Genomic DNA, 115,343 nt, shown 5'->3' on the forward strand with positions numbered 1-115,343 from the left:
TAACTAATTTTACTACAGCTAATTTAGAAGCACCAGCTTCTTTCAATACAACTGTAAATTCTGTTTGAGCTTCTTCAGCAGCACCTTCGCTACCACCAGCAGCAACTACTACAGCTGCAGCAGCTGGTTCGATACCGTACTCATCTTTCAATATTGTTGCTAATTCGTTAACTTCTTTTACAGTTAAATTAACTAATTGTTCTGCGAATTGTTTCAAATCTGCCATTTTTTCTATCGTTTTAAAATGATTTGTAAAAATATAATTTATTTATTGTGCGCTATTTTAAGCAACAAGGAAACTAAGTTCCCTGTTTTGAGTATTATGCTTCAGCCTCTTCGCTACCAGCGAATTGGTTTTGTAAAGCAGAAATAACTCTTTGAGCTGGTGATTGTAACAATCCGATGATTTCACCGATAAGCTCTTCTTTAGATTTAATAGTTGCTAATGCATCTAATTGATCATCACCAAGGTAAATTTCAGAATTGATATAAGCCCCTTTCAATACAGGTTTTGCAGATTTTTTTCTAAAATCTTTGATGATTTTTCCAGGTGCGTTTGCAACATCTGAAATAAATATAGCACTATTACCTGTCAATACAGAAGGTAAATCTCCATAATCATTATCTGAAGCTTCCATTGCTTTTGCAAGCAAAGTGTTTTTCACTACCTCTAATTTAATACCTGCTTTAAAACAAGCTCTTCTCAAGTTTGAAGTTGTTTCTGCGTCTAACCCAGAAATATCAGATACATAAATAATGTTTGTACCAGCTAACTGTGCAGTTAAATCTTCAATCGCGATTGATTTTTCTTCTCTAGTCATACTAAAAATTATTAACTACCAATTATACTGCTTTAGGGTCCAATGCAATTGCAGGACTCATAGTGCTTGTAAGGTGTATACCTTTAATATAGGTACCTTTAGCAGCAGTTGGTTTAAGTTTGATTAATGTTTGAATAATTTCGTGTGCATTGTCATAAATTTGCTCAGCTCCAAAAGAAACTTTACCAATTCCTGCATGAACGATACCAGTTTTATCAACTTTGAAATCGATTTTACCAGCTTTTACCTCTTGAACAGCTTTTGCAACATCCATAGTTACAGTACCTGTTTTAGGGTTTGGCATTAAACCTCTAGGTCCTAAAATACGACCTAATGGACCTAATTTACCCATTACAGCAGGCATAGTGATGATAACATCAACATCTGTCCAACCGTCTTTTATTTTTTGTAAATAATCGTCAAGACCTACATAGTCTGCACCAGCTGCCAAAGCTTCCGCTTCTTTATCTGGAGTAACCAATGCTAATACTTTAACATCTTTACCTGTACCGTGAGGTAAGGTTACTACACCTCTCACCATTTGATTCGCTTTTCTTGGATCTACACCCAATCTAACAGCGATATCAACAGACTCATCAAATTTTGCAGAAGCAATTACTTTTATCAATGCAGCAGCATCTTTTAAAGAGTATAATTTGTTCTTTTCAATTTTTGAAGCAGCCTCTTTTTGCTTTTTTGTCAATTTTGCCATGTCTTTCTCTTAATTAAAAAGGAGAATCTCCTGATACAGTTATACCCATAGATCTAGCTGTTCCAGCAATCATGCTCATAGCAGATTCGATTGTGAATGCATTTAAATCTACCATTTTATCTTCAGCAATTGCTTTGATAACATCCCAAGTAACGCTAGCTACTTTTTTACGATTTGGTTCACCTGATCCGGACTTTAGCTTTGCAGCTTCCAATAACTGGACAGCCGCCGGAGGAGTTTTTACAACAAAATCAAATGATTTGTCTTTATACACAGTAATTTGTACTGGGCATATTTTGCCAGGTTTATCCTGAGTTCTAGCATTAAATTGCTTACAGAACTCCATGATGTTTACCCCAGCAGCTCCTAAAGCAGGTCCAACCGGTGGCGACGGGTTCGCAGCACCTCCCTTAACTTGTAGTTTAACTACCTTACTAATTTCTTTAGCCATTTTTAAAAAATTTAACACGACAATCATTGGAAGCGATTGCAGTGGTTATTATAGATGTAACAAAAATTATACTTTTTCAACCTGCATAAAACTCAATTCTAAAGGTGTTTTTCTTCCGAAAATTTTCACCATTACTTCAAGTTTACGCTTTTCTTCATTAATTTTTTCAACTGTACCGTTAAATCCATTAAAAGGACCATCGATCACTTTAATAGTTTCTCCAATGTTGAAAGGAATAGCACGAGTATCTGTATTTACAGCCAACTCATCCACTTTACCTAGCATTCTATTTACCTCAGACATTCTTAACGGAACTGGCTCTCCACCTTTAGTTTCTCCTAAGAATCCGATAACACTTGTAATAGACTTAATAATATGAGGAATTTCTCCAACAAGATTGGCTTCCAACATAACATATCCCGGAAAGTAAACCTTATCTTTGGATAATTTTTTACCTTCTTTTACAGTAACTACTTTTTCAGTAGGCACAAGAACTTGTGAAACATAATCACTCATACCCAAACGAGCTATTTCCGTTTCGATATAAGCTTTTACTTTATTTTCTTGTCCGCTTACTGCACGAACGACATACCACTTTTTTATATTATTATCTGCCATTACAAAAAATTATGCTTTTATCCAGTTAAAAAACACAGCTAATGCTTTTGCAAATACCTCATCTACTCCCCATGTTGCTAAAGCGAATACCACTGAAAATACAGCAACAACGATCGTAAGACGCTGCACTTCAGCCCAAGCTGGCCAAGTTACATTTGATTTTAATTCTTCAAATGATTCTGATATGTAATTAACAACTTTTGTCATAGTGATTAGTTTATTTTGCACGGGCGGAGGGATTCGAACCCCCATCAACGGTTTTGGAGACCGCTATTCTACCCTTGAACTACGCCCGTAGTTAATAAAAACCAGTGTCGTCAAAACGACACTGGTTTTGGTATTTATTATAGTATTAAGCTACAATTTCAGTTACCTGACCTGCACCTACTGTTCTACCACCTTCACGGATAGCAAAACGTAAACCTACGCTCATTGCGATTGGGCTTAACAAAGTAACGTTGATAGTTAAGTTGTCACCTGGCATTACCATCTCTACACCTTCTGGTAAAGTAATAACCCCTGTTACGTCAGTTGTACGTACGTAGAACTGTGGACGGTAGTTATTGTGGAATGGAGTATGACGTCCACCTTCTTCTTTTTTCAAGATATACACCTCAGCTTTGAAAGTAGCGTGTGGTTTTACTGATCCTGGCTTAATGATAACCATTCCTCTTTTGATAGATTCTTTATCAATACCTCTTAACAATAAACCTACGTTATCTCCAGCTTCACCTCTATCAAGGATTTTACGGAACATCTCAACTCCTGTAATAGTAGAAGTTAATTTCTCAGCTCCCATACCAATGATTTCAACAGCATCTCCTGTATTAGCAATACCAGTTTCGATACGACCTGTAGCAACAGTTCCACGACCTGTAATTGTAAACACGTCCTCAACTGGCATCAAGAATGGTTTTTCAGTATCACGAACCGGCTCTTCAATCCAGCTATCAACAGCTTCCATCAATTCAAGAATTTTTGGTACCCAAGCTGGATCATTATTCAATCCTCCAAGAGCAGACCCTTGAATAACTGGACAATTATCACCATCATATTCATAGAAAGACAATAAGTCTCTGATTTCCATTTCAACTAATTCCAATAACTCAGCATCATCAACCATATCCACTTTGTTCATGAAAACTACCATTCTAGGAATACCTACTTGGCGACCTAAAAGGATGTGCTCACGTGTTTGTGGCATTGGTCCGTCAGTTGCAGCTACAACAAGGATAGCACCGTCCATTTGAGCAGCACCAGTAACCATGTTTTTTACGTAATCCGCGTGACCAGGACAGTCAACGTGTGCGTAGTGACGGTTAGCAGTTTCATACTCTACGTGTGACGTATTAATTGTAATACCTCTTTCTTTTTCTTCAGGAGCATTATCAATTTGATCAAATGATTTTGCTTGACAGTAACCAGCATCAGATAACACTTTTGTGATTGCTGCTGTTAAAGTAGTTTTACCGTGATCTACGTGTCCGATCGTACCAATATTTAAGTGTGGTTTCGAACGGTTAAAGGTTTCTTTTGCCATTTTACTTAATTTTTAATCTAGTTTATATATTTATTTCAATTTCCTACTTACTTGAGCCAACTACGGGAATTGAACCCGTGACCTCTTCCTTACCAAGGAAGCACTCTACCTCTGAGCTAAGTCGGCAGAATCCTTGATTAAAGAGATTAGATTTCTAATTTTAGATTTTTTCAATCTACAATCTTAAACCTTCAATCTAAAATTAATTCTTGTGGGGAGAGCAGGATTCGAACCTGCGAAGTTCACACAGCAGATTTACAGTCTGCCCTCGTTGGCCGCTTGAGTATCTCCCCAACTTTTTTTATTATAATTTTTGCCTTTTGAGCCGGCGGAGGGACTCGAACCCACGACCTGCTGATTACAAATCAGCTGCTCTAGCCAACTGAGCTACGCTGGCAATATCAATAAAAAAAGTCCGCTATTTCTAACGGACTGCAAATGTAGAGATTTTATCTTTTAATCAAAACATTTTTTGAAAAAAAATTTAATTAAATATGTGTTCTTAACTTTTCTTTACGTTTTACCAGCAATCGCTCTAGAGATTCTGCTGATTGTTCGACTGCCTCCTCAAAGGTTTTGCACTGCTTTTTAACCAAAAAATCATCTCCAGGAACATTAATCTTTATTTCGACAATTTTATTTTCCTTCTCACTTGTCTTTTCCACTTTCATAAAAATATCCGAAGAGACAACTCTGTCATAATATTTCTCCAATTTATCCATTCTCTCTTGAACGAAATCTACTAGCTTTTTGTCAACAGTAAAGTTAACTGCATGAACATTTACCTTCATAATCAATCTTTTTAATGGTTAAACATTTCAGAGTTATTTTTTATTCCTAGGATGCGCCTCTTGATACACTTTTTTAAGCTCCGACAAACTGCTATGAGTATAAATTTGTGTAGAAGCCAAACTAGAATGTCCTAATAACTCTTTAACTGAATTCAAATCGGCTCCGTTGTTTAATAAGTGAGTCGCAAACGTATGTCGTAATATATGAGGACTTTTTTTTACCTTCTCGGAGACAGTACTAAAGTATGAATTTATTAAACGATACACAAAAGAATCACTCAATTTTAACCCTTTTTTTGTTAGAAATAAATAATCCCCATCCACTATTGTTTCCAAAAAGGAACGCTCCTTAATATACAACGATAACTGCTGCACCACTATAGGCAAAATTGGAAGAATGCGTTCTTTATTTCTTTTCCCCAATACCTTTAAAGTATTACTCATTATATTAACATTGGAGCATTTCAAATGAATAAGTTCCGTTCTACGTATTCCTGAAGTATAAAACAACTCCACTATGAGTTTATCTCTTATTTCCTGAAACCCTTCGGAATGCGAATTTTGAGACAGCGCTTCTGTAAGCTCTTTTTCTGAAAAGGGAATTTGAAGTTTTTTTTCCGTTTTTAAAGCTTTGTGCTTCAATAACGGATTAATTTGAATTTGTTTTATTTTTAAAAGAAATCTATAAAAAGCTTTTAAGGAAGCTATCTTTCTATTTACTGTACTATTTGATACACCATCTTCTACAAGCGAAACAATCCAACTTCTAATTTGATTGTAATTCACCTGCTCAATAGCATCTTGTTCAAAATACTGCTTATTAAATGACTCAAAGTAAGCTATATCATTTAAGTAAGCATTTATGGTATGTGGAGAATATTTTTTTTCTAGTTGCAGATAATCTCTAAATGCATCTTTATTATTTGTAGCCATAAAAAAACCGTTAGCATCAAAGTTAAGAAACTTTAATTACTAACGGTAATTTATTTTAAAATGCAGTGACGTATTAGATATTCTCTATACTATCTCTCATATTCTGGATATAAGCCGCTTTTTGGAATTTCATTCTATTGATAACTGATGGCTTAATAAAAGCAGTACGTGCTCTTAGTTGTCTTACAGTTCCAGTTTTATCGAATTTTCTTTTGTAGCGCTTAAGTGCTCTATCGATATTTTCTCCGTCTTTAATTGGTATAATTAACATAATTTTATCACCCCCTTTCGTTAAGTGCGCAAAATTAAACATTATTTTGAATTCTGAGCACTTTATTTTTATTTTTTTGAATTTATTTTCAACAGCCCCAAAAATAGTATCCAAACCGAAAATACTCTTGGTCAAGCGTGAGGGACGGAAGCAAGTTACCGAAGTAACGCGAACAGCCCGACAGCATCCTGATTAAAGGGCACATAATCACAACGAGAATTAGCCCTTTAATCAGGATGGTGGCACGCCCTAATCTTTATTTCAATAAATTTCTGGAAATTACCAGTTTTTGAATTTCGGTAGTTCCTTCGCCTATGGTGCATAATTTTGAATCTCTATAGAATTTTTCTACGGGATAATCTTTGGTATAACCATAGCCACCGTGTATTTGAACCGCATCATTGGCTACTTTTACACAAACCTCTGATGAATACATTTTGGCCATTGCACCTAATGTCGTTACAGGTCTGTGTTGCTCTTTGAGGAAAGCCGCTTTGTGCAATAATAGTTCTGAAGCCTCAATCTCGGTAGCCATATCAGCCAATTTAAAAGAAATTGCTTGAAAATCGGAAATAGGTTGACCAAACTGATATCTTTCTTGCGAATATTTCAAAGCTGCTTCATATGCCCCTTTAGCAATTCCTAATGACAAAGCTCCGATGGAAATACGTCCGCCATCCAGAATTTTCATTGCTTGAATAAATCCCTGACCTACTTCGCCTAACCTATTTGCATCTGGAATACGGCAATTATCAAATATCAATTCCGCCGTTTCACTGGCACGCATTCCTAATTTATTTTCTTTTTTACCCGAAGTAAATCCAGGCATTCCCTTTTCAAATACAAATGCAGTCATTCCTTTGGAATCTCCTTTTTCACCAGTACGAACAATTACTACAGCAATATCTCCCGAAATAGCATGCGTAATAAAATTTTTAGCCCCGTTTACCACCCAAAAATCTCCATCACGAACGGCAGTTGTATTCATTCCACCAGCATCTGACCCTGTATTGTGTTCTGTCAAGCCCCAAGCACCAATATGCTCGGCAGTTGCTAGTTTCGGAATCCATTTTTTCTTTTGTTCTTCGTTTCCAAAAGTAAGAATATGATTAGTACATAAAGAATTGTGTGCCGCAACAGACAAACCAATAGAAGGATCAACTTTTGAAATTTCTTCAACTACTGTAATGTATTCATGGTAACCCAATCCTGAGCCTCCCAATTCAGTCGGAACCAGAACACCCATAAATCCCATTTCTCCAAGTTTTTTAAACAAAGGAACTGGAAAAATTTGAGCTTCATCCCACTCCATTATATAAGGTCTTATATTTTTCTCGGCAAAATCTCTTATAGATTGCGCTATTAAAGATTGTGTTTCGTTGTAATCAAAATTCATCATAAATGTCTTTTATATTAAAAGTCCAAATATAAGGCAATAAAATTTGCTTTTTCAACAGGAAAGCCGTTAATTTTTATCAAATCCTCAATATTTTTAAAATCACCATTCATACTTCTATATTTCACAATTTGTCTTGCTAAGTCATATTTGAAATAAAAAAACTGAGAAAGCTCCTTTATTGACGCATTATTGACATCAATTTTATGCAAAATCGGAAGTTTTATAATGGTAAAGTGAGTGTTTAAATTTAAAATCACTTCTGGAGAGAGACCCCAAACCTCTTTGAGTTGTTCCATAGAAACAAATCCTCCTAATTTTTCTTTTTGAGTTAAAATCCGAAGCGAAAGCGCCTCACCTATTCCATTTATTTTAATCAAATCATCTTTGGTTGCTTGATTCATATCGATTAGAACAATTTTCTCTTTTTTGCCGAAAGTAGAATTCGAACCATATTTAAAATCTTTAGCTTCTTTTTTATGATTTACCCAATCGGGAAATTTGAAAAATGGAGCGATTACATTCAATAATGAATCAGAAACTTTTGTGACATCTTGAAATTCTTTAACCGAATTAACAAACTTATTTTGTTTTCTAAAAGCGAGAAGTCTGTCAATTTCCTGAACAGACATTCCTAGTTTATAGCCTTTGTAATCAGAAATAAAATTAGGATTAAAAGGGTAGATTTTGGGTTTATAGTTTTGATTCTGCATTTTCTGAGCATCCACTTCCGATTGCAGGGAAAGCCATTTTTGCTTGTCTGGATATTCTTTTTCAATTGCATCGAAATCAACAAAAAAATAAACCAATTGAAGAGCTATAATAATCCCAAACAAGAAAACGATCCCTGTTCGTTGTTCACGTGAAAATTTAAAAAAATCTTTGATAGTGTTAAAACCCATAGTTAAAATTAAGTGCTTTTGAGCAAAACATTTGAAATCTAAAAATATAAAAATTATTTACAAATCAATCTTTTATAAGAAAAATATTAACACTTATTATTCTTTAATTAACTTAAAATACACTTGTACTATTTTTTTTTCTAAATAAAAAAACTGAATACCTCAATAATTTGTTAGTTAAATGAAATTATAGTTTTTATTTTTTATAAAAAACAATACATTTGGCGCTTAATAACATTTAAACCATAAACCATGTCTATTTGGAAAAGAAAACCATTAGCTCAACTATTAGCAGAAGCTGCTGATTCTGAAAAAGGATTAAAGAAAACATTAACAGCACCGGGATTGGTTGCATTAGGAATTGGCGCCATTATTGGAGCTGGATTATTTTCAATAACTGGCCTAGCAGCATCAATGAATGCAGGTCCCGCAATCACCATTTCCTTTTTAGTAGCTGCCTTTGGTTGCATTTTTGCCGGTTTATGCTATGCTGAATTTTCTTCAATGATACCTGTTGCTGGTAGTGCCTATACTTATTCATTCGCAACAATGGGTGAATTTGTAGCTTGGATCATTGGTTGGGATTTAGTATTAGAATACGCTGTAGGTGCTGCCACAGTCTCCATCAGTTGGTCACGGTATTTCGGAAAATTCTTGAGCAGTTACGGAATTCACCTAAACGAATCCTATATGCTTTCTCCTTTTGAAGGTGGTATTATCAATATTCCAGCAGTTGCCATTGTTATGATAATGTCATTGATATTAATAAGAGGAACTAAAGAATCAGCTTTTGTAAATGGAATTATTGTATTATTAAAAGTAACAGTAGTTTTAGTTTTTATTGCTGTAGGATGGCAATACATCAGACCTGAAAATTATACTCCATACATACCTGAAAATACTGGCAAATTTGGAGAATTTGGTTTCTCTGGTATTATTAGAGCAGCTGCTATTGTGTTTTTTGCTTATATTGGTTTTGATGCTGTTTCGACTGCAGCTCAAGAAGCAAAAAATCCTAAAAGAGATATGCCAATCGGGATATTATTATCCTTAGCAATATGTACTATACTTTATATTCTTTTTGCTCACGTAATGACTGGAGTAGTAAATTATCAAGCTTTTGCCGGTAAAGATGGTATTGCACCAGTAGCCATTGCAGTTGATGCCATGGGACCAATAGGAGCAAATGGATTAATAACTCCTGCATATCCTTGGCTAAACAATGCTATTATATTAGCTATTTTAGGAGGTTATTCTTCGGTGATTTTAGTGATGTTGATGGGACAAAGTAGAGTGTTTTTCTCTATGAGTAAAGATGGTTTAATGCCTAAAATTTTCTCAGAAGTACATCCTAAATTCAGAACTCCAGCCAAAAATAATTTATTATTTATGGTAATCGTAAGTCTTTTTGCTGCATTTGTTCCTGCAAGAGTAGTTGGAGAAATGACAAGTATTGGAACTTTATTCGCCTTTATTCTAGTTTGTGTAGGTGTATTGATTATGCGTAAAAAAATGCCTGAAGCTCCAAGAGCATTTAGCACTCCATTTGTGCCTTACGTTCCTATTGCCGGAGTTTTAGTATGTTTGTTTATGATGGTCTTTTTACCTTTAGATACTTGGATTCGATTAATCGTTTGGATGATGGTTGGATTTGATCTGTATTTATTTTACGGAATGAAAAACAGCGTTTTAAACAAAGGAACCTTTAGCTTAAAAAGCTACAAAACAGTTGCTGGCTCAGGTTTAGGAATGGTAATAGCATTAATTGTTGTGGCATTTGTAAATCACTTAGATCCTAATGTACACGAAGATTTCTTATTCTATTTCTCATTAGTTTTTGCAGCTATTCATGTATTCATTTACTCATACAGCTTCAAAAAGTCGAAAGACTAATTCCAATAGATAAATAAAAAAGGGATTTTAAAGCTTAACCACTTTAAAATCCCTTTTTTTATACCTTATAATTTTCTACAAATCAAAAACAGAAGTCCTTTTGGCTCGGATTAAATCTTTTAGCCGAATCCAGAAAGCCAACGTAAGATAAACTCCAAATCCCAAACCAGCGGTTACAAACGAAATATAGATAAAAAACAAACGGACATTTGTAACGCGCATCCCTAACTTGTCAGCCAAACGGGAAGACACATGGAAACCATATTTTTCTAAAAAGAATTTCAATCTTATTACAGCTCGCATTGATTTGAATTATGAGTTATCAGCAAAATTACAGAATCTTTTAATACTATAGGTCGCTGCCTGAAAAAGTTCTTAAATAGATTAGTGAAAAGACAAAATTTAGCAGTTACTTCATAATATCTAATTATTCTTTAGCAACTCCATTCCGATAGCACAATCCAAACATTTGTTTTTATTGCAATATTCATTTTTGAGTTGCAATAATGACTGGGTTTCAAAGGCATTTTTAGACTTTAAACCAAAAGAAGTAAATTTCCCTATAATTGAATTGTTTTCTGGTTCAACATCATTTAAAATAGCAATTAAATCTTCGGAGATTTCTTTTCCCTGACTTTTAGCATACGCAAATTGAAGCGGAATAATCGTATTTAAAACTATCAAATCCATGAAAGATTTGCTCAAAGTTTTCTTTTTCTTCGGACTTTCTTTATCAAATTGATAATGGGTTTGCCAATACGGAGCAACTGAAACACCAAAAACTTCATAAATAGCCTCAACAGAATTCAAATCACTTATTTTCGAAAATAGATTTTGCTGTTTGTGGTACAAATTAGCTAATTGTGAGAGTCGAATCGTCGGGAAATTATCAGGACGATGTTTGAAAAATTGAACGGGTGCGATACAGCTTTTCTCAATTTGGTATTTATGGAGCAAATAAAAATATCTGAATTTTAAATCTTTGAAATACTCGTCTTCTTTCTCAGCATCCAGTAATCCTGCTGAACCAAATAATAATGCTTCCAGATTCTCCACTTCAAAACATTCCTTTCGGATGACAGAAAAAGGTATGGACTGAGCAATCTTGAGAAATATATCTCCGTTGGTATTCAAACCAAAATTCTTTGCCAAAAGGCAAAACAAAGCTGCTTCCCAATCATTGTTCGTTGATTCCAACAAATCCAAAATAGGTTTAGCCTTTCTTTCCAAACGTTCAAAAAACAAACGCTCTTGCCAATTAATTAATGTAAATTGAGGAATCTCTTTTAGTTGCTTTTCGCAAAAAATCCAAGATTTGGGAGTCAGCAGCTTCTGATAATTGTTTAAAATATCGTTACTGACATAGTTTTTGAGTTCGAGAACAGGGATTTCTGAATTGTTGCTTCTGTAAATCTCGGTATCGTGATTCCAAACGACATGTAAAATTACATTTTCATAACCCGCATCTTTTTCATGATGATGTATATACCAATCGGATGATTTGACATGAATTTCGACATTACCTGCCCACTTCTGATTTCCAATAGTGATTTGGGCATTAAAAAAATCGGGACCCGCCAATTCCAAATACTGTCCTACATTACTTATCGTGATTTCCTCTTGGTTGCAAGTTTTTAAATTTAAAGTATCAAACTTTTTGAACTTCCAAAGGTGATGGAGAAAATCTTCTTTCATGTCTTTTTTTGATATTAGATGAAACGATGAGAGATAGTAGACTCATCCTAAAAGACTAAAGTACTAAAAAAACAAACAACTTAACTTACAAAATTAAAAAAGACAGGTAATTCTACAAAATTAAAAAATCGAACTTTGGCTAAAACTAATTATATCTTGTTATAGATTGAAATCATCTCAATAAATACAATTTAGCACAAGCTCTTGCATCTGACAAGGCTTCGTGATGATTCAGTTGAATTTTCATGGCTCTACAACAATCACTTAAAGTTGTAGGCTTCAACCCTTTCGATTTATATATTTTCACGGTGCATTCCCAACGAGAACCAATATTCAAATCCTCGTAGTTCAAACCATAAAGCGCCATTGATTTGGACAAAACATTACGATCGAAGCTTTCATTATGTGCTACTATGGTTCTGTTTTGTAGTCTTTTTTTAATTTCAGGAAATACTTCCACAAACGTTTTGGCGTTAGCCGTGTCTCTTGGATATATTCCATGCACTCGTATCGTGAAAGGATTATATTCATTATTGGGTGGTTTGATTAAGGTAACAAACTCGTCTACAATAACACCATTTTCAACGGTAACAATACCTACCGAACAAGGATGATAAGCAGTTGCAGTTTCAAAATCTATAGCGGTGAAAGTCATGGGAATTTTAGAATTTATATTGCGGTCCCGATAGCTATCGGGATAGATTGCAGATTTTAGATTGCAGATTTTAACAATTATTACAAAATCTGCAATCCAAATAAATTTATTTCATCGCCTTAATAATATCTGATTTTGTAATAATTTGATGGTTTCCATTTCCAAGTTCTACCAAAACAGCATCATTATCTTTGGTGAAAAACTTGGAAACTTCTTCGATTGATGTGCTTAATTTAACGACAGGAAAAGGTTTTCCCATTACTTCTTTTATAGGTTTATCAATCACATTTTTGTCGGCCATATAACTTCTAAACAGGTCAGTTTCGTCAACAGAACCAACAAATCCATTAATATCTACCACAGGAATTTGTGAAATATTATACTTACGCATACGATCAATTGCATGCGAAACCAATTCTTCGGTACGAACAACAATCAAAGGCTTATCGATATGATCTTTGATAACATCTTCGGCTTTGGTAACATCCTCTTCCATAAATCCTCTTTCTCGCATCCAGTCGTCATTGAACATTTTACCCACATAACGACTTCCTGAATCATGAAACAATACTACAACTACATCTTCTGGTTTGAAATGTTCTTTGAGTTGCAACAATCCTTTTACTGCAGCACCAGCCGAATTCCCAACAAATATTCCTTCTTCGAGTGCAATTTTTCGTGTATAAACTGCAGCGTCCTTGTCAGTTACTTTGGTAAATCCATCAATTAAGGAGAAATCCACATTCTTTGGCAAAATATCCTCCCCAATTCCTTCGGTGATATAGGAATAAATTTCATTTTCGTCAAAAATACCTGTTTCGTGGTATTTTTTAAAAACAGAACCATAGGTATCAATTCCCCAGATTTTGATGTTCGGATTTTTCTCTTTTAAGAATTTTCCAACGCCAGAAATCGTTCCTCCTGTACCTACTCCAACCACAAAATGAGTAATCTTTCCTTCCGTTTGCTTCCAAATTTCAGGACCTGTTTGCTCGTAATGCGCCAATGAATTGGACAAATTATCATATTGGTTTACATACCAAGAGTTTGGTGTTTCTTCCGCTAATCTTTTGGAAACCGAATAATAAGAACGTGGATCGGTTGGCTCCACATCGGTAGGGCAAACCACTACTTTGGCTCCGACTGCACGAAGAATATCCATTTTTTCTTTAGATTGTTTATCGGATATAACGCAAATCAATTTGTATCCTTTGATAATGGCAACTAGTGCCAATCCCATCCCGGTATTTCCGGATGTTCCTTCAATTATAGTTCCTCCTGGTTGCAAACGCCCATCTGCTTCGGCATCTTCAATCATTTTTACAGCCATACGGTCTTTTACCGAATTACCGGGATTGAATGTCTCTACTTTGGCCAAAACCAAAGCATCCACTTCTGCAGTCACTTTATTGAGTTTTACTAATGGAGTATTCCCAATAGTTCCTAATATATTTTCTGAGTATTCCATTTTTGTCTTTTTTATTGGGGGGTTATTTTTAAACCATACTATTTAGATATAGTTTGTATATAAAAGCAAAATTAGTCAATTTTTCAAATTTAAACTTAACTTTTAAATAACTAAGTACTAAATTAATTGAAGAAGTTCCAAACTAATCCAAAACGAATTAAGAAATCACGATACGGATAATCAGGGGCCGATAAATAGTTATTTTTTGAAAACAGCGAATTAAAATGTTCTGCCTTTAAATAAATTCGAGTGCGCTGAATTTTGGCATTTACAAAAAAATCAAGGAGCGGATAATTTCCGATCTTCACCTTATCTTGAACAAAAAATTCACCAATCAAAGGATTGTAACTATTACTATAATAACTCGTAAAATAATTTAGTTCCGTCCCTATTTGCAAAAACAATCTTTTTTCAAACATAAAGTCCGAATAATACAGTGTGTTTCTGGTCACAAATTCAGGCACATTCAAAATAAAATCCGGTTGATCCACTTTTTGGAATAATAAAGTATTATCTAGAGCCCATTTTCCAACAACAAACTCTTTTGCCACTTTAAGCGATGCATAATTAATTGCTTTACCATATTGAGCCGGAGCCACTATTTGTGTGCCCACTGCTCTTTCGGCATCAGTCGATACATCCGCAAAATGCAAATAATCGTTTATCGAATTCAGCTGCACAGACAACGACACCCATTTAGTGTCAGCATTCACACTTATTGCGTTTATTTTTTCATTTACAAAATCGTTTGACCAATTGTATTTTCTATAACTACTTTGGTACAAATTATAATTGTTATTAGGCAATTTATTCATACTTTGATATCTAAATGAGATTTGATTCTCATCATTTATATCATACATAGCCGATGCATCAAGATTGAATAAATTTTGATCCGTAACCGACTTGGAATATAAGAACTTCCCATTCCATTTGTCCTTGCGATAATTGTATTGTCCACCAACAGTGTTTATGGTTTGGCTTAACAAATTTGGAACGGTTTCCGTATCTAAGTACAAAATATTATTATAGAAATAATTCGAATGTAAATCATCAACAAAAAAAGTAAAAGCACCCAACGTCATGTTCTCATACACTAACCCCAATTTGTTGTACATTTTATTGTAGGTCGTTTTGTCATCAATCCCACCGGTCACAAAGGAATCTCCATAACGATCCACTATTACACCTCCAACAGTTGAGGGTACCGTTTGTTGAGTATAATTAAAATAAATATCCTCATAATTAAACTGCTCAGTAACATATAAATTATTGCTGCCTTTTTTTGGATTTATTCTAAAAGTTTGATCAACAAAAAAACGTTTCCCTTTTAACACAGACATAGCATCCTCAAAATAAACACCCAATCGGGCTCTATTATCAAACGATGGATCACCACTCTCAAAATCACTTACATTACTAATCCCTCCGTTTTCCTCGTTTTGGATCTTCTGGGCAACATAATGCGCATTGACAACATAACGCCCGTTTTTGGTATTATAACTCGTCGTAAATCTAAAATTATTTGTTCTGGATTCGTGGTTGATGTATCTACCTTCCGATCGTAATGCTTTGTAAGCAATAGAAAAGTTCAGTCTTGGAGACGGATTTATGGAAAAATAAGAATCTGCCGACTGACCTCTTTGTATTGTTGTTTTAAAATACAACTCGGTTACAGGAGTTGCCACATTTGCGTATCTAATATCTTCGGCCTTGCTATAATTAAATTGTTTTGCAGTAAATCCAAATTCGGGATAAGGTGAAAAACCATTAAGCCCATATTGCAACGTATTATACGTTTGCCCCTCATTGGTAAAACTCAAAAGACCAAAATTGTCCTTCCTTAAATAATTATGACTGTGCTCTTTTCGGATAGATTGTGTGGTATCAATATAAGTCGTATCCTTATTCAACGAAATAATCTGATACATATCATAAGTTGCCTCTGGCGCTTTTTTCTTCTTTATGGAATCCGAAGAATTGTATTTACTATTATAATCAATTTCTTTAGCACTATTTACTTGAGAAAACAGGAGAATTGGAAAAGCTAAAAAAAATAAAGAAAAGAAAATTCTCATTTGAAAAGGTTATAATTAGGCAATTATTTCACTGATATGTCGAGCAAAGGTAAAGGATAAAAACGTATAAATAAAAAAACACCACAATTTATAGAACAAACAACAAAACATAATTTAGTTACAAACCACAACTTATCTCTTCCAAATAATTTGGGCGAGCCACCAGTAGAAAAAGGGGCTAACCCACAGTACCGCTTATTCGCCCCTTTCTCTACTGCTGTCGGGCTATACGCGCTACTTTGGTAGCTTGCTTCTATCCCTCTCGCGCTCGCAACAACATAATACAATCCCCACATCTTTTATATTTCCGAAATCAATTTGCCATCAAAAAAGAAAATCGAGAAAAATTCACAATATTTGCCACACGAAAAAATTTCAATATGCTTCTTACTAATTTCTCCACTTTCTTACTAGAAACCGGCACCGACGAAGCCGGACGTGGTTGTCTTGCGGGCCCAGTTACCGCCGCCGCCGTAATTCTTCCAATTGATTTTAAAAATACAATCCTAAACGACAGTAAACAATTAACTGAAAAAGCGAGAGAAAAACTAAGACCTATAATCGAAGAACACGCCATTACATTTGCCGTAACGCATTTGCATCCGAAAGAAATTGATGAAATAAACATCTTAAACGCTTCGATGAAAGGAATGCAGGAATGCGTATTGAAATTAACCCAAACCCCAGAATTTATTATTGTTGACGGCAATCGATCGCTAAATGCTAAATTGGGTTTGAAAAATACTTTCGGAAAAAAATTCTCGAAAGCCGAAATCGAATTATTGAAATCAATACCCAATCAAAGTATCATAAAAGGAGATTCGAAATATTTGAGTATTGCTGCTGCTTCGGTTCTGGCAAAAACGTACCGTGACGAATATATGGATAAAATTCACGAAGAATTCCCAATGTACAATTGGAAGAAAAACAAAGGCTATCCCACAGCGGAGCACCGTGAAGCCATCCGAAAATACGGCACCACAAAATATCACAGAATGAGTTTTAGGTTATTGCCGGAACAGTTGAAATTGGAGTTATAATTTTAAAAATAAAAAACATTAAACATTAAATTATTTATTTTTTCCTCAACTTATAGCCTGAGAAAGGTAAAAATAATTTAGTATTGTTTTAATTTTTAACCATTAAGATATTAAGAAAATTAAGATTTAAAGGATTTCTTAATTAATCTTGATATCTTAATGGTTTGAAAAAAATTTATGTTCACAAAATCTCAGCTTCAAATAATTGAGAAAAATGTTTTAAGATTTTTTCTTTCACTTCTTGCTCATCCACTTTTTCGACACCAAGTTCTACTTGAAGAGAAGTAACCGCTTTACCACGGATTCCGCACGGGATGATGTTATCAAAATATCCTAAGTCGGCATTGACGTTTAAAGCAAAACCATGCATAGTCACCCAGCGGGAAGCGCGAACTCCCAAGGCACAAATTTTTCGGGCAAATGGTGTTCCCACTCCAAGCCAAACTCCAGTTTCGCCGTCGCTTCGGCCACATTCCAATCCATATTCCTGTAAAGTCAGAATAATAGCTTCCTCAAGAAAACGCAAGTATTTATGAATATCCGAAAAGAAGTTTTCCAAATCCAGAATTGGATAACCCACAATCTGCCCAGGTCCATGATAAGTAATATCACCACCGCGATTGATTTTATAGAAAGTGGCACCTTTGGCTTCCAATTGTTTTTCAGATAAAAGCAAATTGCTCAAATCACCACTTTTTCCTAAAGTGTAAACGTGAGGATGCTCTACAAATAGAAAATAATTAGGTGTTGGAATAGCGGTTTCTTCTCTCCTATTTTGGATCTTCAAATCCACAATTCCCTTGAACAATTCTTCTTGGTATTCCCAAGTTTCTTTGTAATCTTTATTTCCTAAATCTTGAAGTTGGATGGTTTTGTTCATTTTTTTTATGAGATGCTGAGAATCTAAGTTGCTATCCCGATATCGGGACTAAGAATTATTTTTGCAAAGATACAAAGTTTTAAGTTCAGCATTTTTCCTGCAAGGTTTTTTTCAAACCTTGTAGGTATCGTATAAAATTTGAAATCAATGAGCCGTAAATAATTGATTTTCTTCAACAATCACTTTCTATGTGTTTTTCGCTAAAAGAAATACCTACAAGGTTTGAAAAAAACCTTGCAGGAAATATTTCAATCAACTGATTCGGGTTCCAAAATCACTTCCAGATTTGTGCTTAGCGGATTTTGTAAGCAATCGGATAATGGAAATTGTAATGATAGTGATTTATGGTCATCGCTTATTTTGGCAAGTGGATTGGAAACCGATTGGATTTTTCGAGGAAAATGATAATTCAAGATATAATTCTGAACCAGTTTATATCCTTTATATTCCGCTTTTAATCCTTCAATTTTATCAAATTCCTTTTTTTGTTCGAGTGTATCAATAATCGTTACGATTCTGTTGAAACGATTGCCGGTGTAGTCGTAGCATACTTTGTAATAGTGTTCTTCTGCACTTAAGGCGTAATTCTTTTTTATATCGTCTAAATAATGATCGGTTTTTGAAAGATCAACGATATCGGATGCTTTTTGAAAATTTTGGGTATAAGTAGCTCGGAATTCCTTATCGTAGGAACTGGCTTTTTTATGAATTTTCACCTCCGAATATCTCAAAAATACTTTTTGGTCAGCTACAGGTGTTCTGGAAAATGTTTCGTGATGCTTCTTGATATAATCACCAAAAATGTAAGTTGTATCTCTGTAGACATCTTCCTTCGAATAGTTTTCCTTTGCAATTTGCATATAGCTGTGCTCGTCTCTCAAATTTTCAACTTCAATTGTTCCGCTTCCATCAGAGTTGAGTTGAAGGGTTTCGGTAACTTGACAACTTACGGTTAGGAGAATGAGGAACAGGAACAAGTATCTTTTCATTTTTAAGGCTTTCTAAGTTTTGAAAAACGAAGTTACTTATTTTTCTTACATCTAATATTGTTGTTCTTAAATAATTAACAGTTTTACCTCAAAAAGTCGCTTTGTCAAAGATCTTATGAAAAACTGAACTTGTAAACTAGCCCCGATTGAAGTAAAAATCCTTTTGTGCCGGTGTTCGGTACAAAAGATTGTAGCGGAAAGCGGGAGAAATGCTCTTGAAAACACGAGAATTTCCTGCTCCAAAAAATCTGAAATCTGAATTCTTAATTCTGCAATCAATTTGTTATCTTTGCGCTCTTAAAAAACAGTATATAATGGCCTTATCAGAACAAGAAATCATTCGAAGAGAAAAACTTCAATCTTTACGTAATTTAGGAATCAATCCTTATCCTGCCAATCTTTTTCCTGTAAATCATACTTCGAAGCAAATAAAGGAGTCTTTTGAAGAGGGCAAAAAAGTGATTGTTGCTGGGCGTTTGATGAGCGTTAGAGATCAAGGAAAAGCTTGTTTTGCCGAATTGCAAGATAGCGAAGGGCGTATTCAATTGTACGTGAATCGTGATGTTTTGTGTGAAGGCGATGATAAAACTTTATACAATCAGGTATTCAAGAAACTGACCGATTTAGGTGATTTTATTGGTATTGAAGGAGAATTATTCACTACCCAAGTTGGTGCGAAATGTATCCGCGTAAGTGGTTTCACGTTTTTGAGTAAAACGTTGCGTCCGTTGCCATTGCCTAAAGTTGATGAAGAAGGAAACGTTCATGATGCTTTTAACGATGCTGAATTGCGTTACAGAATGCGTTATGTAGATTTAACAGTGAATCAACATGTTAAAGATACTTTTATCAAACGTACTAAGCTGTTTACTGCTATGCGTGGTTATTTTAATGATGCAGGTTATCTTGAGGTTGAAACTCCGGTTTTACAATCAATTCCGGGTGGAGCTTCGGCAAGACCTTTTATTACGCATCATAATTCGCTCGATATTCCGCTTTATATGCGTATTGCAAACGAATTGTATTTAAAAAGATTAATTGTTGGTGGTTTTGAAGGTGTTTATGAGTTCTCGAAAAACTTCCGTAACGAAGGAATGGACAGAACGCATAATCCTGAATTTACTGCAATGGAAATATATGTAGCCTACAAAGACTACAACTGGATGATGGAATTTGCTGAAGGTTTGATTGAGCATTGTGCTATTGCTGTAAACGGAACTAGTGAAGTTACTTTTGGCGAGCATAAAATCAACTTTAAAGCGCCTTACGCACGTGTTACCATGACGGATTCTATCAAACATTTTACTGGTTTTGATATTTCTGGAAAAAGCGAAGACGAATTGTTTGAAGCTGCAAGAGGAATGGGAATCGAAGTTGATAAAACAATGGGAAAAGGAAAACTGATTGATGAGATTTTTGGAGCGAAATGTGAAGGAAATTATATTCAGCCAACTTTCATTACAGATTATCCTAAAGAAATGTCGCCTTTGTGTAAAGAACACCGCGATAATCCTGCACTTACTGAGCGTTTTGAATTAATGGTTTGCGGTAAAGAAATTGCAAATGCTTATTCTGAATTGAATGACCCTATTGATCAACGTGAACGTTTTGAAGACCAAATGCGTTTGGCTGAAAAAGGTGATGATGAAGCAAACGGAATTATAGATGAAGATTTCTTAAGGGCTTTAGAATATGGTATGCCTCCAACATCTGGAATGGGAATTGGAATGGATCGTTTGATTATGTATTTGACTAACAATGCATCGATTCAGGAAGTTTTATTGTTCCCGCAAATGCGTCCAGAGAAAAAACAGACCGTTGAATTATCAGATGAAGAGAAATTTATTGTTGATTTATTGAAAGGAAATGAAAACAAAATGGATCTTCAGCAACTAAAAATTACTGCGAATTTAAGCGGTAAAAAATGGGATGCATCTATGAAAAATTTATCTAAACACGGTTTGACAAAAGTTGCCGTTGAAGGTGAATATAAATTTGTAGAATTGGTGGAGTAAAAATTTATTCTGAAAATATATGAAAAGGAGCTTCGTTTTGGAGCTCCTTTTTTTATTGATAAAAAAAAAGGCTGTCTAAATTTATATAGACAGCCTCTTACTTTTTCAGCCCAAAGCTAATTTTTTATTTCAATTTACCTTGATTTCTATCATCAATGTAATTTCCTGTAATTGTAACTCCACTATTTTTAGTTACAGTCCCAGTAATTATCATATGTCCGCCTGCTCCTAAAAATTGAAGTTTGGCACCGCTATTCAAAATCACATTTCCATACACCATTAAATCACCTTCAATATTAAGAGTTCCATTAACTATTAAAGTAGATGAATTTTTGGTAGTACCAACATATAGACCTCCTTTTATAGAAAAAACACCATTACTGTTTACTGTTACTCCTTGAGCTGCAGCAAGAACTCCGCACCAATTAAGATTTTGGTTGACATTAACGGTATAAAGCGACTGATCACCTTTATAATTAAATGTTTCTCCTGAGTTTACGTTCAAGTAAGCAGAACCTGGATAAGCAATAAAACCATCACAAGCGAGTGATTGAGGGGCGCTGCTAATTTTTTTGATTATTTTTAATCCTCCATTTCCTGAAGCTACAAAAATATAATCTCCAACACTCTTTACATAATTTGCAGAACCTCCCAATTGAATTGACCCTAAAGAAGACAAACCGCTATTTACATTTTTATACACAGAAACACCAGCAGCTCCATTGGCAACATATACAAAATCACCGTTTACAGATACCGCATTAGTAACTACATCACCAGCATCAACACCAGCTAAATTAGTTGGCAATGCTAAAGTTTGAAGCAAACTTCCTGAGTTTAAATTATATACTTTTAGTCCCTGATATCCTTCAGAAACCAACAAATTATTCCCTTGAAAATCAATTGTTCTTTTAGCCTCTAAAACATCTTTAGAAGTCGAAAAAGAAGAAAGCAGACTTAAATTATCGGCATTAAAAACTTTCACTCCTTCTGTACCACTTAAGACTACAATTTTATTATCGATACGTCTCAATGCACGCAAATCGGCAACATGAATAGTGGTCTCAACAATATTTGTTGCTCTGTCAATTTTTGCAACAACACCGTTGCTTCCGGATATACCGTAATATTTAGAATCTGCAACCGCAACTCCTGTACCAACATTACTTTCTAAAGAAACAGTCGTGTAGTTATCAGTCAACTTCCCAGCTTGAAGTGGCATTTTACCAACAAATGCAGCACTAGTTAATTGGGCGTTTTTATCAACATCCATTGCCCCTGCTAGGTAAAGATTCCCATTATCGTAAACGACAGTGCTAATATCAACATTTGGTAAAATCGCTTGCATAATAAGCTGTGGATTATTAGGTTGAGAAACATCAATTACATCTATTCCACCTAAGTAAGTTTCACCTTGAGTGTTATAAGAAACATACACATAATTGTCCTTAACATCAACATGCGTCGCTTTCAAAGTCAAACCGTTGTAAGTAGGAGGATTAATTTCCGCCAATAATGCCATTGGAAAATCAGAAGAGGCTTCATTTGCAGAAGATTTACCAGTAGTTTTAGCGGTAACCAAACCGATAATACCTAGGTTATCGTTATTCATTCTACCAGACAAATTTTGAGAATTTGTGTTTAAAATAACTTTTGCATTTTGATCTACATTAACGCTATCATCATCATTTTGACAACTCTGAAAAACCAAAAACGAACAGGCAAGTAGCCCAAAAATACCTTTTTTCATAATTAAACTATAATAAATTAATTTTATGGGGGTGCAGATTTATAACTATTTTAAATTGACAATAATACCAAAGGCGTTTGTTTAACAATACATCAAAAAAACAACTGCTTTAAAACAAACCGATAGATCGTATTCGCAAAAAAAGTTTAAACCAAAACACATCTCCTCATTCAAAAAAAAATCAAATTAAAACAACTATTTTTGTTTTATTTCTTTGCTTATCCAAAATCATGCCATTATGAGCAATTTAGAATTAAAATAAAAATAGTAGACAAACTAAAATCTGTCGATGATGTTGGCTTGTTAAAGCAAATTCAGAATGAATTACTGAACTGTAGAACGTATTAAAATCAATAAAAAAGGAGCTCCAATTTGAAGCTCCTTTTCGTTTACACAAGAAATTAACACCTTTATTTAAAAGAAAAAATTTGAGGGTTCACATTAATCATGACCCAAGCCCAATTGTTGGTGTGATCAACATCACCACCTTTCAATCTTTGCATGGTATCTGTTGCAAACATTTGAGAATAACCTCCAGTTATGTTTACAAATTTATGTACTGAATAGCCAAATGTAAAATCTACTTCTGTACCAAGATAGTTACTCATTTCATTTCCACTAGCATCCAAAACTGTATTCGCAGCATTAAAAACATGTGGCAATAATGCAAACTGCCATTTATTCACTACATATCCAAATTTCAAGAAAGCGTCTTGCAAGCCTACCGAATTTTTATGATTGCCTACGTAGAAATAATCCATATACCCATTCAATCCGTGGTTGGTTCCAAAAATAGGATTGAACGATTTGATGTCGGTACTGGTATTAGCCTGACTTTTTCCTGATAAGAATTCATATCCAAGACCAGCTTTGAACTTATCAGTCAACGCATAATTAAAATTTAAGGCTGCGTCAAAAGCACTTACGGTATAAGTCGAGCTTTTCCCTGTTTGTCCATAGAACCATAGATTGCCATCCCAAGATTTCCCTTTGGTATTCATATAGGTACCAAAAGTTTGCATGTAATCTACTTTCAATTCAGGAGTTGGTGTTGGAATTGGAGTGACTAGTTTATTTTCGTAACCTGTGTTTAAAAATAGTAAACTCATATTTATTTTACCCAACTCAGTATGATACCAGGCATATTGCATCGCTTTGTAATTGGCTACAGTATAAGGTATGGCAATATCCGTTTCGCCATTAGCATTATAGGCAATGGCCATGTCTAGATGGCTTTTTCCACTTTTATAAGTTGCAGATAAAGCATCATGGCTTTGTGCTTGTTGCGCCCAATCGGCTTCACCAAGAATACGTTGATTGTCATACGAAATCACTTGACGTCCTAAACGTGTGCTCCATTTTTCATTAAAATTGTATTGTGCCCAAGCCTCAAATATTTGAACACCATTCGCATCTGATTTGGTATTTGGCGCTACATCTCCCCAAACACGAACATTTTGCAACGTAAGTTTAGTGACAAACTTATCCTGTTTGAAATTTAAGTTCAAACGTGTTCTTCCCGATATAAACTGACCTGGTGTTTCTCCATAAGGAATCGGAGCTTTGTAACCGTTCCTAAATTCGTAACGAGGTCTAATTTGTAAATTGGCATCAAATTCTTGGGCAAAAGTATTCATACTGGCCATTAACACAACTGCCAGTGCCATTATTTTAAATATCTTCATTTGGTGGGATTTTAATTTAGTTTAACCGCTTCTTCTGTTATTTTTTTTATGGTTTCGTCTGAGTTTACTCCTAATCCTTCTTGTTGATAGGCCAATTCCCCTTCGGCATTAAAAACGCTTATAATATTGGAATGAGAGAATTCAAGTGGTGCAATTTTTTTATAATTGACAGCCAAAACCGCTGCGAACTCCCTTGTATTTTCTTCCGTAGATCTCAAAAACTCCCATTGTTCACCATCCATTTTATTGGCGATTGAAAATTCTTTTAATCGTTTTGGAGTATCTACTTCGGGATCAATACTCACTAACACCAATTTCACATGTTCCTTGACATTCTCTGGCAAACGAGATTCGATATTACGCATATCTGCCACCAAACGAGGGCAAGCCGATTTGCAGGAAGTATAAATCATAACCATGACTAGCACTTTCCCTCTCAAATCTTTCATTTCAATATTCTGTCCATTTTGATTCGTCCATTTGGAAGGTAAATTGTAAATGGACAAATCGGATATAGGCTTGTTTTTATCTACAGTCTCTTTTTTATTACAGCTCTGGAACGCAAAAATAAATATTAAGATGGGCAAAACAAGTAAATAAGACCATCCTTTTTTCAGAATTACTTTTTGATTTTGGGTTAAATTTAGTTTCATTTCGTAGGGTTTTGGTTGAGGCTCGAAAGCTGCTATTTATCTTTAGCACATCGAAAACCTAAATTTTTTGTAGTATAATTTGCTTTCAGGCTACCTCTAAAAGCATAGCGCATAAAAGCGGCATAATTCATCAAATCAGTTGCATTTACTGATCCGCTTCCGCAAAAGAGATTCTTGTCTGTGTCTTTATCTTTTCTGGATTCTCCCGAAAGGAAAATGCTATTGAAATCCGATGTCCATTCCCAAACCAAACCGTGCATATCATAGACACCCCAATAGTTTTTAAAGGTTTTCCCAACAGGATTGACATACGTTTTGGGTTTTTCGTACCAAGATAAAATGTATCTATTGAACTCTTCTTTGGTACGGGCATCAGATCTTTTTTCATCGGCCATAGCCACATATTCCCACTCGTCCATGGATGGTAATCTTTTTCCTTGACACTCACAATATTTTTTGGCCGCAAACCAGGAAACATTGGTTATAGGAGCATTGCTCAGATTATTTTTTCCATAACTAAAATCACTTTCCCATTGGGTTAGATAACTTTTATCGGCATATAATCCTTTCATTTTCGAGCGACTGTAATCTGGATATTTTTTAACAAAAGCAAGGTATTGCGCATTGGTAACTGGATAAACATCCATACTAAACGGTTCCACTTTGACTGGCTTTTTGGTAGTGGCTCCATAAAGGGGAACAAAAGTTCCCCCATTTATAGATACCATTTTAACGTCTTGAGCAAAAAGAGTAACGCAAATCAACAATAAAAAGAAGGTTAGTATTTTTTTTAGTGGGAACATTGAGGCTCTTTTTACTTTTAGTATTTATTATTTTCTTTGGGCTTTCACCATTGCTACAGTCACTGATTTTTTACTATTTCCCCAACTGGCATATACATAAGTAAGTACATCTGCAATTTGTTGGTCACTCAAAGCTTGAGGAGGCATAGCTCCAGTGAATTTCTTTCCATTTACGGTGATTGTACCATTAGATCCTTTGATTACTTGTTTAATGGCACGATTCACATCGGCATTCAAATAATCTGATTTGGCCAATGGAGGAAAAGCACCAGGTATTCCTGCTCCTGTAGCTTGATGGCAAGCGATACAAGTTTTGGTGTATACTCCTTTTCCTTTGTTTGCATCTTGACTAAAACCTTTCAGACTTAATCCAATTAATGCTATTCCTAAAATGTATTTTTTCATGACTTATAAATATTTAAAATTGTGTTTATTATTTTCTTTGAGCTTTTACCATTGCTGGTGTTACTACTGTTTTATTATTACCCCAACTGCTATAAACATAAGTTAGAACATCAGCGATTTCATCATCTGATAGATTTTGACTTGGCATCACGCTGTTTATTTTTTTGCCATTTACAGTAATCTCACCACTCAATCCTCTTATAACAACTTGAATAGCTCTTTTAGGATCAGCATTCAAGAAATCTGATTTTGCAAGCGGAGGAAATGCATTCGGTACCCCTTGCCCTTCTGATTGATGACAAGCAAAACAAGTTGTTCCAAAGATAGCTTTTCCAGATTTAATTTGTTCAGGAAGCGTTTTGGCTACAGTAGATTTGGCCACTTTTTCCCCTTCAGGCATATTTTGAATATTTCCACCTTCTGGTAAATATATTCCTTCTTGAGTAGTACCAGAATAGATTTTTTTATTTTCTTCACCTGTTACTTTCAGCATTCCTAAAGCTCCTTTATTGAATGCTCTAAAAATAGAGTGATCTACCAAAATAAATGTTCCTGGCACATCAACTTTAAACTCAACAATAGCTGAACCTCCGGCTGGTATTAATGTCGTTTGAACATTAGTATTGATAGCATCACCTCCTTCAATATGAACTTTGTCAAAAATTTCACCAATAACGTGGAATGAAGAAAGTAAGTTTGGTCCACCATTACCCATATAGATACGAACAGTTTCACCAACTTTGGCAGTAAGTGCATTATCTCCCGCGATTGATCCTACTTTACCATTGAAAACCACATAATCCGGTTCTTCTTTCAATGCTTTGTTCATATCAAAAGGCTGAAGCCCTTGTTCACCATAACTACCTTTGGTATAAAAATCACCTTGCATCACGTAGAATTCTTTGTCAACTGGTGGTAAACCACCTTCTGGTTCTACAAGAATTAACCCGTACATCCCGTTTGCAATGTGCATCCCAACAGGTGCGGTAGCGCAATGGTACACGTATAATCCTGGATTTAGCACTTTAAAATTAAATACTTTTTCGTGTCCAGGTGCTACAATTGAAGAAGCAGCTCCACCACCTTGTCCAGTTACCGCATGTAAATCTATATTATGTGGCAATTTATTGTCTGGATGGTTTTTTAAGTGAAATTCTATTTCGTCTCCCACTCTTGTTCTAATGAAACTTCCTGGAACTGAACCTCCAAAAGTCCAATAAATGTATTTTGTCCCATCGACCATTTCTCCTTCTTGTTCTTTGATTTCCATATTGACTACCAAATGCATAGCAGGTCTCTCGCCAACTGGTTTTGGAACAAATGGTGGCGCTGTTAGTTCTGCTTCTTTTTGGCCTTCGACTTTTATTTTTTCGTAATAATCAACGTCATGCTTTTCTTCTTTTTTATCGCAAGAAAAAAAACTAACAGCTGCAAATAATGCAAAAGCAATAATTTTATAAGGTTTGCTTAAATGGAATAATTGTTTCATAATTGTTTCGTTTTAAAAAGTGGTTTTATATTAAGGATGATTTTGTCTTTTATTATGCTGTAAAATTAAAATTTGAGATTCAAAAAATTAATGATAAATATCATGTTTTTAACTTTTATTTAAGATTCTTATTTTATCCCAACAATCAAAACTACAATCAATCCTAAAGTTATTATTAAACTGATTTTCCAAAACGAATGCGCCTTTTTTAATTCCATAAATTGAAAAGCAACCAACAGAAATTTAAAAGCAGCCAAACCCATTATCAAAGAGGTAATAAAAGCTGACACACCAAACAAACTTGACACGCAAGCTGTTGTAATAGTGATAATTAACAGCAATATATAGACTAAAATTAGTGAATTTTTCATTACTAAAAAAATAAATAAAGTGTAGGAAATAAAAGCAACCAAATCAAATCGCACATATGCCAAAAAGCGGCACAGGCTTCAATATCTTCAACAGCGGTATCGGAATTTTTTTTGGTCATTCCGTAATTTGTCCAAGCCAAAATAACCAAACCCATAATGACATGGATTACATGAAAACCTGTCAACAACCAATAAAAAGTATAAAACATATTGGTATCCAATGAAATTCCGCTTTCTATTTTATGGTAATATTCTACGCTTTTCAACACTAGGAATAAAAAACCTCCCAACATAGCCAACTTAAAGAATACCGATGATTTCTGAATTTCATTTTCTTTAAACAGATGTACTGCATTGGCCATAAAAAACCCGCTTGTCAATAAGAAAACGGTATTCACTGCACCAAATGTGGTATTCAATTCCATTCTTGACTGATGAAATACGGCAGTGTTTTCACTTCCGTAATTCACGAATGCAATCAATGCCATTCCGAAAGTAATGAGTTCTAGAAAAATGATAATCCACATCAAGATTCCTCCTGGCGGATAATAGATGTTTTTGTAATTTATTTTTAGAGTTTCCATTTGATTTTAGATTGAGGATTAACGATTTTTGAATTCCGATTTTAAATTGAAGACTTTTGAATTGTAGATTTTTGATTTTGAAAATTGGAACTCATTATTACAGTTTTCTTTCTTAGATGATGGCAAAAAATCAAAATTTATCCCTTTAGCCCAATGTCATTAAGTTAAGGAATTACTATTTTTATTTTCACGCAGATTTCGCAGATTTACGCAGAAAAAAAGTAAAAAATCTGCCGAATCTGCTGAATCTGCGTGCTGTTTTTTTAATTTCTCCCTTAACTTAATGACATTGCCCTTTAGCCCCGATTGCAGTGGAAATCCTCCCGATTTTTCATCGGGAGATTGTAACGGAAAGCGGGACAATATTTCCAAAAAACGCCTAATCCTTCCGCTCCAAATTCTGAAATCTGCAATCTTAATTCTTTCTATTCCCAATCTAATAATCTTTTTTCACCTTCAATTTTCTTGATGTCGGTAATATCCTGCGACATTTCGATCACTCCTTTGTAGTTTTTATCGGCATCCCTCACGGCAAAATAGCGGATGTAAATCAAGCGATCTTTGTAGTTAATCCAAAAAGAAGATTCGTTTTGAGTTCCTTTCCTGAATTCGTCCAAGATTCTGAGAACCGTTCCTACGCTTTTTGGTGGATGGCAAAACTTCACTTCACGACCAATGATTCCGGCGCTTCTTGGAAACACGCGTTCTTCTCCACGATTGTAAAAAATCACTTTATCATTTTCGTCCACATAAGTCAAATCCAATGGCATCGTTCTAAAAAGCAAATTTACCTGCTCCACTGTCATATATCCTTCATCAAAATGCGAGGTATTTTCTAATGAAAAAGGCATTTCCCTGATGGTGAAATCCTCGCTCGGATGAATATATTCCACTTTGGGAAAAGGCGGTGGGGTTTGCGATAACATCCAACCAATTTCTTCTTCGCCTTTTCGCATTTCGATCCAATCGCTTTCGGTAAGAATGTCTAATGCATTTGGGAACAAAACGTTTTCTTCAACTCCCATTAATCTGTAAATTCCGTCTATCAAAAAAGGAGTATTAGTTGAAACTTTTTCTAAATTAATCATTTTGAGATAATACTGAATCAAACGGAATTGCTCTCTTAAATTATCATGAAACGACCACATTCCCTGCGATGGACCAACCCAACCTTTTTTCTCTAAAAAAGGAAAAAGCTGATTTTCTTTGCGGGCAAATCGTTTCTCTATCGTAAGCAACTGATTGAATATGTTGGTGTATTTTGGTAAATCAATCAATGGGTTAACGTTTGTAATCTCTTGCAAAAGAGACACTATTAATTCCTTTTCCTGAAAGTAATTCCAAACTGGATGACCTTCTTGTAATTCTGTTTCTGTCATTTCAATTAAATTTAAAAACCATTAAAGGATTATTTAAGAGCCGATTTTTTACCATATAAGTCATGTAAGAGCATTTAAGCTTTACTTATATGGACTTATATGACTTATATGGTTTAAAAAGTATCCTCAATGTTTGTTCTTATTTTTGGTGTTTTATCTTTTCGTATAGTTTCACTAATGATTGCAACAACTCAACGGGAGTCGTTAAAATCTGATAGTGATTTTGCCCAAACATTTGTGGCAGATAATATTTGGCTTCGGCCTCAATGGCCAAAGCGTATGAATTAATGTTTTTAGAATTGAGTTCGCGAAGGGCTTGTTTTACATCATTGACTCCATACTTTCCCTCGTATTTATCGTAATCATTGGGTTTTCCGTCAGAAATCAGGATTACCCATTTGTTTTTTGTGCTTCGTTTGTCGAGGCGAACTCCAGCATGTCGCAGTGCGGCTCCAATTCTAGTATAACCACTGGGTTCAACTGCTCCCACTTTGTGCTTGGCAACATTCCAATTTTCATCAAAATCTTTGATGGTCAGGTAAGTCGAATAATTTCTAGTTTTGGAGTAAAAGCTGTCAATCGAAAAATCGATATTGAATTCGTTGAGGATTTCCCCAAACAGAATGGAAACTTCTTTCTCTACATCAATCACTCTATTTCCGGCGGCATATCCGTCGCTCGAAAGACTGAGATCCAAAAGAATCAGAATCGATAAATCTTTATCTTTTTTCCTATTCGAAACATAAATTTTATCCGAAGGCGTTCTTCGGGAATGCACGTCTACGTATAAATCGGTGATAGCGTCGATGTCAAATTCATCGCCTTGGGTTTGGCGTTTTTGCTGTTGCATTTTATTGTTGACATTCGTCAACATTTTGCGCAAGCCCATCAAGATGGAAGCATTCTTAGTTATTGTTTTTTTGTAATAATCGGCATCCGCTTTTAGTTGTGATTTTGGATATACTTTGCAAAAATTTTCTTTGTAGCTGTTTTTGCTAAAATCCCATTCATCGTAACTGTGATGAAAACCTTTGTCATCGACAGACGCACTTTCGGAGATAGTTGTGTTTTCCATAAAATCGGATTGGTAAACAGAATGTGCCGTATCGTCAACGCGAACGGTGTATTTCATATTCAGTTCTTCCAATGCGTCCTGATGATCTTCCAACTCATCCGATCCGTCAAAATCACGCCAGTTTCCGTTAAATTCTACGGCGGTTTCCACTTTTTCAAAATTATGCAGCATCACATAATCCTCCTGTTGCTTTTTATCAAGTTCCACTGTGATGACTTCCTCAACGGCTTTTGCTTTTAGTGTAGTTAAAGGCTGAATCTCATTTGGTTTTTTAGTCTTGTCCGAGAAATTCTGCAACACATTCTCACTATCGATTTCCGGTTCATTTTTCATCCATTTGCCAAAGAGCCAAGAGAAATCAGGACCTTTTTTAGCATCTGATTTTTGGATAAAATGATTTTTGGCAAACGCTAAAAAGGGTTCACCAATAGAAAACTCCTGAAACAAAATGGCTAGAACGTCATCTGATGTTTCTAATGCTTTTTGTTGGGAAAGGAATAATTCCGGCTCGATTTCTTCCGCTGTCCAATTGTAATTAAGGCGCTGTTGTACACTGAGATACAACATTCTAAAATGATAGAAAGTAAGGTTCTCTTCCAGAGTTGGAAATTCGGCAAATGAAATCGGAAGAAAAAAATTATTGTTTTTGTATCCACCTTCCCTTTCGGCAGGAAATATTTCGATCGGATTTCCTGTCAAAGCGCGCGCCATAATAGTCAGACGCGGTTTAATCTCGGCAAGAGTAACCGTTCTGGCTTCTATTTCGGGACTTATTTTTTTTCTGCTTTTTAAGTGCTTGAAAAACTTCCCAACTAAATATTCATCTATCTCGAAACCCATTTTCTTTAGTTTTCAGTATTCAGTTTAGGCAACTACAACAACTTGAAACCTTAAACTTGAAACTATTTTTAAATCATCAAATTGCACAAATCTTTCAATGCTTCGCTTGTCTGCAAATCATCTGTCAAAGGTTCAACAACGGCAACGTGAACAGCCAATCGTTTTGGCAATCCGCTGTGGATGATTTTGGCGGCATCGACTAGAAGTCGTGTCGAAACCGTTTCGGTCAATCCCAATTCGGTAAGATTTCTAATTTTGTTGCCAATGGCCACTAGCTTCTTGGCTGTGTCATTATCAATATTGGTCTCATTAACCAAAATTTCAGTTTCGATTTTCGGCTCTGGGTAATCAAAAGAAACCGCTATAAATCGTTGACGAGTGGAGGGTTTTAATTCCTTAAATCCTCTTTGATAACCGGGATTGAAAGAGGCAACCAGCATAAAATTATCGTGAGCTTTGATGGTTTCTCCCAGTTTGTCAATATACAGGATGCGTCGGTGGTCAGTCAAGGAGTGGATAGCCACAATCACATCGGGACGGGCTTCGGCCACTTCATCCAGATAAATCATAGCTCCTTCTTTTACGGCAGTAGTCAAAGGACCGTCTAGCCAAACAGTTTCAGCACCTTTGATAATAAATCGGCCAATCAAATCGGTAGAAGAAGTTTCCTCGTGACAACTGATTGTAATCAGATTTCTTTCCAATCGATGTGCCATATATTCCACGAAACGAGATTTACCGGTTCCGGTCGGCCCTTTCAATAAAAAAGGAATTTTATTTTTATAGGAATGTTCAAAGACTTCCACTTCTTTGCCTACTGTGTGGTAATATGGTACGGGTATTAAAGTATCTACTAACATATTTTTTTGTTTTTTTTGAAAAAACCGAAACGTAAAACATTTGTTTTATGGAAATGGAAATTCGAAAACTTTTGTCTAAACGCTCCGGTTAAAAAAAGGGCTGAATTAGTAAGCTGAATTAGTATTTTATTTTATTTTATTTCTAAAGCTTCATCGGTCGGTCGTCCATATTTAAAGAAATCGAATATAAACAGACCGATTCCTGTGGCGAACATCGTAGCGCAGATCAGCAATACTACGAAGTGAATGCTGATTTCGTTCTGCACGACCATAAATTCCATTTTCATTTTTCGTTCCAAATATACTTGCACCACACCGGCTACTCCAAAAGCAACTGTCATTCCTAACATTCCGATATTAGACAACCAGAAAGCAGCCATTCCTGTTGCGCTTTGGTATCTTTTTCGGCCAGTAAGATTTGGCAATGCATAACTGATTATCGCTAAAACAATCATCGCATAAGCACCCCAGAATGCATAGTGTCCGTGCATAGCTGTTACTAAAGTTCCGTGCGTATAAAGGTTAGTTTGTGGTAAAGTGTGCGCAAAACCTAGTAATCCTGCACCAACAAAAGATACAATTGAAGAACCGATTGTCCAGAATAAAGCAATTTTATTAGGATGGCTTTTTTCGCCTTTGCGGTACATATTCACCGCAAACAAAGCCATTGCCAAGAAAGCCAAAGGTTCTAGTGCAGAAAAAATTCCACCAACGATTAACCAAATTTTGTTTACACCTATATAGTAATAATGGTGTCCCGTCCCCAAAACTCCCGAAAGGAATGTTAATCCAACGATTACATACAGCCATTTTTCGATAACTTCTCTGTCAACACCCGTCAATTTGATTAATAAATACGAAAGAATACCTCCCATAATCAATTCCCAAACACCTTCAACCCACAAGTGAACTACCCACCAACGGAAGAATGAATCCATCACCTGACTGTCAAACCAAATCATTCCTGGAAGATATAACAAGGCCGCAAACAATAATCCCATTGACAATACCAATGCGGTTGTAGTTCTTCGTTTTCCTTTGAAAAGCGTTCCTAAAATCAACCCTAAAAACAACAATACATTAATAACTACCAGAAAATCCAATTCTCTCGGAATCTCAAGAAACTTTCTGCCTTCCCAGTGGTTGAAGTGGAAACCAACAATAGCCACGACACCAACAACGGCAAGGGAAATTAATTGTACATAAGCCCATTTTACACTTATCAATTCGCGTTGCGCTTCTTCGGGAATAATGTAATAGGCCGCTCCCATAAAACCGGTCAACAACCATACTACCAATAAATTAGTATGCACCGCTCGGGCAACATTAAAAGGGATAACATCGTGCAATGCTTGAATACCTATTCGGTCAAAACCCATGATAAAACCATAGACAATCTGCAGTGAGAACAATAGCATACAGAGTGCAAAAAACCAATAGGCTACTTTTTGTGATTTATATTTCATATTTGTAGAATTTATTTATTAGAGGTCAAATATGTTATCGCTTTATTTTTAATCGGTTTTTGCATCCGCAAACTTCTTGTTAATGGCGATTTCATAATTGTAAAATTTAATTATTTTCTTTAGCTAAAGGAGAAACAACACGGTCAAACCCATTTAGATCAATTTTTCCAATCCATTTGAAGTAAGCCACTACGGCATCGGCATCTTTTTCGCTCATGTTATAGACGACCATTTTTCGTCCATTTGGTGCCCAAGGTACTGGTGACATCAACACGGCCTTGACGTATCCTTCACCTCTGCGATCGATAACTTTGGTCAATTCTGGAGCATAATAGCCTCCTTCTCCCAAAATGGTGTGGCAACCCATGCAGTTGTTGTGTTCCCAAATTTCTTTTCCTCTCACTACTTGTTTGTCAATTGTCTTGTAGTTGGTTTGATCATTTCTGGGCATAAACGAATAAACGGTCAATCCAATAAAGATTAAAAAGGTGACCAAAGTTCCTCCCAGAAAAAATGCTCGTGCTTGTGATTTTGAAAGCATAATAATCTGTTTTTTGTTAGTTAATAATTTCGTTTTTTAAATAAAGGATGTTTTTGTCTTTTATTCAAATGCAAATATAAAAGATGTTTTTATCTTTTATTGTAATAATTGTCATTTTTTTTAAAATATTTTTTTTGGAGGTTATCTCCATACGATATAAAAAACAAACTTTTAAAATTGTCCATGAGATAAGTTTTCAACAACAGAATGTTCTTAAGTCATGTCCAAAATATGACTTTTATCATGTTCAGACTTTTCAAATAATCGTAAAATTACATAGACAGAAACAGAAGATCCCCCACATCTCATTCTTTTATTATTCAAGCATTTACACAAATAAAAAAATAATATATTTAATTAAGGATAAATTTGTCTTTTATTAAAATAGTACCTATTTTTGTACTCTAAATTATAATTATAAAAAACAGTATTATGGAAACTTTAGAGAAAATTACAATAGGTGAATACGTAGCAAAAGATTTTAGAACTGCAGCTTTATTTTCAAAATATGGTATCGATTTTTGTTGCAATGGCAACAGAAGTATTGAAGAAGCATGTGATAAAAAATCAGTTAATCCTGATAATTTATTAAAAGAAATTGAAACAGTTTTGTCTCAAAAAAGTGATTCGGGAATCGATTTCAATTCATGGCCAATCGATTTATTAGCCGATTATATCGAAAAAACGCATCATCGTTATGTTTCAGAAAAAACACCAACGCTGCTTCAATTTTTGGATAAATTAAGCAGAGTTCATGGAGCCAATCATCCAGAATTATTGGAAATAAATGAACTTTTCAAAGGATGTGCGGGCGAATTGGCACAACACATGAAAAAAGAAGAGCTGATTTTATTCCCATTTGTCAAAAAAATGGTCAATGCCTCTATTACAGATCAATTGATTGAGCAACCCCAATTTGGAACAGTTGAAAATCCAATTGCCATGATGATGCACGAACACGATGCCGAAGGAGAACGTTTCAGAAAAATAGCGGAATTAAGCAATAATTATACACCTCCTGCGGATGGATGCAATACTTATAAAGTAACATTTGCCATGCTACAGGAATTTGAGCAGGATTTACACAAACACATCCATTTAGAAAACAATATTTTGTTTCCAAAAGCAACCAAGCTCGAAAAGGATTTTTCGACACAATTATAACCAATGTCAAACACTAAAACCAACAACTATGGGAAATTATGTTATCAAAAGAAATGGAAAATACAAACCATTTAAAAGTTATAAAATAAAAGATGCCATTGAAAAGAGTTTCAAAAGCGTCTCCGTAGTTGTTGATGAAAGTGTTTTTTACAGCATAATCATTCAGCTTGAAGCTGAGGAAATTTGGGCTGTTGAGGAAATTCAAGACATGATTGAAAAGAAGCTTTACGAAAAAGGATACTTTGATGTAATGCGTTCTTTCATGCTGTTTCGTCACACCAGAAAGTTACAGCGCGAGCATGTGGAGGGACTGAATGATGACACCACTTATGTAGATAGTACGCAAACCATTCAGGAGTATATAGAACAAACAGATTGGCGTATCAATGCCAATGCCAATACCTCTTATTCGAATGCCGGATTGGTCAACAATGTGGCGGGAAAAATTATAGCCAATTACTGGTTGGATAAAGTCTATTCCAAAGAAGAAGGATATGCACACCGCAATGGAGATATTCATATACATGATTTGGATTGCCTTACTGGCTATTGTGCAGGCTGGAGTTTGCGTGTATTACTCAACGAAGGGTTCAATGGTGTGAGAGGTCGTGTAGAGAGCAAGCCTCCCTCCCATTTTAGGGAAGCTTTAGGGCAAATGGCTAATTTTCTTGGGATTTTGCAAAGCGAATGGGCTGGAGCGCAAGCTTTTAGCTCTTTTGACACTTATCTTGCTCCTTACGTTTTTAAGGATAATTTAGGTTTTGATGATGTGTTAAAAGCAGTAAGGGGTTTTGTGTACAACCTGAATGTTCCTGCACGTTGGGGACAATCTCCCTTTACCAACATTACTTTGGATTGGATTGTTCCAGACGATTTAAAAACACAGATTCCGACAAAAAATGACCATCATATTTTTCAAAATAACATTACATCAGATCTATTGGTGAGAGCCAAAAGAAGAGGAGTATCCAAAGTAACGGATTTACGTTACGAACATTTCCAAAAAGAGATGAATCTCATTAACAAAGCCTATTATACAGTTATGACCGAAGGCGACGCTAATGGACAGCCCTTCACATTCCCTATCCCAACGGTAAATATCACAGAAGCATTTGATTGGGATGGAGAAAACACCGATTTACTCTTTGAAAACACAGCAAAAATTGGTTCTTCCTATTTTCAAAATTTCATCGGAAGCCAATATATTTTGGATGAAAACGGAAATCAAATTGAAAACGAGAATGCCTACAAACCCAATGCAGTTCGCAGTATGTGTTGCCGTTTGCAATTGGATTTGCGCGAATTATTAAAACGTGGAAACGGACTTTTTGGAAGTGCCGAGATGACAGGAAGCATTGGTGTGGTGACCATCAACATGGCGCGTTTGGGTTATTTGAATAAAGGGAATAAAGAAAAATTATATACCAAACTGGATGAGCTTTTGTATATCGCCAAATCAACTTTGGAGAAAAAAAGAGTGTTTATTCAAGAGATGTACGATCGTGGATTGTATCCGTATACCAAACGCTATTTGCAGCATTTCAGAAACCACTTTTCGACTATCGGAGTGAATGGAATGAATGAAATGATAGAAAATTTTACCGATAGTGAAGACACGGTTACCTCTGAAACAGGTATTGAATTTGCTTCTGGAATTCTGGACCATATCCGTAATCGAATGAAAGAATTTCAAGAGGAAACCGGAAATCTATACAATCTCGAAGCCACGCCTGCCGAAGGAACTACTTATCGTTTTGCCAAAGAAGACAAAAAACGGTATGCCGACATTATTCAGGCAGGGCAGGAAGAAAATATTTATTATACAAACAGCTCCCAAATTCCTGTGGATTTCACACAAGATCCATTCGAAGCCTTGATGCTGCAGGATCAATTGCAATGCAAATACACTGGAGGAACGGTTTTGCACTTGTACATGAGTGAAAAAATAAGCTCTCCGGAAGCCTGTAAACAGTTTGTCAAAAAAGTGATTACCAATTTCAGATTACCATACATTACCGTGACACCAGTCTTTAGCGTGTGTCCAGTACACGGCTATTTAAACGGAGAACATGAATATTGCCCGAAATGTGATGAAATTATAATTGCTGAGAAAACGAAGTCTATTGAAAATTAAAAGGGTTTAAAATAGTTTAAGATGGTTTAATGTTGTTTAAAACCGCTTTAAACTTTAAACAATTTAAACCTTTAAACAACATTAAACTCTTAAACAACCATAAAAAAATGAAACTAACAACAAACCAGATTCTAGAACAAAATCAAGAATTACGCACCAAATGTTTGGTGTACACACGAGTAATGGGCTACCACAGACCCGTAGAAAGCTTTAACATAGGAAAAAAAGGTGAACACAGACAACGAACTCATTTTACAGAAGGAAAGTGTTGCTAAACCAATTTATAGCTTAACCCCTTTTACATTATTGGATTACCCACATAAATCAGCTTGCATACTTTGGTTTGCAGGCTGTAATATGCGGTGTCTTTATTGCTACAATCCCGAAATTGTTTTTGGGAAAGGAACCATCTCGTTTGAAAAAGCGCTAGAGTTCCTGAAAAGCAGAAAAAAGTTGCTAGATGCTGTCGTTTTTAGCGGAGGTGAATGTTTGTTGCATAAAAAGAGTATTTCATTTATCAACGAAGTCAAAAAAATGGGCTTTTTGGTCAAAATTGACACCAATGGTTCACAACCCAAAGTCCTAAAAGAGCTTATCATAAAAGAACTTATCGACTATGTGGCACTTGATTTTAAGGCAATGCCTGTAAATTTCGAAAAGATAACACAATCCAAACTTTTTATTCCCTTCGAAAAGTCATTACTTTTATTACTTCAAAGCGGAATTCCATTTGAAGTACGAACAACCGTGCATTCCGAATTGTTAGGCAAAAATGATATTCAACAGATGATTTCCTATTTGGAAAAAACAGGATATGTCGGAAATTATTATATCCAACATTTTGTGAATGGAGCGCCGACCATTGAAAAACTCGGGCATTCGGTCAAGGAATTAGAAAAACAAAAGCTTTCAACAGAAAAAATTAAAGTGCATTTTAGAGGATAATTATGAGAAAGAGTTGGGTTTTAGTATGTTTTATTAATTTTTTTATTGCTTCGCTAATGGGATTATTGCTTCGATGGATGTATGTTGCACCTATCGAAGGCGTTAATTTTCAGTTTTTGATGCATGGACATTCGCATGTTGCGATGTTAGGCTGGGTGTATTTGATGCTGTACTGTTTGATATTTCATTTTTTTGTTCCCGAAGAAGCGCAACAAAAAACCATTTACAACCGATTATTTTGGGTAACGGAACTCGCCGTAGTCGGCATGATGATTGATTTCCCGGCACAAGGCTACGCCTTTGTGTCTATTCTCTTTTCGACTTTACATATTTTTTGCAGTTATTATTTCTGTTATTTGATTTGGAAAGATGCTAAACCTGCCACTTTTCCAGAAAAAAGAATGTTGCGAACCGCTTTGTTTTTTATGATTTTCTCCACATTGGGAGTTTGGTGTTTAGGTCCTGCTGTTGGGATTATGGGAAAAGCAAGTGCCTTTTATCAAATTGCTATTCAGTTTTTCCTTCATTTTCAATTTAATGGATGGTTCATGTTTGCGGTTTTGGCTTTGTTTTTCAAACAATCAAAAATAAATATTGAAGAGAAAAAATTCCGCGAGTTCTATAATTTATTTGTTACAGCAACGGTGTTAACGTTGGCTTTGCCTGTGAGTTGGTCTCTTTCTAATCCTATTTTTTATTGGATAAATGCCATAGGAGTCACAATACAATTAATTTCATTTATTCTTTTTGTCCTACTCATCCAACCTCATTTCCAAGATTTCTTTGCTCCACTCTCCCCTTTAGAAAAAACGGTATACCGATTTGCTTTATGTTCATTAGCCTTAAAAATTATCATTCAATTGGTTGTTTTGGTTCCTGAGTTGGCACAGGTATCCCATGAAATTCGGAATTTTGTCATTGGATACATCCACTTGACGATGTTGGGAATTATAACTGGTTTTCTGTTTGGATTTGCTTTTCAAAATGGTTTTTTGAACCCGGAAAATACCCTTCAAAAATGGGGTGTCAAGATTTTTTTATTGGGTTTTGTGGCAACCGAAATTCTTTTATTTCTACAAGGCACTTGGTTATTTCTGCAAAGTGGAGCATTCCCTAATTATTATCAAAATTTGTTTTTGTCAAGTATATTTTTGCCAACTGGGCTATTGCTGCTGACGATTGGTGTTTTTAAACTTAAATCAAAAATTATATGAGCCATCATTTATTGTTAATTATTCACCTTTTGTGCGCGAGTATTTGGGTAGGCGGTCATTTATTACTCGTATTTAGTCATTTGCCTCAAGCCCTGAAGGACAAAAATCAAAATATAATCCTCGACTATGAACGAAAATACGAACCGGTGGGAATGACAGCATTGGTTTTGCTAGTACTCACCGGAATTATGATGGCTTATAAATATGGTGTAAGCATTGAATATTGGTTTCATTTTGCTGCACCAATCGAAAAAGTGGTTTCCACAAAATTGCTTTTGCTTTTACTGACCGTACTTTTTGCGTTGAGCGCTCAATTTCGAGTATTGCCAAAACTAAAAAACAATCCCGATAAATTGCGCAAAATGACTTTTCATATTGTATCTGTCACCTTTATTGGTGTTTTGATGCAGATTGTTGGGTCTTTTGTGCGTTTTGGAGGGTTTTGATTTTATAAATTATTTAGGTTACTGCAATTTCAATTTTAGCAGTTACTCGCGTGAGGGGTTGCAGTGGAGCTCTTTTTTTATCACGCTTTTTTGCGGGATAAAAAAAAGCGGGAACGTAAAACCCGACCCGTAGTTTTTTACGGAGGGGCACGCCCAAAAAAATGAAAATTTTGATTAAAAAGACCTAAACCTTTACCCTTATTACTATGGGGAATAAAACTTATTTCTTAAATTTGTAAAAAACCGATTATGTTTTCCAAAACCTGCGAATACGGCATTCGAGCCACGATTTTCATAGCTTCAGAATCTTATCAGAACAAAAGAGTTGGACTCAAAGACATTGCCAAAAAAATAGATTCACCTGAAGCTTTTACGGCCAAAATTCTTCAAATTTTATCAAAAGACAACATTATCAATTCCATAAAGGGAGTTGGAGGCGGTTTCGAAATTCCTCGAGAGACGATGAAAGAGATCAAACTGGCTCAAATAGTAAATGCCCTGGAAGGCGACCGCGTTTTTACGGGTTGTGGTCTAGGTCTGACACATTGCTCCGAAGACCATCCGTGCCCGATGCATGAGAAATTCAAATCTATTCGAAACGAATTAGCTTTTATGCTCGAAAATACGAATCTGGAGGAATTAGCTTTAGGAATTAAGACCGGAGATACTTTTTTGCGATACTAATAAAAAGTAATCTTATATTTACATGATATTTTTTAAGTAACTGAACTTAAACCAATTTATCATGAATAAATCTAAGCAATCCAATTTAAACACTTTTTTAAAAGTAGATTACAAAGAAGACAATAGCATTTGGCTAACCAATAGTTTGACACTTCGAAAAATTATTGGTGTTTTGGGAATGGCGATGCCCTTACTTTTATTTATATTCCTATACCTTGACAATGGGCTTCAACATCCTTTAGAATCCGTTAGCCATTATTATTATACACGAGTGAGTGGCATTTTTGTTATTATCTTAAGCCTATTGGCCTTTTTTCTGATTGTTTACAAAGGCAAAGAACCTATTGATTTCTATATTTCCCTATTCGCTGGAATTTTTGCGGTTTTGGTGGTTTTATTTCCAACAAATAATATCACGGAAATATGTGGTGATACAGCCAAAAAATATGCTGTTACTATTTTACCAAACAGTGATTTCAGAGTTTATTTTCATTACACATCTGCGGCATTATTTTTTTTATGCCTATCCTATATGTCTTTCTTTTTGTTTACTAAATCAGACAAATCACCAAGCAAACGAGGAACAAATAAAATCATTCGAAACCGAATTTACAGAACTTGTGGTGTTTTGATGCTTTTAGCTTTACTTACATTATTTGCAGGTTCCCTTAAAATAATTCATCCAAGCTATTTTAAAACATTTCCATTGACCTTTTGGATGGAAACCTTGGCCATTGAAAGTTTTGGTTTTGCTTGGTTAGTCAAAGGCGAAACGTTGTTTAAAGATTAATGGCTATATTCTAAAATAAATAGCACCTAATTTTAACCATATAAGAAATATAAGTTCATTTAAGTTAGAATGTAAAATAGCAACAACTTATATTTCTTATATCGCAAACCCTTTCACGACAGTGTTTATTTGTTATGTATTTATAAGGTGCAAAAGTTAATTAGCTGTTTATTTTTGAATTAAGCGATATTAATTAACAATCGTTTACCTTAATTTTATTTTAACCTTTTTAATTAATCTGCTATATTTACTTAAAAATATTTCTGTTCTGCTTTTTTTATACAGACTAAAAATCAACAAGGAAAATGAATATCACTTGTAAAAACTGCCATCAAACTTTCAAAGGACATTATTGCAGCAATTGTGGGCAAACTGCAGAGACTCATCCTATAAACCTGCACTTTTTATGGCATGATATTCAAAAAGGTCTTCTTCATTTTGACAATGGAATAGCCTATACAGCCAAGCAACTGTTCACTAGGCCAGGTCACTCGATTAGAGAATTTATAGAGGGAAAAAGGGTGAAACATTTCAAACCCATTTCTCTAGTGATGGTATTGGCAACAGCCTATTTAGCTTTAATTCATTTGCTTCACATTAATTTAATCGTAAATACAAGCGGTCCTGTCGACCCCGATTCCCATATTGATCCTGTAAAAATTGGAGAATGGCTACAAGCTCATTTTGCATGGATTACGCTAGCGTTTATCCCCATACATACAATCGGCACTGTTATTGCTTTTAGAAAACAAGGCTATAATTTTTTTGAGTATTTTGTCCTCAATACATACAAGGCGGCACAAAAGTTATATGTTGCTATACTATTCATCCCGGTACTTTATTATTACAGCGGGGCTCCTGCAATCAATACAGTAACCAGAATACTTCTTCTCATTGATTTTGTCTTGTATTTTTGGACCAATGAACAATTTTTTAATCATTTGTCAAAAACAAAAACATTCTTTTTAACACTATTAACCCACTTGATCTTCTGGTTTATAGTGATTTTGATCGCAGTCATTGTGTTGCTTATTCTGGACAAAGGATAAACTAAAATCCAAAAAAAAAGACTTGAGTTACATCAAGTCTTTTTCATTATGAAACTATTATTATTTAAACTGCTATTGCCACTTGTTCCGGAATACAAAGATCAATCAGTTCCTCTTTATATTGTTTCAATTGATTTTCAATTTTTTCTTTACTTTTCTCAAACCAATTATTGGATGCAATTAATGATTGGTAATATTCAATCCCTTCGTTCAAATTGCTTTTGAAAGCTTTCAGTTTCTTTGCTTGAGGTGCCGTAATTTGCTCTGAAAATTCATTGATTTCATTTTTTAGATAATCCATGTACATTTTCAATTCATTGATAATTACATTCGGACGCTCTTTGTTTCCAAGCACGGAAGCATTTCCATAAATGTGTTTTACCATGTCCAAAAGCGAAACTTCTTTGTCAAAATAAGCCAAATTAGGACCTGGACAAATAACAACACCTTGAGATTGCCCTTTTATTTTAATTTTGTTTTCAAGATAAGAGGCATTGGCCAAACCTACACAAAGACACGATTTCTCGGTAATACTGTTTTTCTTTTTATCAAAAGCTTCTTTAGACAATGAATCTTTTACAGCATCCAATTCGTCTAATTTTAAATCTTGGTATTTTTTAGATGCGGGACACATCCCTTTTGGACCATATTCTTTGCTCAAAGCCAAGAATTTTTTCGGGCAAGAACTTCCTGCTTTTTCTTCCTCAATACGTTTTTGCTTAAAAAACTCGTTTGTTGTTCCTTTCACTGCATTAAATGGAATTCCCAATGGCGAAATATGACTCAAATAAAAATCGTCTTCTTTGGCTTTTTCTAATAATTTTCTAGTTGCAGAGTCCACAGAAGTAGCTTCGGGAACTAATAAAAATGGGGAGCCCCAGCCAACAGAATCTACTTGGTAATGTTCCAATAAAAAATCATGTTCTTCGGCCGTTCCTACACCACCTTGTACAGTAATTTTTAATTCTAATGGTGTTTCAGGAATATGCAATCCTTTTATTTCTAATGCTTTCACCATCAACTCGTGAGCCGATTGTATTAATTGCTCTTTCTTTTGTTTGAATTCTTCAAGAATAGGTCCCAGCAAATATCCATCAGTTGCAAAGGCGTGACCTCCACAATTTAGTCCTGATTCTATTCGGTATTCTGAAACCCAAAGCCCTTTTTTTGCCAAGAAATTTCCTTGTATCATCGCTGAACGAAAATCGCTTACTTTCAGGATAATTTTCTTTTGTAATTTATTATTGGCATCTGGATAAAAAACAGGAAAGTTTTCAAAATAAGCATATAATCTAGGATTCATTCCTGCCGAAAGCACTACTGAAGATGATAAATTACTATTGGCAAAACCACGAAGAGAAGCATGCGCGTCATTAAATTCTACCGGCAATTGTTCATTTTTAATAAAATTGTCTTTATCGACTTTTGTCATAATATTGACATCGATTTCTCCAGGAGATAAGTTTTCTTCAAGGTAATTCTTGATCGTATCTTTAAAAGCAATTCCGTTGTCGACTAAATCTTGCAGTCCTTTTTTAATTTCCGATTTATTGGGCAACATTGCTATATAATTCTCCAAAGCCTGTTTACTTTCAGCTAATTCAACTTTGAATTTTTCAAATTTATCTTTTACAATAGTGTCCATCAAATTCAAATAAGAAGTAACACGTTCAGCACGATAATCATGAATCTTTTCTGTGATTTCCTGATAAGGTATTTTGAATTTTTCGCTATAAAAAGCATTCATTCTTTCAATCAAATCGTCATCTATAATAGAGACAACAGATGAAATTCCATATTGTGCCACACGTATCGGACTATCAATAGTATAGGCCAATCCCATCACCGGAATATGGAAAGTATGTAGTTGTTTTTTGGTCATCATAGGTATAAAATTGGTTTATTAAACTTTATGCAAATATCACCATACAAATTTGCTTAAAAGCTGATAAATGTCATAGTCACATGAAACATATTGCAATAGATTTGCGGGTTGCGAAAACCACAAAGGCAATTTTTTTAACAAAAACATTTTTTTTGAATCTTTTAGAAAGCCTATAGAAACGTGTAGCTTCAAAGTTTTACCTTATATTTGCATAGAAATTAATCTTCAATTAAAAAACACCATTAAAGTTTTTAAAAAATGAAAAGTCTTAAAGAACGTATATTGGCATTGAAAAAAGAAAAAAATGCGGTAATCTTAGCGCATTATTATCAAGAGTCCGATATTCAAGATGTGGCAGATTATGTAGGAGACAGTTTGGGACTTTCCCAAGAAGCAATGAAAGTAGATGCCGATATAATCCTTTTCGCAGGAGTTCACTTTATGGCCGAAACCGCCAAAATATTAAACCCTACCAAAAAAGTGATTTTGCCTGATTTGAAAGCAGGTTGTTCCCTTGCCGAATCATGCCCTGCCCCTTTATTCAAAGAGTTTACAGAAGCACACCCTGACCATATAGTTATAACTTATGTAAACTGTTCAGCTGAAGTAAAAGCATTGACAGACATTGTGGTTACTTCCTCTAATGCGGTAAAAATTGTAGAATCTATACCAAAAGACAAACCCATTATTTTTGCTCCAGATAAAAATTTAGGAAAATACGTAATGGAACAAACGGGTAGAGAAATGCTACTTTGGGACGGTTCTTGCGTGGTTCACGAAGCTTTTTCTTTAGATAAATTAATCGCTTTGTACAAACAAAATCCAGATGCTCAAATCATTGCGCACCCAGAATCCGAAACGCATATCCTAAAAACAGCCAACTATATTGGTTCTACCGCAGGGATGATCAATTATGTAAAAACCAATCCAAGCAACAAATTTATCGTAGCAACTGAAGCTGGTATTTTGCATAAAATGAAACAGGAGGTTCCTAATAAAATACTGATTCCAGCACCTTCAAACGAGGATAATACCTGTGCTTGCAGCGAATGTGGATACATGAAAATGAACACCCTTCAAAAAGTATATGACTGCTTGCTAAATGAAACTCCGGAAATTAATGTTCCAGACGACATTAGAGAAAAAGCATTAATCCCTATCGAACGTATGCTCGAATTATCTTAAGAATGATTACAACCAATTATTTAATTATAGGTTCTGGAGTAGCTGGTCTGACATTTGCTCTCAAAATGGCCAATCGTTTTCCCGAGAGAACCATCACCATTGTCACCAAAGCAAACGCAGACGAGTCTAACACGAAATATGCACAAGGCGGTATCGCTATTGTTACCGACAAAACCGAAGATTCGTATCAAAAACACATTGAGGACACCCTGATTTGTGGGGACGGATTGTGTGACGAAACTGTAGTTAAAATGGTTGTTACCGAAGGCCCCAAACGATTAAAAGAACTTATTGAATGGGGTGCTCAATTTGACAAAAATGCCAAAGGTACTTTTGATTTAGGCAAAGAAGGAGGCCATTCTGAAAACAGAGTGGTGCACCATAAAGACCAAACTGGTCATGAGATTCAACGTGCCATTTTGGAACAAGTAATGCAAAAAGAAAACATTACCGTTCTGGACCATCACTTTGCGTTGGAATTAATTACACAAGACAATCGATGCATAGGAGCTTATGCTCTTGACGAAAAGACAAACGAGGTAATCACTTATCAATCTGATTTTACTTTACTAGCCACTGGTGGAATTGGTCATCTATACGGACACACCACCAACCCTATTATTGCCACTGGAGACGGAATTGCGATGGCGTATCGTGCCAATGCTCTAATCCAGGATATGGAATTTATACAATTTCACCCAACTGCTTTATTTGACAATACAGGGGGTTCCAAATTTTTGATATCCGAGGCTGTTCGTGGTTTTGGTGCTCGTTTGAGAACCAAGAAAGGGGAATTATTCATGCTCAATTACGATGCAAGAGGTGATTTGGCTTCGAGGGATATTGTTTCTCAAAGCATCGATTTGGAACTCAAAAAATCGGGTGATGAATGCGTTTATTTAGATTGTACGCACTTGGATATGGAAGGGTTCAAAAACCATTTTCCAATGATTTACAAACATTGTAAAAAAGTAGGTATCGATCTTGAAACCGAATGGATTCCAGTGGTTCCAGCACAGCATTATCTGTGTGGCGGAATAGTGGTTGACATCAATGGAAAAACATCAATCGAAAATTTATACGCTTGCGGCGAATGTTCCAGAACAGGTTTACATGGTGCCAATAGACTGGCTTCAAACTCCTTGCTAGAAGCTTTGGTGTATTCGGATAAAATATACCATTACTTAGCCGAAAATCCTTTTATCGAACCAAAAACGGCCAGCATCATTCCAAGATGGCAGATTCAATCGAAAATAAAAATCGCTCCCGAATACATCGCCCAAACCAAAGCAAAATTGCAACTCTTAATGAGACAAAATGCGGGAATCGTTCGATTTGACTCTGATTTATTGAAAGCCAAAGAAGCACTTAAAAGCTTACAAAACGAAATCGATGAAAAAATTCAAAATCATCTTGTTTGTACTGATTTATACGAACTGAATAATATGATTGACATTGGAAACCTTATCGTTCAGCAATCGATTGACCGTCATGGCAATTGTGGTGGATTTGTAAAGTATGAAACAAAGGATATTAAACAATAAAACGTTTAAAAATAAATTTAAAAAAGTCTCTTAGCAATATAGTTGAGAGACTTTTTTGGTTTGTTTTGAAAATGAAATAGAATTTTTTCTCCATAATCCAATACCAAAATATTGGGACGATACAAAATTTAAAAAAGATCAAAGAAAACTACTTTGCCTCACTAAGTCTTTTTTCATCTTCCGTTGTTGGCTTACCGGTAGCATTCGGCTGACCTTTTCCAGTCGTGATCAGGTTCTTTAAACTTTGCTGAATGTATTGTGTCCAGGCATTACTGCAAATCTCATAACATTCAAATTCTGGTACCAATCCATGATGTGTAACACGTATTTCTGTTTTGTTGTCTTTCTCAGAAATTTCAAAACTCATTTTGGTTCCAGTCCATTCGCTTCTGTCTTTGGTAAACTTAAAATCGTTGTACTTCACGAACCAAACCACTTTTTTGTTTGGAATCACTTCAATCAATTTGATTTGGCAATAATGAACATCTTCATAATGGTATGTAAATTCATCGTTAAGTTTCTCGGTATCACCTTCAATTTCTTCGGACCACCAACCACGCACATTAGTGATGGCTTTGAATACTACTTCGGGAGTTTGATCAACTAACAGCACAGTTATAAAATCTGACGTCTCCATTGCTATATGATTTAAAAGTTAATTATGTCAAATTTAATCCTAAATATCAATCAGTTACAAATAAATACAACCATTTTCAGACAATTGGTTTGGACAATCTTGCTTTTTGTTTTTTATCAAAAAAGACTATCAGCACATCTCACCATACTAATCATCATAATTTTTCTTCCGTTCCATCTCGTCCTTTATTCTTTTGTTGACATCTACTTTTGCACCCCTCAAAACATAAATAGATATTTCGGGCTCTCTGGCAAATTTGTTAATTCTTTTGCTCGCCAAATAAACAGTATCGAATAATGGAATTTCGGTTTTTCTTTCTTTGTCTTCGTCATTATCCTCTTTTACTAAGATGACATCTTTAATTTTCATGTCCAAAGGAAGCCAATTGATATAATCGGCATTAAAGGAATGCGCGATCACTTTTTTGTTTTTTGTATAATAATTGATGGCACCAGTCTGTCCATAATTATCGCAAAGAATCAAGGTGTGTTCCAAATCCGGCAATGTAGCTGCAACAGAATCTACTTTTACGGCCAATTCTTTCCAACCCAACATATCGGCAAAATCTTGTGGTAATGGATAATCTTTACCATCTTCCCATCGATTCTTGCGATATTTCTCATACTCTTTGGCATGCTTTATTATATATTCAGGGCTTTTGTTTGGAAAATCAATCTTGTACATAGGAATAAAAAACAGCAATGGCAATAGGATTAAAACAGGCTTTAAATACATTTTCCAACCTTCTTTTAATTTATCAGCCAAATAAACGGAACCAAAGGAAATATAAATAGGATAAAGCCCAATGGCATAATAATCTTTGGCTTTAAAATACATAAAAACAACAAGCGTAAAAATAATGCTCCAAAAGAAAAATCTATACTTATGAAACGGTTTGTACAACAGTAAAGCCAGCCAGCCGGATAGAATAACAAAAAAAGAACCTATAAAAACGAACAATTGTGATTTTAAAAAATCCAATCGATCCACATAAACCAATTGTGTAGCAGCTAATTCTTTTAAATGATGGATTACAGGAAAGTTGTTGTTATATTGCCAAAAAAGGTTCGGCGTAATTAATAACAACCCTAAAACAAGTGCAACATACAATTTAGGCTGACCAAAGATTTTGCGTTGCTCCGTCAAGACAATAGATGGAATCAACCCAATAATCAAAAAAACGATGTTGTATTTATTCAGAAAACCAAAAGCAAATACCATTGCAGCAATGAAAAGCCACTTTGTGTTTTCGGTATTGACGTATTTGATTAGTATAAAATAAAAAGTTGTCCAGCATAATACATCAAAAGAATTGGGTTGGTATAAAGTATTCAGCCTTAAAAGTGCCGAAAAAAAAACGCAGGTTGCACCCAAGATCAAAGCAAACAAACTGCCTTTGAGCTCTTCGATTGATTTCCAAACAACGACAATCGTCAAGGCCCCAAACAACGCTGGAAAAAATTTAACCCAAAAAACTGAATTCCCTAAAAGAAAAATAATATAGGAAATCCAAGAAGTAAAAGGCGGCACCGATTGATATCCCCAAGCCAAATGATGCGCTTGATCCAAGTGCAAATATTCATCTCTTTGTAAATCGTAATCAGAACTTATTAGTGAATATTGAAGTACAAATTTGAAAATGATAAAACCTATTAAGAGTAATGTTTTTTTGTTCATTAGTAATAGTTTGTATTGGTACGACAATATAGTTATTTTTTTTTAAGTCATACTGATACTCTTACAAACGATTCATCAATTGCAATTGATTTTAAAAAATATAATTATCAAAAAAAACAAAACATCTCCTCTAAAGCTCCTTGTATTGTGATCCCTGTACAATCCCCCTTTTTTCGATTGTGGAGTCGATATAATGTTGAATTTCGGTCTTTTTCAGTCCCCAGTTTGGAGCGATGAGTAAATCCCAATCGGAGATTCCGAAGAGACGCTGAATGACAATGTCGGGGCGCAGGAGCGGGATTAGGTCGCAAAGTAGATCTGTGTATTGTTCCAAAGTGAAGAGCAGAAACGGATTTCGTTTGTAATGTACGCCCATAATAGAACCTTCGACGATGTGCAGATGATGGAATTTTACAAATTTAATTTGAGAGAAACGATTAATTTCATTGATATAGTTGAGCATCATTTCGCGGGTTTCCCACGGGAATCCAAAAACGGTGTGCACGCACAAATCGATTGGACTATCTTTTAATAACTCCACTGCCGAAACAAACTCGGCATGGGTACAGCCTCGGTTAATTTTTGTTAACGTTTCGTCATACATCGATTCCATTCCCATTTCGAGATCAACATCGAATCGGTCGCAATAGCTTTCGAGCAAGGCCACTTTTTGGGCATCGATGCAGTCCGGGCGTGTTCCCACCGAAAACCCAACAACCTCATCTGGATTGAAAGACAAGGCACGGTCGTAGATTGTTTTGAGATAATCGACATGGGCATAAGTGTTGGTATTGGGCTGGAAATAGACAATGAACTTATCAGCTTTGTATGCTTTTTTGGCGCGTTCCATTCCCTGAAGCAATTGGTCTTCTATCGTGGTCGCTTTTCTGGAAATATCGGGCGTAAAGGAATCAACATTGCAATAGGTGCAGCCGCCGTAGCCTTTTAGCCCGTCTCGATTGGGACAACTAAAATTGCCATCGACAATTACTTTGAAAACTTTTTTTCCGTTGTATTTTTCCCGGAGATGGGTACCGTAATTATTGTACCCTTTTTTATTGGATTCTGCTTCTGCCTTCATTTTACAAAGTTATTCACTATTGTATAATGCCAACAATGACTTTTATCAGGGATTTTATAATAAACTCTTATTGCATGAAAAAGTTATTTCGCAAAGATTCACAAAGTACACGCAAAGAATCGCAAAGGAATTAGTAAAAAAAGTACTTCTCTTCGTGAATCTTTGTTTTCTCTCGCGAGTCTTCGTGAAATAATTCCTACTACTTCACTTAGCCCCCAATCTTAATCATACTACGATTTTGAGAAAAAAGAAAAGGATTCTGGAATTTAGCATCATCATCCATTCCGCCACGCATGGCGAATTTTGATTTTATGTTTTGGAAGATCAACGGTTCGATTGAACCTCCAGCACGCAAGGTGTCGAGCAATGATGTTTCGGTATTAGAGAACAAACAGTTTTTTAGTTTACCGTCGGCGGTTAGACGGATTCGGTTGCAGGTACTGCAAAACGGATTCGTCACGGAACTGATTACCGAAAAACTACCTCGATAGGATTCAATTTTGTGGTTTTTGGAAGTATCATTTGGTTTGTCTTGGGTCCGTTCTACTTTTTGTTCGGAATAAAAAGCATTGACTTGCGTTAGGATTTCGGCATAACTCACCAGTTTTTCTTTATTCCATTGGTTACCATCAAAAGGCATGAACTCAATAAACCGAATTTGGATATTTCGGTCTTTGGTCATCTCAATAAAGTCGATAATTTCGTTGTCGTTAAACCCTTTGATTATGACTACATTCAGTTTTACCTTGAAATTATTTGCTTCAAGTAGATTGAGATTTTCGATTACTTTTTCAAAATAATTACGGCGGGTGATTAGGTTGAATTTGTCTTTTTTTAAACTGTCGATGCTCACGTTCAAAGTGGTAACTCCTGCTTCTTTGAACGTATCTATGAATTCGTGAACCAAAATTCCGTTGGTTGTCAACGTTAGTTCAACACCTAGTTTCCCTAATTGTTCGATAATGGTTTTGGCATCTTTTCGGACCAAAGGCTCGCCACCGGTCAATCGGATTTTGGTCACACCGAGTTTTACGAAAGCTTGAGCGATAGTAACAATCTCGTCTGCAGTCATCAGATGCGCTCTTGGTGTAAGTGCAATCCCCTCAGCCGGCATACAATAAGTGCATCTCAAATTACAATGTTCTGTAATCGAAATGCGGAGGTAATTGTGCGCTCTGCCGTGGTTGTCCTGCATTGGATTGATGTTATTTTCCATGGTTGAAACCATTTAATATTTTGAATAAATGCAATACGGACGGAAACACAGCATCCATAGATTCGCTGGCTCCCGCTGTGGAACCTGGCAAAGCCATAATGAGCGTATTTCCCTTGAAACCCACCACAGATCTGGATAACATTGCATAAGGCGTTCTTTCCTGTCCGTAAGAGCGAATGGCTTCCTCAATTCCCGGAATGCGTCGGTCAAGCATTGGGATAATGGCTTCAGGAGTAACATCGCGATTGGACAAACCTGTACCGCCGGTGAGGATAATTAAGTCTTTGTTTGAGGAACACAACTTGTTTATTGTTTCCTGAATATAGGCCACCTCATCAGGGATTATGGTATAATTCGAAACACTTAGCCCCAATTTTTTAATTTTATCCGAGATTGCTTTTCCGGCTCGGTCCTCTTTTTCTCCGCTGGAAACACTATCCGAACAAACGATTACCGCTACCGATAAATCAAGGTCGTCTTTGACCCCATAATCGGATTTTCCTCCTTTTTTGTTTAATAGCTTTATGGCCAAAATTTCGACTTGTTTATCGATAGGTTTTAGCATATCGTATATCGTCAAGGCTACTATTGATGCACCGTGCATGGCTTCGACTTCCACTCCTGTTCTATAAATCGCTTTGACGGTTACTTTTATCAATACCGAATCTTCGAGCAGTTCATATTCAATTCCGGTGAATTCTATCGGCATGGGGTGACAATCCGGAATGGAGTTCGATGTGTTTTTTACGGCAAACAAACCTGCCGTTCGTGCGACTTCCAACACATCGCCTTTCGGCACGGTTTTATTCAAAACAGCTTGTATTGTCGCCGGCGAACCTACTTTTACGATTGCTTGTGCTGTCGCTGTGCGTTGTGTTATTATTTTGTGGGTGATATCTACCATAGGGATTTTAGATTTCAGATTAACTGATTTTAGATTTTAGATTTGCTCCTATTAAGACAATCTACATAACTCCCCCTTTTCGGGGCTGGGGGGCATTTACTTTCCAAGTGTAGCTTTCATCTTCAAAAATTTCTTTTCCGAAAATGGCTGTCTTTTCTTTTATTTCTTCCACCAAAAACTCCAAAGCTTCATACACCACTTTTCGTCTTGGTGCGGAAACAAAGACAAATAAACATATTTCGCCTGTTTTTACCGTTCCCAAACTGTGATAAATATGCAAACAAGAAAGCTCATATTTGGCGAAAGCCGCTTCCCTAATTTCATAAAACGTTTGCTCAGCCATTTCTTCGTAGGCGGTGTATTCGATTGCGGCAACTGTTTTCCCTTCAATCACGTCAGCGCGAACTTGGCCCAGAAAAATATTGTGGGCGCCAATTGTGGTTTTGCTTTGGTGTTTGGCAATCGAATTCCCGATGAATTCGGATGTTATCTGTCCTTGAATAAAAGAACTTTTTTTTGGTTTATCTGTTGACATTATTTTTTTATTTGAATAAAAATTCAGTTGAAATATTTACTTCTGTTATTAAATAGATTTTATATAATTTGCTAAATCACTGTGGTTATATTTTCACGCAGATTTGACAGATTTACGCAGATTTGTTGTCATTTATAATTTCCTATTGATATTGAAATTGAAATTGTCATTGCTATTGAAATTGATTTTTCAAAGATTCAATGCCTTTTCCTAAATGAAAAACTCCAACAAATCCTGATTTTTGGAGATAATTCATCGCGGCTAAACTGCGTTGTCCCGTTTGACAAAACAAAATGATTTCCTGATTTTTGTTCAATTTCTTACTGTATTCTTCTAATGCGCCCAAAGGAATCCGAACAATATTCTTCCCGTTAAACTCTGGAATTTCTTCCAATTCCCGAACGTCAATAACAATAATTCCCGACTGATTGCATTTTTCAAAAAAAGATTCCGGGCTTAAATCTGTTTCTGCTTTTTTACTGTTTAAAAGCTTTATTCCTTTTATGATTCCTTTTTCGATTGCTTTTGGATTTTTAGAGAAATTGATGATTTGCGTTTGAAAATGCAAAGCATCGTAAATCAACAATTTTCCCGACAATATTTCGCCTATTCCCAGTATTATTTTGAGCACTTCCGTAGCCTGCAATGTCCCAATGGTGTTCGGTAAAATCCCCAAAACTCCTGAGTCAGCGCAATTAGGAACCGCATTTAATCCTTCCTGTTCCGGAAACAAACAACGGTAACTCGGTCCATTTTTATAATTGAATACCGAAACCTGACCTTCAAACTTATGGATTGAGGCATACACCATTGGAATTCTTTTCGCGACTGACACATCATTAATCAAATAGCGAACGGCAATCGCATCGGTGCAATCGACAATTACTTGGTATTCATCAACAATTCTTGCCGCATTTTGGACAGTAAAAAACTCTAAAAAAGCGGTTACGCTGATTTCGGGATTGAGTTCCAAAATGGCTTTCTTGGCTATTTCGGCTTTGCTGTTTCCGCAATCTTTTAAGGTGTATAATAATTGTCTGTGCAAATTGGTTTCGTCCACCACATCCCCATCCACAATTCCGATGTTGCCTACTCCAGCTGCAGCCAAATTTTGAAGAACCGGACAGCCCAAACCTCCCGCACCAATCACCAAGACACGGGCGTCCTGCAATTTTTGCTGGCCTATTTCTCCAATTTCCGGGAGAATTATTTGTCTGGAATATCTCATATGGTTTAATCGTTTAAAAGCTTAATCGTTTAAAAATTTAAAGTTAAACGGGTTTAAACCATTAAACTCTAAACTTTAAACAAATTTTATCCTCCTGCAAACGGTGGCAAAAAAGCAATTACATCATTATCTTTTATCACGGTTTTCAAATCGCTCATCGTTTGATTAACCGCAATATTATAAGTTGTATTTTGCATGTTTTGGTAACTGTTTTCAATTTTTGATTTTAATGCAGAAACCGAGATAGTCTCTTGATCAAAAGAAAATTGCTCCTCTTTCAATTGCGTGATATCAGCGAGTAAACCAAAATATTTTAGCGTTATGGTCATTTGATTAAATTTTGATATTCTTCTTGTGTATTTATATTTTGCACCTGATTGCTCCATTTTTCAGGAACCTCAATAGTTTGATGTTTTACATCCTCAATTACTTGTCGCAATTTCAATTGGTTTCCAGCTATATGTTCCCCAAAAACAATTCGCATCGAGCGGTCGTAAACCCCAATCAATGGGCACGTTTTATCACCGCTTTTTGTTTGTGTAACCATATCGGTTTCGTTGTGACTTTCTATTAACCATTGCAATAATTCAGTCGACACCATCGGCACATCGACACTCAAAACCAGATTTACTTTGGTTTTAGACTCTTTCAGTGCTGTGTAAAGTCCGCCCACAGGACCTTTGTTTTCAATAATATCTTCCAATCTGGAAAAACCCAAAGCATCAAATTCTTTATTGGCAGAGACAATCAAAATATTGGAACCTACAATCGGCTGCAAAGCATCGCAAATGTGTTTGATAAATGTTTTTCCGTTCAAATCCAATAAACCCTTATCGGTCCCCATGCGTTGGCTTTTTCCGCCGGCCAATATTATTGCTGTGATTTTATTTTCCATATTTTATAAAGAATGCTTTTTAAGTTGCAAATCCAAAAATTCCCAACAGGCGACATTAATTTTTTCAAAAGACTCAATAAGTGATTTTCCATACGGGGTCACTACAGTCCCACCTCCCTTATTCCCTCCTACTTGAGTAGCTATTAATGGATCTTTAGAAGCTTTGTTCGAAGCGTCAATCAGTTTCCATGCTTTTTGATACGAAATATTCATTTCCTTCGCTGCTTTATTGAGCGAACCTGTGGACTCTATCAGCTTTAGCAATTGAATACGCCCTTCGCTAATGAGAATTCCCTTGTCGGTTTCAATCCAAATTTTACTCTTGATTTTCATATGTAAACCCCTATTGAATTTATATTGGTCATATATAATTTGCATAACAGCTTTTGCTAGTGACTACCCATTTACGGTCATGCTGATTTCAAAGTCAATACATTTCGTTATACTTTTACAAATATAACGAAATGAATATTCCAAAAAAATAAAAAAAATAGTTTTACTCTGTGTTTTTTGTTATAAAAAAAAGCAAGACAATTACATCAAAAAAACTCATTTGAAAACAAAAAATAATTATATTCGCTTACCTTTTTAACCACAACTAACTATAAATGAATATGAAACAAGCCACAACTATAGATGAAGTCATTCTGTTTTTGGATGAAATAATTGAAACGTCAAAACTGGAACAATGTGCTATAGGTTTGTTTACCACTTTATATAGAGAAGTGACATTGCAAATAAAACATGGTATCGAAACGGGTTTATTTCAAAATCCAGAACGAATGGGAAAACTTGATGTTATTTTTGCCAATAGGTATTTAAAAGCTTATTATCAGTTTAAAGCGAAAGAAAAATGCTCAGAATGCTGGGAATTTTCGTTTACGAAAGGAGAAGAATATTGGCCAATTGTCGTACAACATTTGCTACTGGGAATCAACGCACATGTCAATCTAGATTTAGGAATCGCCTGCGCACAAGTCAGTACTCCTGAAAGCATTTTTGACTTACATTCTGACTATAATAAAATCAACGAAATTTTAAGCAATCTAGTCGAAGGAGTTGAAAAATGCTTAGTTGAAATCTGGCCAACGCTCACCTTTATATTGAAAATATCTGGCAAAATAGACAATTTCTTTATTGATTTTAGTATGAAAACCGCTAGAGATGGTGCATGGAAATACGCTACTGAATTTGTTCTTCTTCCAGAAAATCAAAGAGAAGCCTCCATACAAGAGAGGGACATCAAGATTACCAAAATAGCTCGATTAGTTTCGAATCCGGGTTATTTTGTAAGTAGCATTTTCAAGCTTATTCGATTATTTGAGAAAGGAACTGTGGGTCAAAAAATTATAGATTTAAGCAAAGTAGAATACAACCCAGTAACTAAAACCGTTGTAACTCCTGAATGTGTTTTACAAAATTAGCATACAATACAAAAAAGCAATCTCCCTATTAAAGAAGATTGCTTTTTTTTACTTAATATTAGTTTTAAGCCTGTTCTTTCACAAATCTCGCAATTACTTCTTGATAGTAATTAAACGTGATTTTTGCGATAGATTCCCAACTAAATTGTTTCAGCACTCGCACTCGACCTGCCTTACCCATAGCGGTTGCTAATTCTTCATTATCTAACAATGCATTTACTTTGGCCGCGAAGGCTTTCTGAAAAGCAGTTGGATTCAGCGGATTAAAGTTCGTTCTAGAAACACTTTCCAGCGGAATCAAATATCCAGTCTCTCCTTCTACAATAATCTCTGGGATTCCACCCACGTGACTTCCCACAACCGGCGTTTCACAAGACATGGCTTCGAGATTGATGATGCCAAAAGGTTCGTACAAGGAAGGACAGGCAAAAACTCTCGCATGACTGTACAACACTTTGACTTTTTCTCGTGGCAACATTTCCGAAATAAGGATTACTCCTTTTCTTTTGGTTTTCAACTGATCGATTAGTGTTGACGTTTCAAGCGCAATTTCTTCGGTATCTGGAGCTCCGGCGCAAAGTACGATTTGGCAATCTTCATTAAAATATTGGGCCGCTTCTATCAATTGCGAAATCCCTTTCTGGCGGGTAATTCGCCCCACAAAAAGCACAAACGGAATATTTGGATCAATTCCATATTCTCTCAATAAATTATCATCAAAAGTAGGTTTGTAAAATTCAGGATCAATTCCGTTATGGATTACGGTCACTTTTTTGGGATCTACACCATAAGCTTCTACCACATCGGTTTTCATTTGCTCGCTCACCGCTATTACTCCATCTGCAGTCTTATAGGCATTGGTTTCTATCCATCGTGACATAAAATAACCATTCCCGAGTTGCTCCACTTTCCAAGGACGGTGGGTTTCCAAACTATGTGTGGTCAATATCAAAGGCACCTGCAACAATTCCCTCGTGAAAACACCAGCCAAATGTGTGTACCAAGTATGGCAATGAACAATATCGGCTTTTGGAGTAGCCTGAGCCATTTCGACATTTCGGCTCAGGTTATGAAACATCTTGATGTGTTCGTTTTCTGGATCAACCATTTTGGTCAAACAGGAATTTATTCCTTCCACGTGCATGGAGTCCTTGTTTTCTTTTTGGTCACCAAAACATCGAACTTCGACTTGTGCCAATTTGGCCAATTCATGACTTAAAAAATCAATATGAACTCCTGCTCCGCCATAAATGTTTGGTGGAAATTCGTTGGTATAAAGCGCTATCTTCATAAGCAGTGTTTTTATAGTTTACAATATTGGATACAAGGACAATCTTTTAGAACTGACTCTTACAACTATTTTTTATTTTTTAAATGATGGCAAAAAAGCAAAATACCAACCCTTAGCCCCGGTTGAAGTGAAAATCCTTTTGTGCTGGTGTTCGGCACAAAAGATTGAAACGGAAAACGGGACGATGTTGACAAAAATGCCCAATTTTTCTGCTCTAAACTTAATAATCGAACTCAGGCTTTAAAACATTGAACTGCATCAAAATATCAATTTAGTAAAAATACGAAACCCCAATTTAATTCGTACGGAAACCCACCATTATTTTGAAACATTTTACACCTAAATTCTAAATTATTTAAAGTTTCCACAAAAGTCATTATTATTTAATATTAATAATTACCACATTTTACCTAGATTAGCATAATAATCCAATTGTCATTTTATTCATCTAAAAAACATACATATGAATCAAAATAACTTAAACTTCAACAGTTTCAATTTTGAAAAAATTGCCGATACCCTTATTCGTCTTGGCGTCCTCTTCCTGTTAATCGGATGGTGTTATGATATTTTAAAACCCTTCGTCTTAATAATAGTTTGGGCGATAGTTATTTCCATAGCCTTCAGTCCAGTTTATGAAAGGGTTGTCAGATTATTCAAAGGCCGAAAAATTTTAGCCACTATATTTGTCGCACTCACATTACTTACTCTTTTTGTCGTTCCCAGCGTACTCATCACGCAATCCTTATACGAAGAAATCAATAATTTCGCCCATTATTACCAAACCAATGAGCACTTGATTCCGCCTCCCGGAGAAACCACCAAAAGCTGGCCAACCATAACAAGACCTATTGTAGAAATATGGACCTCGGCCTCCGAAGATCTTTCCAAAGTGGCGCTTAAATACTCGGACCAATTAAAAATAGCCGGCGCATGGCTACTCCTTTCCTTGGCGGGAATTGGCAAAGGCATCCTACAGTTTATCATCTCAATCATCATCGCCATGGGACTATTATTGTATACCGAATCATTAGTCAAGGTTTCCAAAAACATTTTCATCAAACTGATAGGTTCCAATGGCGAACATTATGCCGAAGTCACCGTAATTACCATCCGCAATGTCGTAAAAGGATTCTTGGGCGTAGCCCTAATCCAAGCACTGATGATAGGAATTGGATTCTTTTTGGCAGGAGTTCCTTTTGCTGGAATTTTCACGATTATTTGCCTTTTTCTAGCCATAATACAAGTAGGAATTGGCCCCATTGCCATCCCTGTTGTGATTTATATGTATTCCGTAACCGATGCCACCACCTCAACCATACTGGCGATTTGGGTAGGAATCACACTGATTTCTGATAATATCCTGAAACCAATATTCCTCGGAAGAGGCAACCCGCCTGCACCGATGCTCGTAATATTCCTTGGAGCCATCGGCGGTTTTATTTACAACGGATTCATTGGATTATTCCTTGGGGCTGTAATTCTAACCTTAGGCTATAAATTTTTCCTTTCCTGGATCGATATCACTGAAGAGCCTCAAATAGAAGAATCACAAATAGAGGCCGAAGAATAGTGCTTTATCATTTCAATTTACATCGTCAGTCCATAAAAGCCCATTTGGGCGTGCCCCCGTTGAGAAAAGAGGCTTACTTATAGCACCGATTATACAGCCTCTTTCCTCAACGCGGTCAGGCTGTACGCGTTACTTCGGTAACTTGCTTCCATCCTTCACGCAGTTCACAAGATCTTTAGGAAAAACAAAGAAACTTATAGATGTAAAGAACTGAAATACAAACCGATTAATAAAAATACTTTGGATCTTTTATACCGATTAATCTGTATATTTGGATTTAATACTGTGTTATTTTTATCATACTTATGCACCTGATTTAGGATGGAAATTTGCGACAGATTCACATATATAAATGAGTTGGCAACAACCACTAAAAAAAACGAGCATCCAAACTATGAAAAATATAAAAACCTTTTTGATATGTTTAATTGGAATTTTAATTTCGCATTCAAATATTTTAGCTCAAAATCAACATCAAAAAAAGTACAATTTAAATTTTGAAAATTTTGATTCTGAAAAACAAGTTATGCCTGAAGGTTGGGCTAAAGGGGGTACTTTAGAAAAAAATACAGGAGAAATTACAGTAGAAAAAATTGGAAACACGAATTGCATTGGAAAAGTAACTTCTACCGACAAAAGTAAATTTGGATGTTTCACTTATAAAATTCCTGCAAATTATGTTGGCGATTCAATTAGGCTTACAGGACGCATAAAACATGAAAATGTTGATGGATCAGTAGGACTCTGGATGCGTATTAATGGCTTCAATGGTTTTTTGGCATTTGAAAATATGGAGAGATACAAGATTAAAGGGACACATGATTGGAAAGAATATTCGATCACCTTACCTTATCCAACTGGTGCTGAATCAATCTATATTGGAGGTTTACTAAATGGAAAAGGGATTGCTTGGTTTGATGATTTTGTAATAACAATAGACGGTAAAGACATTCAAACTTTAGAAGAAACTCCTAAAATATTTTTAAAAAATAATAATCCAGATGAAATCAATTTGGCAATCCATAACTCATCCACTCCAATAGATTTATCAACAAACGAGAGTTTATCTTCAAGTTTAGACGAATTGATAAAAAAAGTGGGCAACAAAAAAATTGTGTCCATTGGCGAAAGCACACACGGCACTTCTGAATTTTATAGACTCCGAGAAATTATCACAAAGAGATTAATTCAAGAAAAAGGTTTTAATACGGTTGTTTTAGAAAACCCTTATGATGATATTGAGCTTTTAAATAAAGAATTGTTGTCAAGCCCGTTAGATAGTTTAAGCAAAAACCATTTATTTTCAATATATCATACGAAAGAAATGAGATCTTTTCTTCAATGGTATAAGGACAACTGCTCAAATTATAATATAAAATTAAAAGGTTGTGATAATTCCAATTGGGTTTTCTATGAATTGTTATCCGAAAATGTGAAAATTGATAAAGACGAAAAATTATCTAAGCTATTGCAAAAGCTAAAATCAAATATTGTAAAAAAACCAGTAAGCAACTTTAAAGAGGAACTAAAAATTAATTTAAATATCTATGCTACTATTTTAGAAATTGAAAATCATTTAGAATCCACAAATAATTTGTCCCCAAACCTAAAAGAAATTCTATTCAATGGAAAAACGACCTACATCAACGACGTAAATCATAAAAACGGTAAACAATTTCAAAGTCGAGATGAAATTATGGCTGATAGAATTTCCTATTTAGCACAGAATAACGATAACAAAATAATTGTTTGGGCTCATAACGCACATATATCAAACGAAGTTATTTCTGATAATGAAATAGGATTAATGGGACGGGATTTAAAAAAGGAATTTAAAAACGACTATCATTCTATTGGACTTACTACACTAAAAGGTAGCTATTCATTCATTGAAAAGAAGAATATTGATGTAGACCATTTTTATACGGACAAATTAAATAAGACTGACATTCAAACATCTGAAGTTAACCTTTGGGAAAATTCACTAGCATTAAATGGAAAAGCATTTTATTTGGATATGCCTACACTATGTAAAGAATTAAAAACAGATGGAATTAAAGGGCCTACTAAATTGATTGGATACAATAAAGAAACAAAAGAAGATATTTATCAACTTCCGTTTATAAAACTATTTGATTCATTGATTTTTATAGAAAGTACGAATGCCACGACACCTCTTTACCAGTAAAATGGCAGTTGGCAAAAGCAACTACAACGGATTTGGGAAATTGGTTTAATTTAGAGTTGGTTGTGCATTTGGGAGGATTTGCCTCGCCTGTTCGCTATCGCTCCGGTGACAAATCCGAAAACAGGGCTTAATTTAATCCCAAACCCGCTGTAGTAGCAAAACATCATTCATCAACTTACAAGATGACAACAACGTATCAAAATGAATAAATTGTAATTAGACCGATAACTCACTCACTAAAAAGATAAACGACATGGAAGATCCTAATAACAAAACTGAAAACTTAACACCAAAGGTGACAGGAATTGGTGGCATTTTCTTTTTCACAGACAATCCGGAACAGACAAGAGAATGGTATGGCCAAAACTTAGGGCTTGAGATTAATGACTATGGTTCAACTTTTGAATCCAGAAATATTAACAGACCTGACGAGATAAATGCTCTTCAATGGAGTCCTTTCAAAAAAGGAGATGCCTATTTTTCTCCATCCAAAAAAGAGTTTATGATTAACTATCGTGTACAGAATATTGAAGAACTTGTCAAAAAGTTAAGAGAAAACGGTGTTACGATACTTGATGAAATTGAGTCATACGATTACGGTAAATTTGTACACATTATGGATCCTGAAGGAAACAAGATAGAACTTTGGGAACCTAACGAAAATTAACGAAATTGGGGAGCAAAATAACACATAAACAACTAACTTAAAACTTGACAACAACTATAAAATAATTCTCAAAACAATAAATAACCATGCGTAAAATATTTCTATTCATCATTGTACTTTTCTGTACCATTTCCCTACAGGCACAGGATAATACTTCGTTCAATTTTTCTTTCAATCATGTATCGCTTTCAGTGAAAGATCTCGATTCTACCTGTGATTTTTACAAAAACACACTTGGTCTTCAAGAAATCACCAATAGAACAAAAAAGGAAGGCATCCGCTGGTTTTCATTGGGAGAAGGAAAGGAATTGCACCTAATCTCAACTGTAAAAGAACCTGTGACAATTAACAAAGCAATACATCTTGGACTGACAACGCCAAACTTCGATTCCTTTGTCAATAAATTAGACAAACTAAAAATAAAATATAATGACTGGGAAGGCAACCTAAATAAAATAACCATTCGTGCAGACGGGATCAAACAAATATATCTTCAGGACCCAAACGGCTATTGGATAGAAGTAAACAGTGTTGCACAGAAATAAAAGTGCCTCAGAAATTTTCAACTAGCAGTCAATTACTGACGATGATTTTTCAACTTAAATAGTAATAAAATATGAAAACACTTGAACCAGCTAACAAAATGCAGTTTAGCCAAATTAAATTGCTCAGCACAGTAGTTATCTTTTTTATTCTAACCCTTTTTTTTAGTACAAATACTATGGCTCAAGAAAAAATTCAAATGGTTCGCTTGGCAAAAATTAAAGTTGACCCATTGCAATTGGACAAATACAACGACGCATTAAAAGAACAAATGACAACTGCTGTTCGTGTTGAGCCTGGTGTATTAACCTATTACGCTGTTGCCGACAAAAACGATCCTTCACAAATTACAATACTTGAAATCTATGCTGATACTTCCGCGTACAAATCACATATAGAAACAGTACATTTTAAGAAATACAAAGAAACTGTTAAGGATATGGTTAAATCATTGGAACTTACAGATGTTAATCTAATTGCTTCGGCTAAGAAGGACGGGATGTAATTTCAAATAGGTAATTTGGTTTTTATGAATAACTACAACAAATACACCTCAACCATATCCCCTTTTTTCAATTCATAATGTCCGTGGGGAACGTAAATCAACCCGTTTGAAACTGAAAAAGAATTAAGCATGGACGAATTTTGATGTGACAGGATTTGTGCTTCTCCATTGCTGATATTTGCTTTCAAAAACTGGGAACGGCTGTTTCTAACTTCAAAATCATCGGATAAAGGAAACAATATAGCTTGTTTGTAATTCGCCTCAGCTCCCGACATAATTGCCAATGTGGGCAAAACATACACATAAAAACAAGTTAAGCAAGCCGCAGGGTTTCCAGGTAATGCGAAAATCATTTTATTCTGAAACTTTCCTGCAAACAATGGCTTTCCAGGCTTTTGATTGACTTTATGAAATAAAGTTTGCACCTGAAGTTCTTTTAAAGCCCGTGCCACAAAATCGTAATCACCAACCGATATTCCGCCAGAAACCAAAACCATTTCGTTGTTTGTTATCGCATCTTGGAGTATATTTTTAGTATTTTCAAAATCATCATTGACTTCGTATATCGTCACGGCATCATAATACCCATCAATTAATGCCGATTGCAACATAATTCCGTTACTCTCATATACCTTTCCGTGTTCGAGTGGTGTACCGGGTTTGGCCAATTCATTGCCTGTAACCACAATTCCAATATTTGGTTTTTGGTAAACTGTAACATGTGTAAAACCAAGTCCCGCCAAAAAACCGATTGCTGCTGAATTCAACAAAGTTCCTTTTTCGAGAGCCAAATCCCCAGCCGAAATTTGTTCACCAATGGGTCTGACATTCGTTTCGGGCTTTACCAGTTCGTCCAGTAATAATTGGGTTCCGTTAGCCGCAACTAATTCAATCTGAATTACAGCCTGCGCCGAATCCGGTATAGCTGCTCCAGTAAAAATCTTGACAGCCTGTCCAGGAACCAAATCTACCAAGTGAGAATCGCCCGCTTTTATTTCGCCAACAATTTCATAAACCAAATCATCATGCAAACACAAAGCATAGCCATCCATCGCTGATTGTCGAAAAGGCGGCATATTAATAGGTGACACTAGCGATTCTGCCAAAATATGTTTTCGGGCTTGAAAAAGAGGCAACTCCACTTCGTGCAAAGCAGGTAAATTTTGTTCTAATATCGAAAAGGCTTCTTGAACGGAAATCATAGGTTAATTTTTAATAGTAATCAAAAATACAATTCGAAAATGACTTTAACGAGAGGTTCTAAATAAAATCAAATATTGCAACAAAAAACCCGACAGCTTTTATAATTAACCGCAAAGAGCGCAAAGTTTTGCGAACATAGTACTTCCTTTGCGTTCTTTGCGGTTATTTTTTTGATTACAAACTATAATTCAAATTGAACATTAAACGATAATTGGCTTCAATATTAGAACCCGCTAAATGTTGTGTAACAGGAAGCATCGCGCTCATACCAAGAGAGAATTTGTCCTTCCCGATTTCCAAACCAAATTTACTGAACAAAATATCACCAGCAGTATTGGGTAATTCCTGTCCATGTTGCTTATTGGCATCATACACTTCGCCAACCAAACCCAGATGTGGCATTATTTTTACGGTATTGGCTTCCAATAAATAAAAAAGCAATCCTCCATAATTGAGTTGGTTACCGTATTGATAGTTTTTACTGTTTTCCGTTTTAATTGTATAATCTAAAAGTAAATTCAGACCTAGATTATTTTTTTGAATCACATAATCAGCTACCAAAAGATAATCCCAACTGCCTGTTCCTACCTGAAAACTTTGATTAACTGTCCCCAGATTGTTGGCTTCGTTGAACTTTCCGGTAGGCATTTTCACACCACCTCCCATTTGGAGTTTATGGGTCAAGGTAATACTGTCTTTATGCGTTTGATACAAAGTATACATTCCCATCACCGTGATATCACCCAACCCTTGAATCTCTTCTTTTCCTGTTGACAGTTCTCGGCTGTGATGCTGAAACGGAATCAAAGTAAAAATCTGAATCCTTTCGGTAATGGGAATTTTTGACCAAATTTGGATTGTATTGAAATTTTCGTCCACCCAAGGCGAATTGTCAAAAATTCCATCTTTGCTGGTGTAACTTTGATTCAAATAACGAACTCCCACAAAATTGGAATTGAGCATGGAGCCAAAACCCAAACCACCGCTGCTTGCTGAACATCCGCAGGCATCACAATCTTCGTATTCATATTCGCTAAGCAATAGCAGATTATGAAATTTTTCGGCATAAATACTGTCCTTTATTGGATTCGAAAAAGCCAATTGAAAGCTGCAAGCTAGGATTATAAAAAAATATTTTTTCATTTAAATTAAAATTCTGAAAATCGCTTATCGGTTAGATATTGATTATCTGTTAATGTTTTTAGAAAAGCAATTACTTGCGTTTTCTCCTGACTTGTCAAAGCAATTCCGAGTTTGCCGTTTTGATTTAAAATTGGGTCTAATGTCTCCGAGTTTACGACACCCGAGGCATAATGATCCAAAACCGCTTCTAATGTTCCGAATCGTCCGTCGTGCATATAAGGCGCTGTCTTTTCGACATTTCTTAAACTCGGCACTTTGAATTTATAATAATCCACTGCTAATTGGGTCACTCGATAACGACCTACATCTTTAATTTGTGGATTGACTGCCAATCCGTTATTTCTGAATGAATCGTCGGTCATCAAATCGGTGGCGTGGCACGAACTGCATTTGGCTTTGAAAATTTCATAACCGGCTAATTCGTCTGTTGTTAGAGTTCCACCAACTTCGTTACGACGGTATTTGTCAAATCTAGAATTGCTGGAGGTCACCATCAGCATGAATTGCGAAAGTGCTTTGAGCATGTTTTCGGAATTGATTTTTCCATCTTTGAATGCAACAGCAAACAGTTTTTGATACGTTGCGTCAGCCTTCATCATGGCAATTGCAGCGGCGAAATTACCGTTCATTTCGATTGGACTCGTAAACGGAATAATCGGTTGCAAATCGAGATGCGAAGCGGCACCATCATACATAAAGGCTGTTTGATAGCCTAAATTTTGAATCGAAGGTGTGTTTCTGGTTCCAATATTATCTCCGACTCCGTGACTAAAGACATGACCATGATGGGTGAATGCATTTTCCTGAATGTGACAAAAGCCACAGGAAACGACTCCATCCGAAGACAATCTTCCTTCGTAGAACAATTTTTTACCGAGTTCAAACCCTTTTTCTGTTGGCGGATTCAATGCAATATTGTAAGCCAAAGGAGGAAAATTGGATGGAATGGTAAATGCTAATGGCACATCGACATAATTGCTTTCGTTATCATTGGAACAACTTAAAAATAACGGAATAATGAACCACAGGAAATGTCTTTTCTTCATGTTTTTATACTGTTGAAAGAATTACTAAAGTTGTGGATTAGCCCCGATAGCAGCGTATATCCTTTTTTACTAACCTATTCAGGGTTAGTAAAAAAGATATAGCGGATAGCGGGAGGACAATTGTTATGAAAACAAATCGTTTGCTCCTAAAACTTCAGCAACCTGTTAGTCGTTGTGTACGTGAGCTACAGAAAACATTCCGTTTAAATTGGCAGTAATCAACGGCAATTGAGAACCGCCCATAATCATTGCGCCCATACCTCCCATATTGTTGTCTGAAAGCTTGATTTTGTTGGTGCCGTCAATGATTTTGGCCACATCGGCAATGATGTGAATTTCCGGAGTAATCGTGGTTCTCACCATCGCATTTGTAGGCAATGTCAGGGTAACTTCGGTGTAGTTATAATCGGTTCCGGTTTGGCCTGTATGAACCATAAATGAAGTGTCGGTAGTCACTGTTGAAGACGTAAAAGTTCCCTCGAAAGCCACAAATTTATAGCCTGCAGACCAACTCCACATCATTCCGGCATCCTGCGCTTTTGCTAAGAAATCGCCCTGACCTGTAGCGCCCAATTCCCATTGTGCTTTGTCTACTCCGATTCCGAATTTTATTTTGGTGTAGTTCCCTGCAGGGATGTTTTCTAATTCAATCTCGTGACTTGCAACTGTAGCTTCATCGACAATGAAATAGCTGGAACTTTTTGGATAAGTAAGTGTCGTTCCATCATCTTTGGTCAAAACAATATTGCTAATGATGTATTTTACATTACTGATTTTTAATACTTCTCCTTGTAAAGTAGTATTAGCCTGAGTATTTAAAATCAAGTCATTTGATCCGAAGGCATTGTCGAATTCTACGCCCAATTTACCGGTTCCGGTGATAACTTCGTCATTATTGTTTGAACATGCTGACAATACAGCGACCATTGCTATTGCAGCAATTGCTTTGTTTATTGTATTTTTCATTATATTTTATTTCTTAATTTATTTAGGATTGATTCGTGCGCAAAAGCGTGCACAAATGATGGATACCATTTGCAACAATTGACACAAAAGTGTTTTAATAAAATCTAAGAAATAAAAATGGGTGGTCGAAAAAGGGAATCCAAATGGGATTTGGAATATAAATTGGAATAGCTATTGCTGTTTTTTTCTTTATCTAAAAATGATGCAGAAGCAATAGAAAAAGTTTTTATTTCCTGAAAAAACAATAGTTCAGCAACAGGAGTATATCCTTTTTTATCGGAAGAAGCAGGCTTTTCATTTTCGGCAGCCTTTGCCAATTCCTTCATCAAATGACATTTACCGTTACAATGCATCATTGGCTTTGCCTTGTTTTCGCAAAGTACTTTTGAGATGTATTCATAATTAACCACGTATTCTATAACCGGAAAAATCGGTTTTAGAAAAATAGCGATGATGAGTATGAATACAAGGTTTTTCACGGCGCAAAGATAGTACACCCTTTTTAAATTCTAATGACTAATGTCAGTTTTTCACAAATTATAGTTAAAACATTAAACCTTTGACCATTACAATCATCTTACACCTATAACTTAAAGAATAATAAACATGAAAAATTTGATTATTGCCTTAGCATTTGGAATCGGACTGACTGGATTTGCACAAGAAGCTACTCCAAAACCCAACAGAGCCGATATGGAAAAAATGACTCCAGAGCAACGCCAGCAAAAACATTTGGCTTACTTAACCAAAGAATTGGCTTTGGATGCCAAACAGCAAGAAGCAGTTGGTAAAATTTTAGCAGAGAAAAGTGCCAAAGCACAAGATCTGAAAATTCAAAAAGATACCCGTAAAGCCAGTGGAGACAAAATGACTACCGAAGAAAGAACTGCATTCAAAAACACCATGCAAGCCGAAAAAACAGATACCGAAGCTAAAATGAAAGCCGTTTTATCTGCCGATCAATATCAAAAATGGCTTGACTTGAGAGAAGAGAATAAAGCAAAAATGAAAGAAAGAAGAAGTGGAGGAATGTAGAAAGCAATAAAAATTAAACACGAATTCCAATAATTAGCACAAATTGAAATGCGCTGATTTACTTCGTCCGTTCGCTATCGCTCGGGTGTGGAATTCGTTTTTTACTCCTGCAAGGTTTTTTTCTAACCTTGTTTTTTTCTAACCTTGTAGGTGTAAATTGTTATGAAGTCGTTTTCAAACATACCTACAAGGTTTGAAAAAACCTTGCAGGAATATTCAATATCGAATTAAAATGTTTTAGAAACTTTATCAATTGCATTAATGGTAAAATCCAAATCTTCATAAGTCAGTGCATCGGTGATGAACCAAGTTTCATATGCTGATGGCGCTATATACACTCCTTCGGCTACTAAACCATGGAAGAATTTCTTGAAAGTTTCATTATCTCCTGCAGCAGCAGATTGAAAATCAGTCACTGGATTGGCATCAAAATGAACAGAAATCATAGAACCTATCTGGTTGATCGTAAAAACGACATTATTGGCTTTCAAAACTCTTTCGATTCCTGCTCCTAAATAAGCGGTTTTCGCTTCCAATCTTTTGAAAATTTCACGATCATTGTCCAATGCCTGCAACATCGCCAATCCAGCTGCCATAGCCAATGGATTTCCAGACAAAGTTCCTGCTTGATAAACAGGTCCTAATGGCGCTAAGAAATTCATAATTTCGGCACGTGCTGCAAAAGCTCCAACAGGCAAACCTCCACCAATTACTTTTCCGAAACAAACAATATCTGCATTGATGTTGAACAATTCCTGAACACCACCTCTGGCCAATCTAAAGCCTGTCATTACCTCATCAAAAATTAGTAAAATTCCATTAGCCGTACATAACTCACGTAGTCCTTCCAAAAATCCTTTAACAGGTGGAATACATCCCATATTTCCTGCAACAGGCTCGACAATTATGGCAGCAATTTCATTTTTATTAGCTTCTATTAAAGTCTTCACATTCTCCAAATCATTGTATTTGGCAAGCAAAGTATCCTTGGCCGTACCTGCTGTTACTCCTGGGCTGTTTGGTGTTCCAAAAGTAACTGCCCCACTCCCCGCCTGAATCAAAAACGAATCAGAATGACCGTGATAGCAACCAGCAAACTTGATGATTTTGTCTCTTTTGGTAAATCCACGAGCCAAACGCACCGCGCTCATACAAGCTTCTGTTCCAGAATTCACAAAACGGATTTTGTCAATATTCGGAACCATAGAAACTGCAAGAGCTGCTATTTGTGTTTCCAATTCGGTTGGCATACCGAAAGATGTTCCTAGTTTGGCTTTTTCGATTACGGCTTCCACCACTGGTTCGTAGGCATGACCCAAAATCATTGGCCCCCATGAATTGATATAATCGATCAATCGGTTTCCGTCTTCATCATACAAATAAGCTCCTTTGGCACTTTTTACGAATATTGGTGTTCCCCCGACGGCTTTGAAAGCTCTTACTGGTGAATTTACTCCCCCTGGGATTACTTTTTCTGCTTCAGCAAAAAGCTGACTACTTCTTTGGTATATCATTACGATTTTAAATTTTAGATTTTTGACTTCAGATTTTAGATTTGACTGAATACTAAAAACTGAATACTGTCAACTTATTTTACTATCAACTTCTGCCCTATCGAAAGTGTATTTTCTGTTAGATTATTTTTCTGTTTTAATTCTTCCACGGTCAAATTGAATTTTTTGGAAACCGAATAAAAAGTATCTCCTTTTTGGATTTCATACAAACTGGCTTCATCAGCGCCAAAATTGTCCTGAAGCAATACTTTGGCTTCTTCTTTTGCTATCTCTTTTCCTAAAACTTTGGTGTCGTACTGACTCAAATTATAGGTTTCAATATAGCTTATTAATTTTTCCGGATATCTTGGATCAGTGGCGTAACCAGCTTCTCTCAAGCCTTTTGCCCATGCTTTGTAATCTCCTTTTGGCAATGTAAACAAATTGGCATATCTTTTTTTACTCGTCAATACCATCGCATGATCTTGATAGGACTCGGAGGCTTGATTGTATTTCCTAAAACATTCATTTGCAGAATCATCATCTTTATAGACTTTATCACCTCTCCAATCATTATGGCACTTGATTCCGAAATGATTATTGGCTGTCATAGCCAAATCCCCTTTTCCAGCTCCCGATTCCAAAATTCCCTGCGCCAAAATAATACTGGCAGGAATTCCGTAGGTTTTCATATTACTCATCGCAACACCACTGTATTGTGCGATATAGGCTCTGGTTATTTCATTTGTACTTATTGGTTTTGAACTGGACTGAGTTGCCGCGTTACTACTGTTTCCGTTTTGGATTGGTTTGGAATATTTCCATCCCACTGGTTTTTTTGTAGTAACGATTGTTGGTTTCGATGAACCACAACTTATAAGGGTTGCAATTAAGAGAAATAAAAATATTTTCTTGACCATGTTTTTGATTTACAATATTATTATTTGGCATTGATTTTTGCCATTGCTATTGAAATTGAATCACTGTTTTATTCTTCTTTTTCAAAAGCGTATTCATTCCCTGGATTCCCTGCAATCCTCCTGTATGGATCAATAGAATTTTGGAATTATGGGGAAAATAGTCTTTCTGAATTAAATCTATAACGCCAAAAACCATCTTTCCAGTATAAATAGGGTCTAATGGAACTTGTGTTTGTTTGTAAAACTGATTTATAAACTGAATCAGTTCTTCATTTACCTTTCCGTAGCCCCCAAAATGATAATCGGTTATTAATTCCCAATTTTCGTTGGCGGCAAATTTACGAATTTCATCTTTTAAAAAGTCTCCTTTTAATGCTGGAAATCCCAAAACTTTTTGGTGTGGAAATGCACTATTAATTATCCCCGAAATGGTACATCCCGTTCCTACTGCACAACATACATAATCACACGAAGCGTCTTCCTCAGTTAGTATTTCTTCACAACCTTTTACGGCATATTCATTAGTACCACCTTCTGGCACAAGGTAAAACGATCCGAATTTATCTTTTAAATTGGTTATAAAATCAGGTTCCGTTTTCAATCGATAGGCTTCTCTGGTTATAAACTTAAATTGCATTCCACATTCTTGGGCAAAATGCAAAGTTGGATTTTCGACAATTTTATCTCCCAACTCATCCCCACGAATAACGCCAATGGTCTTAAAACCTTGTTCTTTCCCCGCATACGCTACCGCCGCAATATGATTGGAATAAGCGCCACCAAAAGTCAATACGCTTTCTTGTTTTTCGGCTTTTGCCTGAAGCAAATTATATTTTAACTTCCTGAATTTGTTCCCCGATATAAAAGGATGAAGTAAATCTTCCCGCTTTATTTCAAGGGTAATTCCATTAGGCAGGTCGTATGTTATTTTTTGGTTCAAAGTCTATGTGGCATTTATAATGGGTTACTTCAAAACTTAACCTCAATCCCGATAATTATCGGGACGCAAAGGAAGCGCTATGTACGCAAAGCTTTGCGAACTTTGCGGAACTCTTTGTGTACTTTGCGGTTAAATATTTTTCACTTGCAAATACTTTAAAAAACTAAAATTTGTTCTCGTTTCAAGGTAATTCAAATGCTGTTCATTGGCATAAGCCTCCCTTTCAAAACTGATATTTCTATAGGCCAAATTAGCGTTTTTATACTGCAACAAACGTACCGCATATTCCACAAAATACCAAACAAAAAAAGGCAAGATTAGTAGCTCCAATTGCTGACGGAGGTGAATTTTTTCGTGATTGACAAGTACTTTATTTTCAGAATCAAATGCGTATTTTATAAACACAAAAGGAAAGACTGTTAGCCCGCGATATCCTTTAGGAATTAAATATTTGGCAACAATAACAAACATTGGTTATAAAATTTATAGATTTGTACAGGCAATTTAGTCCAAATTAAAGAAAAACACAATCGCCTAATTGCGAATTTCAAGCATAAATAAAGAATGGCAGAACAAAGTAATGAAAATAAATTAACTGAGGGAGAAGATTTTTATTACACTCCCGAAGGATACAAATGCTTTACCGAAAAATACCATTTGAAAAGAGGGTATTGTTGCAAAAGTGGCTGTCGTCATTGTCCCTACGGATTTGACAAAAAAACGGGGCAAATTAAGAAGTAGATTTTCAGATAACAGAACGCAGAATTTAGATTTCAGGTTACAGAATTCTTTTTAAAATTAAATACACAGAAATGGACATCCTTTCTTTAAAATATAAAATTAAAATCCACAAGTCCTATCACAGGTCGGATATACGTTATCCCTAGTGGGCAATTTCTTTAAATTAAGAAAAATATCTAGATTTACGGGATGCGAGAGGGATAGACGCTGGCTACCGAAGTAGCGCAGATAGCCCGACCGCATTAAGGGAAGTGGCCGACTAACCGCCACAAGGAGTAGGCCACTTTTCTTAATGTGGTCTCGCCCAAAAGTTACTCATTAGAACGATTAATTTTAGATTTTAAAAACAAAAAACATGACTTTTCAAGAACAAATACAACAAGGAATCCCTTCTATATTACCACAGCCAAAACCGTATGAAGCCAACATTAACCACGCGCCTAAACGGAAAGAAATCTTGTCTGCCGACGAGAAAAAACTGGCGCTTCGCAATGCTTTGCGCTATTTTGAGCCAAAACATCACGCTGAATTAATATCTGAATTTCGCAACGAACTAGAAACTTACGGGCGTATTTATATGTACCGTTTGCGTCCCGATTATAGAATGTATGCCCGACCAATCTCGGAATATCCTGGAAAAAGCGAGCAAGCCAAAGCCATTATGCTTATGATTCAGAACAATCTGGATTATGCGGTGGCGCAACATCCACACGAATTGATTACTTATGGAGGAAACGGTGCGGTTTTCTCGAACTGGGCTCAATATTTATTGACGATGAAATACTTATCGGAAATGACCAATGAGCAAACGTTGACGATGTATTCTGGGCATCCGATGGGATTATTTCCTTCTCACAAAGAAGCACCAAGAGTTGTGGTTACCAACGGAATGGTGATCCCAAATTATTCTCAACCTGATGACTGGGAAAAAATGAATGCTTTGGGCGTTTCCCAATACGGACAAATGACCGCAGGTAGTTATATGTACATAGGCCCACAGGGAATTGTGCACGGAACGACAATCACTGTTTTGAATGGTTTCAGAAAAATAAAACGCTCCCCAAAAGGAGGCTTATTCGTAACTTCCGGATTGGGAGGAATGAGTGGTGCACAGCCAAAAGCGGGAAATATTGCGGGCTGTATCACGGTTTGTGCCGAGGTAAATGCAAAAATCACCCATATTCGTCACAGTCAAGGCTGGATAAATGAAGTGGTTGAGAATATTGACGAATTGGTCAAAAGAGTTGCTTTGGCGAAAGCCAATAACGAAACCGTTTCTATCGCTTACCTTGGGAACATTGTAGATGTTTGGGAACGATTTGACGAAGAAAACCTTTATATTGATTTGGGTTCCGACCAAACTTCGCTTCACAATCCGTGGGCTGGCGGGTATTATCCGGTTGGAATTTCATTTGAAGAAGCTAATGATATGATGGCAAATAATCCTGATTTATTCAAGGAAAAAGTACAGGAAACATTGCGCCGTCACACAGCCGCTATTAATAAACATACGGCCAAAGGAACTTATTTCTTTGATTACGGAAATGCATTTTTACTGGAAGCCTCACGTGCTGGCGCTGCTATTATGGCTGAAAATAGTATTGATTTTAGATACCCAAGTTACGTGCAGGACATTATGGGACCTATGTGTTTTGATTATGGTTTTGGGCCTTTCCGTTGGGTTTGTACTTCTGGAAAGCCTGAAGATTTAGCCAAAACAGATGCTATTGCCTGTCAAGTTCTGGAAGAAATGGCCAAAACTGCTCCAATAGAAATTCAGCAACAAATGCAAGATAATATTCAGTGGATAAAAGGTGCACAAGAAAATAAATTGGTTGTGGGTTCCCAAGCCAGAATCTTATATGCCGATGCCGAAGGCCGTGTAAAAATTGCCGAAGCGTTCAATCAGGCTATTGCCAATGGTGAAATAGGATTGGTAGTTTTAGGTCGTGACCATCACGATGTTTCTGGAACCGATTCGCCTTACCGAGAAACCTCCAATATTTATGATGGATCTCGTTTCACGGCCGATATGGCTATTCAAAACGTGATTGGGGACAGTTTCCGTGGTGCAACCTGGGTTTCCATACACAATGGTGGTGGCGTAGGCTGGGGTGAAGTGATCAACGGTGGTTTCGGAATGGTGCTGGATGGTTCCAAAGAAGCTTCTAGACGCTTGGCTTCGATGCTTTTTTGGGATGTCAATAACGGAATCTCAAGACGCAGCTGGGCTCGTAACGAAGGAGCTGTTTTTGCCATAAAACGTGCTATGGACGTCGAACCGTTGTTGAAAGTGACGCTACCCAATTTGGTGGATGATAAATTATTAGAATAAAGCACATAAAAAATACACATAAAATCATTTTAAATCTGCTGAATCTGCGTGACATAAAAAAATTGGCACGCAGATTTTTGCAGATTCAGTAGATAAAAATAAAATCTAAAGAAATTTTCGGGAGCTAATCCTGCTATTCGCTTCAAGATTTTTCATAAACTCGTTTTTTTCTAAGAACAAAAAGAGCTTCCTTTGGTCGCTTTTTTTGTTCAAGAAAAAAATACTCGTTTAACAAAAAATGCTTTTCACTATTATCAGGGCTAACACAGCTGACTGCAGACAAATGTATTTAGTAGAGATCTTTGAAAAATCATTTTTTTTAACTACCTTAGAGTAACCAAATTGGTACGATTTTTGCAGTTTGTTTACACCACCATAAATCAAATAAAAAATGAAAACATTTAAGCTCCTGCCCCTATTATTACTTTTCATTGTTGCCTCATGTGACACTGTAAAAGTATATTCTGATTATGACAAATCGGTTGATTTTACGCAGTACAAAACTTTTGCCTTTATGAAATCTGGAATTGACAAAGTCGAAATTTCTGATTTGGATAAAAAAAGAATCCTTAATGCCATCGACCAACAATTACAGGCCAAAGGATTTACCAAAAGTGAAACTCCCGATTTATTGGTTAATATTTTCACTAAATCTCGAGAAGAAATAAGCGTAAACCAATTCAATGCAGGTTATGGCTACGGTTGGGGATGGGGATGGAATCCTTATATGTATGGAGGACAAACTTATGTGACCTCTTCTACTGAAGGAACATTATATATCGACCTTATCGACGCCAAAAAGAAAGAACTAATCTGGCAAGGTGAAGGAACCGGAACCCTTTCTAAAGACATGGCAGAAAAAGACGCGATTGTCAATGATATTGTCACCCAAATTTTAGCACAATATCCTCCTGCAAAACCTGAAACAAAGGAAAATAAAGAAAAGAAAAAATAATTTAGTTTTTAAAAAACCTACCTTTGTGTAGGTTTTTTTATATCCAGAAATCATGACAAACAAAGACATAACAAACATAGAAGACATCCAATTAATGGTAGATACATTCTACTCTAATGTGCGAAAAGACGAACTGATTGGTTCTATTTTCGAAGAAAAAATAGGTGACCGCTGGCCAGAACATTTAGAGAAAATGTACCGCTTTTGGCAAACTATTCTACTGGAAGAACACACCTATTCCGGAAGCCCTTTTCCACCTCACAAACAACTACCAGTTGAGAAAGAACATTTTAACCGCTGGATGGAAATTTTCACCAAAACCGTGGATAGTTTATTTACAGGTAAAAATGCTGATGAAGCCAAACTCAGAGGCAAAATGATGGCCGAAATGTTCCATCACAAAATTGAGTATTTCAGACATGAAGCGAAGCATCCGCTTTTGTAAAAACAAGAAAAAAATGATTATAAAATTACCGCAGATTCGCTGATTATAAAACAATACAATCCGTGACCCGAGCGGTAGCGAATAGGCGAAGCAATCTGCGGTAATTTATTTTTTAAAACCATTGTATTACTTTTGCTATACTAACAAAACCAAAGAAGAAGATCGAGAGAAATTGGAGAAATAATTTCTACTGTAAAGCTTCCTTTTAGCTTCTTAAAATTGTACTTTTGCATATAAACTACATCGATTTCGTTATGAACAAAAAAATAGAAAGCAATCCACTATTAGAACGATTGCCTAAACATTTAAAACAGTTTATCAAACCTCAGGATTACAGCGATTACACTCCAATTAATCAAGCAGTTTGGCGTTATGTAATGCGTAAAAACGTGAATTATCTCTCTAAGGTAGCTCACAGTTCCTATCTTGAAGGATTGAAAAAAACGGGTATTGAAGTAGACAACATTCCGAGCATGTATGGTATGAACCGTATACTTAGCGAAATTGGCTGGGCTGCTGTGGCAGTTGATGGCTTTATCCCACCAAATGCATTTATGGAATTCCAGGCTTATAATGTTTTGGTAATTGCATCAGACATTCGCCAGCTCGAACATATTGAATACACTCCCGCACCAGATATTATTCACGAAGGTGCCGGCCACGCCCCTATCATTGCGAATCCAGAATATGCTGAATACCTGCGCCGTTTTGGCGAAATAGGCTGTAAAGCAATTTCTTCGCATAAAGATTACGAAATGTATGAAGCCATTCGGTTGCTTTCTATTTTGAAAGAAGCCGAAGGCACACCAAAAGTCGAAATTGAAGCTGCCGAAAAAGCAGTGGAAGATTTACAAAACAATATGGGTGAATTATCAGAGATGGCGCAAATCAGAAACCTACATTGGTGGACAGTGGAATATGGTTTAATAGGCACGTTGGAAAACCCAAAAATTTACGGAGCTGGTTTATTGTCATCCATTGGCGAAAGCGCTTGGTGTATGACAGATAACGTAAAGAAAATTCCTTATGATTTCTCGGCAGTTCACCAAAGTTTTGATATTACCAAATTACAACCCCAACTGTATGTAACTCCAGATTTTGCTTATTTGAGTTTGATTTTGGAAGAGTTTGCCAATACTATGGCTTTGCGTACAGGAGGACTGTCGGGCATAAAAAAACTAATTCATTCGAAAGCATTGGGAACTATTGAAATGAGTACTGGCTTACAGATTTCGGGAGTTTTCACGAATGTTATCGAACAGGAAGGAAAACCAATTTACTTTCAAACCACAGGCGAAACTGCTTTATCGTATCGCGAAAAAGAATTGGTTGGTCATGGAACCAGCACGCATCCGGAAGGTTTTGGTAGCCCAATAGGGAAACTAAAAGGCATTAATCTGGCGATTGAAGATATGAGTCCGCGTGACCTAAAAGCATACGGCGTTTATGAAGGACAAACTGCCACTTTGGAATTTGAAGGCGATATAAAAGTGGTTGGAGAAATCATTACCGGAAAGAGAAATCTGCACGGAGAGATTATATTAATTTGTTTCAAAAACTGTACGGTTACACACGGAGATACTGTTTTATTCCAACCAGAATGGGGAAATTATGATATGGCCGTAGGTAAAAAACTGGTTTCAGCTTTCTCTGGCCCTGCCGATGTGAACAGTTTTGATCTGATTTCGCACGTACCTTCGAGCAAAACCATTAAAGCCAAGCAAACTGCTGAAAGAGACGATCTCGAAGTATTGTACCAAACCGTAAGAAGCATTCGCGAATCGAATGACACAACGACTTCATTAGAACCAATTTTTGAAAAACTTCAAAATAATCATCCAAACGATTGGTTACTTTCTGTAGAATTAATTGAATTATTAAACACTCGAAATGAAACGAATTTAATGCAACAGATTCTTTTGCATTTGGAGAATCTTAAAAAACAACGTCCCGAAATTGAAAAATTAATTTCGAATGGCTTGGAGTTGATTTTTGAGAATGAAGAAACGACACATTAGAATTATAAAACGCAAATTCACTAAAGACACGAATTACAGAAACTGTAGTTCGTGTTTTTTTTTTAGATGAAAACAAAAAAGCAAAATATCTCCCCTTAGCCCCGATTGAAGTGAAAATCCTTATAAGCCGGGGTTCGGCTTATAAGATTGAAACGGAAAGCGGGACGATGTTTCCCTAAAAGCCTAATCTTTCTGCTCCAAATTAATGACAAAAGTGTTGTATTTACTATGCGGAATAACGAGTGAGGTTGCTTCGCCCCTCGCAATGACCCAGTTTTAAAAAGGATAACCTATCGCAATATTAAGCATCAGATTATCTTTGCGCCAAGCTCCGCTTCCAAAATCGATATTGTCAATCACCCAATTGCTTCCGTTAACCAAATAAGGCTGTCTGATGGGGAAAGCAAGATCGGTTCGGAGGATTAAAAAAGAAAAATCAAAACGCAATCCCGCTCCTACTCCGACCGCAATCTGTTTCATAAAATCTTTTGAAATCTGACCACCGGGTTTATCTTTATCTTCATTCAGAAGCCAAATATTTCCTGCATCCAAAAACAGTGCTCCGTTTACGATACTGAATAATTTGGTTCTATATTCGGTGTTGAATTCTAATTTTATATCTCCTGTCTCATCTGGCAAAAAATCAGGATTTGGATTTTTATAACTTCCCGGCCCTAATGATTGTGATCTAAAGGCTCGGATACTATTGGGTCCACCGGCGACAAACTGTCTGGATGACGGCATCACGGTATTGTTTCCATAGGCATATCCTGCACCGGCAATTAATCTAGTGGCTAATTTGCTGTTTTCACCGAGTTTTAGGTAATGCCTGAAATCTCCTTTGACTTTTACAAATTGACTGAAAGGCACGTCAAAGAACTTGATGGTATCGCCTTTTTTGGCATTTGCTCCCATAAGCAATCCTGTAACATTCCCCGCTAAATCCAATTCACCATTGAAATAAACGGTATGTTTCTTTCTTTTTTGCATCGTATTGGTAAAAGTATAAGAATAGGTAGGGCCAAAAATTAATTGCTTTTCGATTACTTTTCCCAATGATGGATTTGTCTTAATTTCTTCTAGATATGAATCCGTTACGTCTTTTGGACTTACATAATTAATTTCCAATACTTTCAATTCGTGTTCTGCTCTGACGCTCTCTTTCCATAAATAGCCGAAAGAAGTTTTGAAAGAATTCAAAGTATACTGATCGGCTTTGCTTTGACGTTCATAACGGAGAAGCACTTTGGTTCTTGGAACAAATTCACTCGAATTTTGCCATTTAAAAGGAGCGACTAATCGAGGCCATACCAAACTCGCTTCTCCTCCAAAAGTATAAATATCGTGTCCTCCATTTTTACCTGAAACCTGAAAATCAATCCCTCCAAATAAGGAAAGCGTAAACAATTCGGCACCGCCAAAAAAGTTTCTGTTGTTCCAATTAATCTTCGCCTCGGTTCCTGTATATCCCGCCGAATTAGTACTTGCACCCACTTCAAATCGAAGAAATTTTTTGGGCAACAACGTCAGATAATAATAGGCATTTAAGGCATCTGGAATTGAATCATCCACTTTAAATTCATTTTTCACAAACTTAAAAGTGCCTAAATTTATAAACCTGTTCAAGGAAAGATTATGATTTTTTCTATTGTACAAATCGCCTTTTTTAAAATACAAAGTGCGGTCAAATACTCTTGGATTAAAAGTCTTGGCCGAATCAATAATCGTAAAATCCTTGTACTGTACAATATCTTCCTTTTTATAAGCAATACTATCCGTTAGAATAGAATAATTAGGATACACAATGATGTCATTTATGGTATAAGGTTTTCTCGCTTTTGAGGGTGTTTCTTCTTTTATTTTTAGCCTAATGCTTACTTCGTGATCACCTTTGGAACTATCTACTTGAGCCAAAATATAATCAGGATTAAAGAAGTAATATCCTTTTTCTTTTAATCTGGCATCAATGCGTTCGCGTTCCAGTTTTATAACTTCCAAATCATAAGCATTGCCGGGAATCAAAAGGGTTCTTCTTTGGGTTCTGGCAATCGATTTGCCCAAAGCAGTGGAATCATCAGGAAAGGAAACATTTTTTATTTTGTATTGTTTTGAAGGCCACACGGTATATTCTGCCGTGGCTTTTTTTCCATGTCTTGTCGAATCTGACTGCACTTTGGTTTTAAAATAGCCTCTGTTTTCGGTATAATTTCTTAAGACAGACGCATTATACTCTAAATCCACTTTGCTGAATAAAACGGGTGGTTCACCAACTTTAGTCCTTAACCAATACTGGAAACCTTTGTCTTTTTTGGGTTTTCCTGCCAAATTATAAATTAACAATTTTGGTCTTAGCCCCAATATTTGTTTATTAGGATTGGGGCGTAAAAGATTTTCCAATTCAGTTTCTAATGCTTTCCTGTCTTTTCTTTTTATAATTGAATCCTCAACTTTTACAGAACCACCTGTGTAGAGCAAATCACCTTCAGGCAAATACTTGGTGTTACCGCATCCTAAAATGAAGAATGAGCACAGGATTAAAAGATATTTTGAATGTTTACTTTGCATAAGATACTTTCGCTTTTTGCTTCTCTTTCTCTAATTTCTTTTTTTCTTTACGAAGTTGTTCCTTTTTCGTTATCTCAATTTCTTTGGCGCTTCGTTTAAAAAGCTCTTTGAATTTGTTGTATTCCATCGTGATGACAAAGACAACGCCTGTTTCCACAATTTCGCCTTGAATAGCTACTTGATATTCGTTTTTTCTATAGGCCCGAATCATATATCTTCCGTCTTTACTCAATTGGTATTCTAAAGAAGCATCTCCTGCAATATTCGAGGTATCTTCATTTGCGCGTTCATCTCCTTCTACCCCAAAACTGCTTCCTACGGTAACTTTCAATCGGTCGTTCAAAAGTTTTTTTGAAATCCCCACATTCAAATCGGTTCGGGTTTCTTTGGCTCCCGAAGTGTAATCTTCGGTCGATTCCACATCAAATTCTAATTGAACCCCTGCAATTAAATCTCCGGCGAGATCATTTAATTGTTGCGAAAGTATTTTACTCGCACTTTGTCGGGCCAGGTATTCGGCACTTGTGCTTCCGCTTTCACTGGAAAAAGGATTCTCACCTACGAATCGATTTAACAATAACAAGGCAAATACCTGCTTGTTTAATTCCGAAGGATCTTGTCTTAACTGTTCTAATTTGGTCTGCGATGCAGTCACAATATCCGACGAAACATCATAATTCCCGTCTGGCAAAACAATATCAAATGTAATTTCTGGTTTTAGCAATTCACCATTCATTTTCAATAAAGTCTGAAATGGTATTTTTTGTTTGTAGGTGTTTTTAACCTCTGGAGTAAGTGTTCCAAGTTGATCGCTCAACAAATCCAATGGTGCAGTATTGACTTTATAAACTGCAGTGATATTCACAGTTGCCATTGTTGGTTCGCCGTTCCAAATAATATAACTGCCTTTTTGAATATCAAATTTTCGTCGGATCATATTAAAATTCATTTCGTAAGAACCACTATCAAACTCGTATTTACCCGTCAGCGTAGTTTTCCCGGAAGGGTCAATTCCTGCGGTAAGTTCCGCTTCACCTTTTAAATTCAGATAATCACCATTTCCCTTGTCAATCACCAACGTAAATTCGGCTTCCTTATCAATAGTAATCGCAACCGACACATCCATTCCTATAAATTTCGATTGATTCAGTTCTTTCTGCAATTCAGCAGTTTGTTTTAAATACAGATTATCTTCATCCACAAACTCAACGATTCCTTCCCTGTCAACAATAGAAGGATCAGACTGAGGAAGTACAACTGTAAATTTTGTTTCTTCATTTATTTTAATATCACCGTTAACGACAGGATTCTCAAGCGTTCCCCCTATTTTTAATTTGGTGTCCAAAAACAGATCGCCATAAAACAGATCATTATCGGTAACTTTAGAATGTATTGCCCTGAAATCATCCGCTTTTACCGCCAAGTCAAAATTAAAATCCCTGAAATTTTTGGTAGTCATTTTACCGTTTACACCGAGTTCATTTCCATTTTCATCAAAAATAGAGAAGTTGTCGAATGCAATTTCCTCATTTCGCAAAGCGATTTTTTCGTTATTTACAGTAAAATAAGAATTCAGTTTTGTGATTCGGAAACCTGCATCTTTAAATAACAAATCTCCATTTACTTTTGGTTCCAAAGCACTTCCGCTAATTTCAAATTGTCCAGACAAAGAACCTTTACCATCGGTTATATTTCCAAACGAAAACCCTTGAATGCTTTTGATGTTTAATTGATTTACATCTAAATTCAAATCAAAATTATCATTGTCAATTCTATATGTCCCCAAAAGAGCCAGATCATTTCCTTCGCCAGATAGCGTCATATTTGCAGAAAGAATATTGGCAGTTTTATTATCTACTTTTAAGCTAATATCACCAATAGCTTCTCCTCCAAAGACAAACTTATCAATGGTCAAATCTGAAGTAAAAATAGGATTCGTCATGACGTTTTCGACTACAGCTGATCCATTTATCAAACCTTGCATTTCCAATTCATCTTTCTTTATCACATTCAAAATTGTCTCTATTTTGAAATTTACAAAATCAACGTGTAGCGGAGCATTGTTTTGATTGCCTTGCGATTGAATTTTCAGTTCATTTCCGGAATGATCCAAATAAAATTTATTTACATAAAGTCTTTGGCCCCCAAATTCAATTGAATTTTCGGGATTTATATTCCATTTGTCATAGTTTAAAACTAAGTTTTCGGCATTCAGTTTAATGACGTTTTTTGAATCTTCATGTCGCAATTCACCCGCAATAAAATACAGATCTTTTTTTTCTTTGTCTTTTACCTGCAAAGCATACGAAAGAATATTGTTTTCGGCTTTTCCCGTTAAACTTGTAAACGGAATTTTAAATTGCCCTCCTTCAATCGTCGCTACAGAAGCCTGATATTCTAAAGCATTACTCTTTGTTACGACATTTATTTTACCATCGGATATTGTAGTATTGGCATAAATAATTTTCGGAATCGCTCCTTTAATCTGGATAGTATCTCCTACACTATTGTATTTTCCGGAAATGTTTAAAGGTTCCAATCCGGTCAACTTTGGAATCAATTTATATAAAATAGGGTCATTTTGAACAGCAACACTAAAGGTAAATTGTTGTTTATCAAAACTAGTTTTATATTTCGCAGACTGAACATTAATGTATTTTGACAACGAATTTCTTATCGCATCCGAAAGTGTGGTTAGTTTATATTTACCGTCAATTTCGGCTTTAATGAATTGGGAACTGATTTTTATATTGTTTTTTTGGTCGTCTGCAAAAGCTATGATTTTGACATTATCCAAAACAATTGGCTCTTTATCCTGCAAAACCTGAATGTTGGACGCCACTATCTCCCCGTTCAAATAATCGGGATTACTATTGGCAATATCAGCGACAACGTTTCCTCTAAGTTTCAACGGGCCAGCATGCAAATTTAATTTTTCCAAATCGGCTATATCAAGATTCAGATTTAATTTTACAGCCGGATATTTATCTTTGAAACCACCATTTGCATCCAACTTGAATTTTAGATTTGGATCTTTGCTGCTAGCTTTTATATCAAAATTCCCTTTTACAATCGACCCTTTCAAAGCCATGTTAGAGTACGTATATTTATTGAAATTTGCTTTTTTTACAATGGCCGACAGCTGAGCATTTGCAGTTTTTGGATTCAGTCCTTGCCCTTTAACTTTGGCATTTCCCGTGATTTTCCCTAAGGAATCATTCTTAATCAATCGTCCAAGATTGAAATCCATAAAAGCAATCGTGGCATCATACTTTTCACTGTTCTTAATTCTGTTATCAAACAATGCATCCACATTGGCTTTGCCATAACTGCTGTTTAATGCTAATTTAGTTTTGAAATTATCTATCGAACCTTTGAACTTTCCGCTACCATTAAATTGTTCCGGAAGCCGAATCGTTTTGGGAAGCGAGCCCTCAGGAACAAAAGAAATTACATCACGGGAAGAAGAAGTTATGTTTTTTATATCCAAATCAAAAAAAGCTTTTTCGTAATTGGGAAGTCCTTTGATTTTTCCAGAGACAGAAACTTTTGTATTTCCAATTCCCTGCATTTGAAAATAGGGAATATTCAAATCCTTTACTTTTCCGTTTACTCGGGAATTGATGTACAAAATAGCATTGGGATTCGATTGAAAAGGATTCATTTTACGCAATTGTGGAGCAAAAAGTAAAATATCCTTAAACCCAATTCTCGACTGACTTAAATTAGCATCAACCAACAAATCTCCTATGTTTTTTGAAATACCGCCAATCGATTGATAGTTCACTTTTAATTTGTCTTTCAACTCTGTTTGAGGTGTTCTTACATACAAATTATTCAGATAGGCTTGCTTTGGCCCATAGAAAAATTGTGTTTTCAGTTGCTGAATTTCTAGTCCGCTTTTTTCATTCACTAATAAAGATTTCACTCGTCCCGAAATAGTATCATTTGCAAAATAAATATGCTCCGCTTTGGCATTCAAGCCATCCAAATCAAGATGACTGTAATCCATCCCATTAGCAATCGCAGGAGATTGCATATCATCAAACTTAAAAGCAATATTTTGCAAATCGATTGATTCCAATTTTATTTTCCAACCTTTTGTTGGTGAAATAGTGGTATTTACTTTGGATGGTTTGGATTGTTTTTCCTTTTTCCCAAGCAGTAGATTTCCTTTTAGATTTTTGACTTCAAATTTTTCAAAATCGAGCATTTGATTTTTTGCATCAATATCGTTTACCAAAAGATTTAACTTGCCTAAAGTAAGCCCTGAATTCATTTTGGAATCTTTGTTGTCGTATAAAACAGTAATTTTCGACAAGGTGATTTTTTTTAGTTCCAAATTAAAATCACTTCTTTTGGCAATAGTGTCAACCGTTTTGGCAGATACTTCGGCTATTTTTTCGACTAAATCCTGATTTAAAACTACATTCAATCCTCTCAAATCAACATAAGGAATATTGAAATCCATTTTATCCAAATCAAATTTCTTAAATTTTGTGCTGAAATTTCCCAGCTTCAGGCGAACGTCATTTTTGGATAAATCGTCTTCAAAACTGAATTTGATGTTTTTTAAATTGACATCAACAACCGACAAAACATATGGTTTACTCTTAGGATCTGTAGGAGCTTTGGAAGTAAATGCTTTGATGATATAATCAAAATTAAACACCCCGTCCTTGTTTCTTGATATATTGGCGGTTGTGTTTTCTAGTTCAATCGAGTTTATTTCTACTTCGTGATTGATGATTTTGAACAAATCGATATCAATGGCCAGCCTTTTCCCACTCAATAAAGTGTCCTTGTGTTGGTCTTCAAAATAAAAACCTTCAAGTATTATTGTTTTTGGAAAACTAATGGCAATATGATCTAAGGAACTTTTAGTTTTAAGTTTATCATTCAGATAAGTGAGTACCTTATCCTTAGTGAAATTCTGAATAGCGGGAACTTGGATCAATACAATAATTAGTACCAAAAAAAACACAATTGTAAGAGCGCTCCAAAGCATAATACGTAGTGCTTTTTTTATAAAAGGATTTAGTTTTTTGCCCATATAGAAAATCTTTGTAATTGAATGCGATGGCGTTTCCACTATTCCTGCCCTTTATTAGAAATTTTTGAATCTACAAATATGCAATAACTATAATTTTATAAGTTATACAATTCCCCTAATATGTTTTAAAATTATTGTGAGATTGTTCTAATACTTGTCAATAAGTTCAAATGTTTGATGAGATTTAGATCTCTTCTCATTCTTGAAAAACTGTCATCTAAAGTTTTACTTTTGTAGCAAAATCTTTTTCATTTTCAATCACTTTTCCGTCGTATTGCAGTTTCCATCCCATCGTATTTGTAAGAATCAAAATCTTCGATAACTCACTTATCAAACGGTTTTGGGCATTGGATTTCAAGGATGATTTTTCTATTTTCTTAGCTAAATTAGCTTTTACCGATTTGTTGATTTTGTTGTAATCGTCTCCAGTAAACGGATTCATCTGGCTTTGTTCTACATCATAAAATTTGATGTCTGGACTTATTTTTATTTCTTCTTTCGGAATGCTTAGAATTGTGATGGTTTTATTGGCTTCGTCAATATCGTATTTCATCTGATGTAAATCATAGGATACGGTAACATCGGCATTAACAATTATCAATGCTTTTTTCTCAAACGAAAGCATATCCATCATGTACTTTTGTTGATTTTTATAAGTTACTACTTCCGAAAAATGTCCTTCGGTAACCACCAATTTACCCACGTTCACGATTTGTTGTTGAATCAAATTGGTATTGTAGTCTAAAGAAAATTCGTCTCCTTTTTTGAATTCGCAGAATTTGAATGCCAAAATTATTGCCACTACTACTACTGCTCCAACTAAAATTCTTTTTAGCATAATTAAAATTTCATAAATGAATATTGAGCCACTAATGTAGCGATTTTCGACTGAAGATTGGCTTCAAATTTTTTATGGTTCTCCGATTGGGGATTAAATGGACGGTGTTGCAAACCCTTTTGAATACTTTCGACAGCATCCATCGTTGGATAAGCCGTTTCAGAAATGGTGGATTCTTTGAATTGTTCCCAGATATAATCAATAGCCACCTGACTAGGATGCACCATGTCATCGGCATAGAAACGATAATCCCGGAGTTCATCCATCATGATTTCGTAGCTCGGAAAGTATTCAGATTGCAGATTGTGGATTGTAGTAATCAAATGAGATTTACTTCTTTGATTCTCCACAAAACCATCTTTGAGGTGTCGTACCGGCGAAACAGTAAAAATGAAATTACAATTGGGATTTAATGATTGAATTAAGATAATCGTGTTCTTTATACTCCCTGAACTAATTTCAACAGAAAGCAATTCTTTGGCAAACTGTTTTTGGGGCACTTTATGGCAATTGGCCACTATAGTATCTTTTTCAATGCTTCGATACACCCAAGAAGTTCCGTAGGTAATAATTATATGTGTTGCTTCCTCTAATTGCTTTTTGGTTTCTCGAAGAATTTGATTCAGATTCTCCAATAATTCTGTTGCATCCGAATGATTTAAATCCGAGTGTACTTCAAAAGAATGCCAACGCTCATTATAAAAAAAAATATCTTCTTCAGTAAATAAAATATCGTTAACAACCCTGTCAATAATTCTCTCAATCGAAACTGGATTAAAAATAATTCCAAATGGATTGATCGTGCTTTGAAATTTGAAATATTGGAATTTATCTCCCATATTTTCAGCAAAGCAAGAACCCAAAGAGACAATTCTGGACTTGTAGTCTATAGGATTGGAATGATTAGGAATATTAATTTTGGTTGTGAAATTCATTACTTTTTATTTACAACGAATTTAGTTTATAATTTGAATACTTTCAAAAAATAACATTCTGTTTTAAACCAAAAAAAACCTTTCAGAGTTTTGAACTCTGAAAGGGTTAAGTATCATTAAAAGTTTGTTACTTCACAAACTCAACCGCCTTAGCCAAAGCCTCAGCAATTCCATCTGCATTTTTTCCTCCTGCAGTAGCGAAGAAAGGCTGTCCTCCTCCTCCACCTTGGATGTATTTCCCTAATTCACGAACCACCTGACCCGCATTAAGTTTTTTATCGGCAACCAATTCTTTGGAAATATAACAAGACAACATTGGTTTTCCGGCTTCAGCAGTAGCCAATACCAAGAATATATTTGTTCCTAAAGTTCCTAATTCATAAGCCAAGTCTTTAACTCCTTCCGGACTCAAATCAACTTGTTTGGCAAGAAACTGAATACCATTGATTTCTTGTAATTCCTGAGCCAATTCGCCTTTCATATTTTTGGCTTTATCTTTCAATAAAACCTCCAATTGTTTTTTCAAAGAAGTATTTTCATCTTGCAATGTTTGAATTGCTTTTACAGGATCAACTGCATTTTTCAATACTTCTTTTATGTCATAAAAAGAAAGTAATTGCGATTCAAAGAAATCTTTAGCTGCATCACTGGTAATTGCTTCTATACGTCTTATTCCGGCTGCAACTGCCCCTTCCGATACAATTTTGAAATGCCAAATATCACTCGTATTAGGAACGTGGGTTCCTCCACATAACTCTACCGAATCACCATATTTGATCATTCGAACCAAATCACCATATTTCTCTCCAAACAACGCAATAGCACCTTCTTCAATTGCTTGATCTTTTGGAATGGCTCTTTTTTCAATCAATGGCAAGCTTTCACGAATTCTGGCATTCACAAAATCCTCTACTTCTTTAATCTCATCATCCGTTACTTTAGCAAAATGAGAAAAGTCAAAACGCAAAGAAGCTGAACGCACCATCGAACCTTTTTGTTCGATATGAGTTCCCAATATTTTTCGCAATCCTTGGTGTAACAAGTGAGTTGCCGTGTGATTCGAAGATGTTTTTGCTCTTTGATTTGCATCCACCACAGCGGTAAAACTATCCGTTAAATTATCTGGCAATGATTTAGTAAGGTGTACCGTTTGGTTGTTTTCTTTTTTAGTATCAATAATATAGATAATATCACCGTTTTGAGCTTCTAGATATCCTTTATCTCCGGTTTGTCCTCCACTTTCACCGTAAAAAGGCGTAGCATTGAAAACCAACTGATAAATTTCACCATCTTTTACACTATCGACTCTGCGGTATTTAGTGATTCTAACGTTGTGTTTCAATCGGTCGTAACCCACAAATTCCTGAACATCATCTTCCACCAAAACATTCCAGTCTCCTGCAGTAACTTTAGAAGCGGCACGGGAACGTTCCTTTTGCAATTGCAATTGCTCTTGAAAACCTTTTTCGTCCAATTCCAAACCTTTTTCAGACAATATCAAAGCCGTTAAATCGATTGGAAAACCATAAGTATCATACAATTCAAATGCTTTTTTACCATCGATTACAGTTCCGGAATTAGTGTTAATCACAGCATCCAACAACACCAATCCTTGATCCAAAGTTCTCAAGAAAGAACTTTCTTCCTCACGAATCACATTCGAGCACAAGGCTTTTTGTGAACGAATTTCGGGGAAAGACCCACTCATTTGCGTACTCAAGACTTCTACCAATTTATAAATAAAAGGCTCTTTTGTATCTAGGAAAGTAAAACCGTAACGAATTGCACGACGCAAAATTCTACGGATTACATAACCAGCTCCCGTGTTTGATGGCAACTGACCGTCGGCAATAGCAAAAGCTACCGCGCGCACGTGATCCGCTATTACACGAATCGCGATATTTATTTTTTCTTCGGCTTCGTCTTTTGCCTTAATTGTATATTTAGCTCCCGTAATCGTTTCGATTTCTCTGATCAGTGGTGTAAAAACATCTGTATCATAGTTTGATTGAACTCCTTGTAAAACCATACAAAGACGCTCAAATCCCATTCCGGTATCCACGTGCTGAGCAGGCAATTTTTCTAGAGAACCATCGGCTTTACGATTGAATTCCATAAATACGTTGTTCCAAATCTCAACCACATGTGGGTGATCGTTATTCACCAACGATTTTCCTGAAACCAAAGCTTTTTCTTCAGCAGAACGAATATCAACGTGGATTTCAGAGCAAGGTCCACAAGGTCCTTGATCCCCCATTTCCCAGAAATTATCTTTTTTGTTACCCAGAATAATTCGGTCTTCGTCAATCAACGTTTTCCAAATATCCCAAGCTTCCTGGTCAAAAGGTACATTCTCATCCGGGTTTCCTTCAAAAACAGAAACATAAAGAATGTCTTTCGGAATTTTATACACCTCAGTCAACAATTCCCAAGCCCAGTGAATCGCCTCTTTCTTAAAATAATCGCCAAAAGACCAGTTCCCCAACATTTCAAACATCGTGTGGTGATACGTATCAATCCCGACTTCCTCCAAGTCATTATGCTTTCCGGAAACACGAAGACATTTTTGAGTATCGGCAATTCTGTTGCTTTTTGGTGTTCCAAGGCCTAAAAAATACTCTTTAAACTGCGCCATTCCCGAGTTGTTAAACATCAAGGTTGGATCATCTTTAAGAACAATCGGTGCAGATGGAACAATTAAATGCCCTTTACTTTCAAAAAAATCTAAAAATTGTTTACGTACGTCTTGTGATTTCATTTTTGCTGTATATATTCAGTAATTCGTTGAATTATTATTTATTATTTTATCTAAAACCTATTTTTTATCATCCTTTGGGCGTGACCCCATCAGAAAAAGGAGCCAAATATTGCAACCGGGTATTAGGCTCCTTTCCCTAATGCTGTCGGGCTATTCGCGCTACTTTGGTAGCTAGCTTCTATCCCTCACGCGAACTCGATAGATAAAGAGCTACATTCTAAATGACATATCCAATCCTTAAAAAGTAAAGGAGTAAGAACCTCAACCCTTTAGTTCTTCATAATATTCATAAAGACAGGTAACCATTTATTTATTATTAAAAAAAACAGCAGAACAACTGAAACATTTATTAAATTTGTTCGACTTACCTTTTAACTAATTTGCAAAAATAGGGTATTTTAAAATATGGCGAAAGTAAAATATTATTACGATTCTGTAAATCTGGCTTATCGCAAAATAAAAATCAGAAAGAGAAGAAAAGTTGGCTTTGCCGTTCTGTTTTTATTAGCATCGGCTATTTTTGGATTTTTGACCTTCATCATATTATTAAACACCCCGTATTTTGACACACCAAAAGACCGTTTGCAAGCAAGGGAAATCGAAAATTTAAAATTGAATTACGCCATTTTAAACAAAAAAATGGACGAAGTAGACGATGTAATAGATGATATTGAAGACCGGGACAATAATTTATACCGCGTTTATTTCAACACAGCCGCAATTCCGGAAGAAGAACGAAAAGCTGGCTATTCCAAAATAAACCGTTACGCCGCTTTACAAGGCTATAACAATTCAAAATTGGTAATCAGCACAACCGAAAGAGTAGATGCCTTAAGTAAGGAACTTGCAATTCAGTCCAAATCATTGGATGAAATTGTAAAATTAGCCAAAGCAAAGGACAAACTACTTTCGGCAATTCCGGCAATACAGCCCGTAAAAAATGAAAATTTAAAACGAATGGCTTCTGGTTTCGGGTATCGAACAGATCCATTTACCAAGGCAAGAAAAATGCACGAAGGAATGGATTTTACGGCCAAAACAGGAACACCAATATACGCGACAGGAGACGGAGTAGTGGCTAGAGCAGACAATACTGCTTCCGGTTTTGGAAACCATATCGTAATCCGACACGGTTATGGGTACGAAACACTTTATGGACATTTAAGCAAATACAATTGTCGCGCAGGAAAATCGGTTAAACGAGGAGACATTATAGGATATGTAGGCAGCACAGGACGTTCCGAGGCACCCCATTTGCACTACGAAGTACACAAAAACGGAAAAGTAGTAAACCCGTTAAATTTTTATTATGGCAATATTTCGGCGGTGGAATACGTTGCTATTTCAAAAATAGCGAATCAGGAAAATCAATCGTTAGATTAACGACCCGAGCGAAGCGAACTGGCGAAGCATTTTAGATTGCTGACTTTAGATTTTAGATTTCAAAAAATAGTATAATTAATAAAAAACATGCACATAGAATTATCACCAGACAAAAGATACTATAGCATAGGCGAAGTCGCCAAAGCATTTGATGTAAACGCTTCCTTGATTCGGTTTTGGGACAGTGAATTTGACATTCTGAAACCAAAGAAAAATGCGAAAGGGAACAGAATGTTCACTCCAGAAGACATCAAGAACCTACAGCTTATTTATCATTTGGTCAAAGAAAGAGGCTTCACTCTTGAAGGAGCCAAAACCCATTTGAAAGAAGGCCAAAAGAAAACAATGGATAAATTTGAAATTATCAGTAAATTAGAAACCATAAAAATGCAGTTAATTAGCATTAAAAACGAATTATAAGCCCCCTAACCCCCAAATGGGGGAATATAAAAAGCAATAAATAAATACATTAAACAACAAACAAACTCTAAATTAAACAAACATGAAAAGATTTTTGCCTTGGATTATAGTAGCAGTAGTAATCATTGGAATCTACAGCTGGGTTAAAGGAATTAACAACACAGCAGTAACGCTAAGTCAAACCGTTGAACAATCATGGGGTGATGTACAAACAGCTTACCAAAGAAGAAATGACCTTATCGGGAATCTAGTAAACACAGTTAAAGGAGCGGCCGATTTTGAGAAAAGCACTTTAACAGCGGTAATTGAAGCTCGTGCCAAAGCCACTGCGGTAACAGTTGACCCTAGTAATATTACTCCTGAACAATTAACTGCCTTCAATTCTGCGCAAAGTGGTGTGAGCAGTTCTTTATCTAGATTATTGGTATCAGTTGAACGTTATCCTGATTTAAAAGCCAATGCTAATTTCTTAAAATTACAAGACGAATTGGCAAGTACCGAGAATCAAATCTTGACAGCAAGAACTCGTTTCAACGAAGCTGTTATGCCATACAATACACATATCAAAACGTTCCCTAACTCTTTGTTTGCAGGAATGTTTGGTTTCAAAGAAAAAGCATATTTCCAAGCTGTAACTGGTGCAGAAAAACCTGTTGAAGTAAAATTCTAGAAGATTTAATATTTTTGATTAACGATTTTTGATTTCAGAATTAATCTGCAATCAAAAATCGTTAATCTTCATTCAAAAATAATTTCCATGTCAAAAGTAGAAGATTTTTTAAGCAAAGAAGACGAACAAGAAATTGTTGAAGCTATTCGAATAGCCGAAAAAAACACTTCTGGCGAAATTAGAGTCCATTTAGAAAAAACAACTTCTTTGGATGCATATGATCGTGCCATGGAAGTTTTTCATGAACTAAAAATGGATGAAACCGAATTGCAAAATGGCGTTTTAATCTATTTGGCTATTGAAGACAAAACCTTTGTGATATGTGGAGACAAAGGCATCAATGATATTGTTACCAATACCTTTTGGGACAGTACCCGTGATGTTATGATTGCTCATTTCAAACAAGGAAATTTCAAACAAGGATTAATTGATGGCATTTTGAAAGCCGGAGAAAAACTTAAAGAGCATTTTCCTTGGCAAGAAGGCGACACCAATGAATTATCAAACGAAATATCAAAAGGATAAATAATGAAAATTCCAACAAAGAAAAATTCAAATTCCAAAGGAATTTTACAATCCATCTTCTTACTACTTGTACTTTTTTCAAGCAATTGTATCTTCTCACAATTTACGATTCCGGAGAAACCTAGTTTTCAAACTTCGGTTTATGATTATGCCAATGTTTTAAGTCCTGAGGAAAAAGCACAACTCGAAGAAAAATTGATCAAATATTCTGATTCTACGACTACTCAAATTGTTGTAATCACTATAGAAAGTCTCAAAAACGAAGATGTTAGTCAACTAGCAACTAAATGGGGCCAAACCTGGGGAATTGGTGGAACAGCAAAAGATGATAATGGAGTTATCATTCTTTTGGCAAAAAACGAAAGAAAGATAGCCATCAATCCTGGTTACGGTTTAGAGGATAGACTAACAGCGGGAACTGGAGGAGAGATAATTCGAAACATTATCGTTCCTGAGTTTAAAGCAGGCAGTTATTACCAAGGCTTAGACAAAGGTACCAGTGCAATTATTGATGTTTTCAAAGGCAAATACAAAGGCGAACGTAAACAAACCAAAGGAAAAGACTTTCCAATTTTACCAATCATAGTTATTGTGGTTATTGTCTTGATTTTACTATCCAAAAATAGAAATGCTGGCGGTGGAGGAAATTCTGGAAACCGTGGCGGTGGAGGGCCTAGCCTACTCGACGTTATTATTCTAAGCAGCCTCGGAAGAGGTGGCGGAGGTGGTTTTGGTGGTGGATCATCAGGCGGTGGTTTTGGAGGTGGAGGCGGTGGCTTCGGCGGTGGTTTTGGCGGAGGCGGATTCTCCGGTGGAGGTTCAAGCGGAGGCTGGTAAAAAAAGCTATTACATATTGGCATAAAACAAATAAACCACTCGAATTGAGTGGTTTATTTGTTTACATACTATTCTTAAAATTCTGCAGTTTAAAAAAAGTAATCTGTCTATTATTGTTCTCTCCACGGTTGAAACCGTTCGCTATAGTGAACCTTGTATTTTTTTCTGAGTGATGGCAAAAACGCAAAATGTTCCCTTGAGCCCTGATTACTTCACTATACTTTTTTTTATAGGAGTTCAGTGAACTTCGTTTGAAACGGAAAACGAGACTATATTTAATGAAAATGACTAATCTTTCTGCTCCAAAAAAATTAACGATCAGACTCCTATTTTAGAATCGCATCATTCCATTTGATTTTTTCTCTTTACCTGCAAATTTTTCAATCTTATAAGTTAATGAGAACATTACATAACGTTTCAATACCGTGTTTTCCTCATCTCTAATCGTTGTTGGAGTTATCGTTCTTACAGCGCTCACATTTTGGTTCAGAAGGTCATATACTTTTGCTTTAGCCATGAATTTCTTGTCGAAAAAACTGTATGCCAAACTAGTATTCCAGAGGAAAAAGTCTTTTTTGAATCCAGGCGATATATTAGAATTATAAGTATATCCAAAATCATTTCCAAATGTCCAGTTCTTTGGCCAATAATTTGTTACTTGAAGATTCAGTTTATGGGTAAAGTAATCAGCCTGACCGACATTATAATTTGTATAGCTCGTTTTATTATAAGAGTAATTATAGGATGGGTTTATTGTTAACAATTCTCCATAATCATATGTGAAATTTAATTTCGGAGACAATATAATGGATTTTGCAGTATACAGTTCCCCATCTGTAAATCCTTTCGAAAAGTTATAATTATTATTCAAGCGCAACTCGTATTTAAAGGTATGTGCTTCTTTTTTTATGGTTTTATTCCAATAGAAACCCAACCAGGAAGTGTAAGTTCCACTCACATTGTCATAAGTTGTGGTTCTTTTTCTGTTATCATCATAACTAGTAGACGCTACAATCTGATTGTCATAAAAATTTCCTCCAGAATAGAGTCCGTAACCCGAGCGGGTGGCATAATCAAAATCTCTATACGAAAAATAAATACCATGATTTTTATTCAGATCAAGATTAGGATTTCCAATATACGTATTTAATGGATCGGCCAAATCTTCTATAGCCAAAACTTGCCTGGCACTTGGCAGACTATATGAATAATTATAATTTATCCATAAATTTTTAGACTTTGAAAACGCGTAAGATCCATAAGCATTGGCATACGGCAAAGCGTATTTTTTATTTAAAACAGTAACGGCATTCATATAATTCCCTTTATTATCAAAGTCAATCACAGTTGTACCTAGATTTAAATTGAAATTTACTTTTTTCTTGTTTACCGTTATACCTGCGTTTGGCGTAAACGTTCTTTCAAGAGAACTGAATATATTAGTCAATTCATCATTAACAATGGAATAGGACTGATTACTTTCGTCAAAATTAAAAGAATCTCTATTGTCATTCTTTTTATCAAATTTATAATCTGCCCCTACTCTCACTTTTAGAGAATCGGTTATTGGCTGAGTGAACTCAATTTTTCCGGTATGATTGTTTCTTCTATTTTTAGTCTCATTAAACTGATTTCGAATATCGTCGGGTTCGCCATCTTGATTAAATACCGTTCTGGATTTGATAAAATCATCATTAACATTGACTGTGTTTTCATTTTTAAAGACTGCACTAAAATATTTACCTTTCTTTTTAAATGATTTAGTGAACGATAAGGTATTATTGAAACCATTTAAATCATTTTCATAAAAATTATCAGACGTACTGGAGTTCAGCAAAGCATCTTGTCCATCAAATGAAAATTGTTCCGATACCACCCCTTTTTTAGAATTGGCTTTAGTAAAATTAGGTTCAATTATAACTGATGAAGTCGAATCGATTTTTAATTCAAAAACTGATGCCAAATTTTGAGTATAGCGATCTTCATCTGAGTTTGAAGTGGATCGTGTAAGAAAGTTTCCAGATGGCAAAAAGTTGACTTGATTTGTCGTATTATCATTTTTGGTATTGGCACCCGAATAAAAATAACTTAAAGAAGCATCTAAGTTTTTACTCCATTGGTCGGAGTAATTTATTCCCACTAAATCGGAACGGGTAACTCCGTTTCCGCTTCCAAACTGTCTTCCGTTTATTCCAAATGTTCCATTGCTGTTCATCCAAACATTACTGTTTCTTCCGCCACCCATATTATCAAAAACTTCATCCATAGAAAAGCCTATAGAATTGATATTATTGGATGAAGCAAGAACACTAATCTTTCTTTTATTTTTAAAATAATTAAGAAGCGCACTGCTTTCATAGCGGGAATCTGATCCGACACCTCCCATAAACTTGCCAAACAGTCCTTTGTTTTTATCCTCATCTATCGTCAGATTGATACTGGCATTATTGGAACTTGACGCTGCCCCTGTTTTCTCTTCCGTTTTAGTTTTGGTATCAGTAACCTGAACTTTCTTGATGATATCTGAAGGCAGATTCTGCAGTGCAATTTTTCCGTCCTTATCAAAAAAAGGCTTTCCGTTTACCAGAATCTGATTTACTTCTTTTCCGTTAACCGTGATTTTTCCATCGGAATCTATGTCAACACCGGGTAATTGTTTAAGTAAAGTCTGTACATTGGCATCTGGCCGAACCTTAAAAGAAGACGCATTAAATTCCAAAGTATCTTTTTTAATTCTAATTGGCGGCGCCTGACTTTTTACAACCACTTCATCTAGGTTTTTTACTTCTCTATTTAAAATAATTGTTCCAAAATCTTTATCGGCCTGAATATTTTTCAGTTCTATTTTATGATCCTGATAAGCAATAAACGACATTTTAAAAAAAACCGGTTTATTGATTTTTTGGGTTTTAAAATCAAATTTTCCAAATTTATCGGTAATGGTATAAGCAATAACAGTCGAATCTTTTACATCAGAAAGATAAACGGTTGCTGATTCAATGGGGGCTTTTGCAATTTCATCAATAACCTTTCCTTTTAGAGAGATTGAATTTTGGGCAGAAACATAAGAACAGATAAAAAACACTAAGAGAGAATAGTAAAATTTTGGCATAAAAAAGCTTTAGGTCTGTAAGATTATAACGGCAGCTAATTACATGATTTATTAATTAATCATAAAATTACTTACAAAAACTTTAACATATAGCCCTTAAATCAAATACCAAAATGTCTAACTATTTTGAATAAGTTTTAAAAAATTAAAAAAAAAGCTATATTTGATTCTTAAATAATTTAAAAGAAAAGAATTCAGCAATTCTTGTATTCGTTTTAACCGTTAATTCACCCAGAATGCTTTCACATAAAACCAAATATGCCCTAAAAGCGCTTCTATATTTAGCGCAACAAGATGAAAACCATATTTCAAGAACCATTGAAATTGCAGAAGGAGCCTCTATCCCCAAAAAGTTTTTGGAGCAAATACTTTTGGATTTAAAAAGAGGTCATTTTGTAGGTAGCAAACAAGGAAAATATGGCGGTTATTACCTTTTGAAAGACAAAGAAACAATCACTTTGGCCGATATTCACCGATTATTTGATGGTGCAATTGCATTACTTCCTTGTGCATCCTTAAATTTTTACGAGCGTTGCTCTGATTGCGTAAGCGAGTCTGAATGCCTATTGCGACACGGATTGATGACGATTAGAGACGAAACTTTGAAAGCAATGCAAGGCATTACAATCGCCTCATTGGTAAAAAAATAAAAAAATAAAAAAATATATTTTAAACTATACTAGTTTTATAGAATTAATTATATATTTGCATCAAATTAACGTATGATTAACAATCAAAATTAAGAAAAATGCAAATTAATCGAAGACAAAAAAATGAAGTCAGGAAAACAACTCTTCCAAATTTAGAAAAAAACATTTCCAAAATGATGTGTATGTGTATGTGCTAGATTATCAAAAAAAAATTGATTCTAAATTCTACTAATTACATATAATTTACATAATAATGAGAACTATATATACAAAAACAATTTCAAGTCTAGTACTACTATTTATTTTTTCAACTTCTTTTGCACAAAACGTTGTAACAGGAGTCATAACAGACAATCAAAAAAATCCTTTAGAAGCAGTAAATATTGTTATAAAAGGGACTACATACAGCACAACTTCCGATTCGAGCGGAAAGTTCAGCATTGACACTCAACAGAAACTTCCTTTTTCCCTACTCATACAATATGTAGGCTACAAAACCAAAGAAATAAAAATCGGTCTATTATCAGACGCTCCATTAGAAGTAACACTAAGCACAGAAGATGAAAATGTTCTAACTGAAGTTGTTGTTTCCTCCAGACGCAGAATAGAAAAAGCACAAGAAGTACCAATTGCTGTATCAGTTGTAACTGGAAAACAAGCAGAACAAGCTGGTGCTTTCAATGTGAATCGTATCAAAGAACTCGTTCCTTCAGTTCAACTGTATTCATCAAATCCAAGAAATACCGGAATTAACATTCGCGGTCTAGGTTCTCCTTTCGGACTTACAAACGACGGAATCGATCCAGGTGTAGGTTTCTACGTTGATGGTGTTTATTATGCTCGGCCGGCTGCTACAACGCTTGATTTTATTGATGTGGAGCGAATTGAGGTGTTACGCGGACCACAGGGAACCTTGTTTGGTAAAAACACAACTTCTGGTGCTTTTAACATAACTTCTCGCAAACCAAGCTTCAAATCAGGTGCTGACTTCGAAGTGAGTTACGGAAATTTTGCCTATCTGCAGGCCAAAGCTTCGGTTACAGGAGCTTTAAGCCAAAAAATTGCTGGTAGATTGTCATTTTCTGGTACACAACGTGATGGTATAATTGATAATGTTGCAACAGGAAGACCTACAAATACGCTAAACAATCAAGGTATTAGAGGACAATTGCTTTATACCCCATCAGAAAACACCAATATTACATTGGCGGGAGATATTACGACTCAACATAATGACGGATATGCCCAGGTTGTTGCAGGTGTTGCACCTACGCAAAGGGCAGCTTATCGCCAATTTAATGCCATTATAGCTGATTTAAATTACCAACTTCCTAGTTTGAATGCCTTTGATCGTAAGATTGATCACGATACTCCATGGCGTTCCAACCAAGATTTAGGTGGAGCATCTCTTAATATTGACACCAAAATTGGAGAAGGGACTCTTACCTCCACGACTGCTTGGCGTTTTTGGACTTGGGATCCATCCAATGACAGAGACTTTACAGGCTTACAAGTACTTGCAAAATCGCAAAATCCTTCCAGACAGACACAATTCACACAAGAAGTTCGTTATGCAGGTCAGATAACATCAAAAATAAGTGGTGTTGCCGGTGTGTTTTTTATTGACCAAACATCAAAAACAAAGGGTACAGAAGAATCAGGGGATGCTCAATGGAGATTTTCCCAAAGTACTACTAACACAGCATTATGGAAAACCCCGGGTCTTTTTGAAGGATATGGCATAAAAACCAATGCTAAAATACATTCAACGAGTGCTGCAGTTTTCGGTCAACTGGATTGGTCAATAACAGAACGTTTACATGTATTACCTGGTTTACGCTACAATTACGACAGGAAAGATGCAGATTATGACCGTAAAACCTATGGAGGTCTTCAAACTACCGATCCTGCATTAATCGCTTTGAAAAAATTGGTTTATACTGACCAAGCTTTTACATCAGATACTGATGATACTGACTTTTCCGGAAATTTAACGGTTTCCTATAAGGTTTCAGACAAAATCAATGCGTACGGTACTTATGCAAAAAGTTACAAACCTGTTGGTGTGAATGTAGCCGGACTTCCTAGCCTTGCAGGTAAGCCTATTCTTGAACTTGCCGTAATTAAGCCTGAGGATGTAAACCATTATGAATTTGGAGTAAAAACATCTCCTATTAAAAACTCAATATTGAACCTGACCTACTTTAATACAGATATCAAAGACTTCCAAACCAATGTTCAAGCTGCTGAATTAGGTGTAAATCGTGGATATCTTGCCAATGCTGATGAAGTACGTGTAAAAGGTGTGGAACTAGATGCCAGTTTTATAGTTAACAAACATTTTGCTTTCAGCGGAGCTGCGACCTATACTGACGGTAAGTATGTGAAATTCACCAATGCTCCACTTCCATTAGAAGAAACTGGAGCAGCCGTATCCTTTAAAGATGTTTCTGGAACTGATTTACCAGGAGTTTCAAAATGGGCTGGAAGTTTAAGCGGTGAATATACTAAAGATGCCAAATTTTTTGCAAATACAGGTAAATTTTTCATAGCTCTTGATGGTTATGCGCGTTCTGAATTCTCATCAAGTCCTTCAGCTTCGAAGTATTTAATAGTTCCTGGTTATGCCATCTTTAATGGACGTTTGGGTTTCCGTGCAACAGAAGGTTTATCTGTTCACATTTGGGGACGCAACCTTTTGGATAAGGATTACTATGAACAATTATTGCCTGCCGGCGGAAACTCAGGACAATATGCAGGTGTAATAGGAGACCAAAGAACGTACGGAATTACATTAAAGTATTCTCTATAATAATTCATTAAAATCGCAAAGTTAACTTGACATAATCGACAAGTTAACTTTGTGATTTATATTATTTATAAAAAAGACAGAAAAAAACCAAGACAAGTAAGATAAGATGAAAACAAACAGAAATTTATTATTGACGCTAGTAGTGTTAATAATTGCAAGCATTACGCCAAATAAAGTTTCGGCACAAGATTTATCAGGAAACATAAGCATTTCTGGAGCATTTGCATTGTATCCGATTACTGTAAAATGGGCAGAAGAATTCAAAAAAACACACCCTAATGTCAAAATAGACATTCAAGCAGGAGGTGCCGGAAAAGGAATAACGGATGTATTATCCAAAGTTACCGACATTGGATTGGTATCACGAGAACTGAATGCTGCTGAATACAAAAAAGGAGCTTACGCCATTGCTGTTACCAAAGATGCAGTAATTCCGACAATAAGCGCAACAAGTCCCTATAGAAAAGTATTATACCAAAGAGGTGTAAAAAAAGAAGCCTTCAATAATATTTTTATCACAGGAAAATACAAAACTTGGAATGCTTTAGGTTTTAAAAGCACAGCTCCGATACACGTGTACACGAGATCAGATGCGGCTGGAGCTGCCGAAACTTGGGCTAGTTACTTTGGTAAAAAACAAGAAGACCTTCAAGGAGTTGCCGTATTTGGTGATCCTGGGTTGGCGCAAGCGGTACAAAGAGATCCTTCTGGGTTAGGGTTTAATAATATCGTTTATATCTATGACACTAAAACAAATAAACCAACCAATGGAATTGTTGCCGTACCTATCGACCTTAACAATAACGGAAAATTAGATGCCGATGAAAATTTCTATAATAACATCGATCAATTGATTGCTGCCATTGTTTCGGGTAAATACCCATCCCCTCCAGCTAGAGATTTGTATTTTGTAACCACAGGAAAACCAAACAATGCCGTTGTAAAAGCATTCATAAAATACATTCTTACAGATGGTCAAAAATTCGTTACGGAAGCGGGATATATTAAACTTTCCAAAGAAAAATTAACAAAAGAATTAGCGAAGGTAAAATAATATTCTTCTAAATAAAACATCCACCCTATGTAAGAACTGAAAACTATGAGGAGTTACAGTTTTGCTAGGGTGGTTTATTACAATTATGAAAAACATAAGATTACTCAAAGATCGTCTCATCAGTAAAACATTCCTGGCGTTAACAATCCTGTCCATTTCGACGGTGATATTGATTGGTTTTGGATTGTTCTACAAATCATTGCCCATTTTAAACAGCACTTCTCTTTACAATTTATTATTCTCCTCCGAATGGAAACCTTTCAAAGAGGCCTTCGGATTTTATCCTTTTATAGTCGGCACACTTTGGGTAACCGCAATTGCCATTATCATTGCTTTGCCTTTATCAATGCTGACTGCCATTTATCTTTCGGAGTATGCTCACATAAGAGTTCGGAAATTGGTTTTGCCTTTAATTGAATTGTTATCAGGAATACCGCCCGTACTTTATGGTGTTTGGGGAGTCTTGGTAATTGTCCCTTTGATTCAAGATAAAATAGCACCACATTTTGTTGAATTCACAACAGGTTATTCTGTGTTGGCAGGAGGAATTGTTTTGGCAATCATGATTTTTCCTCTTATTATCAGTATAGTAATTGAAGTATTTGACAATGTACCGCAGGACTTACGAAATGCGTCTTTATCATTAGGCGCTACACAATGGCAAACCGTCAAAAAAGTAGTTCTTCGTAAATCTTTTGACGGAATTGTAGCTGCTGTGGTCTTAGCAATTTCAAGAGCTTTTGGAGAAACCATAGCGGTTTTGATGGTTTGCGGCAATTTGGCACAAGTTCCACATAGTCTATTTGATTCGGCCTATCCTTTGCCAGCGCTTATTGCCAATAATTATGGAGAAATGATGTCGATCCCGATGTACGATTCGGCATTGATGTTTGCTGCTCTGCTCCTATTCGTCATCATCTTTTTGTTCAATGCGTTGTCGAGAATTATTTTATACAGAATCGAAAAAAAAAATAATTAAACAAAATCAAAATGAGAAAAATAGAAGAAAATATATTCAAAGTTTTGATGATACTAAGCACCATCATCATCAGCAGCACCTTGTTTATGATAGTGTACACCATTTTTTCAAAAGGAATTGGATCTTTGAGTTGGGATATGGTTTCCAAAATCCCAGAAGGCGGTTTCTACATCGGAAAAGGAGGAGGTATTCTAAATGCCATAGTGGGATCGATTTACATCACTATAGGTTCAACTTTATTGGGACTTTTAATCAGTCTTCCAATAGTCATTTATATTAATGTGTATGCCAAAAGAAACGCCACATTGGCTACGATTACCCGACTGAGTTACGACATCCTGTTTGGGATTCCATCTATTGTATATGGTGCTTTTGGATTTGCCATCATGGTCTATATGGGATTGAAAACTTCATTATTGGCGGGGATAATTACCGTAACATTAATGATAATTCCGATACTGGTTCGAGCAATAGATGAAGTAGTTCGCGTCGTGCCCGAAGATATGGGCAACACTGTTTTCGCACTTGGGGGAACACGCTATGAAACCGCAAAAATCATTTTGCGACAATCCATTCCTGGAATTATTACAGCCATATTATTGTCTTTCGGAAGAGCCATTGGTGATGCGGCTTGTGTACTTTTTACAGCAGGATTTACAGATAGTATTCCAACTTCTCTAGACCAACCTGCAGCAACTTTGCCTCTATCCATTTTTTTCCAATTGAGCAGCCCGATAAAAGAGGTTCAGAATAGAGCGTACGCCTCAGCAGTTATACTTACCATTATTGTTTTAGTCATCAACATTGTTGCAAAAATTGCCAGCAAAAATCTTTCAAAAAATAAAATATGATCATTCAACCTCACATAAGTATCCAAAATTTAAATGTTCACATTGGTGAAAACCATATTCTAAAGAACATTAACCTTGACATTCCAGACAAAAAAGTAACCTCATTAATTGGTCCATCGGGTTGTGGAAAAACAACCTTGCTTAAAACCATGAACCGATTACTCGACCGTCAAAATGATGTGCGTGTGGAGGGAAAAGTTTTGGTAGATGGCGAAAACATTTACGATCCAAAAGTCGAAGTTACCCACATCCGAAAAAAAATGGGTTTGCTTTCGCAAAGACCTTTTCCGCTACCAATGAACATTTATGACAATATTGCTTATGGGCAACGCATTCACGGAAACCATAACAAAAAGGAATTGGACGAAATCGTTGAAAAATACCTTCGTGGCGTAAATCTTTGGGATGAAGTAAAAGACCGACTCAAATCGCCTGCTACTAGATTATCTATTGGCCAACAGCAACGATTGTGTTTGGCGAGAGGGCTTGCGATTGAACCGGAAATTATTCTGGGCGACGAGCCAACATCGGCATTGGACCCCATCTCGACCCAAGCCATTGAGGAATTATTTATGCAATTAAAAGACAAATACACCATTGTTTTGGTTACGCACATTTTGCGCCAAGCCAGAAGAGTGTCGGATTACATTGGTTTTGTATATATGGGAGAGATTATAGAATTCGGCCCTACAGAAGAAATACTTTTGAATCCAAAAGAAAAATTGACCAAAGATTATGTAAAAGGCTTTTTGGTTTAGCAACAATAAAATAAATTCTATAAAAATAATAGAGTTTATGTACATTTGCCAAAAATCGAAAATAACCTTCATGAAAACCATCAGAATCTTTTGCCTTTTGTTTATATGTTTTGTTTCCAAAGCTCAAACCGAAAAAAATGTAGATCATCAAAGTTTACTTTGGACACGATATTACAACCAATTGACAATAAATAACAAATGGTCCATTCATACTGAATTTGACAATCGGATTTTCATGAATCCTGTAGAAGAAAATTTATATGAAATGCGGATTCAGGGACGCTATAAAATCAACAAAGATGTGGAAGTAGGTGCAGGATATGCTTATTTCTCTGTTGCAACCCAAATTCCCGAAGTTACTTACGATTTTAGAATACCAGAATACAGAGGCCAACAGGACATCACTTGGAAGCAAGAATATGGCAGCTTTACCATGAATCAACGCTTTCAGGTAGAAGAGCGATTTATACACAATGCCGATAAACAGGAACTACTCTCTGGAACTACTTTCTATTGGAGATTCAGATACCGTCTTCAAGGGGAATATTCCTGTTGGAAAAAGGAAAGTCAGTATTTGAAAGCAATTGTATATGACGAATTGATGATTAATGGTGGTGAAAATGTTGTCAAAAATACATTTGATCAAAACAGAATTTACGCTGCTTTGCAATACGGGGTCAGCAAAAATATTGCATTCGAATTGGGTTATTTAAACAGTTTCCAACAACGCGCGAGTGGTGTTGATTATTTTGCCAGAGACATTATTAGGTTTACCTTTTTTCATAAAATAAACCTTCAAAAAAAGAAATAAGTAAGTCGAAAGTTTTAAAGTCATTTTAATGAGTAAACTCACTGAAATAGAAGTTTCTAATTTGTTTTGTATTTTTTAAAACACGACATTATAACCTGTCTATTACTTAATAGAGAAAAGTGCTCTTAAATTCTGCCAGTTTATCAATCCAATTTTAAGAATAGATTATTCATCAATTAACTAAATTTTGTAAAAACAAGGCGTAACTTTAATAGAAAAGTTAGGGTCATGAAAAATTTCGGAATTAATCTAACGTGGTTTACCACAATCTATGTTGTAGTTTTTGCGATACTATGTCAAACAGACCTATTTTTTCTTGCAATAATAGGTATGGCTTTTTTGGGAATATGTTTAATGATGCTTTTAATTTTTACCGTTTTGCATGATGAGGAATACAAAACAAATAAAAAATTCAAGGATTGGTATCAAGATAACTCTAAGAAAAATTTAGTACACTAAGAAACCATACTTTCTGAACAAGACAAAAAAAAGTCCCGATAAAATCGGGACTTTGTTATTTCTATTTCTCTCTAATATAGATGTCAATCGGAACTCCTGAGAAGTCCCATTTTTCTCTAATTTTATTTTCAAGGTAACGTTTATAAGGTTCCTTAACATATTGTGGCATATTTGCAAAAAACACAAACTGAGGCGTTGGTGTTGGCAATTGCATACAATATTTAATTTTCACATATTTACCTTTAGTTGCAGGTGGCGGATACGCTTCAATCACTTTCAACATAAATTCATTGAATTTAGAGGTTGCAATATGCTGCTTTCTGTTTTCAAAAACCTGAACAGTTGCTTCCAATGCTTTCAACAAACGTTGTTTGGTCAAAGCTGAAACAAAAATAATAGGCACATCCGTAAATGGCATTAATTCTTTTTTGATTTTCTCTTCGTAATCACGGGTCGACATAGTATCTTTTTCTACCAAATCCCATTTATTCACAAGGATTACGACACCTTTACGGTTTTTCTCGGCCAACCAAAAAATACTTTGATCCTGACCTTCAAATCCACGAGTGGCGTCAATCACCAAAATACAAATATCGGCATGCTCAATCGCACGCACCGAACGCATAACCGAGTAAAACTCTAAATCTTCTTTCACTTTAGCTTTACGACGAATACCTGCCGTATCCACCAAGTTGAATTCAAAACCAAAACGGTCGAATTTTGTATCAATAGCATCACGAGTAGTACCCGCAATATCAGTAACCATAAAACGTTCTTTACCAATCAATGCATTGATAAAACTAGATTTTCCTGCATTAGGACGACCTACTACAGCAAAACGCGGCAAAACCACTTCTTCTTGAACCGGTTCAGGTTTTACTGGAAAAGCTTCAATTAAAGCATCCAATAAATCTCCAGTTCCGCTTCCTGAAATACTTGCAAATGTGAAATATTCACCTAAACCAAGATTATAAAACTCAAGAGCGTCTTTCTCACGCATGGCATTATCTACCTTATTTACAGCCAATAAAACTGGCTTTGTCACTTTACGCAACAAACGGGCAACAACATCATCCATCGGAGTGATCCCCTCTTCAACATCTACCACAAATATAATAACGTCGGCTTCATCGATAGCCAATTCTACTTGCTTACGTATCTCACCTTCAAAAACATCATCCGATCCACGAACATATCCTCCCGTATCAATCACAGAAAACTCTTTTCCGTTCCACTCGCTTTTACCGTAGTTTCTATCTCTGGTAACCCCAGAAACTGAATCTACAATAGCTTCTCTTCTTTGTATCAGCCTATTAAAAAGGGTTGATTTCCCTACATTAGGTCTTCCTACTATCGCAACAATGTTATTCATAATATAAATTCAAATATTTATTTCTCCCGAATACTGCTTTCCAGTTTCGGGTTGCAAAGGTAGTGTTTAAAACCATGAATATCAATTTTTTTGGTATATTCGCTACTCCTTATTCACTTAACCGCTTCATTTCTAAATTTATGGACACCAATAATGAGATCCGTTTGCGTTTACGATTCTACAAAGAAGTCAATCAGGACATCGATTCCCTTCGTCAAAAATTCATACAATTTACCACCACCAATTCGCCTGATTTCATTCTAAAAATAAAAGAATACCACATTTGGATTAACATCAAAGGACCAAAAAAAGCCTATTGGTCACCCCATTTGCACATTGAAATGGAATCCAAAGGTGATAACCAAACCCATATTCGAGGATTATTTGGCCCCGACCCCGATTTATGGACATTCTTCATGTTTTTACATTTCATGATAGCGGGAACTTTCATCATCTTTTGCGGTATCGCCTACTCACATTACGTTCTAAAAGCATCCAGAACAAGCGATTTTGTAGTAATGTCCCTCATGGTTTTCGCTTGGTTCTTACTCTACATCATCGCCAAACAAATCCGAAGCAACGGTGAAAAACAAATGAACGACATCGAAAAAGTGTTTTTGGAAATCATAGAATCACCTATATAACACACACTATTTTACCGCAAGGTTCACAAAGAATTACGCAAAGTTCGCTAAGCTTTGCGTCCATTGCGATACCCTTGCGAACTTTGCGGTTAAATTTTTATCCAAATAGATAAAGCTCATAAGTAGCTATTCCAGCTCTACATTGCAACTCCTCGCTCAAAAAGGAGTTGTTCCAATGCGCTTGCAGTCCCGATAGCTATCGGGATCCTCCGGTCGCTCAGCAACCACAGGAACAACAACCTTTTTCCACTGTGGGGTTTCCATTTCACACGAGCGAAGCGAACTGGCGAAGCAATCTGGGCTAAAAAAAAAGCGTTTACATAACACAAATCAAGCAAGTTTTCATCTCAAAAGGATTTGCAATAATTCATTCCATAAAGAAATCTGCGAAAATCCTTTTAAATCTGCGTGAAAACATTGCACGCAGATTTAAAAGGATTTTCGCAGATATTATAAGAGTTTAAAGAAAAAAAGCTGTAAAAATTCATTTGTAATCTGTAGCCAAAAAAAATCAGCATTAGAACAAAATTCCAATACTGATTTTATATTTATTCTTTAAATATTCCAACATACGATTAAACAAATAACCGAATTACCGAATCAACATTTATTGATTGTACCCAAAACGCTTCAACATATTTGCATTGCTTCTCCAATTTTTATTCACTTTCACATACAATTCAATATGGATCTGCTTCCCGAAGAATTTCTCCAAATCCACACGGGCATCCATTCCAACTTTTTTCAAAGCAGCACCTTTGTGACCAATAACGATTCCTTTTTGAGTCTCGCGCTCCACCATAATCAAAGAACGGATGCGGATGATATTCTCATCTTCAAAAAACTCTTCGGTTACGATTTCTACTGCGTATGGAATTTCTTTGCTGTAGTTCAATAATATTTTTTCACGGATTGTTTCATTTACAAAGAAACGCTCCGGCTTGTCCGTCAATTGATCTTTTGGGTAATACGCTGGTGATTCCGGTAACAATGAAATGATTCTTTGAAAAACTTCAGGAACATTAAAATTCTGCAAAGCTGATATAGGATAAATTTCTGCATTCGGTACTTTGGCAGTCCAAAAAGCTACTTGCTCTTCCAGTTGTGCTTGATTAGAATTGTCAATTTTGTTTAATAATAACAAAACCGGGATTTTCGAATGGATAATTTTATTAAAAAAAGCTTCGTCTTTCAATTCCTGCTCACCAATTTCTACCATATATATTAAAACATCGGCATCTTCAAAAGCGGACTTCACGAAGTTCATCATTGATTCCTGCATTTCATAGGCTGGTTTGATGATTCCGGGAGTATCCGACAAGATCATTTGAAAATCTTCCCCGTTTACAATCCCAAGAATTCTATGACGTGTTGTTTGTGCTTTTGACGTAATAATTGATAATCTTTCACCAACAAAGGCATTCATTAACGTTGATTTCCCAACGTTTGGATTCCCTATGATGTTTACAAAACCTGCTTTATGTGACATTTCTACTTATATTTATACTGCAAAGGTAGTCATATCAAGTCAATACAGGAAATAAAACATTTTTTAAAGTTTTCATTGGATTTATCAAAATTCGGCGTATCTTTGCACCCGAAACAACGCGGGATAGAGCAGTAGGCAGCTCGTCGGGCTCATAACCCGAAGGTCACAGGTTCGAGTCCTGTTCCCGCTACTAAGGTAGCCTTATTGAGATTACAAAACGCACATCGCGGGATAGAGCAGTAGGCAGCTCGTCGGGCTCATAACCCGAAGGTCACAGGTTCGAGTCCTGTTCCCGCTACTAGAAAAGCTTCAGAGAAATCTGGAGCTTTTTTCGTTTTAACCATCTTTGTAAACATCTCGTTGCATTCACGAGCGGGACGTTCGCGCCCAATGCCATTAAGTTAAGGAAAAACTATTTTTTTCACGCAGATTTCGCAGATTTCCGCAGAAAAATGAGAAAAAAATCTGCTGAATCTGCGTGCTATTTTTTATTTTTTTCCTTAACTTAACGACATTGCGCTCGCGCTAGCTGCGGAGAAAAGTATAGAAACAAATAAGTCCTAAAAGTGATTTTAATCAAAACCTCTTTAATTTTTGCCAAATGTTAGAAATTCTTTACCAAGACGAATATATTATAGCAATTAATAAACCAAGTGGATTGTTGGTTCATAAATCATTTTATGCGCGCGATGCAAAAGTGTATGCTATTCAAGAATTGAGAAATCAAATAGGACAACACGTTTATCCTATTCATCGCTTAGATCGTAAAACATCTGGTGTCTTGTTATTTGCATTAAATAAAGAGGTTTTGAAAATTATGAATGATCGTTTTGCCACACGCGAAGTCGAAAAAAAATATTTAGCAATTTTACGTGGTTGGTCGCCCGAAGAACTAACGATTGATTATGATTTAATTAATGATGATGACATTAAACAAAATGCAATAACATACTTTCACCGTTTGCAAAATGCCGAAGTTGAGTTAGAATTTAATAATAAACCAACATCAAGATATTGTTTGGTAGAAGCGATTCCTGAAACTGGACGTATGCATCAATTACGAAAACATTTCAAACATATTTTTCATCCCATTTTAGGAAGTCGTCCACATGGCTGCAACAAACAAAATAAATTATGGTTGGAGAATTATGACCTGAAAGGAATGATGCTTCATGCACATCAGTTAATTTTTAATCATCCAATAAAAAATGAACAACTAATCTTGAATGCAAAGATTAATGATGAGTTTAGCAGAGTAGGTACTATTCTTAATCTAGATTTGAGTAAGTATAAATAGAATAATAATTTGTAAATCATCGGGCTCATATCCGCCGTGGCGAAATTTATCCGATTCAAAAACCTCATCCCAACCCACAAAAAAAAGACTGCTCATTGAACAGTCTTTTCTACGCATTTAAGAAATTGTTTTATGCAGCAAACAAGCCTTGCTTATGAGCGTTGTATAAAACCAAATCGTAAGGGACTAATTTTGGTGCTACTTTCTCTGAAGCCGCATTAAACTTGATACCGTTGTGTTTTCTGAACAAGTAAATTTCTTTTAAACAATTAGACAAACTCTGGTGAATTAATGTCGTAAAAGTTGGCAACTGTTTGTCGCCTACCAATAAATCAATTTGGTAATTCGAACTACTTTTCGATAGATTGTTTCCGATGATTCTTAAAGTGAATGTTGTCGGGATTCCGTTTTGCTCCCCTTGATACTGTACTATCATACTACTTAAGATTAAAATGTGGTTAAATTAAAATTTATATTTTCAGCTCTATATTCGCTGAATTCTTTATTAAAGCTTTTAAAAATAAGAAAATGATAGAATAACGACCGTTAAATTATCAGTTTATAACAAAGCTAATTAATAAAATGATTCTGAATGAAATTAAGTGTGTAAAATTTTCATAAATTATTCGGTGGATAAACTACGTTTGGCAGCTTATTAATTGTTTGCTGTTAGTACGATTATACATATATTTGTTTTGGCCTAAAATCAACAATTCTGCAAGACACAAATAGGTTAGCAACTATAGCATCTCATAAGACAAATAAAAAAATGAATCAAAAAACATCACTTCTTAACTTTTTGAAACAGCCGTATCCGTTTTACTATGAAGGCAAAAAACTACTTCAAATAACAGCTGTATTTTTTTTGATTTCTTTTTTTTTCAACTACATGCTCCAGCCTTTTGACGTAAACCCTCAAGAGCAGAAAATGCATTATTTTTGGATATGTTGCATTCATTCTTTCTCCCCTATATTTGTATTGCTATGCATTGCATTAATCTGTAAACTGTTTCCAAAAGCGACTGACGACTGGAAAATCAAAAATGAATGTATCCTCGTTTTCTTTCTGCTTCTTTTTACTGGAATCACGCAATTTCTGATACGCGATGTAATTTATAACAATCCCATGAATTGGTCTTGGAGGTATTTTATAGAGGAAATTTCCAATACATTTATCGCTGGTATTTTCCTTGCTCCAATCATCATTTCAATCAATTTAAACAGACAACAACTTAAAAACAGTCAAAAAGCAGACCGTATTTCTTCCTCCATAACTGATGTAAAGGAAATCCAAAACAACACATCAATCACTATTGAAACGGAAGTGAAATCGGAAAAATTTGTTTTCGAAAGCCATAGTTTTATTTACGCCAAAGCCGAAGGAAACTATGCTGAGATATTCCTCAAAAAAGAAGATACAATTCAAAAACTCATCAAACGGATCCCTATCAAAAATCTGGAAATGCAGTTGAGTACTTTTCCGTTTATCATTAAAACCCACCGATCGGTTTTATTAAATTTGAATTACATCGAAAAAGTCACCGGAAATGCACAAGGATATAAAGTGCACCTAAAAGACTGTCCAGATACCGTTCCCGTTTCCAGAAACTTCATTCAATCGTTCGATTCAGCGACTACAGAGAGATAAAATCACTTTGTTGTTTGTCCCAAAATCTTGCCAACCACCCCAGAACAATGCCTCTCGTCACATAATCTTGCGATTCAGAACAAGAATTTGCAGCGTTGTTTTTTTGCTCACACATTTGCAAAAAACTTTAGAACTTATGCGTAGATATGACTTAGACTGGCTTCGAGTAATAGTATTTGGATTACTCATTTTTTATCATGTGGGAATGTTTTTTGTGGCTCCAGATTGGGAGTGGCATATCAAAAATAACATTACCTACGAATGGATTAAATATCCCATGTTATTTTTAAACCAATGGCGACTGCCTATCCTTTTCGTCATTTCTGGAATGGGAACATCCTATGCTCTTTCAAGAAGAACTGCAGTTCAATTCGCTTTTGAAAGAACCAAAAAATTACTGCTTCCGCTAATTTTTGGAATGTTGGTTATTGTTCCTCCGCAAGTGTATCTTGAAAAACTTTCAAAAGGGATGATTACAGGCAGTTATCTCGACTTTTGGCCTTCGCACGCCTTTATTGGTACATATCCCGTTGGGAATTTAAGTTGGCACCATTTGTGGTTTATCCCCTACTTACTGTTGTTCTCGTTGGTACTTATTCCTGTTTTTATATTTTTAAGAAACAACCCAAATAATTTTATCCTGAAAACAACTGCAAAAATAAGCAGCACACGATTCGGTCTATACTGGTTTATAGTTCCGCTCTATCTGATAGAAGCTTTTATAGAGCCTTTTTTCAAAGAAACCCATGCTTTGGTTGGCGATTGGTTTGTGATTATCAATAGCATTACTTTATTCTTTTTTGGCTTCTTATTAATCTCCGTCAAAGAAACTTTTTGGAAAACAGTAGAAGCAAACAGAAAGACCTATTTAAAATGCGGAATCATTGGTTTTACATTGCTAATGTGTATCATCACCGCTTTTGAGGATGGTTATGCCAGACATTTTACTGAAGCCTTAATCAAAGTCTTCTCTTTTTGGTCTTGGATTCTAACGCTGTTTGGTTATGCTTCAAAATACCTCAACAAACCCAGTAAAACATTAGCATACTGTAATGAAGCTGTATATCCTTTTTACATACTGCACCAAACGATAACGGTGATTTTAGGGTATTACTTAATGAATTCACAGTGGAATTCTTTCTTTAAATTTTCGATAATGTCCATCGGAACATTTTTACTGTCATGGATAATTTATGATTTCTTAATTAGAAGATGGTTCTTGATTCGACCTCTTTTTGGCTTACAGAATACAAAAAAAATATCCGAACCTGAGTTTCTTCATCAATCTTCCAGTTCTGTCTTATAAGGAGAGAGCAACTAAATCAAACAAAAAACCTCAGGACAATCCTGAGGTTTTTGCTGTTTATTTATTAGTTTTTAATCGCCAGAGCGTTTCTATAAACACATCTACATCTTGACAAGTATTATAAAAAGCTAATGAAGGGCGAACGGTGGTTTCCACTCCCATTCTTCTCAAAATAGGCTGTGCACAATGATGTCCCGTGCGCACCGCAATGCCTTCCCTATTCAATGCTTTTCCAACCTCATCATTGGTAAAGCCTTCCAAAGTGAACGAAAGCACACTCGCTTTATTGGCCGCAGTGCCTATCAATCGCACTCCCGGAATCTGTTTGAGCAAATGCGTGGCATATTCCAACAAATAATGTTCATACTGTCCAATCGCTTCAATCCCAATTTTCGAAATGTAGTCAATGGCGGCACCAAGTCCT

The 115,343-nt window shown here is 35.7% G+C and carries 106 protein-coding genes and 6 tRNA genes (2 of these 112 cut by a window edge); 44 read left to right on the forward strand and 68 right to left on the reverse strand.

Annotation, left to right across the window (positions count from 1 at the left end):
* From rplL to C8C85_RS03985, 16 genes are all read right to left on the reverse strand, one after another.
* Positions 1-226 carry the 5' portion of a 50S ribosomal protein L7/L12 gene (gene rplL, locus C8C85_RS03910; RefSeq protein WP_111411240.1) on the reverse strand. 146 nt of this gene lie to the left of the window's left edge, so the window shows 226 of its 372 coding nt (coding positions 1-226); the start codon lies at positions 224-226; its stop codon lies beyond the left edge, outside the window.
* A gap of 94 nt (positions 227-320) precedes the next feature.
* Positions 321-821, reverse strand: a complete 501-nt coding sequence (gene rplJ / locus C8C85_RS03915) for a 50S ribosomal protein L10 (RefSeq protein ID WP_111411241.1) — start codon at positions 819-821, stop codon at positions 321-323.
* A 22-nt stretch (positions 822-843) separates the two neighbouring features.
* Positions 844-1,533: a 50S ribosomal protein L1 gene (gene rplA, locus C8C85_RS03920; RefSeq protein ID WP_039111376.1), complete on the reverse strand. Its 690-nt coding sequence runs from the start codon at positions 1,531-1,533 to the stop codon at positions 844-846.
* A gap of 13 nt (positions 1,534-1,546) precedes the next feature.
* A complete protein-coding gene (gene rplK, locus C8C85_RS03925; RefSeq protein WP_035639405.1) occupies positions 1,547-1,984 on the reverse strand; it encodes a 50S ribosomal protein L11 in 438 nt (145 codons plus the stop codon).
* Between the two features lie 66 nt (positions 1,985-2,050).
* On the reverse strand, positions 2,051-2,602 hold the full coding sequence (gene nusG, locus C8C85_RS03930) for a transcription termination/antitermination protein NusG (protein WP_111411242.1): 552 nt from the start codon (positions 2,600-2,602) through the stop codon (positions 2,051-2,053).
* A gap of 9 nt (positions 2,603-2,611) precedes the next feature.
* The gene (gene secE / locus C8C85_RS03935) at positions 2,612-2,809 is read right to left on the reverse strand and encodes a preprotein translocase subunit SecE (protein WP_111411243.1); all 198 of its coding nucleotides are present in this window, start codon (positions 2,807-2,809) and stop codon (positions 2,612-2,614) included.
* 18 nt (positions 2,810-2,827) lie between these two features.
* Positions 2,828-2,898 (reverse strand) — tRNA-Trp (locus C8C85_RS03940).
* Positions 2,899-2,954: 56 nt separating this feature from the next.
* The gene (gene tuf / locus C8C85_RS03945) at positions 2,955-4,142 is read right to left on the reverse strand and encodes an elongation factor Tu (protein WP_111411244.1); all 1,188 of its coding nucleotides are present in this window, start codon (positions 4,140-4,142) and stop codon (positions 2,955-2,957) included.
* Between the two features lie 54 nt (positions 4,143-4,196).
* Positions 4,197-4,268: transfer RNA gene (locus C8C85_RS03950), tRNA-Thr, on the reverse strand.
* Positions 4,269-4,354: 86 nt separating this feature from the next.
* Positions 4,355-4,435 (reverse strand) — tRNA-Tyr (locus tag C8C85_RS03955).
* Positions 4,436-4,465: 30 nt separating this feature from the next.
* Positions 4,466-4,539, reverse strand: a tRNA-Thr gene (locus C8C85_RS03960).
* A 91-nt stretch (positions 4,540-4,630) separates the two neighbouring features.
* Positions 4,631-4,933 (reverse strand): ribosome hibernation-promoting factor, HPF/YfiA family, encoded by a 303-nt coding sequence (gene hpf, locus C8C85_RS03965; RefSeq protein WP_111411245.1) that lies wholly within the window; start codon positions 4,931-4,933, stop codon positions 4,631-4,633.
* A gap of 33 nt (positions 4,934-4,966) precedes the next feature.
* On the reverse strand, positions 4,967-5,866 hold the full coding sequence (locus C8C85_RS03970) for a tyrosine-type recombinase/integrase (RefSeq protein WP_116795919.1): 900 nt from the start codon (positions 5,864-5,866) through the stop codon (positions 4,967-4,969).
* A 73-nt stretch (positions 5,867-5,939) separates the two neighbouring features.
* A complete protein-coding gene (gene rpsU, locus C8C85_RS03975) occupies positions 5,940-6,137 on the reverse strand; it encodes a 30S ribosomal protein S21 (RefSeq protein WP_100431805.1) in 198 nt (65 codons plus the stop codon).
* 256 nt (positions 6,138-6,393) lie between these two features.
* A complete protein-coding gene (locus C8C85_RS03980) occupies positions 6,394-7,533 on the reverse strand; it encodes an acyl-CoA dehydrogenase family protein (RefSeq protein WP_116795920.1) in 1,140 nt (379 codons plus the stop codon).
* A 17-nt stretch (positions 7,534-7,550) separates the two neighbouring features.
* Positions 7,551-8,435, reverse strand: a complete 885-nt coding sequence (locus tag C8C85_RS03985; RefSeq protein ID WP_116795921.1) for a ComEA family DNA-binding protein — start codon at positions 8,433-8,435, stop codon at positions 7,551-7,553.
* A 252-nt stretch (positions 8,436-8,687) separates the two neighbouring features.
* Between C8C85_RS03985 and C8C85_RS03990 the strand changes: the two genes are divergently transcribed.
* Positions 8,688-10,328 (forward strand): amino acid permease, encoded by a 1,641-nt coding sequence (locus C8C85_RS03990; RefSeq protein ID WP_116795922.1) that lies wholly within the window; start codon positions 8,688-8,690, stop codon positions 10,326-10,328.
* A gap of 75 nt (positions 10,329-10,403) precedes the next feature.
* Here C8C85_RS03990 and C8C85_RS03995 read toward each other — a convergent pair whose 3' ends face one another.
* The 5 genes from C8C85_RS03995 to C8C85_RS04015 form a co-directional block, all read right to left on the reverse strand.
* On the reverse strand, positions 10,404-10,631 hold the full coding sequence (locus C8C85_RS03995) for a PspC domain-containing protein (protein WP_111411249.1): 228 nt from the start codon (positions 10,629-10,631) through the stop codon (positions 10,404-10,406).
* A 120-nt stretch (positions 10,632-10,751) separates the two neighbouring features.
* Positions 10,752-12,023, reverse strand: a complete 1,272-nt coding sequence (locus C8C85_RS04000; protein WP_116795923.1) for a DUF2851 family protein — start codon at positions 12,021-12,023, stop codon at positions 10,752-10,754.
* 172 nt (positions 12,024-12,195) lie between these two features.
* Positions 12,196-12,678 carry a 3'-5' exonuclease gene (locus tag C8C85_RS04005; protein ID WP_116795924.1) on the reverse strand — a complete coding sequence of 161 codons (483 nt, stop codon included), beginning with the start codon at positions 12,676-12,678 and terminating at the stop codon, positions 12,196-12,198.
* A gap of 106 nt (positions 12,679-12,784) precedes the next feature.
* Complete coding sequence (locus C8C85_RS04010) at positions 12,785-14,146, reverse strand: pyridoxal-phosphate dependent enzyme (protein ID WP_116795925.1); 1,362 nt, start codon at positions 14,144-14,146, stop codon at positions 12,785-12,787.
* Between the two features lie 122 nt (positions 14,147-14,268).
* Positions 14,269-16,224 (reverse strand): putative porin, encoded by a 1,956-nt coding sequence (locus C8C85_RS04015; RefSeq protein ID WP_116795926.1) that lies wholly within the window; start codon positions 16,222-16,224, stop codon positions 14,269-14,271.
* Positions 16,225-16,604: 380 nt separating this feature from the next.
* On the opposite strand from C8C85_RS04015, the gene C8C85_RS04025 reads away from it, so the two are divergent.
* The gene (locus C8C85_RS04025) at positions 16,605-17,264 is read left to right on the forward strand and encodes a ribonuclease HII (RefSeq protein ID WP_116795928.1); all 660 of its coding nucleotides are present in this window, start codon (positions 16,605-16,607) and stop codon (positions 17,262-17,264) included.
* Between the two features lie 181 nt (positions 17,265-17,445).
* Here C8C85_RS04025 and lipB read toward each other — a convergent pair whose 3' ends face one another.
* Together lipB and C8C85_RS04035 are read right to left on the reverse strand one after the other, a co-directional pair.
* Positions 17,446-18,153 carry a lipoyl(octanoyl) transferase LipB gene (gene lipB, locus C8C85_RS04030; RefSeq protein ID WP_262498029.1) on the reverse strand — a complete coding sequence of 236 codons (708 nt, stop codon included), beginning with the start codon at positions 18,151-18,153 and terminating at the stop codon, positions 17,446-17,448.
* A gap of 239 nt (positions 18,154-18,392) precedes the next feature.
* A complete protein-coding gene (locus tag C8C85_RS04035; RefSeq protein ID WP_116795930.1) occupies positions 18,393-19,133 on the reverse strand; it encodes a hypothetical protein in 741 nt (246 codons plus the stop codon).
* A gap of 314 nt (positions 19,134-19,447) precedes the next feature.
* Here C8C85_RS04035 and lysS point away from each other — a divergent pair, with 314 nt between their 5' ends.
* The gene (lysS, locus tag C8C85_RS04040; protein ID WP_116795931.1) at positions 19,448-21,148 is read left to right on the forward strand and encodes a lysine--tRNA ligase; all 1,701 of its coding nucleotides are present in this window, start codon (positions 19,448-19,450) and stop codon (positions 21,146-21,148) included.
* Positions 21,149-21,272: 124 nt separating this feature from the next.
* Here the strand turns inward: lysS and C8C85_RS04045 are convergent, their stop codons facing one another.
* From C8C85_RS04045 to C8C85_RS04110, 13 genes are all read right to left on the reverse strand, one after another.
* Positions 21,273-22,898: a hypothetical protein gene (locus C8C85_RS04045; RefSeq protein ID WP_116795932.1), complete on the reverse strand. Its 1,626-nt coding sequence runs from the start codon at positions 22,896-22,898 to the stop codon at positions 21,273-21,275.
* Positions 22,899-23,308: 410 nt separating this feature from the next.
* Entirely contained in the window at positions 23,309-24,583 is a 1,275-nt protein-coding gene (locus tag C8C85_RS04050; protein WP_116795933.1) for an alginate export family protein, read from the reverse strand.
* A gap of 11 nt (positions 24,584-24,594) precedes the next feature.
* Positions 24,595-25,236, reverse strand: coding sequence for an SCO family protein (locus C8C85_RS04055; RefSeq protein WP_243412043.1), 642 nt, complete (start codon positions 25,234-25,236; stop codon positions 24,595-24,597).
* Between the two features lie 32 nt (positions 25,237-25,268).
* On the reverse strand, positions 25,269-26,039 hold the full coding sequence (locus C8C85_RS04060) for a formylglycine-generating enzyme family protein (protein ID WP_116795934.1): 771 nt from the start codon (positions 26,037-26,039) through the stop codon (positions 25,269-25,271).
* A gap of 27 nt (positions 26,040-26,066) precedes the next feature.
* Complete coding sequence (locus tag C8C85_RS04065; RefSeq protein WP_111411260.1) at positions 26,067-26,444, reverse strand: c-type cytochrome; 378 nt, start codon at positions 26,442-26,444, stop codon at positions 26,067-26,069.
* 28 nt (positions 26,445-26,472) lie between these two features.
* Entirely contained in the window at positions 26,473-27,933 is a 1,461-nt protein-coding gene (gene nirK, locus C8C85_RS04070; RefSeq protein ID WP_116795935.1) for a copper-containing nitrite reductase, read from the reverse strand.
* Positions 27,934-28,061: 128 nt separating this feature from the next.
* Positions 28,062-28,304, reverse strand: coding sequence for a cytochrome C oxidase subunit IV family protein (locus tag C8C85_RS04075; protein ID WP_116795936.1), 243 nt, complete (start codon positions 28,302-28,304; stop codon positions 28,062-28,064).
* 2 nt (positions 28,305-28,306) lie between these two features.
* Entirely contained in the window at positions 28,307-28,888 is a 582-nt protein-coding gene (locus C8C85_RS04080; protein WP_116795937.1) for a cytochrome c oxidase subunit 3, read from the reverse strand.
* Positions 28,889-29,313: 425 nt separating this feature from the next.
* Entirely contained in the window at positions 29,314-30,267 is a 954-nt protein-coding gene (locus tag C8C85_RS04090) for a DUF438 domain-containing protein (protein ID WP_116795939.1), read from the reverse strand.
* Between the two features lie 139 nt (positions 30,268-30,406).
* Positions 30,407-32,182 (reverse strand): nitric oxide reductase activation protein NorD, encoded by a 1,776-nt coding sequence (locus C8C85_RS04095; protein ID WP_116795940.1) that lies wholly within the window; start codon positions 32,180-32,182, stop codon positions 30,407-30,409.
* A gap of 68 nt (positions 32,183-32,250) precedes the next feature.
* Positions 32,251-33,042 (reverse strand): CbbQ/NirQ/NorQ/GpvN family protein, encoded by a 792-nt coding sequence (locus tag C8C85_RS04100; protein ID WP_116795941.1) that lies wholly within the window; start codon positions 33,040-33,042, stop codon positions 32,251-32,253.
* A gap of 131 nt (positions 33,043-33,173) precedes the next feature.
* On the reverse strand, positions 33,174-34,508 hold the full coding sequence (locus tag C8C85_RS04105) for a cbb3-type cytochrome c oxidase subunit I (RefSeq protein WP_116795942.1): 1,335 nt from the start codon (positions 34,506-34,508) through the stop codon (positions 33,174-33,176).
* Between the two features lie 106 nt (positions 34,509-34,614).
* Positions 34,615-35,049, reverse strand: a complete 435-nt coding sequence (locus tag C8C85_RS04110; RefSeq protein ID WP_116795943.1) for a c-type cytochrome — start codon at positions 35,047-35,049, stop codon at positions 34,615-34,617.
* Between the two features lie 432 nt (positions 35,050-35,481).
* On the opposite strand from C8C85_RS04110, the gene ric reads away from it, so the two are divergent.
* The 9 genes from ric (at position 35,482) to C8C85_RS04160 (ending at position 43,475) form a co-directional block, all read left to right on the forward strand.
* Positions 35,482-36,213 (forward strand): iron-sulfur cluster repair di-iron protein, encoded by a 732-nt coding sequence (gene ric, locus C8C85_RS04120; protein ID WP_116795945.1) that lies wholly within the window; start codon positions 35,482-35,484, stop codon positions 36,211-36,213.
* A 28-nt stretch (positions 36,214-36,241) separates the two neighbouring features.
* Positions 36,242-38,347 (forward strand): ribonucleoside triphosphate reductase, encoded by a 2,106-nt coding sequence (locus C8C85_RS04125; protein ID WP_116795946.1) that lies wholly within the window; start codon positions 36,242-36,244, stop codon positions 38,345-38,347.
* Positions 38,348-38,454: 107 nt separating this feature from the next.
* Positions 38,455-38,622 (forward strand): anaerobic ribonucleoside-triphosphate reductase, encoded by a 168-nt coding sequence (gene nrdD, locus C8C85_RS18705; protein ID WP_116798361.1) that lies wholly within the window; start codon positions 38,455-38,457, stop codon positions 38,620-38,622.
* A complete protein-coding gene (locus C8C85_RS04135; RefSeq protein ID WP_116795947.1) occupies positions 38,576-39,292 on the forward strand; it encodes an anaerobic ribonucleoside-triphosphate reductase activating protein in 717 nt (238 codons plus the stop codon). Before nrdD ends, C8C85_RS04135 begins: the two co-directional genes overlap by 47 nt.
* A 2-nt stretch (positions 39,293-39,294) precedes the next feature.
* Positions 39,295-40,506: a hypothetical protein gene (locus C8C85_RS04140; RefSeq protein WP_116795948.1), complete on the forward strand. Its 1,212-nt coding sequence runs from the start codon at positions 39,295-39,297 to the stop codon at positions 40,504-40,506.
* Complete coding sequence (locus C8C85_RS04145; RefSeq protein ID WP_116795949.1) at positions 40,503-40,952, forward strand: CopD family protein; 450 nt, start codon at positions 40,503-40,505, stop codon at positions 40,950-40,952. The genes C8C85_RS04140 and C8C85_RS04145 overlap by 4 nt, the downstream gene beginning before the upstream one ends.
* 249 nt (positions 40,953-41,201) lie before the next feature.
* Positions 41,202-41,636 carry an RrF2 family transcriptional regulator gene (locus tag C8C85_RS04150; protein ID WP_100431833.1) on the forward strand — a complete coding sequence of 145 codons (435 nt, stop codon included), beginning with the start codon at positions 41,202-41,204 and terminating at the stop codon, positions 41,634-41,636.
* A gap of 61 nt (positions 41,637-41,697) precedes the next feature.
* The gene (locus C8C85_RS04155; protein WP_116795950.1) at positions 41,698-42,426 is read left to right on the forward strand and encodes a hypothetical protein; all 729 of its coding nucleotides are present in this window, start codon (positions 41,698-41,700) and stop codon (positions 42,424-42,426) included.
* A 305-nt stretch (positions 42,427-42,731) separates the two neighbouring features.
* Entirely contained in the window at positions 42,732-43,475 is a 744-nt protein-coding gene (locus C8C85_RS04160; protein ID WP_116795951.1) for a DUF3667 domain-containing protein, read from the forward strand.
* Between the two features lie 64 nt (positions 43,476-43,539).
* Here the strand turns inward: C8C85_RS04160 and C8C85_RS04165 are convergent, their stop codons facing one another.
* Positions 43,540-45,357 carry a hypothetical protein gene (locus tag C8C85_RS04165; RefSeq protein ID WP_116795952.1) on the reverse strand — a complete coding sequence of 606 codons (1,818 nt, stop codon included), beginning with the start codon at positions 45,355-45,357 and terminating at the stop codon, positions 43,540-43,542.
* A gap of 261 nt (positions 45,358-45,618) precedes the next feature.
* On the opposite strand from C8C85_RS04165, the gene nadA reads away from it, so the two are divergent.
* Together nadA and nadB are read left to right on the forward strand one after the other, a co-directional pair.
* Positions 45,619-46,545: a quinolinate synthase NadA gene (nadA, locus tag C8C85_RS04170; RefSeq protein ID WP_116795953.1), complete on the forward strand. Its 927-nt coding sequence runs from the start codon at positions 45,619-45,621 to the stop codon at positions 46,543-46,545.
* A 2-nt stretch (positions 46,546-46,547) separates the two neighbouring features.
* Positions 46,548-48,089 carry an L-aspartate oxidase gene (nadB, locus tag C8C85_RS04175; RefSeq protein ID WP_116795954.1) on the forward strand — a complete coding sequence of 514 codons (1,542 nt, stop codon included), beginning with the start codon at positions 46,548-46,550 and terminating at the stop codon, positions 48,087-48,089.
* Between the two features lie 148 nt (positions 48,090-48,237).
* Here the strand turns inward: nadB and C8C85_RS04180 are convergent, their stop codons facing one another.
* The 10 genes from C8C85_RS04180 to C8C85_RS04225 form a co-directional block, all read right to left on the reverse strand.
* Complete coding sequence (locus tag C8C85_RS04180; protein ID WP_116795955.1) at positions 48,238-48,726, reverse strand: SRPBCC family protein; 489 nt, start codon at positions 48,724-48,726, stop codon at positions 48,238-48,240.
* A 147-nt stretch (positions 48,727-48,873) separates the two neighbouring features.
* Positions 48,874-50,403: a glycosyltransferase family 39 protein gene (locus tag C8C85_RS04185; protein ID WP_116795956.1), complete on the reverse strand. Its 1,530-nt coding sequence runs from the start codon at positions 50,401-50,403 to the stop codon at positions 48,874-48,876.
* A gap of 130 nt (positions 50,404-50,533) precedes the next feature.
* Positions 50,534-51,484, reverse strand: coding sequence for a TIGR01212 family radical SAM protein (locus C8C85_RS04190; RefSeq protein WP_116795957.1), 951 nt, complete (start codon positions 51,482-51,484; stop codon positions 50,534-50,536).
* Positions 51,485-51,692: 208 nt separating this feature from the next.
* Positions 51,693-52,700, reverse strand: a complete 1,008-nt coding sequence (gene moaA / locus C8C85_RS04195; protein WP_116798362.1) for a GTP 3',8-cyclase MoaA — start codon at positions 52,698-52,700, stop codon at positions 51,693-51,695.
* Entirely contained in the window at positions 52,690-53,622 is a 933-nt protein-coding gene (moaCB, locus tag C8C85_RS04200) for a bifunctional molybdenum cofactor biosynthesis protein MoaC/MoaB (RefSeq protein ID WP_262498031.1), read from the reverse strand. Before moaCB ends, moaA begins: the two co-directional genes overlap by 11 nt.
* 43 nt (positions 53,623-53,665) lie before the next feature.
* Positions 53,666-54,139, reverse strand: coding sequence for a molybdenum cofactor biosynthesis protein MoaE (locus tag C8C85_RS04205; protein WP_116795959.1), 474 nt, complete (start codon positions 54,137-54,139; stop codon positions 53,666-53,668).
* 172 nt (positions 54,140-54,311) lie between these two features.
* Entirely contained in the window at positions 54,312-55,367 is a 1,056-nt protein-coding gene (locus C8C85_RS04210; protein ID WP_116795960.1) for a HesA/MoeB/ThiF family protein, read from the reverse strand.
* A gap of 86 nt (positions 55,368-55,453) precedes the next feature.
* Positions 55,454-55,696, reverse strand: a complete 243-nt coding sequence (locus tag C8C85_RS04215; protein ID WP_165818090.1) for a MoaD/ThiS family protein — start codon at positions 55,694-55,696, stop codon at positions 55,454-55,456.
* Positions 55,693-56,262 carry a molybdenum cofactor guanylyltransferase gene (locus C8C85_RS04220; RefSeq protein WP_116795962.1) on the reverse strand — a complete coding sequence of 190 codons (570 nt, stop codon included), beginning with the start codon at positions 56,260-56,262 and terminating at the stop codon, positions 55,693-55,695. Before C8C85_RS04220 ends, C8C85_RS04215 begins: the two co-directional genes overlap by 4 nt.
* Positions 56,263-56,265: 3 nt before the next feature.
* A complete protein-coding gene (locus tag C8C85_RS04225) occupies positions 56,266-56,595 on the reverse strand; it encodes a winged helix-turn-helix domain-containing protein (RefSeq protein WP_116795963.1) in 330 nt (109 codons plus the stop codon).
* 275 nt (positions 56,596-56,870) lie between these two features.
* Here C8C85_RS04225 and C8C85_RS04230 point away from each other — a divergent pair, with 275 nt between their 5' ends.
* Entirely contained in the window at positions 56,871-57,686 is an 816-nt protein-coding gene (locus C8C85_RS04230) for a DUF5995 family protein (protein ID WP_116795964.1), read from the forward strand.
* Between the two features lie 64 nt (positions 57,687-57,750).
* Here the strand turns inward: C8C85_RS04230 and glgA are convergent, their stop codons facing one another.
* On the reverse strand, positions 57,751-58,977 hold the full coding sequence (gene glgA, locus C8C85_RS04235) for a glycogen synthase (protein WP_116795965.1): 1,227 nt from the start codon (positions 58,975-58,977) through the stop codon (positions 57,751-57,753).
* Between the two features lie 463 nt (positions 58,978-59,440).
* On the opposite strand from glgA, the gene C8C85_RS04240 reads away from it, so the two are divergent.
* The 5 genes from C8C85_RS04240 (at position 59,441) to C8C85_RS04260 (ending at position 64,453) form a co-directional block, all read left to right on the forward strand.
* Positions 59,441-60,550, forward strand: a complete 1,110-nt coding sequence (locus C8C85_RS04240; protein ID WP_116795966.1) for an AI-2E family transporter — start codon at positions 59,441-59,443, stop codon at positions 60,548-60,550.
* Between the two features lie 394 nt (positions 60,551-60,944).
* Positions 60,945-62,738, forward strand: a complete 1,794-nt coding sequence (locus C8C85_RS04245) for an erythromycin esterase family protein (protein WP_165818091.1) — start codon at positions 60,945-60,947, stop codon at positions 62,736-62,738.
* A gap of 253 nt (positions 62,739-62,991) precedes the next feature.
* Positions 62,992-63,405, forward strand: a complete 414-nt coding sequence (locus C8C85_RS04250; RefSeq protein WP_116795968.1) for a VOC family protein — start codon at positions 62,992-62,994, stop codon at positions 63,403-63,405.
* 86 nt (positions 63,406-63,491) lie between these two features.
* Complete coding sequence (locus tag C8C85_RS04255) at positions 63,492-63,950, forward strand: VOC family protein (RefSeq protein ID WP_116795969.1); 459 nt, start codon at positions 63,492-63,494, stop codon at positions 63,948-63,950.
* A gap of 71 nt (positions 63,951-64,021) precedes the next feature.
* On the forward strand, positions 64,022-64,453 hold the full coding sequence (locus C8C85_RS04260) for a putative quinol monooxygenase (protein ID WP_116795970.1): 432 nt from the start codon (positions 64,022-64,024) through the stop codon (positions 64,451-64,453).
* A gap of 32 nt (positions 64,454-64,485) precedes the next feature.
* Here C8C85_RS04260 and glp read toward each other — a convergent pair whose 3' ends face one another.
* From glp to C8C85_RS04285, 5 genes are all read right to left on the reverse strand, one after another.
* A complete protein-coding gene (glp, locus tag C8C85_RS04265) occupies positions 64,486-65,655 on the reverse strand; it encodes a gephyrin-like molybdotransferase Glp (RefSeq protein WP_116795971.1) in 1,170 nt (389 codons plus the stop codon).
* Between the two features lie 175 nt (positions 65,656-65,830).
* Positions 65,831-66,799 carry a transporter gene (locus C8C85_RS04270; RefSeq protein WP_116795972.1) on the reverse strand — a complete coding sequence of 323 codons (969 nt, stop codon included), beginning with the start codon at positions 66,797-66,799 and terminating at the stop codon, positions 65,831-65,833.
* A 5-nt stretch (positions 66,800-66,804) separates the two neighbouring features.
* Complete coding sequence (locus tag C8C85_RS04275) at positions 66,805-67,845, reverse strand: cytochrome-c peroxidase (RefSeq protein WP_116795973.1); 1,041 nt, start codon at positions 67,843-67,845, stop codon at positions 66,805-66,807.
* Between the two features lie 165 nt (positions 67,846-68,010).
* Positions 68,011-68,811 (reverse strand): MbnP family protein, encoded by an 801-nt coding sequence (locus C8C85_RS04280; RefSeq protein ID WP_116795974.1) that lies wholly within the window; start codon positions 68,809-68,811, stop codon positions 68,011-68,013.
* Positions 68,812-68,915: 104 nt separating this feature from the next.
* Positions 68,916-69,290 (reverse strand): hypothetical protein, encoded by a 375-nt coding sequence (locus C8C85_RS04285; protein ID WP_243412044.1) that lies wholly within the window; start codon positions 69,288-69,290, stop codon positions 68,916-68,918.
* Between the two features lie 127 nt (positions 69,291-69,417).
* Between C8C85_RS04285 and C8C85_RS04290 the strand changes: the two genes are divergently transcribed.
* Complete coding sequence (locus C8C85_RS04290) at positions 69,418-69,846, forward strand: hypothetical protein (RefSeq protein WP_116795975.1); 429 nt, start codon at positions 69,418-69,420, stop codon at positions 69,844-69,846.
* A gap of 227 nt (positions 69,847-70,073) precedes the next feature.
* Here the strand turns inward: C8C85_RS04290 and hemL are convergent, their stop codons facing one another.
* The 4 genes from hemL to C8C85_RS04310 all read right to left on the reverse strand — a co-directional run bounded on the left by hemL (position 70,074) and on the right by C8C85_RS04310 (position 73,670).
* The gene (hemL, locus tag C8C85_RS04295) at positions 70,074-71,360 is read right to left on the reverse strand and encodes a glutamate-1-semialdehyde 2,1-aminomutase (RefSeq protein WP_116795976.1); all 1,287 of its coding nucleotides are present in this window, start codon (positions 71,358-71,360) and stop codon (positions 70,074-70,076) included.
* Positions 71,361-71,434: 74 nt separating this feature from the next.
* A complete protein-coding gene (locus C8C85_RS04300; RefSeq protein WP_116795977.1) occupies positions 71,435-72,259 on the reverse strand; it encodes a glucosaminidase domain-containing protein in 825 nt (274 codons plus the stop codon).
* Positions 72,260-72,305: 46 nt separating this feature from the next.
* The gene (locus tag C8C85_RS04305; RefSeq protein ID WP_116795978.1) at positions 72,306-73,199 is read right to left on the reverse strand and encodes a 1-aminocyclopropane-1-carboxylate deaminase/D-cysteine desulfhydrase; all 894 of its coding nucleotides are present in this window, start codon (positions 73,197-73,199) and stop codon (positions 72,306-72,308) included.
* A 129-nt stretch (positions 73,200-73,328) separates the two neighbouring features.
* Entirely contained in the window at positions 73,329-73,670 is a 342-nt protein-coding gene (locus C8C85_RS04310) for a hypothetical protein (protein WP_116795979.1), read from the reverse strand.
* A 93-nt stretch (positions 73,671-73,763) separates the two neighbouring features.
* On the opposite strand from C8C85_RS04310, the gene C8C85_RS18415 reads away from it, so the two are divergent.
* The 5 genes from C8C85_RS18415 to C8C85_RS04330 all read left to right on the forward strand — a co-directional run bounded on the left by C8C85_RS18415 (position 73,764) and on the right by C8C85_RS04330 (position 79,693).
* Positions 73,764-73,940 carry a DUF5522 domain-containing protein gene (locus C8C85_RS18415; RefSeq protein WP_165688760.1) on the forward strand — a complete coding sequence of 59 codons (177 nt, stop codon included), beginning with the start codon at positions 73,764-73,766 and terminating at the stop codon, positions 73,938-73,940.
* 355 nt (positions 73,941-74,295) lie between these two features.
* On the forward strand, positions 74,296-76,275 hold the full coding sequence (locus C8C85_RS04315) for a urocanate hydratase (RefSeq protein ID WP_116795980.1): 1,980 nt from the start codon (positions 74,296-74,298) through the stop codon (positions 76,273-76,275).
* 391 nt (positions 76,276-76,666) lie between these two features.
* Positions 76,667-77,230, forward strand: coding sequence for a DUF4136 domain-containing protein (locus C8C85_RS04320; RefSeq protein ID WP_116795981.1), 564 nt, complete (start codon positions 76,667-76,669; stop codon positions 77,228-77,230).
* A gap of 52 nt (positions 77,231-77,282) precedes the next feature.
* Positions 77,283-77,675, forward strand: coding sequence for a group III truncated hemoglobin (locus C8C85_RS04325; RefSeq protein WP_116795982.1), 393 nt, complete (start codon positions 77,283-77,285; stop codon positions 77,673-77,675).
* 254 nt (positions 77,676-77,929) lie between these two features.
* Positions 77,930-79,693: an aromatic amino acid hydroxylase gene (locus C8C85_RS04330; RefSeq protein WP_116795983.1), complete on the forward strand. Its 1,764-nt coding sequence runs from the start codon at positions 77,930-77,932 to the stop codon at positions 79,691-79,693.
* A 276-nt stretch (positions 79,694-79,969) separates the two neighbouring features.
* Here the strand turns inward: C8C85_RS04330 and C8C85_RS04335 are convergent, their stop codons facing one another.
* From C8C85_RS04335 to alaS, 5 genes are all read right to left on the reverse strand, one after another.
* On the reverse strand, positions 79,970-82,258 hold the full coding sequence (locus C8C85_RS04335; RefSeq protein ID WP_116795984.1) for a BamA/TamA family outer membrane protein: 2,289 nt from the start codon (positions 82,256-82,258) through the stop codon (positions 79,970-79,972).
* Positions 82,248-87,311: a translocation/assembly module TamB gene (locus C8C85_RS04340; protein WP_116795985.1), complete on the reverse strand. Its 5,064-nt coding sequence runs from the start codon at positions 87,309-87,311 to the stop codon at positions 82,248-82,250. Before C8C85_RS04340 ends, C8C85_RS04335 begins: the two co-directional genes overlap by 11 nt.
* A 217-nt stretch (positions 87,312-87,528) precedes the next feature.
* Positions 87,529-88,149: a DUF4230 domain-containing protein gene (locus C8C85_RS04345; RefSeq protein WP_116795986.1), complete on the reverse strand. Its 621-nt coding sequence runs from the start codon at positions 88,147-88,149 to the stop codon at positions 87,529-87,531.
* Positions 88,150-88,151: 2 nt separating this feature from the next.
* Positions 88,152-89,084, reverse strand: coding sequence for a GSCFA domain-containing protein (locus tag C8C85_RS04350; protein WP_116795987.1), 933 nt, complete (start codon positions 89,082-89,084; stop codon positions 88,152-88,154).
* Between the two features lie 127 nt (positions 89,085-89,211).
* The gene (alaS, locus tag C8C85_RS04355) at positions 89,212-91,842 is read right to left on the reverse strand and encodes an alanine--tRNA ligase (RefSeq protein ID WP_116795988.1); all 2,631 of its coding nucleotides are present in this window, start codon (positions 91,840-91,842) and stop codon (positions 89,212-89,214) included.
* A gap of 405 nt (positions 91,843-92,247) precedes the next feature.
* Between alaS and C8C85_RS04360 the strand changes: the two genes are divergently transcribed.
* The 5 genes from C8C85_RS04360 (at position 92,248) to C8C85_RS04380 (ending at position 95,677) form a co-directional block, all read left to right on the forward strand.
* Positions 92,248-93,225: a M23 family metallopeptidase gene (locus tag C8C85_RS04360; protein ID WP_116795989.1), complete on the forward strand. Its 978-nt coding sequence runs from the start codon at positions 92,248-92,250 to the stop codon at positions 93,223-93,225.
* Positions 93,226-93,312: 87 nt separating this feature from the next.
* Positions 93,313-93,645 (forward strand): MerR family transcriptional regulator, encoded by a 333-nt coding sequence (locus tag C8C85_RS04365; RefSeq protein WP_116795990.1) that lies wholly within the window; start codon positions 93,313-93,315, stop codon positions 93,643-93,645.
* 82 nt (positions 93,646-93,727) lie between these two features.
* On the forward strand, positions 93,728-94,315 hold the full coding sequence (locus tag C8C85_RS04370) for a LemA family protein (protein WP_116795991.1): 588 nt from the start codon (positions 93,728-93,730) through the stop codon (positions 94,313-94,315).
* Positions 94,316-94,402: 87 nt separating this feature from the next.
* Positions 94,403-94,840, forward strand: coding sequence for a TPM domain-containing protein (locus C8C85_RS04375; protein WP_116795992.1), 438 nt, complete (start codon positions 94,403-94,405; stop codon positions 94,838-94,840).
* 3 nt (positions 94,841-94,843) lie between these two features.
* Positions 94,844-95,677 (forward strand): TPM domain-containing protein, encoded by an 834-nt coding sequence (locus C8C85_RS04380; protein ID WP_116795993.1) that lies wholly within the window; start codon positions 94,844-94,846, stop codon positions 95,675-95,677.
* 331 nt (positions 95,678-96,008) lie between these two features.
* Here C8C85_RS04380 and C8C85_RS04385 read toward each other — a convergent pair whose 3' ends face one another.
* The gene (locus tag C8C85_RS04385) at positions 96,009-98,789 is read right to left on the reverse strand and encodes an outer membrane beta-barrel protein (RefSeq protein WP_116795994.1); all 2,781 of its coding nucleotides are present in this window, start codon (positions 98,787-98,789) and stop codon (positions 96,009-96,011) included.
* A gap of 236 nt (positions 98,790-99,025) precedes the next feature.
* Between C8C85_RS04385 and C8C85_RS04390 the strand changes: the two genes are divergently transcribed.
* The 7 genes from C8C85_RS04390 to C8C85_RS04420 all read left to right on the forward strand — a co-directional run bounded on the left by C8C85_RS04390 (position 99,026) and on the right by C8C85_RS04420 (position 106,704).
* Complete coding sequence (locus C8C85_RS04390; RefSeq protein WP_111411322.1) at positions 99,026-99,439, forward strand: RrF2 family transcriptional regulator; 414 nt, start codon at positions 99,026-99,028, stop codon at positions 99,437-99,439.
* A gap of 253 nt (positions 99,440-99,692) precedes the next feature.
* Positions 99,693-102,251, forward strand: coding sequence for a TonB-dependent receptor (locus tag C8C85_RS04395; RefSeq protein WP_116795995.1), 2,559 nt, complete (start codon positions 99,693-99,695; stop codon positions 102,249-102,251).
* A gap of 106 nt (positions 102,252-102,357) precedes the next feature.
* Entirely contained in the window at positions 102,358-103,305 is a 948-nt protein-coding gene (locus C8C85_RS04400) for a PstS family phosphate ABC transporter substrate-binding protein (RefSeq protein ID WP_116795996.1), read from the forward strand.
* 85 nt (positions 103,306-103,390) lie between these two features.
* Positions 103,391-104,284 (forward strand): phosphate ABC transporter permease subunit PstC, encoded by an 894-nt coding sequence (gene pstC / locus C8C85_RS04405; RefSeq protein ID WP_116795997.1) that lies wholly within the window; start codon positions 103,391-103,393, stop codon positions 104,282-104,284.
* Positions 104,285-104,295: 11 nt separating this feature from the next.
* The gene (gene pstA / locus C8C85_RS04410; protein ID WP_116795998.1) at positions 104,296-105,135 is read left to right on the forward strand and encodes a phosphate ABC transporter permease PstA; all 840 of its coding nucleotides are present in this window, start codon (positions 104,296-104,298) and stop codon (positions 105,133-105,135) included.
* Positions 105,132-105,893: a phosphate ABC transporter ATP-binding protein PstB gene (pstB, locus tag C8C85_RS04415; protein WP_116795999.1), complete on the forward strand. Its 762-nt coding sequence runs from the start codon at positions 105,132-105,134 to the stop codon at positions 105,891-105,893. The genes pstA and pstB overlap by 4 nt, the downstream gene beginning before the upstream one ends.
* A gap of 70 nt (positions 105,894-105,963) precedes the next feature.
* Positions 105,964-106,704, forward strand: coding sequence for a DUF2490 domain-containing protein (locus tag C8C85_RS04420; RefSeq protein ID WP_116796000.1), 741 nt, complete (start codon positions 105,964-105,966; stop codon positions 106,702-106,704).
* 520 nt (positions 106,705-107,224) lie between these two features.
* Here C8C85_RS04420 and der read toward each other — a convergent pair.
* A complete protein-coding gene (gene der, locus C8C85_RS04430) occupies positions 107,225-108,535 on the reverse strand; it encodes a ribosome biogenesis GTPase Der (RefSeq protein WP_116796002.1) in 1,311 nt (436 codons plus the stop codon).
* 74 nt (positions 108,536-108,609) lie between these two features.
* On the opposite strand from der, the gene C8C85_RS04435 reads away from it, so the two are divergent.
* Positions 108,610-109,179, forward strand: coding sequence for a hypothetical protein (locus C8C85_RS04435; RefSeq protein WP_116796003.1), 570 nt, complete (start codon positions 108,610-108,612; stop codon positions 109,177-109,179).
* A 607-nt stretch (positions 109,180-109,786) separates the two neighbouring features.
* On the opposite strand, the gene era is transcribed toward C8C85_RS04435, so the two are convergent.
* Complete coding sequence (gene era, locus C8C85_RS04440) at positions 109,787-110,668, reverse strand: GTPase Era (protein WP_077370730.1); 882 nt, start codon at positions 110,666-110,668, stop codon at positions 109,787-109,789.
* A gap of 117 nt (positions 110,669-110,785) precedes the next feature.
* Here era and C8C85_RS04445 point away from each other — a divergent pair.
* The 3 genes from C8C85_RS04445 to C8C85_RS04455 all read left to right on the forward strand — a co-directional run bounded on the left by C8C85_RS04445 (position 110,786) and on the right by C8C85_RS04455 (position 111,965).
* Positions 110,786-110,858, forward strand: a tRNA-Met gene (locus C8C85_RS04445).
* Between the two features lie 35 nt (positions 110,859-110,893).
* A tRNA-Met gene (locus tag C8C85_RS04450) sits at positions 110,894-110,966 on the forward strand.
* Positions 110,967-111,269: 303 nt separating this feature from the next.
* Complete coding sequence (locus C8C85_RS04455) at positions 111,270-111,965, forward strand: pseudouridine synthase (RefSeq protein ID WP_116796004.1); 696 nt, start codon at positions 111,270-111,272, stop codon at positions 111,963-111,965.
* Here C8C85_RS04455 and C8C85_RS18420 read toward each other — a convergent pair.
* Together C8C85_RS18420 and C8C85_RS04460 are read right to left on the reverse strand one after the other, a co-directional pair.
* Positions 111,942-112,082 carry a hypothetical protein gene (locus tag C8C85_RS18420; RefSeq protein WP_165818092.1) on the reverse strand — a complete coding sequence of 47 codons (141 nt, stop codon included), beginning with the start codon at positions 112,080-112,082 and terminating at the stop codon, positions 111,942-111,944. The two genes, C8C85_RS04455 and C8C85_RS18420, sit on opposite strands and share 24 nt — an antisense overlap.
* A 13-nt stretch (positions 112,083-112,095) precedes the next feature.
* The gene (locus C8C85_RS04460) at positions 112,096-112,401 is read right to left on the reverse strand and encodes a hypothetical protein (protein WP_116796005.1); all 306 of its coding nucleotides are present in this window, start codon (positions 112,399-112,401) and stop codon (positions 112,096-112,098) included.
* A gap of 333 nt (positions 112,402-112,734) precedes the next feature.
* On the opposite strand from C8C85_RS04460, the gene C8C85_RS04465 reads away from it, so the two are divergent.
* Together C8C85_RS04465 and C8C85_RS04470 are read left to right on the forward strand one after the other, a co-directional pair.
* Positions 112,735-113,613: a LytR/AlgR family response regulator transcription factor gene (locus tag C8C85_RS04465; RefSeq protein WP_116796006.1), complete on the forward strand. Its 879-nt coding sequence runs from the start codon at positions 112,735-112,737 to the stop codon at positions 113,611-113,613.
* A 136-nt stretch (positions 113,614-113,749) separates the two neighbouring features.
* Positions 113,750-114,919: an acyltransferase family protein gene (locus C8C85_RS04470; RefSeq protein ID WP_116798364.1), complete on the forward strand. Its 1,170-nt coding sequence runs from the start codon at positions 113,750-113,752 to the stop codon at positions 114,917-114,919.
* A gap of 57 nt (positions 114,920-114,976) precedes the next feature.
* Here C8C85_RS04470 and C8C85_RS04475 read toward each other — a convergent pair whose 3' ends face one another.
* Positions 114,977-115,343 carry the final stretch of a family 2A encapsulin nanocompartment cargo protein cysteine desulfurase gene (locus C8C85_RS04475; protein WP_116796007.1) on the reverse strand. It continues 1,643 nt past the right edge of the window, so 367 of the gene's 2,010 nt are visible here — the last part of the coding sequence; the start codon falls outside the window, past its right edge — the gene reads right to left on this strand; the stop codon is at positions 114,977-114,979.

It is taken from the genome of Flavobacterium sp. 103 (assembly GCF_003096795.1).
In the GTDB taxonomy this organism is placed as follows: Bacteria; Bacteroidota; Bacteroidia; order Flavobacteriales; family Flavobacteriaceae; genus Flavobacterium.

What these genes read in the sequence shown, in the direction of transcription:
- rplJ (WP_111411241.1), bottom strand. Translation starts at nt 821, where the DNA reads ATGACTAGAGAAGAAAAATCAATCGCGATTGAAGATTTAACTGCACAG.
- rplA (WP_039111376.1), bottom strand. Translation starts at nt 1,533, where the DNA reads ATGGCAAAATTGACAAAAAAGCAAAAAGAGGCTGCTTCAAAAATTGAA.
- rplK (WP_035639405.1), bottom strand. Translation starts at nt 1,984, where the DNA reads ATGGCTAAAGAAATTAGTAAGGTAGTTAAACTACAAGTTAAGGGAGGT.
- nusG (WP_111411242.1), bottom strand. Translation starts at nt 2,602, where the DNA reads ATGGCAGATAATAATATAAAAAAGTGGTATGTCGTTCGTGCAGTAAGC.
- secE (WP_111411243.1), bottom strand. Translation starts at nt 2,809, where the DNA reads ATGACAAAAGTTGTTAATTACATATCAGAATCATTTGAAGAATTAAAA.
- tuf (WP_111411244.1), bottom strand. Translation starts at nt 4,142, where the DNA reads ATGGCAAAAGAAACCTTTAACCGTTCGAAACCACACTTAAATATTGGT.
- hpf (WP_111411245.1), bottom strand. Translation starts at nt 4,933, where the DNA reads ATGAAGGTAAATGTTCATGCAGTTAACTTTACTGTTGACAAAAAGCTA.
- C8C85_RS03970 (WP_116795919.1), bottom strand. Translation starts at nt 5,866, where the DNA reads ATGGCTACAAATAATAAAGATGCATTTAGAGATTATCTGCAACTAGAA.
- rpsU (WP_100431805.1), bottom strand. Translation starts at nt 6,137, where the DNA reads ATGTTAATTATACCAATTAAAGACGGAGAAAATATCGATAGAGCACTT.
- C8C85_RS03980 (WP_116795920.1), bottom strand. Translation starts at nt 7,533, where the DNA reads ATGAATTTTGATTACAACGAAACACAATCTTTAATAGCGCAATCTATA.
- C8C85_RS03985 (WP_116795921.1), bottom strand. Translation starts at nt 8,435, where the DNA reads ATGGGTTTTAACACTATCAAAGATTTTTTTAAATTTTCACGTGAACAA.
- C8C85_RS03990 (WP_116795922.1), top strand. Translation starts at nt 8,688, where the DNA reads ATGTCTATTTGGAAAAGAAAACCATTAGCTCAACTATTAGCAGAAGCT.
- C8C85_RS03995 (WP_111411249.1), bottom strand. Translation starts at nt 10,631, where the DNA reads ATGCGAGCTGTAATAAGATTGAAATTCTTTTTAGAAAAATATGGTTTC.
- C8C85_RS04000 (WP_116795923.1), bottom strand. Translation starts at nt 12,023, where the DNA reads ATGAAAGAAGATTTTCTCCATCACCTTTGGAAGTTCAAAAAGTTTGAT.
- C8C85_RS04005 (WP_116795924.1), bottom strand. Translation starts at nt 12,678, where the DNA reads ATGACTTTCACCGCTATAGATTTTGAAACTGCAACTGCTTATCATCCT.
- C8C85_RS04010 (WP_116795925.1), bottom strand. Translation starts at nt 14,146, where the DNA reads ATGGAATACTCAGAAAATATATTAGGAACTATTGGGAATACTCCATTA.
- C8C85_RS04015 (WP_116795926.1), bottom strand. Translation starts at nt 16,224, where the DNA reads ATGAGAATTTTCTTTTCTTTATTTTTTTTAGCTTTTCCAATTCTCCTG.
- C8C85_RS04025 (WP_116795928.1), top strand. Translation starts at nt 16,605, where the DNA reads ATGCTTCTTACTAATTTCTCCACTTTCTTACTAGAAACCGGCACCGAC.
- C8C85_RS04035 (WP_116795930.1), bottom strand. Translation starts at nt 19,133, where the DNA reads ATGAAAAGATACTTGTTCCTGTTCCTCATTCTCCTAACCGTAAGTTGT.
- lysS (WP_116795931.1), top strand. Translation starts at nt 19,448, where the DNA reads ATGGCCTTATCAGAACAAGAAATCATTCGAAGAGAAAAACTTCAATCT.
- C8C85_RS04045 (WP_116795932.1), bottom strand. Translation starts at nt 22,898, where the DNA reads ATGAAAAAAGGTATTTTTGGGCTACTTGCCTGTTCGTTTTTGGTTTTT.
- C8C85_RS04050 (WP_116795933.1), bottom strand. Translation starts at nt 24,583, where the DNA reads ATGAAGATATTTAAAATAATGGCACTGGCAGTTGTGTTAATGGCCAGT.
- C8C85_RS04055 (WP_243412043.1), bottom strand. Translation starts at nt 25,236, where the DNA reads ATGAAACTAAATTTAACCCAAAATCAAAAAGTAATTCTGAAAAAAGGA.
- C8C85_RS04060 (WP_116795934.1), bottom strand. Translation starts at nt 26,039, where the DNA reads ATGTTCCCACTAAAAAAAATACTAACCTTCTTTTTATTGTTGATTTGC.
- C8C85_RS04065 (WP_111411260.1), bottom strand. Translation starts at nt 26,444, where the DNA reads ATGAAAAAATACATTTTAGGAATAGCATTAATTGGATTAAGTCTGAAA.
- nirK (WP_116795935.1), bottom strand. Translation starts at nt 27,933, where the DNA reads ATGAAACAATTATTCCATTTAAGCAAACCTTATAAAATTATTGCTTTT.
- C8C85_RS04075 (WP_116795936.1), bottom strand. Translation starts at nt 28,304, where the DNA reads ATGAAAAATTCACTAATTTTAGTCTATATATTGCTGTTAATTATCACT.
- C8C85_RS04080 (WP_116795937.1), bottom strand. Translation starts at nt 28,888, where the DNA reads ATGGAAACTCTAAAAATAAATTACAAAAACATCTATTATCCGCCAGGA.
- C8C85_RS04090 (WP_116795939.1), bottom strand. Translation starts at nt 30,267, where the DNA reads ATGACAGAAACAGAATTACAAGAAGGTCATCCAGTTTGGAATTACTTT.
- C8C85_RS04095 (WP_116795940.1), bottom strand. Translation starts at nt 32,182, where the DNA reads ATGGGTTTCGAGATAGATGAATATTTAGTTGGGAAGTTTTTCAAGCAC.
- C8C85_RS04100 (WP_116795941.1), bottom strand. Translation starts at nt 33,042, where the DNA reads ATGTTAGTAGATACTTTAATACCCGTACCATATTACCACACAGTAGGC.
- C8C85_RS04105 (WP_116795942.1), bottom strand. Translation starts at nt 34,508, where the DNA reads ATGAAATATAAATCACAAAAAGTAGCCTATTGGTTTTTTGCACTCTGT.
- C8C85_RS04110 (WP_116795943.1), bottom strand. Translation starts at nt 35,049, where the DNA reads ATGCTTTCAAAATCACAAGCACGAGCATTTTTTCTGGGAGGAACTTTG.
- ric (WP_116795945.1), top strand. Translation starts at nt 35,482, where the DNA reads ATGGAAACTTTAGAGAAAATTACAATAGGTGAATACGTAGCAAAAGAT.
- C8C85_RS04125 (WP_116795946.1), top strand. Translation starts at nt 36,242, where the DNA reads ATGGGAAATTATGTTATCAAAAGAAATGGAAAATACAAACCATTTAAA.
- nrdD (WP_116798361.1), top strand. Translation starts at nt 38,455, where the DNA reads ATGAAACTAACAACAAACCAGATTCTAGAACAAAATCAAGAATTACGC.
- C8C85_RS04140 (WP_116795948.1), top strand. Translation starts at nt 39,295, where the DNA reads ATGAGAAAGAGTTGGGTTTTAGTATGTTTTATTAATTTTTTTATTGCT.
- C8C85_RS04145 (WP_116795949.1), top strand. Translation starts at nt 40,503, where the DNA reads ATGAGCCATCATTTATTGTTAATTATTCACCTTTTGTGCGCGAGTATT.
- C8C85_RS04150 (WP_100431833.1), top strand. Translation starts at nt 41,202, where the DNA reads ATGTTTTCCAAAACCTGCGAATACGGCATTCGAGCCACGATTTTCATA.
- C8C85_RS04155 (WP_116795950.1), top strand. Translation starts at nt 41,698, where the DNA reads ATGAATAAATCTAAGCAATCCAATTTAAACACTTTTTTAAAAGTAGAT.
- C8C85_RS04160 (WP_116795951.1), top strand. Translation starts at nt 42,732, where the DNA reads ATGAATATCACTTGTAAAAACTGCCATCAAACTTTCAAAGGACATTAT.
- C8C85_RS04165 (WP_116795952.1), bottom strand. Translation starts at nt 45,357, where the DNA reads ATGACCAAAAAACAACTACATACTTTCCATATTCCGGTGATGGGATTG.
- nadA (WP_116795953.1), top strand. Translation starts at nt 45,619, where the DNA reads ATGAAAAGTCTTAAAGAACGTATATTGGCATTGAAAAAAGAAAAAAAT.
- nadB (WP_116795954.1), top strand. Translation starts at nt 46,548, where the DNA reads ATGATTACAACCAATTATTTAATTATAGGTTCTGGAGTAGCTGGTCTG.
- C8C85_RS04180 (WP_116795955.1), bottom strand. Translation starts at nt 48,726, where the DNA reads ATGGAGACGTCAGATTTTATAACTGTGCTGTTAGTTGATCAAACTCCC.
- C8C85_RS04185 (WP_116795956.1), bottom strand. Translation starts at nt 50,403, where the DNA reads ATGAACAAAAAAACATTACTCTTAATAGGTTTTATCATTTTCAAATTT.
- C8C85_RS04190 (WP_116795957.1), bottom strand. Translation starts at nt 51,484, where the DNA reads ATGAAGGCAGAAGCAGAATCCAATAAAAAAGGGTACAATAATTACGGT.
- moaA (WP_116798362.1), bottom strand. Translation starts at nt 52,700, where the DNA reads ATGGAAAATAACATCAATCCAATGCAGGACAACCACGGCAGAGCGCAC.
- C8C85_RS04205 (WP_116795959.1), bottom strand. Translation starts at nt 54,139, where the DNA reads ATGTCAACAGATAAACCAAAAAAAAGTTCTTTTATTCAAGGACAGATA.
- C8C85_RS04210 (WP_116795960.1), bottom strand. Translation starts at nt 55,367, where the DNA reads ATGAGATATTCCAGACAAATAATTCTCCCGGAAATTGGAGAAATAGGC.
- C8C85_RS04215 (WP_165818090.1), bottom strand. Translation starts at nt 55,696, where the DNA reads ATGACCATAACGCTAAAATATTTTGGTTTACTCGCTGATATCACGCAA.
- C8C85_RS04220 (WP_116795962.1), bottom strand. Translation starts at nt 56,262, where the DNA reads ATGGAAAATAAAATCACAGCAATAATATTGGCCGGCGGAAAAAGCCAA.
- C8C85_RS04225 (WP_116795963.1), bottom strand. Translation starts at nt 56,595, where the DNA reads ATGAAAATCAAGAGTAAAATTTGGATTGAAACCGACAAGGGAATTCTC.
- C8C85_RS04230 (WP_116795964.1), top strand. Translation starts at nt 56,871, where the DNA reads ATGAATATGAAACAAGCCACAACTATAGATGAAGTCATTCTGTTTTTG.
- glgA (WP_116795965.1), bottom strand. Translation starts at nt 58,977, where the DNA reads ATGAAGATAGCGCTTTATACCAACGAATTTCCACCAAACATTTATGGC.
- C8C85_RS04240 (WP_116795966.1), top strand. Translation starts at nt 59,441, where the DNA reads ATGAATCAAAATAACTTAAACTTCAACAGTTTCAATTTTGAAAAAATT.
- C8C85_RS04245 (WP_165818091.1), top strand. Translation starts at nt 60,945, where the DNA reads ATGAAAAATATAAAAACCTTTTTGATATGTTTAATTGGAATTTTAATT.
- C8C85_RS04250 (WP_116795968.1), top strand. Translation starts at nt 62,992, where the DNA reads ATGGAAGATCCTAATAACAAAACTGAAAACTTAACACCAAAGGTGACA.
- C8C85_RS04255 (WP_116795969.1), top strand. Translation starts at nt 63,492, where the DNA reads ATGCGTAAAATATTTCTATTCATCATTGTACTTTTCTGTACCATTTCC.
- C8C85_RS04260 (WP_116795970.1), top strand. Translation starts at nt 64,022, where the DNA reads ATGAAAACACTTGAACCAGCTAACAAAATGCAGTTTAGCCAAATTAAA.
- glp (WP_116795971.1), bottom strand. Translation starts at nt 65,655, where the DNA reads ATGATTTCCGTTCAAGAAGCCTTTTCGATATTAGAACAAAATTTACCT.
- C8C85_RS04270 (WP_116795972.1), bottom strand. Translation starts at nt 66,799, where the DNA reads ATGAAAAAATATTTTTTTATAATCCTAGCTTGCAGCTTTCAATTGGCT.
- C8C85_RS04275 (WP_116795973.1), bottom strand. Translation starts at nt 67,845, where the DNA reads ATGAAGAAAAGACATTTCCTGTGGTTCATTATTCCGTTATTTTTAAGT.
- C8C85_RS04280 (WP_116795974.1), bottom strand. Translation starts at nt 68,811, where the DNA reads ATGAAAAATACAATAAACAAAGCAATTGCTGCAATAGCAATGGTCGCT.
- C8C85_RS04290 (WP_116795975.1), top strand. Translation starts at nt 69,418, where the DNA reads ATGAAAAATTTGATTATTGCCTTAGCATTTGGAATCGGACTGACTGGA.
- hemL (WP_116795976.1), bottom strand. Translation starts at nt 71,360, where the DNA reads ATGATATACCAAAGAAGTAGTCAGCTTTTTGCTGAAGCAGAAAAAGTA.
- C8C85_RS04300 (WP_116795977.1), bottom strand. Translation starts at nt 72,259, where the DNA reads ATGGTCAAGAAAATATTTTTATTTCTCTTAATTGCAACCCTTATAAGT.
- C8C85_RS04310 (WP_116795979.1), bottom strand. Translation starts at nt 73,670, where the DNA reads ATGTTTGTTATTGTTGCCAAATATTTAATTCCTAAAGGATATCGCGGG.
- C8C85_RS18415 (WP_165688760.1), top strand. Translation starts at nt 73,764, where the DNA reads ATGGCAGAACAAAGTAATGAAAATAAATTAACTGAGGGAGAAGATTTT.
- C8C85_RS04315 (WP_116795980.1), top strand. Translation starts at nt 74,296, where the DNA reads ATGACTTTTCAAGAACAAATACAACAAGGAATCCCTTCTATATTACCA.
- C8C85_RS04320 (WP_116795981.1), top strand. Translation starts at nt 76,667, where the DNA reads ATGAAAACATTTAAGCTCCTGCCCCTATTATTACTTTTCATTGTTGCC.
- C8C85_RS04325 (WP_116795982.1), top strand. Translation starts at nt 77,283, where the DNA reads ATGACAAACAAAGACATAACAAACATAGAAGACATCCAATTAATGGTA.
- C8C85_RS04330 (WP_116795983.1), top strand. Translation starts at nt 77,930, where the DNA reads ATGAACAAAAAAATAGAAAGCAATCCACTATTAGAACGATTGCCTAAA.
- C8C85_RS04335 (WP_116795984.1), bottom strand. Translation starts at nt 82,258, where the DNA reads ATGCAAAGTAAACATTCAAAATATCTTTTAATCCTGTGCTCATTCTTC.
- C8C85_RS04340 (WP_116795985.1), bottom strand. Translation starts at nt 87,311, where the DNA reads ATGGGCAAAAAACTAAATCCTTTTATAAAAAAAGCACTACGTATTATG.
- C8C85_RS04345 (WP_116795986.1), bottom strand. Translation starts at nt 88,149, where the DNA reads ATGCTAAAAAGAATTTTAGTTGGAGCAGTAGTAGTAGTGGCAATAATT.
- C8C85_RS04350 (WP_116795987.1), bottom strand. Translation starts at nt 89,084, where the DNA reads ATGAATTTCACAACCAAAATTAATATTCCTAATCATTCCAATCCTATA.
- alaS (WP_116795988.1), bottom strand. Translation starts at nt 91,842, where the DNA reads ATGAAATCACAAGACGTACGTAAACAATTTTTAGATTTTTTTGAAAGT.
- C8C85_RS04360 (WP_116795989.1), top strand. Translation starts at nt 92,248, where the DNA reads ATGGCGAAAGTAAAATATTATTACGATTCTGTAAATCTGGCTTATCGC.
- C8C85_RS04365 (WP_116795990.1), top strand. Translation starts at nt 93,313, where the DNA reads ATGCACATAGAATTATCACCAGACAAAAGATACTATAGCATAGGCGAA.
- C8C85_RS04370 (WP_116795991.1), top strand. Translation starts at nt 93,728, where the DNA reads ATGAAAAGATTTTTGCCTTGGATTATAGTAGCAGTAGTAATCATTGGA.
- C8C85_RS04375 (WP_116795992.1), top strand. Translation starts at nt 94,403, where the DNA reads ATGTCAAAAGTAGAAGATTTTTTAAGCAAAGAAGACGAACAAGAAATT.
- C8C85_RS04380 (WP_116795993.1), top strand. Translation starts at nt 94,844, where the DNA reads ATGAAAATTCCAACAAAGAAAAATTCAAATTCCAAAGGAATTTTACAA.
- C8C85_RS04385 (WP_116795994.1), bottom strand. Translation starts at nt 98,789, where the DNA reads ATGCCAAAATTTTACTATTCTCTCTTAGTGTTTTTTATCTGTTCTTAT.
- C8C85_RS04390 (WP_111411322.1), top strand. Translation starts at nt 99,026, where the DNA reads ATGCTTTCACATAAAACCAAATATGCCCTAAAAGCGCTTCTATATTTA.
- C8C85_RS04395 (WP_116795995.1), top strand. Translation starts at nt 99,693, where the DNA reads ATGAGAACTATATATACAAAAACAATTTCAAGTCTAGTACTACTATTT.
- C8C85_RS04400 (WP_116795996.1), top strand. Translation starts at nt 102,358, where the DNA reads ATGAAAACAAACAGAAATTTATTATTGACGCTAGTAGTGTTAATAATT.
- pstC (WP_116795997.1), top strand. Translation starts at nt 103,391, where the DNA reads ATGAAAAACATAAGATTACTCAAAGATCGTCTCATCAGTAAAACATTC.
- pstA (WP_116795998.1), top strand. Translation starts at nt 104,296, where the DNA reads ATGAGAAAAATAGAAGAAAATATATTCAAAGTTTTGATGATACTAAGC.
- pstB (WP_116795999.1), top strand. Translation starts at nt 105,132, where the DNA reads ATGATCATTCAACCTCACATAAGTATCCAAAATTTAAATGTTCACATT.
- C8C85_RS04420 (WP_116796000.1), top strand. Translation starts at nt 105,964, where the DNA reads ATGAAAACCATCAGAATCTTTTGCCTTTTGTTTATATGTTTTGTTTCC.
- der (WP_116796002.1), bottom strand. Translation starts at nt 108,535, where the DNA reads ATGAATAACATTGTTGCGATAGTAGGAAGACCTAATGTAGGGAAATCA.
- C8C85_RS04435 (WP_116796003.1), top strand. Translation starts at nt 108,610, where the DNA reads ATGAATATCAATTTTTTTGGTATATTCGCTACTCCTTATTCACTTAAC.
- era (WP_077370730.1), bottom strand. Translation starts at nt 110,668, where the DNA reads ATGTCACATAAAGCAGGTTTTGTAAACATCATAGGGAATCCAAACGTT.
- C8C85_RS04455 (WP_116796004.1), top strand. Translation starts at nt 111,270, where the DNA reads ATGTTAGAAATTCTTTACCAAGACGAATATATTATAGCAATTAATAAA.
- C8C85_RS18420 (WP_165818092.1), bottom strand. Translation starts at nt 112,082, where the DNA reads ATGCGTAGAAAAGACTGTTCAATGAGCAGTCTTTTTTTTGTGGGTTGG.
- C8C85_RS04460 (WP_116796005.1), bottom strand. Translation starts at nt 112,401, where the DNA reads ATGATAGTACAGTATCAAGGGGAGCAAAACGGAATCCCGACAACATTC.
- C8C85_RS04465 (WP_116796006.1), top strand. Translation starts at nt 112,735, where the DNA reads ATGAATCAAAAAACATCACTTCTTAACTTTTTGAAACAGCCGTATCCG.
- C8C85_RS04470 (WP_116798364.1), top strand. Translation starts at nt 113,750, where the DNA reads ATGCGTAGATATGACTTAGACTGGCTTCGAGTAATAGTATTTGGATTA.